A 115,343-nucleotide genomic window follows, 5' to 3' on the forward strand; every position below is an offset into this window, starting at 1 on the left:
TAAATCTAGAAATTCTATGACTGTTTCGCCCTGGTCAAATTGGGTATCAAACGTTTCTGCTTTCATAAATCTCTATCTCCTCATCTCGCGCCCGTCTCACAGATATAATACGAATCCTGTCTCCTCGTCGGGGGGAAACTTTTGTCACCCGCAAGGTGACCCGTGCCCTGGCTCGCATCGTCGCAGGACAACAGAAGAAGCTCTACATGGGCAACTTGGATGCCAAGCGGGATTGGGGCTATGCCAAGGACTATGTGCGGGCGATGTGGCTGATGCTGCAACAGGAGGAACCGGATGATTATGTGGTGGCAACGGGAGAGACCTACTCGGTGCGGGAGTTTTTGGACATTGCCTTTGGCTATGTGAACCTGAACTGGCAGGAGTATGTCGAGTTTGATGAGCGGTATCTGCGCCCAGCGGAGGTGGAGTTACTGATTGGTGACCCGGCGAAGGCGAAGGCAAAGCTGGGCTGGGAGCCGTCGGTGACGTTTGAGCAGCTAGTTCATTTGATGGTAGAGGCAGACTTGAAGGCGTTGGGTCTGATTCCGCTCAATGGCGGTGTGGTGCAAGCGGTGAAGGATTTCGCTACCGTCCGCCAGACCGTCAGTGGTTCAACTATTTGAATGCCAGTTGTCCAAATATGAACCAACTCCAACGACGCAGGTGAGGTATTCCCGTGGCAGCAATTGCTCAGACCGTGTGAACAAAAATATTAAAGATCCCAAAGACTATGGACTCTAAACCAACTTTTGTTGAAGACCAGACTCCTAATCTGGGTTTGGCACACATTAAGGCATTGCGTCCCCGACAGTGGACTAAAAATTTAATTGTCTTTGCGGCTCCTCTATTTGCGTTTGAACTGAATGTTCATACACTGCTCGGCAGTCTGTTAGCCTTTGCCCTATTCTGTTTCACTTCCAGTAGCTTTTACCTAATCAACGACATCATTGATGTAGAGTCTGACCGTCGCCATCCCGTCAAGTGTAAGCGCCCAATTGCCGCAGGCTTAGTGGCGGTTCCAACGGCGATCGCCATGTCACTAACTTTACTCACGACGGCACTCGTTTTGGGCTGGTGGCGATCGCCTGGACTGGGATTGGCAATTCTCACCTACGCCCTACTCCAAGTTGCTTACAATCTTCGATTGAAACACACCGTCATTTTAGACGTGGTTGCCATTTCAATTGGTTTTATTCTGAGGGCATTTGGGGGTGCGGCGGCTACCGACATTGTCTTGTCTCCCTGGTTTCTGCTTTGCACCGCGATGCTGGCTTTATTTTTGGGAATTGAAAAGCGCAAAGCCGAGCTAAGGCTTTCCGAAATCAAGGGCAAAAAGTCCAGGGCAGTCCTTCATCGTTATTCTCTTCCCCTGCTAAGTCGGATGGAAAGTGTGGTCACGAATGGCACTATTCTGACTTATGCCCTGTGGAGCTCTGGACCTGTTGTTCATGGAGCCTCTACTCCCTGGATGATGCTGACTCTGCCTTTTGTGCTATACGGAGTTTTTCGCTATCAATTGCTGAGTGATCCTGAGGAGATTGCTCGTCGCAGCACGGATGCCGAGGAGGGTGGACGAACAGAGCGTCCAGAAGAGATTTTGCTAGGGGATAAGCCGCTATTGTTGACCGTACTAGCTTGGGTCGCAACAACCTTTGTTGTTCTCTTTCTAAAAAGCCGGGGGTTGCTGGCTTGAATAGCTTCTTAATTGGGCACTGTAGGCAGCTTTATTTGCAGAAAAGTTAATGCTAAATTTTTTAACGGTTATTCTCAAAAGATTGCCATTTTCAACTGCTCCAAATATTTTGAAGCAGTCGGATAAAGGGAACAAAACGCTGACAGCGCGTTCTCTTCCTGCTCAAGTAGACACATTGGCATCGATTGACATCCATCGGTTAATGGTAGCCGGAATTCGAGGGGTCATTCTCGACTTAGACAACACAGTAATTTCTGAGGACGATCGCTATCTGTCACCCTACGCCGAAGTTTGGATCCAGCAGGCAAAAGATTCAGGAATCCAGTTTTTCTTTCTGTCAAATGGCAAGCGGCATTATCGAGTCGAATATTGGTCAAGCCATTTGGATATACCTGCCGTCAATCCAGCAAAGAAGCCTTTTCCTGCTGCATTTTACAAGGCAATGAAGCACATGGAACTGAAGCCAAAGCAAGTTGCCGTAATTGGGGATAGCCGTCATACAGACATCCTGGGGGCATGGCTGGTCGGTTGCCCAAGTATTCAGGTAGCATCGTTGCCTCACCCGCCCCGCTGGTGGGAAAAGCTGCTGGGAAAATATGTCCAAAATCCTTATCCTAAATGCCTCACGCTTTGGGAGTTCCAACCGTTAGCCCACTACAACAAATCATAATTTTTTATGCCAGGTTTACTCATTCTAATTACAGTTGGGCTGAATACTCTGGCGCAAGCCCTTCTTAAGTTGGGTTCAGGACAAAGTCCACTGAACTTCTATTTATTGGGAGGGATCTTAGTTTATGGATTAAGTACTGTTTTTTACATCCTGGTTCTAGGAAAGTTCAATTTATCGGTGGCTTACCCTATTGTGATTGGTTTAACCGTTATGTCAGCAACGATCACAGGGGCTTATTTCCTAGGAGAAAAGGTGGCTACTATTCAATGGTTAGGAATTGGGCTAATGCTAAGTGGAATATCTGCGATCGCTTCAGGAACGAAGCTGTGAACTTAATCAATGGCTTTTAAGCTTCCTTTAAGTTGAAGATGGAAAAACCAACTAGCTTCCACAAAAAAGATCGTTAATACTACTAAACCTCAGTTGCTTCAAACAAACACGAACAAGAGTAACAAAAGCACTATGAAGTTAAAATAAAATATTTTGTTTGTAAGAAGAGACAAACAAAAATTGAGCTAAATTTGATTGTAGAAAAAGTGAAGCTAGTCAAAGGGCAAATATTATGATGACCGAAAGGAATACAGATAATCAAAGAGGTTTCACTCAACAAGGTAGCTCCATCCACTTTAAACTTTTCCCTTTGCTCTATACTCTATTAATTGCCGTTGCTATCATACTTCCATTGTTTCTTTGGCAACTCAAAAAGATAGATGCAGCACCATTTGTCAATTTTACAAGACCGGAAGGCATACCCTTTGAATTATTTGGTGGCTTTGCTTCATTTGCTCTTCTATTAATTACCTGGCTTGAAATTAAAAGGAGGGAAATTAAGCATTTTACATCTGCTCTCCCGATTTTATTAGGCTTGCTTGTTAGTTTGACTTTTTTGTTCAATATCGCTGAATCAACCTTTAATGGGAGATTTAACTCGGATTATATTGCGTTTGAGAAGGGCGCAAAGGCTATTGTAAGTGGGATAAGCCCGTATATTGATCAGGGAAATCCATATGTTTACCCACCATTACCAGGGCAGGTAATGGCATTTTTATTTCAGTTATTTACTCACATCCCATTTTTGTCGATTGAGAATGCAGATGAGGGATGGAAGCTTGTTTTTTACTTTTTCCAATGTGCTCAGTTGTTGTTAATTATTTCGGCATACTTTTTGACCTATAGCTTTGCTCGAAAAATAGGTTTGAGAGCTGTTCCTGCTTCCCTAATTGTTGCAGCTTTATTTCTATTCAACACCTCAGTTATTAGGACGTTTAACTTTCACCAAACCAATTTATGGATATTAAACTGCTTTTTGATTGGCATCCTGTTCCAGCAAACCCGCCCTTTCATTAGTGGTTTTGCTGTAGCACTAGGGGTTCATGTGAAAATGTATCCTTTTATTTTAATTCTTCCCTGGCTTGCTATGAGGAAATGGCGCCTTCTTCTTGGAGCCGTTATCGGATTAGTTGCGATCGCTATAGCGCAGACTAACTTAGGACGTGATTGGACATTACTTCGACTCTTTTTTGATTACCTTAAAGTTGTTAGTAAACCAACCCCTTATAGAAACAATAGTATTAATAGCGTAGTTTACAATTTCTTGAAGATACCGGATAGGCTGTTTTCTACTTCTTTTGATTTCGTACCTATTATTGTAACTACAATTACTTTGCTTATTGCAGTTTGGTTTTTCATTCGGTTTATCCGCCGAGAGAAGATTTACAAAGAGTTAAGTCGTTCCGCTAAATCTGAGAATCAAACCTATTGGAGCGAGGTTTTCCGATTTGATGGACACTCAATGGATGCTATTTCATTAGGGTTGCTTATTTCTCCATCAGTTTATGAGCACCATTATATTGTTGCTATTCCTGTTGCTCTCTGGGCGATTACCACACGTAAGCTAGATAAGCCAATGCTAGTTGGCTTCAGTATTTTTCTGATTTTTTGTATCCCTGCTTTTGATCTTTTCCCTTTTAGTTTCCATCGTTTGGTAGGATTACTTATGCTTGTACACTTTACCGATCCTGAGTCGGTACAGAATTATTTTTTTCTGCAAGGTAGAAGAGGGCAGAAATCAATAGATTCCCAAAATTCACTTTAAGAGTATTTTAGAAAACCTCACTTAGCCACAAAAATAAAATGGATTTAACTAGAGTTGCTAAGTAGGTGAGACTAATTAAATATAAGACCTGTGTAGGTTGGGTTAAGGCACGTAACCCAACACCCGCATAGGTTACTCTATCGCCAACCCATCCTACATTTGATTCCACCTACCTACTTAACAGATGACCAAAGAAGTAGGTAATGTATGTATCGATTTCAAGGATTAATATCACAGAAGGATGAAATGAAGACTCAAGAATTAAGAATTAGTCCGGATCATAACAAAAGCGTTGTTATTGCGATTCCATCATTTAATGATTGGGAAGCTCTAGAACAACTCTTAGTATTAATTGATAATGCTACTTTTCCTAATGTGACAAACTTAGAAGTTGTTATTATTGATGACTATTCAACTAGACCAATTCCCAATTCACTAATTGACCAGAAGTATCACCAGATTCGAGAAGTTAGTATCCTCCGTCTTCGCCGCAATCTGGGGCATCAGAGAGCCATAGTTATTGGCTTATCTTATATATATTTTAACTTCAACTGTGACTGGGTTGTTGTGATGGATGGTGATGGAGAAGATAATCCTTTTGAAATCGAACGCTTACTAAATGCTTCTGAAAATGTAGGCAACAGTAAAATTATCTTTGCAAAGCGAAGTAAGCGCTCTGAAAGTAGAGGTTTTAAGCTCTCTTACTTTATTTACAAAAATCTTTATCGGCTGCTTGTAGGAAGAGAGATAAGCGTTGGCAACTTTAGCTTAGTACCATTTCCTTTATTGAGAAATGTAGTTGTTGTTTCAGAGATATGGAATCATTACTCTTCTGGGCTTCATCGTTCTCGCATTCCCTATGTTGAAGTCAATGTTCCCCGCTCAAAACGTTTAGCTGGTCAGCCTAAGATGAATATGGTATCACTTGTTACCCACGGTTTGAGTTCTATCGCAGTCTATGGTGATATTGTTGGGACAAGAGTTTTATTAAGTGCGGTAATTTTATCAGTTCTTTTAGTGTTGGTATTATGTATCATTTTACTAATTAAATTCCTTACCAATTGGGGAATACCAGGTTGGGCTACTTACGTATCCGGCTTATTAATTTTGTCTCTTTTTCAACTTGTCTTGATTGGAACTGCTTTCAGTATGATTATCCTGTCTGCACGCAACAGTTCTAATTTCATTCCGATGAGAGAGTATGAATCTTACGTTGATAGTTTTTTAAAGATAAAGTCGGCATCCCCAATTTTACATTTCTAGATATTTATGCACTCTGAATCAGAAGCACTACAGATGTTCAGATAAATCATAAAGGAGCTTACAGTCATGAGCAAATTTGAATACGTTGGTACGGAACTGGAGTTGTTCGCTGCAGCACAGAATTGGAAAAACTATATTAACCTTTTGATAAAAGACTATATCAAAGGTGATGTTTTAGAAGTGGGGGCAGGAATAGGAACAAATACTTTGGTGCTCCACTCTATCCACCATGAAAAGTGGTTATGCTTAGAACCCGATGGGCAGCTTTTTCAGGCTTTAAAAAGCTCAATCAACTTTCATGGCATGCATAATTGTTATCCTCAAAACGGAACTATCAAGATTTTGGCTAAAGAACAATTATTTGATTCGATTCTATATCTGGATGTGCTAGAACATATCCGTGAAGACAAAGAGGAAATTATTCAAGTCACCCAACATCTTAAGACTAAGGGACATTTAATTATCCTGGCTCCAGCCCATCAATTTTTATTTACCTCATTTGATACAGCCATTGGGCATTACCGTCGCTACAACAAGCAGAAAATTCTAAGAACTTTACCAGATTCCATAGAAATAACCAAGCTTATCTATCTAGATTGTGTTGGTTTATTAGCTAGCCTGGGTAATAAGGTAATTCTCCAGCAAAGTCAGCCAACCCCACGACAAATAAAACTATGGGATAAGTTAATGATTCCTGTATCGAAAAGACTGGATGCAATTCTAGGGTATCGATTGGGCAAATCAATCCTTCTAATTGGAAAAAAAAGATGATAGAGAAGCTTTTGAAAGTCTTTTCGAGATATCCGACTTATCTGATGGTAGGGGGAGGTGTTACTCTAACAACTATCCTGGTCAGAAGCTTTATTGGGTTGGTGATCAAAGATGATTCAACAGCTAAATATATAGCTTCCATTGCTTTGACCTATATCATTGGAGTCTATTTGAGTTTTGCAGCTCACAAATCTATTACTTTTAAGGTCAAAGACAACTTGCCGATCTTCCAGATCTTCAAGTTTATCGGTATACACCTTATTGGAATGGCTATAACGTTAATCTGCTCGATTAGATTACGTGAACTCTTTTTAGATGCTTGGTTACCACTTGAGCTATCAAAAATGTTTGCATTTGCTTTTTCAGCTCTTTTCGTTTCAGTTATCACTTATTTTTTGAAGAAACGTATGATTTTTAGCCTGTAGAGTTTAGTAAGCAATTTTAATTCGTTAAAGATTTCGTGATCTGAGAAATAACTATAAATATAATGGACAATATTCTGAATTATTCACTTGAGGAAAAGAGTTCAATAGTCTAGATCTTAGTGATGCAGAAAAGTTTTTTGAGTCTCATAGTAGACAGCTTGGGCAGCGAAAATGATGTCTGAAACTCATTACCCTCGTTCGATTTCGTGAGAAATTCTAAGACAGCGGACTTTTTGAGAATCCTTAATTCATAAGGATTTCAACAGTTTTCTCCAATCCTAAGCAGTCTAAGTAAGCATCTTATACTCAAACTCAGCACGACCATGAATAAACAGAAAGAGCAAACAAATTTAGGTGAAATCTCACGGGATCATCGACTAGATCTTGTGAAAGCAATAAGTATTGTTTTTGTGTTAATCCTGCATTTGCGGCCAATTCAAATAGTTATGGGAGATACGCCAAGTAATTACACTAGAATCGCCAGCTTTATTCTCGATCAAGTGTATTTGAATTCAACATTGATTGCGGTTCCTCTCTTTATCTTGACTTCTTTATTTTTATTTTTAAAAAAAGTTCGAGTATTAGGTTCTGAATATTTAATTAAGAGATGCAAACGCTTATTGGAAATCTTTATTTTCTGGATGGCTATGCATTTCTTAATCTATTATTTGACATCGATTCTCTTATCAATAACCACCAAAGTACCATTCTCGTGGTATATTCCTAAACTAAGAATTTACAAAGTTATAGCGGGAGTTGATCCACCTTTACCCATAGTTGGAGACTCGGTTTTCTATTTCATATTTAGTCTTATCTTGCTAACACTAGCTTCCTATCTGTTTTTTAATCAAAGGATGGACAAACTTCAAAGATTTAAAGATTTTATGGGGATAGGAATAATTATCATCAGCCTGATTTATTTTCAAATTCTAAATTTTACAGGTAAATATATTGCATACTGGCGGCCAGATAATTTTATTGTTTATATCCCAATTGCCTATTTTCTGATTAGAGTGAGGGGAAGAATAGCTACTAAGCACACCGTCACTTTATACATATTCTTTTTAATCTTCGGGCTTCAAGATATTTTTTTGAGGTCAATGAACAAAGATGTTGGTCTTTATGCTCGTGCTTCAATCGTTTGCGGTTCTGTAGCTGTTTTTTGCAGCTGCCTTAATCTTCAAAATTACCGAGGTACAGGAAGCATTACTTTTCTATCGAGGTTTTCTCTTGGGCTTTTCGCCGTTCATAAGTACTGCTTGCTCCTTTCAACAGTCGTTATCTTACAGTTGTTTCAATTACTAAATTTACCAATAAGCATGTTAGTAGGAGGTTTAGAAGTTAGCATAGCTGCTATTTTTTCTGCTGTAACTGCTTTATTATGTACTCTTATAAGTATTTATTTCCTTGATCGTTCGCCTTTACAAAGGTTTATTAGATAGGACTTGTTGACAACCTCCAAACATTAGATTTTACATAGCAGATCACTCAAACAAGCAATTAATTAATACTTTCAAATCTGCCACTCCTGACTAGAAAGTTGTTCTTCCAACAATTAATTTTTCTAGATACTTATTTACTTTCGGAAATTTATGCCTCCATGCCATGAAAATTTCGTTGAGTTCAAGTAATTTTGGGGAAAGTACTCCTCATGTTTCTCTTTCAAAAAAAGAGCAGAAATTTGAAGGATTTGATGTCCTCCGAGCAATTTTTTCGATTGTGATCGTTGCTTATAAAACGAAAGTTTTTTACATTCCTGAAATACTGATGCCGAGCGCTTTTACGTATGTTTTAAGCGCCTATATATTGAGTGGAATGGTAGGCGCTCTTGCCGTCCCAGTGTTTTTACAAATCTCTCTTTTTCTGTTCTATGACAAAAGTAAGAATTTAGGGCTTGATTATTTTGTTCGCAAACGCCTCCCCAGGCTTTTGTCTCTCTACCTTTTTTGGGTTGTCTCTATTACTGTTTTTGATATCTTATTTGTGGGAAGATTTGAAGCAGTAAAAGGGGCAGTTTCATCGCTCAAAGCTTTTTTAGAGTTTATAGTTAGCGGCAATAGTACACCTTATTTTTTCTTCTTCTCACTAATATTTGTAACGATTCTAGCTGAGATTCTAACTTTATGGTTTAGCAAACTATGGAAAGCATCAACAAAGATATATGTCAGTTATTGCTTGCTTTTCGCTTCTTGCACTTTGTTGTTTACTTTTTCCGCTGTTGAACCATTTATCAACCAGACAAGCATTCAAGGCAGCTTCTTAAACACTCTTAATAATCTTGCTAACTGGGACTATAACCCTTTGAATTTCTTACCCTATGTTTTTACAGCAGCGATTACGTCACAAGAGTATAACGTGGGGAAGTTAACTGAAATAACCAGATGGCTGAAGCTGAAGCTGATTACTTTGCTTTCTCTAGCATTGATATTTTTTGCCCTGGAATCAATCTTAACCAGCAAAGGGCTTCTGATTCAGGTGGATCAGGCTCCCCTAGATCATTACATGAGACTTTCTCTCGTTTTTGGCTCTTGGCTACTCTTGTATCTTGCCTTATTATCAAAACACCAAGTGCCTACGCTGATTAACTTCATCTCAAAATGCTCCTTAGGCATTTATGGATTTCATGTTTTCTTTACTTTTAAAGGTCATCTCAATTTGGATGATATTCCCATTGTTGGGGGTATTTTCCAGGCAAATCCAATTTTGGGGATTACGATGACTTTTCTAGTAACCTTAATCGGCTCGATTGTCCTTACCCTGGCTTTTAGAAGGATTAAGTGGCTAAGAAAATTCGTTTAGTATTTAGCCTATTCCTATCCTGCATATACGTGTCATTCTTAAAGTGGTCTCATGAAGCCTGGATTGATTTTCAAATGGATTGTCTGGCATTGCCAAAAAGCCCGACTAGGTTTGATTGGTAAAGCCTCAAATATCAGCATATTCGCAGATATACGTGGAGACAAAAAGAGTGTTTTTTTAGGCAGAGATACCACAGTATGTAAATATGCAACATTAGAAGTTGATCCCTCTGGAACCGATAAATCAAAAATTATTATTGGTAATGATACTCTAATCAGTTCATTCGTGACTCTTCGCACTTATGGGGGCACGATTAAGATTGGTGATTCGTGTTTTATTAATTCCTTTTCAGCTCTTTACGGCCATGGTAATTTGGTGATCGGTGATGGAGTTTTAATCGGACCTCAGGTGACCATCATCCCAGCTAATTATGGCTTCAAAGATCGGGATATTCCTTTTCGACAACAGATTCCCAGCATGGAAGGAATTACCATTGGAGATAACGTCTGGATTGGAGCAGGCGTAACCATATTAGATGGTTGCGTAGTTGGCAACGGTGCAGTGGTTGGGGCAGGAGCCGTTGTCACTAAAAACGTAGAACCTTATGCCATTGTCGCAGGTGTACCTGCGAAGAAAATCGGCAGTCGAGAGTAGGACGCCTTGACCTAAAACTTGTTTGAAGTCACTGTTTGCCAGATGGGTAGAAATGAACAATCTAAAAGTAATGGATCTGAAGTTACTTAAGTGGACGCTTTCAAAGTGGATACGCCAGTACCGAGTCGATATTTTGATTGTTGTGGCGTTGGCGATCGCGATCGCAATTCCCACTTACCTTGGCACCTATCAAATTCCCGACCCAATCCTTACAGACTTCTATGCTCAGGATGTCTGGTTTGGCAGTGACATCCCAACGGTTTTTGGTAATATCACCAGCGTTAACAGTGACTTTGGTCGCAACAATAAGCATCCGTTGTTTCCCCTGATTGTTTTTCCCCTCGTCTTTGGACTCAGCAAACTTTTACAACTGGATGCTCTTTCTGCACTTCGAGTTCTGACGGTTATTGTCGCTATTGTTTGGATTGGCTCACTCTACGTTCTGTTTCGCTGCATGGGCTGTCATCGGCTCGATTCGACTCTATTTAGCCTTGTGGGTGGAGTGAGTGCTGCTTCAGTCTTTTGGCTGGTCGTTCCAGAGTCTTTCTCTTTTGGTTCACTCACGATTCTGCTGGGCTTTATTTTTGTGACGTTCGCGCAATACCGCCCATTTTCAACCATTTGGTATGTTGTGCTAAATGTCCTGACAGTGAGCATTACGATCACCAATGCAATGGTTGGAATTTTCGCCACAGTGGTCAATCATCGTTGGAAAAAAGTTATCCAAATTGGTGTCGCGGCTCTACTGATTTCGACGGGTCTATGGATTGTACAAAGAATTGTCTTTACTAATTCCGGGTTTCCTTTCCAACCTGGCACTTTCATTGGGGAGAAAAAATTTATCTCTACCCCTGGTGAGGGAGGCTTACTGGCAGTCCTCAGCTCCTTCTTTTACCAGACGATGGTCATGCCTGCCATCCACTTGCTCGACTCTCCGATTCGTCCAGATTGGGTCAAGCTTAATACCAATACCCTTACCCCTGCATCAGGGGGCTTATGGGGCATGGTCGCCGTTCTCGCTTGGAGTGGGCTACTGTGTCTCGGCTTGTGGGGTTTCTTGTCTACCAAACAGCATCCCAAACTACGCATTGTTTTGGGATTGACCCTGGCTGCCCAGCTTGTCATGCACAGCATTTATGGGGTTGAAGAGACGTTTATTTATTCCCTGCATTTTGTTCCTTTATTACTGATCCTGGCTGCCTTTAGTCTGTTCACTCGCTTCCGCCCCCTGGGCTTGGCTTTAGCAGCGCTTCTGATCATCAGTGCTGGTATCAATAACCGAACTCAATTTAATCACGTCACAGCCGCTCTGTGGAATTATGGCACCCCCCAGCAGCAAGTTGCAGCCCAAATGAAGCAACGCCCATCTGATCCCTGGCCCCGGAGTATGGGGCATGTAGTGTTGGCAGCACCCGGAAGTCCTGTAGAAAACAAAGCATTCCATGAGCCAGGGGGAAGCTTCAGTCCCGAACCAGGTAGCTTTGGTGTTTCTATCTGGGTGGTTGATCGGCAGGGAAACCTAAAAGCCACGAGTGACAGCATTCCTCTCAATGAAATACAGCAGCAATTCACAGATCTTTCTGCCCAAAAGATACCTGGGATTTTAACTAAAACAGCCTACTACCAGTCATCCTGGTCTGCGGCTAAGCCAGACAGTTGGCAACTGAATCTCAAGACAGTCGCCAACTCTGACGGTAAACCAATGGTCGTTATCCGCAGCGTAGGACCAGCAGCAGGAGCCATTCGCTCTCTTGATTGGGATGGACAGCGACTGCTGATTAGCGATCGCTGGGTGGTCAAAAATATTCCTAAAACAGCAGCCGTTTATTTAGGAAGCGAAAACACACCCGGGTGGGTTCAGGAAAAACCTAATCATTCTCACTGGGAAGACCCAAACGGGTGGGCGTATGCTCGAATTGAACTGAAGCAGGAAGACAACTGGAATTTGGTGATTGAAGATAGCCAGTCAAAATCAGAATCAAAGCCTGTTTTCTCTGAAATCTCATCCAACTTAGTTCTAGATTTACCAGACTCACAATTTTCGGATAGCCTAACAGCTCAGGTTTCCCATCTGCTGATGGGACTGGTCGGGACGCGAGCTCACCCCACCGATCCCATCAGCTATCCCTTGCCCCGCTTTCGAGATGGGGCATATCAGATGGTTGCGCTTGCCCGTGCGGGCCAACTAGATGTTGCCAAGCAATTATCAACCTACTTTGCCGAGAATGACTTCTCTGACAGCGTAGTGCCAGAAGCGGACATCCCAGCCCTGGGAATCTGGGCAGTGGAAGAAGTTGCTGTCAGTCTCAATCAGCCGGAATACGACCAGTGGCTATGGCCCCATGTGCGCCGAAAAGCTGACTTAATTGGGCATATGCTGTCGAGCAATCGACCCGGTTACCCCGTCTATTCAAAGGCGAGGTTTCCCTATTCTGAAAATCCCGACTTCTTGAGGGTTGACCTGACTGCCGGGAAGATGGATAACAAACCTGGTTCGATTAGCCTTGCTCCAAATGCTAATGCCATGAGCTACCGTGCTTTGCTGGATGCGGCAACTCTAGCCGATCGCGTCAAGCAACCTGATGCTAAGCGGTGGCGCGCTCAAGCAGAGCAGTTGAAAACCGCATGGCAAGAGGCAAATCAAACTGAATTTGAGTCGCTGACAGATGGTCTTTGGCCTACTTGGATTGCTGCCTCTGACCAACCGGCGATGACTCAAGCCCTCCAGCAGCATTGGGACAAATCAAGGGATGAAGTAGGAGCTTTCCGTCAAACTCCTCATTCATTACAGGTTGCGATCGCGGAAGCCCATCAGTGGCTACTGCTGAATCAACCAAATCGGGTATGGGCAACACTCAAATGGCTTTGGGAGAATCAAGCATCCCCTGGCTTATACACTTGGGTAGGAAATCAGAATGAGCCTGGTGAGATTCCAATGCCTAAGAGTTTTTCTCAGTGGCATCGTCTTCGCGGCTGGATAAATCCGTCTCAAGCTACTCCTCACTACTGGACTGCGGCTGAAATAGCATTGTTACAATTGAATATGTTGGCTTATATTGAACAGACAGAAAATACACCTACACTAATCATTGGAGCAGGTATTCAGGAAAAATGGCTTAATCAGCCAATGAGCGTAGTAGGGTTGCCAATCAATGGAAGGTTCGTCAATTGGACTTGGGACGGGAATCAGATGAATGTGCAAGTTCGGGGTAAGAAAATTAACGTTAAACTTGGGAAAGTGTTTCCTGCAAACACTCTAATTAATGTAGAGATGGTAGACAGGTAGGTGGAATCAAATCTATGGTGGTTTAGCCTTGCAATTGATTTTTCTAGGTTTAGATTACCAGGCAAAATTTATTTGGTGAACCCTAGCGTAACTATTTGCCTTTAATAACGAGCGAAATACCATGCACTTCAAAGTTTTCAAGTCTTCTTTGTTTACTCTTTTATTGTTTGGTACAACTTTCGCCACTGTTGCTCAAGCAAGTGGAGGTGAAGGGGGCGGGAATGTCCAGTCTCCCGTACAAGTGATTGTGCAAATAGTAGTGACTGCTCTTACTTTAGGGATTCTAAATTACTTTGATTTACCCTAAAATATATTAATGAGAGCGAAATGACTAAATCCCCTGAGTTAGCTTATTTTGAGCAGCAATCTTTTGATCTTGCCAACTCAATCCAATCATAGCCGCAACAAAGAGGGTATAGCCTGGCTCTTCTAACTGAGAAAATACTAATCCAAAAGCGAATACGGTCAGCATGAGGTATTTGGAAAGTTCCGTGACACAGATATAGTGCCAGACTAAAAACGCCATGTAAAAGTACGCTCCTAATCCTAGGGGACCCAGATCCCCCCAAATGCCTGCCCAACCAAACAGAGGAGAGAACATGCTCGACTGATCTCCTAGCCAACTAGCGGCTACAGCTCTCCATACCTCTTTGCTGACTGGATGCATAGTTGCACCCAGTGGGGACAGCAAATTCCAGTAAGACTCTAACATCCATCCCCCCAATCGACCGACCGTATGACCGGGACCCAAGCCTAGTAGCCAGTTTAGGGGAGAATGAAAGTGTTGAGGAACCAAGCGAAAGGTCGCGAATTTTAACCGAGTTGCTTCCCCATCCGGCCCGTAAATTTCTGGCCTAATCCAGGTAGTAAATGGTCTAAGAGCTTCAAAATTATAAATAGCCCAATAAAATATGCTTAAAAAAATAGCGCCTAAAATTAAATAGATTATGGTTTTCTTAATGTCTTTTATATTGATCAAGTAAAGCAAAATATAGCCTAAAATAAACGAAAGTAACACTTGCTTGGTGTCTGAAATTACAATATGGTTAAAACATGCAAGGATAATCAATATACGAAACCAAAGAGGCTTTGACTTGGCAGTAGCAAAATAATACACTGCAAAGGTCATGGCAACTGACCCACCCAGCACATGTCCAGCTCCTTGCCCAATAAAAATTCCTTTCACATTATCTTCCAGACCAAATAGCTTGTCCATTCGAAAAACATACTTTTGGACATAGGCAAAAACCATATTGATCAAAGCTGCTTGCAAAATCCACTTTCGGAAACTTTGATAACTCTCTGATGTCATAGGTATGCTAACAATTGTCAAAATTAAAATAAAAGGTTCTGCTAGCAATAAGTAGTCCAGGGCTGCATTAATGATTCCTGCTTCATTTAACAAGGCACTGGCAATAACAACCATTAGGAAAAAATATAAACTAAGTAAAAGATTTCTTGAAATGGTGATCTGTTTTGGGTCTTTACTACGAGAGCTAGCTAATACTGAGCCGCAGGCTAGAGGAATTACCGCGAAGTGCAAAAAGTTAATTGCAGAGGGTATCTTTAGGGCTGTGAGAATACGTGGAAACAAGGCTGTACCAAGCCCAAACAAAGTCAAGTTGGAATTGGTAACATATCCTTTTGGTTTAGTAACCGGCTGTAATGTTGTGCTCATACAACTTACTTAAACTCCTCGATAACAGCACCTTACTCTAATTTCCCGTATCCTACGTAGAGTGGTAGATGTTTTCCACCACCCATATAGTTTGAAAGTCTGGTAGCAGGGAGAGTACGAGTAACTCCCCCTCTTGTCTCTCTAACATAAATGGAGTAGTTTGGACCACCGCCATAGTTGATTTCCCCTAAACTAAGTGAAATTGAAGATTCATGACTGATAAACATAGGGGAATTTTGAGTACCGTCAGAACCAGCGGTGGTAGTGTAGGCGAAACCACCTAGTAGCTCCGTTTGCCCTCCGTTTCTCGTATGAATCAAGGTTCCGCCCCGTTCTGTCTTTAACCCCAAAATCCATAGTTTGCCGCCATTATTAGTAATGTGAGTACCTGTGTTCTCCACATTAAATTGACGTGCCCAAATATTTTGTCTATTGAACGTCCAACGTTGGAATGGATTGGAAACAACATTTTCAATAAACACATCGCCCGTGCCCAGCATATTGCCCGATACATTTGTAGCATCCCGAACGACCAGTGTTCGTGAGGAAACATTGGCGATCGTAGATGTTGAGTTGTACCCCGAATGAATGCGTTCGAACACAACAACTGGGTTTGTCCCCCCAACGACCTTAAACCCTGGATTGACCGTATTGGGTATCTCAACATATGCCTCAGTTCCGATAAGCCGACGGACATTTTTGCGAACAAACACGGTTCCATGAAGGTCATAATTTCCAACGGGTAAATACACGGTAGTTCTACCAGAATCAATAGCCGCTTGGATAGCGGTTGTATCATCTCTACCGTCATTTGGGATTGCGCCGTAAGATACTACGTTTGCCCAAAGAGTAGTCTTTGGATCATCCCACGGAACATCAGGAGTCTCTTCAGTCGGTAGATTTAAAGTTTTCGTTGGTGATGAAAACAAACTAATCACTGAATCTGAGACAAATTCTGATATGAACGGTTCAGTGACGATAGTTTTGCCACTTTCAATCGCCATCTTATAACCCGATGTAATAATACCGCGAGCAAGCAGCGTACCGCCATTCTTAATCGCAGGCTGATTCCCCGCAACGACACCTGAACCAATTAATGATGAATCGAGTAGCGTCATGTGACCTTTTTCCCCGACACCATTGTAAATGGCGGTTACCGTATTGTTACTAGTCAAATTACGGATGTTAACGACTTGACTGTAGTTCCAAAAACCATAGATACTCTGGTTTTGCAAATGAATGTCTTCAAAAGTCTGACTATTGACAGTGTATCCAGTCACAATTCCATATTGAAAACCTTTTACAGTAAGTCCTTTAACTAAAAGGGGACCGATTTCATCGGTAAATTTCATGTCTAGCCCATTGACCCCCTCTCCATCACCAGACCGAATAGTCACTTGGCGTATCGAACCCTGATTGCTGGCGTTAAATTGAATACCAATCGCTCCAGCATTACCGATTCCAGTATTAACAGTCAAATTACGAATTGAGTTTCCGAAACGTTGTGCGGGGGCAGGTCCAGTGAAAATAACAGTTCTCGGTGTGTTGGAATCAGTAAAACCCTTAGTGTAGTCCTTCAGCTTGATGATTACCCCGTGCTGACTTTGTCCTTGCAGGATTGTTCTCTTATAATCATCGCCTGTTCCAGCCATGCCAGCAGGCCAAGTCAGCGTGTTCGAAACTAGGTAGATCCCATTGGGGAGGTAAATTATCCGATTGCTATTAGGATAAGCGTTAAGTGCAGCTTGAATCGCTTTGGTATCATCGGTAATCCCATCTCCGTGAGCACCAAAATCTTTAATGTTGACGACGCCAGCATCCAACGGAAAGACAATATTTTCTGCAAGGCTAGCACCCGTACTCAAATTCACTAAAAAGGTGGCCGCACTAACTGCTGCAATCAAATCATGACTGGCATTGCTCAAATGATTAGGCTGCATAGCACAGGTATAGGTTTTGTTGTTATCAATCGCTCAGAACATGATCATAGATTTCTATTAGCCTACGATAATTCTCTGATGCCATGTATTTTTTTTCAAACTCAGTTCGTGCCTCTTTTCGCATTTTAACTAGGGCTTCAGGGTGAGTAATCATCCATTCTACCTGGGTCGCTAAATCTTGTGGATTACCGGGTTGAAACTGAAGTCCAGTTCGACCATGATCCACCAACTCAGCGATCGCTCCAATATTGGCTGCAATCACTGGCGTTCCCTTGGCAAATGCTTCTACCGCAACCCGACCGAAAGTTTCATACCACTTTGACGGAAAGATTAACGCTGTAGCTGATCCCATTAGATCATAAACTTCTGTTGCAGGAAGACGACCCATCCACTTAATCACAGGTTGCTGTTCCATCGCTTGTATCACCAGGTTGGATAAAGGACCATCACCCACAATTTTAAGGGGGATTTTTTCACCTAGCTGCTTCCAGGCATCCAGCAGCGTATCCAATCCCTTTTCCACTGACAACCGTCCAACATAGAGTGCGAACCCGCCATTTCCATCTCCTACGCCTGGATCAGGATGAACAAAGTTAGGTTTAACTACAATTTTGTCTGCTGGAAGTCCACCCTCAATCAGCTTTTCCCGCGCGAAGTTAGTTAGGGCGATATAAATATCGACCAGGTTATTCCAGGTGCCTATCGCCTGATGAATGGTAAGCATTCCTGCCGTCACTGCACTGGCCGCCCTATTTTCTCGATAACAACTGTGGATGATTCCTGGATAAGGAATCAGCTTACCCAAACAATCTTCACAAACTTGCCCATCACGAAAAAAGAGTGCATTGGGACAAAGCAGGCGATAGTTCCGTAAAGTTTGAACCACAGGAACACCCGCTTCCCTCGCTGCGTAATAAATCGAAGGAGAGATTAACGGGAAAAAGTTCTGGACATGCACAACATTGTGGGATTGGCTCTTTAAGCGTTGCCGCACTAGCTGAAATGACTCTTGGGACCAAATGGTACGGATCGCAAGTTGAATAGGATTAAAATCATCAATTTGCTTATTGCTTACCTCGTAAGTACTGACTTCGTGCCCGTATTCTTTCAGAAGCTGCTCCTCCGAAGCCCGGGACTCATCTTCCCCACCACGAATTTGGTAAGCGTTGTGAATACTTAAAATACGCATTTCGGTTAAACTTTCAGTGGAACTGCCTCGAATCTATCGTATCTCTCATTGCATAACTCCAGGTAGAAGCAGATAATTTCCAAATTTAGCCAATGCACAACAAAATATCTAAACCGATTCAGCTTTCGGAATCACTGCTCAACTATGATTTGTAACGAGACAGTGGAAAAGATGCCTATTCAGTTCTTAAGAATCGTGGATTAGATAAGTTCGAGGATTAGGTAGGGGTTGGTTTATCGATGTCGTAGCTCAGTTAATAATCGCACCGATAAAACCACCCGAACAGGTTGTGGACTTATTAATGAGTGCTGAGGATAAACAAGCGTTATCTCGCAGCAGAAACAATTTGACGTACTGCTGTAATCACATCCTGAACATCTTCTTCTGTCAAGCGTGCCGATAGTGGCAAACTGACCGTTTGCCGCCCAACCCTCATGGCGTTAGGATAATCTTCCGGTTGCCAACCAAAAGTTCTTTGATAGTAAGGATGCTCCGGGATACTGAGATAATGCACCCCAACGCCGATATTATGGGCTGTCATCGCATCGAGAAACATATCCCGACTGATACCTACCGTTTCGTCATCAATTAAGAGCGTATAAAGGTGATAACCGTGACGATCGCTTGGCTCTGGATCGGCTGGTAGGATCACTGGCAAATCATTAAAAGCTGCGTTGTAAAGGTTCCAGATTTCCTGTCGCCGCTGCCAATAGGATTCGACCCTCTGTAGTTGATGAATCCCAATTGCTGCCTGAAGATCCATCATATTATATTTAAAGCCACAATCTACAACTTGGTAATGCTTGTAACCTTCATCACCAAAACGTTTCCAGGCATCTTTACTCATTCCATGGAGTGCAAGAACCTTAATACGGGCAGCATCTTCCTCACAACGAGTTAGTATCATACCGCCCTCACCTGTGACAATGTTTTTTGTCACATAGAAACTGAAGCAACCAAAATCACCCAAGGTGCCCGCTTTTTGCCCTTTATACTCTGTCTCAATAGCGTGAGCGCAGTCCTCAATCACCCTCAGATTGTGGTCAGTTGCAATCTGAAGCATTGCATCCATATCACAAGGGTGCCCAGCCATATGAACTGGAACAATAGCACGGGTTCGAGCAGTGATGCGTTCTAGAATTTGTTGTGGATCAATATTTCTGGTAACCGGGTCAATATCTGCTAAAACTGGAGTGCCACCAGCATGGATAATTGCGTTGACAGTAGCACAAAAGGTCAAGGGGGTTGTGATTACTTCATCCCCTGGCTTAACACCAGCAGCTAAAATACTAAGATGAAGTGCAGCCGTACAGGAATTAACAGCAACAGAGTATTTTGCGTTCTTGTAAACAGCAAAATCTTGTTCAAACCGAGCGACCTTTGGACCTGTCCCCAACCATCCACTTTTCATCGTAGAGACAACTTCTAGAATTTCAGCATCCTCAACCACAGGAGCACCAAAAACCAAAAAGCGATCCTTAGGGCGTACTGGGAAAAGGTTCCGATTTTGATTGGGCTGTATATTCAACGAAACCATAACTACGAACCTCTAAAGTTTAAGCTTCTTTGAGCATGAACAGGTTAATCAAAAGATTGCAGGAACTATCGCTTGTGAAGCAATATAGCTTCTGCTCTCCATTGTTTTGGGGAAGATGCCAGGAAATGTCCAAGTAGAAATACTTTTCAACAGAAGTTACCTTGTAAATAGCTTCATAATTTTCCCTATCGCCTTCTGTTTGAATTGGGAGCGAGAGTAGGAGCGTTGAAGCGTTTGACCCAGTCTTTCTAAAGTAATGCGAACTTTCGGGTCAAGGTGATCTAACTCAACCGCTTTCACTGCATTTTGGTAGTCTGCTAAATCTTTTCCACCCAGGACGATTGAATGAGTTGTATCAAAATCAAGCAAATACCGCAGAGCTAAAGCGACCATTGAGGATCCTTCAGGAATGTATTTCTCAAAAACTGCATATTGTTCCGTCGCTAAGCTACCCATCCAAAATCGACGAATATCATCTTTTGAAAGAGTCGGTCTATGATGAAAGTACTTTCCGGACAATAGACCTCCTTGAAATGCTCCCCGAATCAGGGAGCCAAGATTGTTCTCTTTAACCAAACCAAGCATCTCAGATGGATGAGTCATCAGGGACTGTGAAAACATCACCACATCAACAGCTTTTCTTTGGATCAATTGTTTTAGGGTAGCTTCATTGTTTGTTGAAATCCCATAGAATCGCAACTTACCTTCTTGTTTCAACGTCTCCAAAACCTCTCTTCCCTGATCAATGCAATCTGGGGAAGGAGGGGTGTGATAGAGATAGATATCCACATAGTCAGTTTTGAGTCGGTTCAAACTGCCTTCAAGGCTAGCTCGAATAGTCTTGGGGGTTGAATCGACAATTCGCTCACCCTTCTCACCTTGTCTCAATCCGAACTTAGTACTCAATATCCATCGATCCCTTCTGCCATGAATCGCTTCTCCAATACGACGCTCTCCTTCACCTGCACCATAAATTTCCGCAGAATCTATCAGGTTGATCCCCAAATCTTCACAGGCACGCATTAAATTGATTGCCTGATCGCGTCCCACTTCCGGAAACCCATCGTCCTTTCCATCCAACACCAAAGGTCCACTCAACTGCCAAGAACCTATTGCGATCGCAGAAACTTTGAGGTTGGTTCGTCCTAACAAGCGATATTCCATATCAACGAACCTCTACTGTTGGTGCTGACTTATCTTTTCCTAATAACTTACGAGCTAACCGCTTGAGTTTCCCATCCATTCTCATGTTGTACTTCAGATGGTTGGCAAAATTTTGTGCCCCTCGATAAGTTTCTACAAACTCTGGACAAGACTTACCATCTCTAGCAATGACAAAATATGGCGGCTCTAGGAATGGATCAAAGTAGTCTAAAGACATGTACTCAAGCACATAAGCCCAACGTGCAGTTTGAGTGATGTTAGGTGTAGTGCTATGTAAGCAGAATGATGAAAATATAACGACATCTCCAGGTTCAGCTTCAATCAGTACTGGGTTCTCTGGGACACCATCATAAACCTGCTCGTTTCCAACTTTTTTGTGAGGCAGAATTTCCTTATGACTTCCCGGCTGGAGCCAAAGCCCACCATTATCAGCAGTCATCTCAGTGAGCGCAATCCAAAATTGGAAGTGCCCATCTTTCAACTTGTTGTAGCCATTGTCCTGATGCCAGGGGAAAGTATCTGCTCCGGGTCCTTTTGCAACAGCCTGGTCATGCCGCATCCAGATATCAGGACCCGTCAAATCGTTCAAAAGGTCAACGATTTTTTGCTGGGCAGCAAATTCCTGCAATTCTTCACTGTATAGAAAGACGTTACTGTAAAAAGTCATTGCTCCTTTCGTCAAACGATCTTTACTATGCGGACGAGGAGCCGACTTAATCTTTTCCATGAGTCCTTGAGCTTCTTCTTTGGAAAAGAAACCTCTAAGAATAACAAAGCCATTATTGTCAAATTCTTCTCGCAGAGTTTGCCCAGCCATAAAAACCTCGTGCTGTTAAAGAGTGAGTTGTGGTGTGTTAATAACCCCAACAAAAGGATAATAGATCTTTAGGTGTTTTTATGTAAAGGAATGATGTTTTCAAGCGTAAGCAAGGCATTTTTTTGTAAATCCCTGGTGAAAACTCGTAATACCAGTTCAATATGAGTTTGCACTTAACAAGGGGCTTAAGCCCCTTGTCTACCAGGCTTTCTTCTGTGCAGCTTCAGAGAAAATGGTTTAAGCTATCAGGTATCAGTTTTCCAAAGGTGTTTTTGGTCAATTACTCTAATCCTTTAAATTCCAATCTCGTAAACCATCTCATCAAAAGCTTGAAAACCTGCTACTTAAGAATTAATGGGATGAACATAAAACAGACTGATAGAGGCTTTCCAAGCCCCGAGTTTGTTTGTACAGGTCAAAATGAAGTCTGACTCGTTCTTGCCCACTTAAACTAAAGCGTTGCCAAAGATCACAATCCTGTAATAGCTTCGAAATATACTTGGCGAGTTGCTGCCAGTCTCGCTCGGCTGCAAGAAATCCTGTTTCTCCATGGATTACAGCTTCGGGAATTCCCGCATGAATAGATGCTACTACAGGTAACCCCATTGCCTGTGCCTCAAGCATCACGGTGGGCAATCCCTCGGAATCACCATTAGCGGCTGTTACACTTGGCACAACAAGAAGCTTTGCGCGCTCGATCCACTTTTTGCACATATCTGGTGGTTGGGTACCTAGAAATTGATATCTACACAATAGCTTGGCTGCTAAGTCTTCTAATTCCTGCCTTAACGGTCCATCTCCGATCATTACAAGTTCAACGTCAGGGTTTTCGGCTTGAATTGAAGCCATTGCCCGGATCAAATACTCACACCCCTTCTTCTCTGTCAGACGCCCCACAAACAGGACCGCTGGTTCGCGTGGTACTTCAGGGTCAGGTTGGAGGAACTTTGTATCTACCCCAATGTAGTGTGCTACCACCTTGTCAGGTGGAAATCCCTGCTCTAATAGCTTCTGCTTGATGAACCCGGAGACGCCAATGAAAAGCCGGGCTTCACGCTTTAAAGCAGCTTGACGCTGGAAATAAACTTGCTGAGTTAGGGAGCTTCGCTTTGAAGTTGCTTCCGTCAACATAGAATCTAGCCCATAAAAAGTAGTAATTAGTGGCAAGTTCAACCGTTTCGTTACGGGCAGTGCCAGAGCGCCATTTACTCCAAAGTGGGCATGAACCAATGCAGGCTCTAATTGTTGGATTTTTTTATCCAGTGATGGAGAATACCCTGTCAGCTTGAATGTTGCTTCTTTGGCTGCGCCTAAAACATTTCCTTGATTGATGACAAAGACGCGATCGCTGGGCAATGTCAGCCCCTTAACAAAACGAGAACCTACATAATAAGGAGTAAACTGTTGCAAAGTCTCTCCCTGGGCGCGAATAAAGGTTTCAGAGGGTGGCAAAAGCAGACCGCTAAAAAAGATAATGGGGGAAGACATAACTTAAATTCGGTAGTGGATTACATGTAAAAAGGGAGACTCACAGACAGCTAGCGACATGTTCCTGGTAGGTTTGGCTCAGTAGCAGGGCTTTTGCTTCCCAACTGTAAGTTCCCTTTACGTGTCGTTGTCCTGCTTCTCCCATTGCTACCCGTAATTCTGGGTCTTTCGCTAAGCGAACCATAGCTTTAGCTATATCTGCTATGGCTTGATCGGGCGTGAGAGTAGCTACCTTAAAGCCTGTCTCCGGAGTGACCTGAACTGCTGGTCCTCCCAAATCTAAGCAAATAACCGGGCATCCCGCTGACATAGCTTCCAGGCAAACAAAGCCACCTGACTCATGCAAACTAGGATGAACTAGCGCCAGACATACATTCAATTTATGTAGAAGGTCAAGCCGAGGCATTTCATTCAAAAATTTGACCTGAGAGGCAATACCTAAATCCATGGCAAGCGCTCGGAGTTTTTCCTCTTCTGCACCTTTTCCAACAATCCAGTACTCTGCATCCTGTGGTAGCGATGCTTGGGCAAATGCTTGTAGCCCCAAATGAAAACCTTTCCAGTGTAAGAAACGCCCAACGCTGATAAATCGCATAGAAGTTTGTTTTGATAGCGAATTCTGCGCCATTTGCTGGATCTCTTCAGCCGATAAGCCAATCTGAGAGAGGATCTGCACATTTCTGCTGCCTATTTTCAACAGGCGTTGAGCAGTATCTTCAGTTGTCGCATAGGCAAGACAACTACGGCGAGCCGTAATCCGTACAAAGGGATCTTGTTCCCCCAAAGCTCGTGCCCAATTTCTTAGAGTTTCATATAACTTATTCCGCAAGTTAAAGTCTTGCCAAAAGGCTGTGGGTGCAGACTCCCCACCACCGACCGGACCCCAAACGAAGGGAACAGGGAGGAGCGCCAAAAAGCTTGGGGAAGAGTATCTAACGTAGGTAACATGATGGACAATATCTAGCCTTACTTCATGGTGCAGTTGGCTAGCGACAAAATAAGCCTTGATTTGCCAAAGGTAGTAGTGGAGATGTACCCCCTGCAAACCACGCTTCCACCAATTAACTCCAGGTAAATCAAAGTAGATAAAGCTAATACCAGTAATAGGGTTCTTCGCAAGCTCTGCCTCAATCATGGGTTGATTGTCTGATCGCGTCAGAACCCATACGTCATGATACTTTGCCAATTCTTTAGCTGTGTTCCAACCGACTCCAGGTTCGGACCCCATGCCTGGACGACAAGAATAAGCAGAAATCAAAACCTTTAAGCGCGACATTCCAAGTTTCTCGATAATGCTAACAATCACCTTGACACAAAACACTTTGTAAGAGGTCTTCGTTCGATTCAGAGCTATATTGAGGAATTATCTAAAAGCTGCAATTGCCCTCATGGCGACAACATACGCTCAAGCAGAAGCAACATGAAAGTAATAAAGTAAAATAAATATTTATGGAATTTGACATTCTAAATCAATGGTATAGCAGTTATTCGAGAGATTGCATTTGGGTAATGAGAAATCCTGTGTAAGTTTAAACTCTCTTTAAAGAGAGGGTTTCTTCTTTGCAGAAATTCCATCTTTGGCTGAAGTAGCTCACCAAGTTCTGTATGTCATCCATAATTAGCACCTCTAAACTGTTCTGTTTCAGTATTAAATCAATTGCTTGTGTTAGAAGACATTGAGGTATTGAGGGAAGACTGATCAGCACTTTGACTACGAAATTTGAGATCCAGATTGTTCCAAGACATCTTCAGGTAATTGTCAAATTTATTAACTAATACCTCAAATGCTGGTGTTTTTTTAGTCGCTATCTGCAATGCAAATCCTATTGCTGCTTGGTTTAACTTGGAAAGGTGAAACGTTTTTGCTTTGCCTGACCATAACACTACATCAACATAAAGGCATGATCCCCCTTTATGAATTTTGCATTTGCTAGAAGTGTAGCCAAGCTGTGCATATGGAATTAAGATTTGAAAATATAAGCCACTATGACAAAAGCAAAGTGGTGATCCCAAATCTATAAATGACGGAAGCTCTGCTGTAAAATCATTTACATTCAAAAAGCCACCGAATTCAAAGCGCAACTTTAGATCTCTCGTTGAAATTTTCAGATCGTGAATTTGACCCCAATTGATATAAGGGTTTACAGGATGAATATTTGTAGCGAAAGAGACACCAGCCAAAACATTCCCTTCACTTTGAACACTAAAAAACTGTGCCGCAGCAAAATCAACCCCATTATGCAAACAGCGTACCCGCAAATATTTTGGTTGGCTTGGAGTCCCCCAATAGGCAATCAGTGGTCGTCGTTGATGCCAGAAGTCGCTGTAATTGATCGTCCCCAGGGAAAAAGTGGGAGTTAAATAGGTTGTTAGAATTTGGGCGGGTATCTTTTGAGAAAGCGTTTGGGAGACTGTCCGCGGCTTATTTAGGGATAAAAAAAATGGTTCTAAGTCAGGAGGGCAGGGTAACAATAATCGATGCTCATCCAAAGTAGGGTGAGCATCCGCAACTCCAAAATTTACGTGTTCTGAGGTAGACCGCTCAATTAAGGCGATAACATCTGCTTCAAGCAGTGTGCTGTAGCTTCTAGAGTGAGGACCTGCCCATTGCAAAGTGGATAGATGGAAATGGTGAGAAATTTCCTTCCATACCAGTCCATAGAGATTTTCAACCAGTCTCTTTGCCTCAAAATCGATGACATCCCGTCGTAGATGTCCTAAAGTTTGCAGCGTAACGATTGTATAAGTTGGGCTGTTGTACTCATTAAAATTACCTTGTTCAAAGGTATAGTCATAAAAATCACGAAGACGAGTGGCAGCGTACTTATATAAGTTGGTTATTTTGTAGATCTGAGCAGCAATCAGAGTTACATAAATACCCATTACAGCAATGTTCGTATATTCATGAGGAACATTGCGCCGTTGAATGGCCTTTGCTGCATGCAAAATAGCAGCATCAACTTGGGCGATCAAATTAGGGGGCAGGCTGTAACGATGATGGAGAGAAACCTGTAGCAGATCCTTACTCAAGAAATTGCACCAGTTTGGATCAGGCTGCACTATCTTGAAAAGTTTTTCTTCTAAGTATTTGGGCCAAACTCCATACGTTTTACTGTTTGGGTTTTGATCTTGAAGGGACAGGATTTGTTGCAATATTTTTATTGCACGCTGGTGCATCTCCTGATCATTTGTATCTAGCAGAGCCACAGCGTAACCAAGCGACTCGCGCGTTGGATGAACAGGAAAACCCTGAAGAACTTTGAATGCCCCAGATGATTGAAAGGGAACTCTTAGCATTCTTGCTAAAGAGTCATACTTTCGATGAAATGGTTTTAGTGCTTTGTGAAGACAAGTAAGCTTTTCCTGTGGTAGAAGATCCATAAAATTGGTAGAAAACCCATAATAAAAACAGGGAACTGATCTCTTCGGACGCTCTGGGATAAAATTACGGTTTTCAATGTAGACAAAGTTTAGGATATAATTAGGTTTGTCTGTTGAAGATATTAGATCTACTGGGAATAGTGGTTAAATTCTAAAAAATAGCTGAAACCAGACTTCAGAAATTACGTTCGAAAATCGGTGGGAGTTTATTGGATTAGATTTTAGAGGATTTAAATTCATTATGCAGTACTTCCATCAAGGGTAAGAAAAAACTATAAAACTGATATAGATGTGAGAAAAATCGCACCTTCTAATGCGATTAACTATAGTGCAATTAATATATATTCAATTGAATTAGAAAATTGATTCACAAGAACTTTACCCCCTTTTCATAACAAATTCATCGTTTTCTAAAGCGGTATGGTAAGAATCCATTAAACGTTCGTAATTGCTAGCCGTAGTATACTTTTTCTCAAATTTGGCCCTTGCTTTATGATGTACCCCGTGAACTGGACAGAGTAAGTAAGAGAGAACCGCTGCACAATAGTCCAGAGAAAATACTGAGTAGAAAAGAATATGCAGCGAAAACAATACAACCAGATTAGGTGATTGCTTCACTTTCCATAACTAGCTTTGTCACTTCAGCTAGACACTTAGCCGCTATATCTGGGGTATATTGCGCCATGATCTGTTTCGATCGTTCTCCCATCGTAGAGATCGCCTCTGGGTGATCTAAAAACTTCTGCATCAAGTCGGCTAACTCCTGCGAATTCTGGGGAGCAAAAACATATCCATTCTCCCCATGTGCAATGAGTTCTGAAGTTCCTGCTCCTTTAGAACACAATATCGGCTTGCCGAGTAGCATCGCTTCCAGGGTGACTACACCCCAAGTATCTTCTAAAGTCGGAAAGACAAAAACATCGGCTTTCTCGAAGTAGTTGCCAATTTGGTCGTAAGAAACTCGCCCAACCCAACGAACGCGATCGCTCAGATTGTGCTCCTGACAAAACGCCTCCAGTTCAGGCTGCTGAGAACCATCCCCCACAACCAACAAAGTGTAACACTCATACCCACGAGCTTTCAGAAGAGAGCATGCCTCCAGTAACACTGGCAAACCCTTACGAGGGATCACATGTCCAACAAAAAGAAAAATTGGCGACTCTAAAGAGGAAAACACCTCCGCTTCAAATTGATTGTTACCACCGGGCAACGTTCTTTCATCCGGAATTTCGTAGGGTTGAACAAACACACGATCAGTTTTAGCTTTCAGAAAATCAATCAAATATGCCTTCCCTCCATCACTGTTGGTAATGCAGGCATCCGCCAGCCAAACCATCAAACGTCGTATAAACAACCGTACCGCCGAGTTACGATAGTCAACTCCTGGAGAACTGCCCTCATAGGCAATAATCACCCGATACCACAGCAATGGCTTAAGCGCTAATGCCAGAATCGTCCACATCCCAAATGAACTGGAAAAGACGACTTGGGGACGTAGCCGTAATAAAGCTCCAACGATTCCAGGTGACAGGGAAGTAAAATTATCGCCGTACCCAGTCTCATCCCGATTCAATTCAATGACTTTGAACTTCCCAACTATTTCAATCTCAACCGTATCTTCAAGTCCTTTAGCAAAACCAGGAAAACGCGCTGTATACACAATGGTTTTCGGAAATAGGCGCGTAAACTCGCTCACAACAGGCTGCCAGTAAAACCACGCTACAGGCAAAAGCCAAGCGACGCGAAGACTATCAGCACTTTGCATATCAAATTTTCCCAAAAATTCAGAGGTTTCAAAGTCATCATGCCGTATTCTTTCTGGTTTCCGTTAGTGCGATTCTCAAACTTTACAGGCTATATGTTTTCGGAGGAAATTTCCAGATTATCTCAAGAATCAGTAAAGACAAGTGAACCAGTCCGAATAATTAACAGAGTATTGAAGCGACCGATCTTCTTCAGAAATATAAAATCAAAAAAATCGATGGCTGAGCGATCATAAAATTTATAAGCTACAAAGATTTAGCATTCTGCTCTCCTAAAACAATTTCCTGGTAACTGCCGCACTTTACTATTTCACCTTTATCCATCGCATAAATCCGATCACAATGCTTAACCGTTGTTAGACGATGAGCAATAATAATCATGGTTTTAATCCCACTAAGGGCTTGAATGGCTTCACTAATCAAATTTTCTGTTTCATTGTCCAAGGCTGAGGTTGCTTCATCAAGTACTAAAATTTCGCGTTCGTGATACATAGCTCGAGCAATACCAATTCTTTGGCGCTGTCCTCCTGACAAGCGCACACCATGTTCTCCAACAATGGTTTGGGTTCCTTCTGGTAATTGGTTGATTAGCTCTAAAAGCTGTGCAGATTGGATGGCTTTATCTAGCCGCTTCCAATCGATGAGATGATCGGGAGTACCATAAGCAATATTTCGCGCAATCGTGTCGTCAATCAGAAAAATAGTTTGAGGAATATATCCAATTAAGTTTTGCCATGAGCGCAAAGCACTATAGACCGAGAGTCCATCAACCTGAATGTCTCCTGATTGAGGAATTAATAATCCTAATAAAACATCAACTAAGGTCGTCTTGCCCGCTCCTGAACGCCCAATCAGGGCAATCGATTCACCCTTACGAAGAGTTAAGGAAATATCGGCAAGAGAATTTGAACTACCTTCGGGATAGCGATAATTAATTTTATCAATAACTATTCGATCTTTGAATGGAATAATTGATTCACGGAGAGAAGAAGAAGGATTAGAAACAGTATACGAAACATTACTTGGAACTACGCCCTGCGAAAGCTTGATATAACTGATAGCCTCTGGCGATTCCGCCTCCTTCAAATCCAGATAAATCTTATCGAGAGTAGGTTGAAAGTTTCGGAGCACTCCAAGATTTGACATGAGTTGGCTAGTGGAGGGCAATAGGCGAACTGAGGCGATCGCGAAAATACCCAGGACTGAAACCAGGTTGTCAGAACGCTGATCAAAAACTAAAGATATAGAAACAAGCCCTACAACGAAAGTAATTAGAAGAGACTCAATAGTGATTCGAGGAAGAATTTGAAAGACATGAAAGTTAGTGGCTACTCTAGCGAATCTATTAACTTGAGTGCTGAGTTGAGCTTCGAAGTAATCTTCACAGCCAATGACTTTTGTTTCCTTCAGCCCTCCAATGGCATGGTTAACAATACGTAACATCTCTGTATTCGCGTCAACCCCGTCCTTGCCCCAACGTACAAGTTTATGTCTGAAATAATGAAAGGGCAGAAAGGCAACTAAGAGAAGTCCTAATATGCTTACTGTTGCCACGAAATCTGTCTTTGCCAACAGCAGAACAAGGACAACCAGCACAAACACACTAGCAACCGAATTCAAGAGTGGAATCGCCACAGAATAAGTGAATTGCTCACTTTCCTTAATAATATTTTGAATTAGGTGGGCAGAATTGGTTCTCAGATGAAACGTATATGGCAGGGATAAATAAGTATGTAAAAGCCTTCGACGGAGTTTTACCTGCTGGGTAAAGCAAAATTTATAGACATATCTTTGAATTAAATAATAGAAAAATGATTTGAAATAAAATATTGCGATGATTATTAATCCCAATAAAGCAATGAACTGGTTGACACTATTTATCTTGGAATAGCCATAAAGATTGGACAACCAGATATTTTTATAGATTAATTCCGGATTCGTTGCCAGTCCAATAAAAGGTCCAACTAGACCAATACCCAAAGCATCAAATATAGATACTGCAAGGAATGCAAATAAAAGAATTAAAAGCTCAATTTTTTTTGCGGAAATCACATACAAGAATCTTGACAGATATTTCATTTACTTCTATCTCCTACTGCACCTTTCAAAGGGCTATTCCTTGTAAGCAAACTATTTTCAAGACTTAAAAAAATATCTTCATGTATCATGAAAGTCTTATTTGCCAAAACTCCTAGAAAAACTTATCTTGATCTAGGTTTACTTACTTCCTAAAATATTTTCGTATAGTGACAAATAACGATTTGCTTGAATTTCAGCGGCAAATTCTCGCAAACTCTTTTCCCGCGCATAGAACTGGAGTTTTTGATGACGCTCCCTGTCTTCTAAGACCCAAGCAATCCCCTTAGCCAAATCTTCAATTTCAAAAGGGGTAGCTAGATAGCCAGTTTGCTGGTGATCCACAACGTCTTTTAAGCCAGTTGCATTAAAGGCAACTACAGGTGTGCCGCAAGAAAGAGCCTCAGAAGCAGTTTGACCGAATGCTTCCTGAGTGGATGGCACGATCATCACATCTGCTGATGAATAGACTAATGCCAGCGTAGTATCATCGTTTAAGCGTCCAACATAATGAGCTTTAAATTCTAAATCAGTTAGCTGTTCAGGTTGTGAGGGCCCAAAAATAACCAGTTCAATCTGATCTTTCCATCCAGCTTGGCTCAGTCTTTGGAGTGCAGGAAGTAACAGATGGAAGCCTTTCCGTCGATCTTTTGTACCCCCAATTGCACCAAAGAGTACCAGTTGCTTATCTTGTGGCAGATTCAGCGCCTCGCGAGCAACTTGCTGATTGATTGGCTTATATTTTTTAGTATCCAGACCCAAGGGAATTACTTCTACGCGCCGACCCTTAAACAGAGAACTAGCACGAGCGCAATCAGCCATCCACGAGGTAGTCGCGACAAGGGTCAAATTAGCATTTTTCCAGGACTGAGCTTTGCGCTTCCAGACCCAACGTGAGAGATCCCATGAGCGGCTACTATGCAATTGTGGACAGTCACCGCAGGACTCTTTGTAATTTTCACACGTTTGGATATAGTCACATCCTCCCGTGAAGGGCCACATATCGTGAAGAGTCCAAACTAGGGGTTGACTGAACTTAGCGATCGTTTCAATTTGGAGGTAGCCGTTACAAACCCAATGTAAGTTAATGATATCCGGGCTAAGCTGCTTAGCTCTTGAGGCAAATACATCTGGAAACCACTGCGGTGAGAACATAGCGGCGCTACAACTAGGGTAAAGCCGCAAAGGTAGACTAGATAGTGAAGGTCCTAGCTTAGTTAGTATAGACTTCTCACTGAGAACTTCTTTATCTGCGCTAAATTTAGCACGTACCAGCATCTGAGAGGTACATCCGAGAGCCTGTAATCCCTGATTGAGGCGATATGCCGCCCGTGCTCCTCCATTATCGATATCGGAAGTACTCAGATGTAAAATTTTCATTCCTTCCACACCTTTATACTTAGCGATGTTGAGTTAGTAATAAACCTTTCTGCTCCATTTCTTGCAAAGATGCCTGCAAAGTGTTTTGGTGCAAAGGTTCCTGGTCTAGGTACCACTCCAGGTATTGTGCGAGTCCTGCTTTGAGAGAGGTTGGCTGCCAGGTTCCGAATAAGGATTCGTATTGTGCCATATCAGCAACAGCATGGCGAATATCACCCACTCGGAAGCGACCCGAAATTCTGAAGTCTGCTTTCTTACTCACAAGTTGGGCAATGGTTTCCACAACTTCTAGCAGAGTTACACCTTGTCCACTCCCGACATTGATCACCGAAGTCAGTGGTTGTACAGCAGTTGCACATTTAATCACAGCTTCAACCACATCTCCAACAAACACAAAATCTCGCGTCACTAGACCGTCTTCAAAGATTTCAAGTGGGTTTCCTTGAACGATCGCGTTAGTAAAAATACCGATGATACCTGTGTAAGGATTTCCCAGCTCTTGCTTCGGGCCATAAACATTCTGAAATCTTAGGGTAACCAAATCAATATTTTGGCTTTCACAATAGTTTTGCAGTAACTGCTCCTGCCAAAGTTTTGTCAATCCATACACAGATGTCGGTTTGGTCAGGTAATTCTCCTGCATCGGCAGAGCAAGAAGCTTCTTACCTAGATCGTCATAAATGTCCCAAACTCCTTTCTGCAAGTCTTCTAAACGACGTCCTTTAGGATAGTAAACTTCTTTGCCATCCGTATAAGCACCATCACCATAGACTGCTCGACTAGATGACAGAACGATACGACGAGGTTTATGATGCAGTGTGGAGATAAGTTGCAAGAGCTTTGCTGTTCCATTCGCATTGTGCTGAACATACCGACTGATCTCATACATCGATTGGCCCGTACCAGTTTGGGCTGCAAGATGGATTACGACATCAGTCCCTTCAATTACCTCTTTATAAGCCTCAATTTCCTGAACATCTGTCTGAATGCACTTTGCTCGTGCTTTCATTTCAGGAGCAAAATCTAATGAACTACGATGAACTTGTTCATCAAGGGAGTCAATTACAACGATCTCAGCCTCGGAAGGTAGCTTCTCAATTAGCCACTTCCCAATGAAACCGGCTCCACCAGTGACTAGAATTTTCATGAGTATTTCTATTCCTACTAATCAATGATCCCTGGTTAACTAACAAAAGCCTGAAAAGCCCATTTGGTTGTAGGGGCAAGTTTTGACTGAAATCTTTTTACTAACAGATTAAGGTAGGAGCTAAAACCGCCTATACAAAGATTGATCAGCTAAGCAGATTCTGACGCTCATACATAACTGTCTCTTCGCATATCATAATCAGGATCTCTGCCTCTCACCAAATTTGCCATAGCCTGCAAGTAGTACCGTGCATTAGACACATAGGCTTCTAACTCGCTTCCTAGAATCTTGACATTTGGATTCACGGTCTTTCTAGCTGTTGGAACTTTGTCTGTATATAGTGGCTTTAGATCGCTCGGATAGTAATGGGCTGTCAGCGACTTACGGCTAAAACGCGGGTCTTTATTATTGTATGCACCATGAATAGTATAGGGATGCCAGAAGAGCACATCGCCTTTATTCAGAGGAAAGCTCCGATATTCATATTTGCCATCCTTAATTAAGGTATTGATGTTTTTTACAAAGGTTTCGTGATCTGAAAAATTTGCTCCATTTTCACGTTCAATAACCTTACCTTTGTGGCTACCAGGAAGCACAAAAAAACAGCCAGCATCTTCATGGATATCTTCCAATGCATACCACACAGCCAGCATGTTGCCTGCTGGATCTGAGTCTAAATAGTAGTGATCCTGGTGCTCGACAGTTCCCGTAGACTTATCGAAAAACATATTTTGTAACATGATGTGGCTCGGCGACCCTGAAAGCAGGCTAAGAATAGCTGCTATACTTTCATCCACCAAACATTCTTCAACAGATCGGGAAAAATTCTGCCACAGCTTAAGATTCGCAGGATTTAATATGGAATTTTCAATAAAGCCCTCAGGCGTTAGTTTCGGCTGTATAGGAAGGTGAGTATCTTGGCTGAAAAAAACAAAAAGCTTGGAGTGCTTAACCATTTCATAGTAGTTAAGAAGCTTCTGGATTTTAAAATGAGTTAACAGATCTTCGACTATGACATATCCGTAGGAATTATAATACTCCTTAATAGATTGCCCATCGACCATAGAAAACTTTTTGAGTGTCATCTTTAAACTCCAATAACTAGTGGATAAGCAAACTAACAGTTTCTGTTAGGCAACTCACTGCCAAAGCTTGTAAAAGAGTTGCTATCCTCAGTATCCATACTATGAACATACTAAGTAGGAAGCCCTAATCAAACGTAGAATGTGTTAGGCGTAGCCGCATTTTGACAACGTGAGTTAGCAACCATATAACTCATGCTACGAGAAAGTATGCTTATTTACGACCATTTACTTATCTGAACTCCAGCTAAGTTAATAATTTCTAACTTCAAAACGACTGATGTGAAACTCATCGAGCTGATTATGCTTAATTCTAAGAAAGACTTTTCGCAAGAAGTAGTAAGGAAAGAAAAGGGAAATCTTGGCTTGCTCAATCAGAAATGGAATCACTTGCTCTTTTTGGTCTCGGGTATCAGATTTAATGCCAAAATCATCCAATATGGTTCCTGTGGGTACCCGGAAACCTCGTCGGTAGACGTTCATATAGTTAGAACCGTGTACGACTTCAACCCAAACTGGCTTACAGAGAATTTTTTTAGCAGACTGACAGACTTCGTAAATTTCTTTGTGGGGACGACAAAGGCAAGTTTTAAACGAGCTAGGGTCATATTTTTCAATCAAGCTGATGAAATGGTTAGCCATTTCGAAATCGAAATAAAGTTTGCCTTCCGATAGCTGATAGCCAAAGATAAAGTTTATTGTTTCACTGTCCTGGTGATTGAAGTTGTCCTGAATCATCTGGACATAATCTTTATGGATGGCATCATCGTTATCAAGCCAGGTTGTAATCAGGTACTCACAATCTGTTGGAATGTAATTCTGGACAACTTCCCTTACCTCATCAGGAAACTGACCGTAGGGCAAAGGACAATCCAAGTAAACGGGAACAAAGTTTTTCCATTGTTCGGAATACTGGGAAATTTTCTGCTTGAATGCCTCAGGAGTATCCACATCAAAAAAAACCAACCACTTAAAGTTCTGGTTGGACTGCTTACAAACCGATGGAAAACAGTACTGGTCAAAAAGTTTAAATCGGTTTTCAAGCCAGGAAGGTTCACATCCCGGTCTGAGGTCGTGAAAACTTCTGACGTTGAACTTAGTTAAGAATAAGTGATTAAACGGTTCCATACTTTGCCTCTGCCTCTATGATTAATTGAATTTCATAATCAGTAGTTACTAACCTAGAAATTCTTTAAGTGTGAATGAATTTAAATTAGTCAGTAATCACTAAGTAGACACGATTATGTGTGAAATGTAATGCGCTGACCATACCGCATTAACCCTTTGGGAATCATCGAACCCATCAGTACGCTTGGCGCACTCTTATTAGCGAAACTCCCTTCAACACTAATCCTTTACTCAATCTGTTCTACTTACTTAAAAGGTGATTACAACAGGGCAATTAAAATTTATTAAGTTAAAAATATCATATCTGTTTAGAGCTGTCGATCCCACAGTCCGTATTTACCGCCATCTTGATACTGTCTTCATGATTAAAAAGCTATGCCAATGTTTTTACCTAATTTTTGGGTTTTAGTGCTGTTGAATCAGGGTAATGTATTTCGTTACTGGCTGTTAGCCACTCGATTGAACGGCAACAACCTTCACTGAAGGAGATGATTGGTTCATAACCCAGTAACCTCTTTGCTTTATCAAACGGTAGCTGGTACTGGGACTGTTGCAGAATTGCCATCATTTCAGACACAGTGGGTTGAGGAGTCGATGAAATCTCCTGCTGCTGCGGTTCAGAAGAAGGTAAGTTCCGCTTTGGAACCATAGCCTTAATTTTCCCCTTCAAATCATCCGGTATGAGGGCTATCGCTTTTTGAATCATTTCTGAGTTTCGTACTGAATCTAGGGTCTGTTGTTTCCAGCTATGGGTGAATTCAGGAACCGCCACTTCAGGAATCTGAGCGGGATCGATACCCAACGCTTCAGCAAAGGGACGATAAAAATCAAACCAAGTCACTCGTTCGCGATCGCCGACAAAAAATGCTTCCCCATCGGCACCTTCTGCGGTCATGGCTAACTGGATAGCATGGATCAGATTATCTACATAGACCGTGTTGCAAATACCCCTACCTCCATTAATCAGGCAAGCCGTTCCCTGAGAAAGCTGCCTGGATAGATCCGAAACCCAGCGAGATCGCGGTCCAAACACAATCCCGGGTCTGAAGATGACCACTTCCACTGATCCCTTTTGGCGTAAGCGCAGCAGCTTGCGCTCGGCATCAATCTTGGCAATGTGGGTGGGAAAACCAGGTTGATTCTCCACAGGTGGACTGGACTCCGTGGTACCAGGAGCAGGGGCTGACGTATGAACAATCATTGAACTGAGATAAATGAAGCGACGGACACCTGCTATCTGAGCAGCCTGATAAGCGGGTGTAACACTCCCTCGAATCAATCCAGGACTGCCCAAAACCGAGTGAATCACGATATCGCATCCCCGAAATGCTCTTTCCAGCGCCGTCTGGTCAAAGGCATTGGCAACATAGCCGTCTAAATTCATGGGAGCAAAGCGTGCCAGGCTATCGGTACTGCGCCCGATGGGACGAACAATCATTCCCTGGTCGTGCAGCATTTCAACTGCTCGACTACCAACAAAGCCGCTAGCTCCGACAACACCAATGGTTAGCATTTGCTTTTGCCTTAAAAGTTTTCAACCTACTAATCAACGCTAGATTAAGGTGGTTTTTGAAAGACAAGATACCAGAGTAGGATGGGCACACCAAGCTTTTTCGATCTGCGACTGATCCTTGTGATGGCAGCAAGACCCTTTGCCCACCCTAAGCTTAAGGTAAGGTTCTTCCAAGAAATCACCTAGCTATTTCCACTAACTGATCAATGTCTTAATGTGGTCTGCCAGGCGTAGGGACAACGCAACAATCGTCAGTGTGGGATTGGCATAACCAGAAGTTGGGAAGACGGAACTCCCGGCTACAAAAAGGTTAGAGATGCCATGCACCTTGCAATTAGCATCCACAACTCCGTGCTGGGGATCATGGTGCATCCGGGTGGTACCCAGGTGATGGTGCATTGCCGGTTTCTCAAATTTTTGCTTGGACCAATCCCTGGTAAATTGCAAATCGCCAATCCCAGCTTTGGCAAACTCTTCTGCCCAGATTTCTTGCACCCGGATGGCATTTTGAATATCGATTTCATTCAAACGCCAGTGGATTTCTAGCTTGGGTTGACCGAGGCGATCGCGTTCCTGGCTCAGAATGACTCGATTGTTGGGATCGGGTACCTGCTCAATCTGATAGAAAATTTCAAATTGAGAGAACCGTTGTTTTTCAAAGCGTAAATAGGACCAGTCTCCCCGACGCAGAGGCGGGATCTGTCTCACAGCCGACCAGAAAGAGGCTGCCAGGAGGTAATCACCTCCGCGCAGAGCCATCTTTAGATGCTTGAGGCTCTCGTGGGAAAGTTTGCCCTGCCGCAATTCTGAAACCAGCGATCGCAGCGAAAGGGTGGCTGCCCGTTGATGCTCCAGCGGACGGGGAAAGAGTTGCGCTCCATTATTAAGCAGATGCTCCTGCCGCATAACGGATTCAGCGACCTTTACCCGCGCCATCACAGGTACCCCTTTTGCGAGGTAGATATCGTATAAATCAGTTTGCTCGAAGATTTGATGATTGTAAGGAACAAGGGAACAGCTCAAAATAGGTCGATCCATGAAATAACGACCGACGACATCATGCTGATTCCCCAGTCCTGCGTGTTGTTGTTGTTTGGATGCTAGTAACAAACGGGCATTTTCTAGTCCTCCGGTCGCCAGGATAAAGATCTTTGCCTTAAGCCAGAATTGCCGATCTTGCCAACCGATGACTCGTAGGCGAGTCACCCTCTGCGTAGTTTCGTCGGTTTCAATCTCGACCACATTGGCGTATAAAAGCGTGGTGATATTGCTAGACTGATTGATTTCTCTGGGGTACTGTTCTGTAAACGGGTAACGCAGCCCATACTGGCTGATGCTGGTCGTCAAGCGATCGCCTTTAAATTCCAGCGGTTTAGCCCGTTGATCCTGCCAGTCCTCGACCTTGTAAGCGTAGGGACCAATCTGGCAAACCTCCTGTGCCCGTTCATAGAAGGGGTCGAGTTCGGTTCTGGTAATGGTCCATCCGCTGTAGGGCACCCAGTCTCGCTGCTCAAAATCGATCTCGTCTAGAGGTAAACAACGCCATCCGTACTGCTTGTAACCGCTCTGTCCTTCCCAGCAATGGGAGGTCCCCCCTAGTTGACGGCGACGAGTTGAAGGTAACTCTGGGTAGGGATCGCCTATAACCGTGCCATCACAAAGGGATTGAATCTCTTCGTCGTACTCAGCACCACCACTCTCCACCAGGCAAACCTGAATGTTCTGGTTAGCAAACTCACGGGCGATCGCTAAACCCGCAGGACCTGCCCCAATGATGCAGATCTGGGTTTCTAAAACTTCGTCGGCAGGGAGTGATCTCGCGTCAATCATCATTGGAATGTGTTCTCTCACAATAGCTAGCAGAAAAAGTATGCGTATATGTTGAAACAGTATTAACTCAAATATTGAAATTTTGCCTGGTGTAACAGTTTCCGGTTCTCGTAGCATTTGTCAGAGATGAGGTTGACCACCACACGTACCCTGCCCACCTGATGGATCACCTCAATCCCATGGCATTGGTGTCGTTGTTAGAAACAGGGTTATATAAAATTTGCACAACTGACTAAGCCGCCAGATGCAACACAATTTCAGGGTGAAAGTCAGCAATAGTTTGGTGCAAGAGGGGGCGATCGCAAACATCCCCAATAACAGAAGTCATACCATTTGCTACATGCGCAACCTCAAACAAACTTGGTTTCGTTGGTGGTTGGAGCGCGTAGCCCAGTAATTCACACCCAAGGGACTGGAGCCATAGCGATAGCCAGCCTCCTTTAAAACCTGTGTGCCCTGTTAGCAATACTCGTTTGTCTTTCCAGAAATCGGAGTTCACTGTTGTATCTCTCGATGTCGATAGCTGTTCAATAAATCTGTGATCTAATAGGAACACCCAGTTAGGAATCCCCCAGTCAGTCAATAGATTGGGAAACTCGTGAGAAACTAAGAGGAGCAGCCATACAACTTAGCTTCAATCAAAAAACAGGGGTGTATTTAGAGCGGTAGGGTAAAGTCTGTATTTCTACTTACTTAACTAATAAAGTTTTTATCGCAGAACAAGAAATTCCGCCATCGTTTGGATCAGCATCTTTACTGAGTCTTTAATAACTTATGAATTAGCCTGAAGAAAAAACAAATTCCCCTTCAGATAGTTGCCGTAGTAGTTGAGGTATGCAGTGTACTCACAAAAATTGTAAGTATTTGTGAATAGAATGTAAGCTCCCATCAAAGGGCTTACCCGTCCTAACCGCTAATCTTTGAGCAAGTTGATTAAATTAGATTTACAGCGGTTTTTAGATGAGTGCCACACAGGCGAGTCCTTTAGATTCACACGAAGCAATGGATCGGTATGGCATACACAAATGAAAATGGATGTAAGTTGAACTAGCATTGTAGATACAGCGGATTTCAGTTGAGTGAGGTATAAAATAATACCTGAAGCCTTTTCATGGCAAGCCTGGATGTACCTCATCTATCTCAAAACTGCTGTAGAAATACGTTGTATAAACAGGAAAGGATGAATATAGCGTTTTTGAATCCAGTGAGGTACATGGATAGCCGTAAAGCCCTTGAGTCAAACAGATGAGATGTACCTCACCAAGAAAGGAAACGCTATATTGCTGATTTAAGCATTCACCCTTTACCAAGATTCCCGGAATCTCTAAAATTCCGAGAATCTAAAACCCTTTATTTAAGTGCTGTTTGACTATTCCCCTGTAATTGACAGCCCTTCGACCCAGATATAGGGACACAGCCCAGCGGGCGTTAAATGTGCTTCCGGTTCCACATAAATAATGGACTTTAGCACCTCTAAAAAGTCGCCAGCAACAGTGGCAGACTCAATGCTGGTGCGATCGCCCTGGTTAACTAGCCATCCATCGAAGGGCAAGGAAAATGAACCCTGGAGGGCTTTGACTCCAGCATGAAGTGCTTGTAGATCGTCAATTAAGATTACATTTTCAGCGGTATCGAGGCTGTACTGTTGGTCAGCGGATTTGCCGGAAAAGACATGGTAAAAGTGGGGACTGACACTGACCTTTGCACCGATGTTGGCATGTCCGGTAGGTTGAGTGTTGAACCGCTTCGCCGTTCCAGCACTATGAAGGAAGTTGGTTAATACCCCGTCGGAAATTAACACGCTCCGGCGAGTGGGGGTGCCTTCACCATCAAAGGTTGTAATCGCAACGTTGTCAGGATGCAGCGCATCGTCACAGACTGACAATAAAGGAGACGCAATCTGAGTTCCCAACGATTCAGAGGTAGAAAGGCTTTGCTTATCTAGAATGCTCTGGGCATTGAACAGATTAGAAAATGCTCCCAACAAACTGATAAAGGCTTCGGGTGAAAAGACCACCCGATACTTGCCCGTTTGAATCTTGTCGTAGTTCAGGTGACTGATGGTTTTGTCGATCGCTTCCCGCAAACACCCGTCAACATCCAGGGTTGCCAACCCTCGACTCATCCGAAAAGCGCCAGCGCTGCGAGGCTTCTTGCCGTCCTCTTCAGTCTTGCTGTAGAGATAGATGGAGGCAGTTGAATAGCCTTCGGTTCGCACCGCACCCTCACTGTTAAGGTAAAAGTGGTCAATGTCACGTTGTGCCAAACCGTTGTAGGGGACACTGGCGATCGCAGGGTGCGCTTGTTTGACTTCCTTCTCTGCTCCAATTAGCCTCTCCAGTAGATCTGAAACAGCCACTTGCGGAGTTTTCTCGCTAATTTGTTGAGCAAGAGGAGCGGTTGCCTCTGGGCTAAAATCGGGTACATTTTCCTTGACCCCAAAGAAGCTGGCTTCGTATGCGGTTTTTAGCGCCAGTTCCAACCCGTTGGGGTCTACATCCGTTGTAGAAGTTACCCCCACCGAGTTTTCTTCGTTCCACACGCGCACTGTCACACTAGACCGTTGGGATGCTTTCACCTGATCCGGTTCGCCCTGATCTACCTTGACACTGGTTTCATCTACGGCTGAGCCAAAAATGTCGTATTTGTGGATATTCAAACGGTCAGCAATTTCTTTTGCCTGGGTTGCCAGTTCTTGAATACTCGGCACAGCGATTCCCTCAAACTTCTCTAGAAACTTCTATCTGGAGCATAATTCCTCTTCTAGTATGAACTACCCAGTTGGTAATCGGTAATCGGTACTTTTTGTCATTCATCCTTTGTCATTCATCCTTTGTCATCTGTAAATACCACTGACCAATAACTACTGACCACCGACCAATGACCAATGACCACCCTCTGACAACCCTTCACTCCCCTCGCCCTATCCCCCCAAATGGAACTTCTATACTGGAGTTGAAGGCACAAAACTTTTTGAGGGACTAGGCATGACCCTGAACCCTGACATTATGCGGGCAGTTGAGCGGCTAGACTATCGAGTCACCGTAGGCGATGTCGCTGCTCAGGCTGGGCTGGATATCAATCTGGCGCAGCAAGGCTTATTGGCGCTTGCCTCAGATGCGGGAGGTAACTTGCAGGTTGCAGGTTCAGGGGAGATTGTCTATTTGTTTCCCCACAACTTTCGAGCGGTTCTACGCAATAAATACTTGCGGCTGCGGCTCAAAGAGTGGTGGGATAAGGTTTGGAAAGTACTGTTCTACATCATCCGAATTTCTTTTGGGGTAATCCTGCTGGTTTCCATCCTGCTGATTGTGGCGGCAATCATTATGATTGTTCTGGCAATGAATTCCTCTAATCAGAGCAATGACCGCCGCAGTTCTGGGGGTGGCATGGTCATGCCCCGTTTCTGGTTCAGCCCTAACTTTTTCTACATTTTCTACCCCGACTATCACAGCCGCCGGTATCAGCAGCGGCAGCAGCGATCGCGGGTCGCGAGTGAACCCTCGTCAATGAACTTTCTGGAGTCCGTCTTTTCCTTCTTGTTCGGCGATGGCAACCCAAATGCAGATCTGGAAGAGCGCCGCTGGAAGGCGATTGGTACCGTTATTCGCAATAATCGGGGAGCCGTGGCTGCGGAACAGATTGCTCCCTACCTGGATGATGTGGGCAAAGGATACGATCACGAGTACGAAAATTACATCCTGCCAGTGTTAAGCCGGTTTAACGGTAAACCAGAGGTTAGCCCTGAAGGAGAAATCGTTTACCACTTTCCAGAACTTCAGACAACGGCTACAGGTCAGAGTTATCAGCCTGTTTCTGCCTATTTGAAAGAGCTTCCCTGGCGGTTTAGCCAAGCCAGCAGTGGACAAAATATGATGGCGATCGGTTTAGGGGCGGTTAACTTTGTGGGAGCGTTAGTTCTGGGAAACCTTTTAGCGGATGGGACGATCGCTGCTCAAATGGGAGGATTGGTTGCCTTTGTTCAGTCCATTTATTGGCTGCTGCTGGGCTATGGTACTGCATTTCTCGCCATCCCACTGATTCGCTATTTTTGGGTGCAGTGGCGTAACCGGAAAGTTAATGCCCGCAATGAGAAACGCCAGGATCGGGCATTGGTACTCAACCAGGCAGACGAACGATTACAAGCCAAACTTTCCTATGCCCAGCAATTTGCCGCAGAAACCGTCATTCAGTCCGAGGATTTGATCTACACCACTGAGCGCGATTTGACTGAACAGGAACTAGAGCAGTCCGATCAGATTGATGCGGAATGGCAACGCCGACTAAACCAGGAGCAGCAGCCAGGAGCTTGAATCCGGGCAGGAACCAAATTTCCCACATTTGATACCGAGTTAAACGGTTATCGCTACAGATGACCCTACCACTTGCGGCACCTCCCATTGGCAAGGAAAGGTTGGGAGGGGTTCAATGGGTTGCGATCTCAACTTAAATTGATATGACTTTTGGCTTCGTCAAATCAGGCAAAATCATTAAACTCTGTTCATAGTTCTAGAACAACTCTTTACAAAAATGAGCACTAAGTTAATCAGTATCAAGTGATACTAAGACTAGCTTTGTAAATCTCAGTATTGATTCATCTGCTTGAGAAGCTTTCACAATGAAAATCCGGCTTGGAGATATTCTGATCGCCAAAAGCGGTGATTATTACCGCGTAGTTGAGTTCAAAGAAGGCATTGTTACTCTCATGCGGGTCAATGGCTATACATTATTTTCTTGCAGCATCGGTTTCGCAGAATCATCGTTTCAAATCCTGAGATCATCCGCTGTTGTTTGAGGAACTGAGGCTGACAAGGGATAGAGGCGGAGTTGAAAGTCTGAATATTGCTGAATAGCAGTATGTATCAGCAGGACAAACTTATTGCCCAGCCATCTGTTTCACTTCCTGAGCGACCTGTTCGATTACTCCCTGCCAGTCTCCCGGTTGGCTCTGGCGAAAGAGTCGCATCGTGGGATACCAGGGGGTATCTTCCCGGTGCAACATCCAGCGCCAGTCGGGAATGTAGGAAAGGAGAGTCCATACGGGTTTGCCAAGGGAACCCGCCAGATGAGCAACAGAGGTGTCTACCGTGATAACCAGATCCAGTTGAGCGATCGCGGCGGCGGTTTCAGCCATATCGGTTAGCTGACTACTTAAATCCCGGATTTGGGGTTCCTGCCAGCCCAGTTCCAGCAAATCCATTTGGGGAATGCCCTTTTGCAGACTGTAGTAGGCGATGCCTGGGATTTCTAGAAGCGGTTGAAAATGAATTAGGGGACAGGAGCGCACCTGGTTGCGCTTGTAGAGGTTGCCACCTGACCAGACAATTCCAACTTTAAATTGGGTGTCTGGTGGTGGGTTGAGTTCCAGTGTGGTTTCTGCTGGGGGATGCAGATAAGGAACCTGAGATGGCACTGTTTCCAGCCTAGTGCCCAGAATATGGGGCAGGCTGAGTAAGGGCGCGTAGGTGTGAAATTCGGGCAGGGGGTAGCCCAATGGGAGCATCTGGTTAATGCCGGAGACAGTTGAAAGAAGTCGCATCAGGGGTTTGTGACAGGTGAGCAAAACGGTACCCCCTTTTTGGGCAGCGATCGCCGCGTAGCGAATGAACTGAAGGGTATCTCCCAACCCCTGTTCAGCATGGAGCAACAGCGTGCGCCCTTTCAAATCGGAGCCATCCCAAACGGGCTGCTTAAAAGGGCAGGGAGGAAACTCCCCAGTCTGAAACCGCCACTCATATTCAGCAAAGCCCTGACGATATTCACCCTGGGTTAGCAGTAGAAGACCCCGGTTATAGTGAGCATTGGGAAAGTTGGGAGCCAGCTTTAGCGCCCGGTCAAAACACTCGGCGGCTTCCTGGAAACTACCCTGGTCTTGCAGGGCAGTCCCCAAACTGATGTGTGCCTCAACGTATTTAGGTTGAGCAGTCAATGCCCGCTGATGATAAGAGATAGCCATTTTTGACTTTCCCTGGCGTTGCAGGATAACACCAATATTGTTCAAAGCACTCGGATCATCAGACTGCACAGAAAGCGCCTGCTGGTAATAGGCAAGCGCTTCATCCAGCTTGTTTTGATCTTGCAGGATGGCTCCTAATCCTTCGTATGCCTTCAAGTTTTTGGGTTCAAAGGTAACGATTTGGCTATAGGTGGCGATCGCCTCTTCGATTCTCTGTTTTCCCAGTTTCCAGAGGGCAAGGCAGAGATTTTCCCGTGCTCCCGTAAAACCTGGGTTTAATGCCAGTGCCTGCCGATAGAGAGTCATTCCTTCCTCCAATCTGCCGTTTTGGCAGGCAATTACCCCCAGTAAATTCAGTGCTTCTACCTGCTGGGGCTGTTGCTGCAAGATCTGGCGCGTGATTTGTTCTGCTTGGGGTAACTGTCCCGCCTGATGGTGTGCCTTAGCCGTTGCAAGAGCTTGGCTGAGATTGAATGGGGGAAAAGATTGAGAGTTCACGCGCAGGAGAGAGGTGAGGGGTGAAAACGATTTGAATACCGCCATTGTAAAGGCAAGTTGGGCATGAAGGTAATTCCATACCCGATGGCGATAAATCCACAAACTTAAGTGGTGAAGTGCTCCAGTTGGAGCACTTCACCACTTAGGATTCCCTACTGAGATTTATTGAGTTAAAAACTATGGATTTGGAGTTGTGCCAGGATCGGTCGTAGTCCCATCCGGAGTGGTGGTGGGGTCGGGTGTGGTAGTGGTTCCTGGTGTAGTAGTGGTTCCTGGCGTAGTGGTAGTTCCTGGAGTCGTGCCATCATCAACACCATCGTCGTCAGCAGTACCAGTGTCTACTGAATCCGCTGGAATTTGTCTTAATCCAACCAGACCAGGGAACACCCGACTAGGTAACCCGACCTCTTGATAGGCGGCAACCACCCTTCTGCGGCGACCTAGCGCCCGACCACGCCCTTGCTCACGCTCGACAAAGATAATGCGCCCATCTCTATCACGCTCAACCACCACCACAACTGGTGTGCTACCCCGATAAATGGTGTAGGTCAGGTTGCCATAGACAGTGTCATCATCGCGATCATCATCGTCCCGATCATCATCATCATCATCGCCGCGACCAATTCTGCCGCGACCCCGATCATCATCATCATCGTCCCGATCATCGTCATCATCGTCGCCACGACCAATTCTGCCGCGACCCCGATTATCATCGTCATCATCGCCACGACCAACTCTGCGACGACCCCGATCATCATCGTCATCATCATCTCGGTCAACGACTAAGCGTGAAGGGTTAAACAGCCGAATGTAGGTAACCGAGGGGTTGAACACCAGGTTAGTAAATGCAATCCGGTTGACATTTACCGTGGTAGTACTGGTGGATGTAACCGCTACATTATTAACCGTTACGGTGTTAACCGCTGCGTTGTTGAGTAACGTTTGGGTTTGAACAACATTGAATTCTGTGCCACTATTGTTTACTCCAACAAAGGGAGCAAAGTTTGTCCTGTCGTTTACACCCGTTGTCAGGTTAAAAGCAACGTCCCCACTGCTTTTGCCCTCAAACTTACGATCGCCCTGTTCAAATTTAAAGCTGGTGTCTTTTCTGGAAGTACCCGTAAAGCTGACTGAACTGTTGCCAAAAGCCACAAAACCGGGACCTTCACCCTTGATGTCGTAGTTGAGGCGACCTGTTGCAGTGTTGAGGTTGAGTGAGTCACGTTTAATGTCAAAGGGTGCGGTTAACTCAAGATCAAGATTGGCAACCGTGCCGTCAATTTTGAATTCGCGGGTTCCCGGAGTCCCCACGCTTTGTACCTTAAAGCTGGTTGTGGAACCTGCAAATTCCAGCGTGTCATTATCAAAGCTGACAGAGTCAGCCAACACATTGCGACCTTCAAACTCAAATTTGATCCGTCGCCCTAAGTCTACTGGGATCTGAGTTACATCACCAGAAGCACGGAATTGCAGATCGGAGGGCAGTCCAATTCTGTCACCCGTCAGATCGGCGGAGAAGGGTCCAACGGATAGCAAACCTCGATCAGCGGTAAAGTTTGTACTTGATTGAGAGGACAGCGTAATTGGAGCCACCGGCAGGAAAACTAAAGGTGCCGCTCCTTGCTCCTTAGGGCTGATTAGTGTTCCACCCTGGAATAGAACCGGGTCAAAGGAATTGAGGGTAAAGCTGAAGTTGGTGGGGACTCCCTGGAAGAAAACCGGGTTGCCGCCGCTGGAGAAGGCAACGCCTGATAGTGTACCGACCAAACGTCCAGTATCTCCCCGATCTGGGAGGTTATTACCATTGGTGTCGGTAAAACTGGCTGCGTTTGGAATGAAGCGGGACGTGGTTGAAGTCCCGTTAGGAGTCACAATCCGCAGGGTTTTAATCGCCGTATCAAATAGGACTGGAGAACCCGTAGGTGAAGTCACTCCAGGCACAAAGAAGGCGGCATCACCAGTGACTCGACCGCCTGTGACCGGGATTTGAGCCTGGGCAGCGGTGGCGATCGCCAGACTCCCTGCCAGTACTCCCAAACAAACCACAGATCGAGTGGCGCAATTCTTCACAGCAGAATCCTCCAACGTTGGGTGAATAAACAAAATAGCTACCGCCATCACTGCCAGGACATTTTGTGATTGCTCGTTCAAACACTCACAAGTCGTCCCCTCAGACAGCAACCAACTTCAGCAGGAAACTCAACAGGGTCAGTCGTAGATAAATAAAATGATTCCCAATTTGAAACCAAAAGTTAGTAACTTGGTAGCAGAAAGCACCCGTTGCTATAATTTGAAGCTTGGTTTCCAAACCAGGTTACGGGTTATTAACTCTACCCGTGTCTTTTAAGAACCGTTGTTCCTGAAAAGGTTCCTGGCTTCAGTTTGGTTCATCAAAGCTTTATTAACTCAGGGGCGATCGCCCTCTGATCGGCAACCTCTGGGCAATCGGAGTGTGATAGTGAAAATACTGAGACATCCTCCACCCTCCACGAAAAGATACGGAAAGCCAACTCTTAGAAAGTGAAGGTTGTACGGAGAACACCAATCTTAATGGTGTCGTTATTATCATTATGTCTGGGGTTAAAGATGACAATAAACCCAGGGGTGAGGCTAATGTTATCCGTTAATCGGAATCGATAGAACGCTTCGACATGAGTGGTTCTACCGGGCTGATCGCCAGGTCCGGCAGCAAGGTCACCCTCCGTCACAAAACTGGGGACATTCCTACCCCCAGGCAGGTCACTACCTATAATGCGTGGAGGTTGCCCGACATAGATGGCACCCAGGTTACCAGCACCGCCCAGGTCAGGGAAGTTGAGGAAGCCCATCCAGTTGAGGGTTTCTACACTGCCTCCAAACCCTTTTAAGTCAGACGTGGTGTAACCAACCCATCCCCCTACTGTCAGCCAGGAAGCAACCCTCCAGGCAACCGTTCCACCAAAGGCATTGCTTTTGATCGGAGCGCGCAGGCTAAAGGGGTTGGGCAGCGCCAGTTGATCGTCACCGACACTGGTTCCCAAAAATCCTGAGGGAGAGTAGGCGTTGACATAATTGAGGGCAATATCAACTGTGTTGAACGCATTGATCGCTAACTGAGCGCCAACGGTCGTTGCCCCATTTTGCCCACCGAACAGTCCACCATTAACAGGATCGGCTGCCCGGTTAGAGGTATAAACCCCCTGCAAGGAAATAGCTGGTGTAATTTGCCAGTCAAAGCCAGCCCCAGCACCATCTCCGCCAATGTTGAGAATCGGGTTGCGTTGGGCAAAGCGAGAGATGGGACCAAACCCAGCGCTCTCAACCCGGTTTGCCCCCCGAAAGACGTTGACCATGTTGACACCCGCGGCTCCGGCAATCACCGCAAAGTTATTTCCAATCAGGTGGCGGTAGGTGAGGTCACTGATCTGGACTCGTCCACCCGTGTCCCCTTCGTATCCCAGCAGAACATCATTGGTTAAAAGCTGATCACCAAAGCTTCTGCCCTGTCCTGCCTGTAACCCTGTTAGCAGCAGGCTGCGCTCACTAAACTGGGTATACAGGCTCAACTGAACATTGCTAATGACGTTGATCTGATCTGAGTCGTCACTAAACCGGAAGCCTGCCAGGTCAACTTCTGCCTCGTTTCGACCCTGGACTCCAAAGACCACCTGTCCAAACAGTTTAGTCGTGGTTGAAAACTGCTGTTTTTCAAGGGTGGCTGTGCGGACTTCCAATGCATCCACTCGACCGCGTAACACTGCCAGTTCGGCGGCAAATTCTTCTTGCAGTCTTTGTAAGGAAACCAGGTCTTCTTTCCTTGCCAGGTCAGCCGTTCCAGCCGCAATCAGTTCATTAATCCGATCCATACAGGCGTTGAGACCGGCAGCAAATTCATACCGACTGAGGGCGCGATTACCCCGGAAGGTTCTGTCGGGATAGCCGACGATGCAACCGTAGCGTTCAACCAGGGATTGTAGTGCCTGAAATGCCCAGTCGGTTGGTCTAACGTCAGTCAGTTGGGAAACCGAAGTCACCTGATCCATGCCATCTAAATTGGTGGCAGTGTCGGCAGCTATCAGGTCTGCTGTGTTGTTGATGGGTTCTGCAAAGCTGGCATCGGAGATCGCCTGCCCATTAGATACCTGAGCAACCGTTACTGAAGAGGGCTGTATCTCAGGCTCTGTCGCGGAAAGTGTCTGAGCAACGACTGGACTACCTGCCATTAAAAACCCCAGTACTGCTGATGCCAGCACTGGGGAGCTTTTAGTTGCAATCACAGGTGAATTTTTCTGAATCATACGAACTCCTTCTCCTCAGCATAAAAAAGCGACTCAACAGGAGATGCACACACCACACCTTTGAGTTTCCCGTTCAGTATTGACCACTCGTACCAAAATCTAACGCTCCAAATGGATTTTTCAGCTATTTGGATACTAAGGTTCATCAAACATTAACTTTAGGAATGCTCGTGCCCCTACGACGCTCAAGATTTGAAAAGGTTCCTTCAAAAAATTTGGGATATTCAGATGGGTAGAGGTCAGGACTGTTTAGATTGGGTCCAGAGAAGTGCGATCGCTAACCTCACTGCCTGTCCCACCGTGGATAGCCGAGCAGATTCTGTTGCGGTTTTTTCCCACCGCAACAAATGATCTCGAAAACTCTGGTCGCGCTTTGCCCGCTGTACGATGATCTGTCCGATAATCTTTTTCTGGATCTCTTCGGTTGAAATGCCCTGACGGTGAAGGAAGTTGAGTAAGTGCTGCACACTTTCAACAAAATGGTCGGGAGCTTGGGAGATCATGATGTGCTGAATTTGGCGCACCACTTCTTGATAGAGGCGTTCCCGGCGATCAGGGGATGGTAAGGGTTTGGGCGTGGCTGGGCTGGGCTGGGGAGAAGGTTCCAGCGCCAGATCCGAATTCTCAGTTTGAGTACCAATCTCCAGTAGACGAAGAACCTCAGCCTGTCGTGATAAGAACCGCTGTAATATCTCTGGGTAAATTTGAAAAATTCGCCGGATCACTACTTTGGCATTCACCAGACGATTGACCACCAACCGGAGCAGGTAGTTATCATCTACTCGTTCATAGGATTTAATCGTCAGGGTCAGTCCCTGGCTTTCCATCTCTAACTGGGTCAGAGTAAGTGCCAGAGCTTGCCAGTTAGGAGCGTTGGTAAAATACACCTCAACGGTGGGTCCATCTTGCTGATATTGTCGCCCCAACTCTCCCGGTTCTAATTCACGCCCAACCGGGTAACGGTCTGTAGGACTCTTCGTGTGATAATCGAACTGCGTAAAGATGTAGCGGCAGTTTACCTTGGTCAGTTCAAGATCCTCAATATGCCAGTTGTAGATGCAGCAGCCGGTCATTTCTGCCCCATCCAGATTGGTGCGAATCAGATGGCTTTCTAGTAAGTAAGAATTGCTCAGGTCAGCTTCACTTAAGGTTGTATCACTTAAGTAAGCTCCGCTCAGGTCTGCCCGCCGCAGGTCTGCCCCCCGTAAATTAGCTTCTTTTAAGTCCGCTCGCAGCAAAAAAACATCCTGGAGATTTGCTCTTAACAGATATGCCTTTTGCAGGCTAGTTTTAAGCAGATAAGCGCCTGCCAGGTTTGCCCGACTTAAATCTGCACTCTCTAAAGTTGCCTCGCTCAAATCTGCTCCGGTCAGAATAGCCCGGTGAAGATCTGCCTCTCGCAGGTCTGCTTGACGCAAATACACTCCACTTAGATTGGCTTCAATCAGATTCGCTCCAACTAGAGAAGCTTCTCGCAAGTTGGCTTCCTCCAGATGGGCTTCGCGCATATTTGCCTGATCTAATTTGGCACTGCCAAGATTGCTTCGCCGCAGGTTTGCCTCCATCAATTCAGCCGCTATTAGACAGGCATTGCTGAGTTTTGCTCGTTCCAAATTTACCTGGTCTAGTTTGGCGGCTTGGAGATCGGCACTGGTAAGGTCAGCTTCTTGTAAGATTGCCCAATTTAAGTCAGCATTCTGAAGTTGTGCTAACCGAAGATCTGCTTTGCTGAGATTCGCTCCGCTCAGGAGAGCCTGGTTGAAAATGGCATGGTTGAGGGACGCACTGCGCAAATCTACTCGTCTGAGCGATGCTTCAGTAAAATTGGCACGGCTTAGAAATGCCCAACTCAGGTTTGCCCCGGTCAGGTCTGCTCCTGTGAAATTGGCATCGCGCAGGTTCACTCCGCTCAGACTGGCTCCACTCAGGTCAACATGGGAAAAGTCCCGCTCTCCTCGCTGATAACGCTCTAGCAGATCCTTAACTTGCATGGTGATCCTTGAGGCGGGATGAAGGTCGCTGATAGATACAATTGCCTCTTAAAAAGCGGTATCTGGTTTTGTTGTAGAGCTTAACTGGTTTGGTATCACGGGACTAGTAGACTACGGCGTAAGTTCGGCAAGCCTTTTTTAGACAATAGGAAGAGGGGAGTAGGTCAGGATATTCCGAAATTCCGCCTGTGAGTCCTAGTTGAGGTGAAGCATAGGGGATTAAGGATAAAGGTAAAAGGATTTAAGGATTGAGTCATTGAGTGTTGATGAACCGTTTCGATGTTTTGGAATTGAAGGAGGTGAGGCGATTATACAGGGGACTAGGGAATGAGGGGATGGGGGGAGGTAGGTTTTTGAGGTGTGGTTTTCTTAGTCTATGGCAAGGGGGGAGGGGAAGAGGGGCAAGGGGGTTAGGGGAGCCAACGGGGGCGGAGTCCGGGCAGGGGGAGGGGTTCGGGTTGAGGGTTGGCAGCGGGGTCTTTGGGGTTGATGGGAAGGAGCCAGAGGCGGCTGTTGGCGATCGCCTTGCCAGAGCTATCTCGTAATGGTTCTTTTGTTGTCATATCTGCCTGGAGGGCACGGGTGGTCTGGTCGAATAGGATTGCCAACCCGTCGGGGGCAAGGCTTAATTGAACGTCGCGCTGGTCAGGTAGCAGTACCATGCGAGATAGATTGCCGGTCTTGAGGTCGATTGCTGCCAGGTAAGGTTCTTCGCGGTAAAGTTCGTTATCGGTTTTGAGGTCGGTTAGCAGGCAGTAGAGGGTTTCTTTGGTTGGGTCAAACTGGGTGCTGAGGATAGAGCCAGTGGTTCGGAGCAGTTCTTTTTGAGTCCCTTGATTGGTGACGAGAAAGAGCGATCGCGTCCGGTCAGTGTTGAACTTAAGCATGGTGGCAAAAGCGCCATCCCTGGAAAAACCCAACACAGTGCCAAATTTGGGTAGAAAGTCGAGGGGCTTGGCATCGGGTTCTAAAGGCAGAATGGCGAGTCCCTGTCCCTGGGCGATCGCCAGAGAATTACTATCCGGGGTGATGAGAAAGTCGCCACCGGGTTCTCCTTTCAGTGGCTTGGGCGGTTCTCCTGCCTGCAATAGCCACGGTCCAAAGTCTGCTGGGTCATTGCGGCTAACCCGCTGCACCACGATATTGTTGCCATCAGCCGACAGGTCAAATTTAAGGTTCTGATAGTTGGTACTATCCAGAACCAGTTCGACTTTTCCGGCAGGTTCGGGTTTAGTGGCAACGTTTACCACTGCTTCGGATGCCTGGGGAACAATTTGAGCAGGTGGGTCGATTTCGACTCCAGTGGTTACGGTAAATAGCTTCTGCTCTAATAAGCCTTGAGGTTCAGCCGTGCGTTGGGTGGCTGCAAATAAAATGCGATCACCCAGGGGATAAAACTTAAATTCCATCACCACCAGATCTTTGGGAGTCAGCAGGGTTTTCTCCTGACGGGTAAGATTGTAGAGAATCAGTCTGCCTTCTTCTTCCCCTTCCACACCAATGTAGGCAAAGGCGCGATCGCGGGTACGAAACTGCGCCTGAAACGGCTGAATAGTTGATTTTTTGCCCTGGCTAAACCGATCTTTCGCCCCTTCAAGTTTGACCTCAAACTTTGTTCCGTAGGGAGCAGGCATTGTCAGGGTATACGCCATCCGCCGTCCTGCCCAACTTACCTTGCCAGGAAGCCGGGGTTCAATCTTTAAATTAGGCTCAACACTGGCATAGTCCATGGGACGGCTAAAGTTCAGAATAAATGCCGTATCCTCTGCCCCAATTTGCTTGTCCTGCCAGGTAAAGGTTCTGACCTGAGCCGAGACCCGCTCACCGCTCCACAGCAATACTGCGATCACCAGGCTCAACGCTAGGATGAGAGCAATGGCGACGCGATCAATCGCCAGAGGAAATGGAGTACGGGAAGGTTTGGAGGTTTGGCGCGTGGGAGTGGGCATTCTGAGTGGGATGGTAACAACTTAGAAAATCTAATCTAAGAAAATCTAATCTAAAAATCTTAAGTCCTCAATCTCAAATCTGTCAGGTACTGCTGTGGGACACAAACTCAAAGATCTCGGATCGGAAATTCTTTTGGTGGAGGGTTTACTGGAGCCTTCACTGTGTGAACACGTTATCCAGATTGCCGAGTGTTGTCAGTTTAAACCATCCAAAATCCTGGTGAACGTGGTCGATACGGATGTCCGCAGCAGCGGTATTCTGCCGCTAGGGGATAAGGAAGGTGCCCTTCAGGGTTCGACCAACCAGCTATTGCTGAAGCAGGTTGAGGTGATTCAGGATTTATTGTTCAAGCACTATGGCGTTAAGTTTCCCCATGCTGAAATGTGTTCTATCCTACGCTATATGCCTGGACAAAACTATAAACGCCATGTAGACAATTTGTTGCTGGCAAGCCGTTTTGTCGAAGTTGCCAACGGGATTCCCACACGAGATATCAGTATTGTGGGTTATCTCAATGATGACTTTGAGGGGGGCGAAACTTTTTTCGATCGCCAAAATATTAAAGTCAAACCCAAACGAGGGAGTGTCTTAGTATTTCCTTCCTACTATACCCATCCCCACCAATCCCTCCCTGTGATTCGGGGCAAAAAGTATGCTTTTACAAGCTGGTTGTTTCATTAGAGTTTTTAGCATTGAATTTAATGGGAGAAATTATTCCCAGGCAAGCATTCAGAAGCCAGAATTCAGTCCTATCTTTTCTTCCAACACCTATCACCTAACACCTAGCACCTAGCACCTAACACCTATTACCTGCTATCACCGAAATCCAGATGAGATCGCCTGTAGCTGTTCTTCCACAAAATTTGGAGGCGATCGCATGGTGGCTAACGTCAGGCAAGAGCGACGAATTGTAATTATTGGTAGTAGCGGATCGGGTAAAACCACTCTCGCACGGGAAATCGCTTGTAAACTGACCCTTCCCCACGTAGAGTTAGATGCACTTCACTGGGAAGCCAACTGGACAGAAGCGACTCTTGATCAATTCAAAGCGCGGGTGGAAAATTCATTACAGGCAGATGGCTGGGTTGTGGATGGTAACTACAGCAAAGTCAGAGATCTCATCTGGCGTAAAGCTGATACTCTAATCTGGTTAGACTATTCTTTCCCAGTGGTTTTTGGGCGAGTTGTGCGGCGAACTTTTTGGCGGGCGATTAGCCAACAGGAGTTGTGGAACGGCAATCGTGAAACCTGGCAGATTGTCTTCAGTCGGGACTCGATGATTCTCTGGGTACTCCGTACCTACTGGCAACGCAGGCGCGAATGTCCCCAGATCTTCCAGCAACCCGAATATGCCCATCTTCAAATCATGCGTTTCTCCTCTCCAAAAGCTACCAGGCAGTGGTTAGAAGCTCTATGATAGAAACCTATGGAAACTGAAGTCATTACACTGCTGTCAAAACGAGAAATCGAAAAGATGCGTCGGGCAGGACAACTAGCAGCAGAGTTGTTGTATTACCTGTCAGATCTGGTTAAGCCAGGAGTGACCACCCTGCAACTGAACGATGAGGCAGAACGGTGGACAAAATCCAAGGGTGCGGTTAGCGCCCCCCTGGGTTATGCACCTCCGGGGTATCCTCCCTTTCCTCGCTCCATTTGCACCAGTGTAAATGAAGTGGTTTGTCATGGGATTCCAAATGCCAAGCAAGTGTTGCGAGATGGCGACATCATTAATATAGATGTCACGCTGATTGTAGATGGCTATCACGGGGACACCTCTAAAACCTTTTTTGTGGGAGAGCCTTCACCAGTTGCCCGCGAACTCGTTGAAGTGACTGAAGAGTGCCGCCGTCGGGGGATTGAAGCCATTAAACCCGGTGCCAAAATTGGTGATATTGGGGCAGCGATTCAAGAGTATGCCGAATCTCAGGGATTTGCAGTCGTGCGGAATTTTGTTGGGCATGGGATCAGCCATGTTTTTCACACGTCTCCTCAAATTCCTCACTACGGCGATCGCGGCAAAGGCAGGCGCTTGCGCCCCGGTATGGTGTTTACGATTGAACCCATGATCAACGAAGGCACCTGGGAAATCGAAATGTTAGAGGACCAGTGGACTGCCGTAACAAAAGATCGCAAGCTCTCTGCCCAGTGCGAACATACACTCGCAGTGACGGAAGATGGCGTTGAAATTCTCACCCCTTATCCGGCTGGGGATGGGGTCTAGTAGGCTACGGGGTAGGTTCGGCAAACCTTCTCAGGTGCCAGGAATGGTAGCCAGATTTACACCCTGATTACTCCCATTTCACAGCATAAGGTTGATCTCGGCATGGTGTAGGTGAGGGGATGGGGGAGTTGTGCAGATCAAGCGATTAGAGCAGCAAATCCAGTTTGTGCTGGAAATTGACAAGTTAAAGCGGGTGCTGCGGCAAACCCTGCTGACGGATGGTTCGCGGCGAGAAAACAGTGCAGAGCATTCCTGGCACATTGCGCTGATGGCAGTCATTCTGGCAGAGTATGCTTCAGAGCCAGTGGATATTCTGCGGGTGATCAAAATGCTGCTGATCCACGACTTAGTCGAAATTGATGCTGGCGATACCTTCTGCTACGACATTCAGGGCAATCAAAACAAGGCTGAAAGAGAGGCTGAGGCAGCCGATCGCCTGTTCAGTCTTTTACCACCCGACCAGGCAATTGAGCTTCACGCTCTTTGGGAAGAGTTTGAAACCCAGGCAACCCCAGCCGCCCGCTTTGCCGCCTCCCTGGATCGGTTACAGCCCATCCTGCATAATCAGCAAACTGAAGGGCACACCTGGCAACAACACGGAGTCACCAGCGATCTCGTCCTGCACCGCATGGCTCCCGTCAAAACCGGAGCACCCGATCTCTGGACATTCGTTCAGCAGGTTATTAATAACTGTGTCGCCGCCGGGTATTTGAAAAGATGAAGGGAAGAGAGCAGTGAAGAGTTTGAGCACGAAGAGTGAAGCAGTAGTCACTAACTCTCAACTCTCAACTCCTACCACCTACCACCGCCGAAACGGACCCCTAAAAAAGAACCGATCGTAGCTTTCATAGATATGGATCCGCCCATATCCCAGGAATTGACCTCTTGGTTTTTCCCCAGCCGGAAAGGCAGTGACTCCATACATGTAAACCCCACCAACGTCGGGATTGCGACTGGCGTAAAGCTCAATCGTAATTGTTTTACCGGGAGGTACAGGTGGTTCAAACTCCACCATAATTAGCCGAGTTTCTGGATCCCTGGTGACATTTCTGATGGGTAACCTGGCTCCAGAGCGACGGCGACTACCCTCATACGCCTCAGTTCTGCTGAGGTCAAAATAGGCGTAGGAGACATTATTTTCCTGGGAAATAGCCACCTTTTGCAGGGGTTCTCCGGCGTTTTCGGGTACGGTGATTGTAAAGGCGTACCATGAACCCCAGAAGTAAGCGGCGTTTTGGGAGGCTGAAGCACCTTCTAAAATGGGCACACCCGTAAAAGCAACTGTTCCATCGGATAGTTGCACTGCCTGTGCAGGTAAGTGCGCGACTCCAAATGTACCCAAGGAGACTGCCAAGGCTGCCGCTAGACGCGACCACTTCAACATTTCTAAGTTTCCAAAATAGTGATGCTACTAGCTTAACTCACTAATTTTCGACCGCTGCCGACCGTTGTATTGCAGCTTCCTCGGCTACTTTACCGTCTCACTGCGATTGCCCTCTACACCAGAGCAGCTCCGGATAACAGCATCTCCGGTGCTATGCTACACCAGCGATCGCCCCTTAGCCACTTAGGGACTCGCAAATTCATAAAGTCCCAACGTCATTCCCGCGCAGGCGGGAATCCATCGTGGAGCAGCTTGTCTAGCAGGTACTTTATTTGGGGGCACATCCCTTAGAACCTATCCGAAAAATGCTAGGAGTTTACAGGCGACAATCCCACAAGCGCAATCTGAACAAAACTCAAAATCTTTGACTCAAAATTCAAAACTTTTCTCTCCGCCGTACCCTTCTGGTGTTAGAGTCTTACCCATGATGTACGCAGAGATTTAACATGATGGGCTACGCTGACGCTAACCCATTCTACGAACACTAAAGTGAATGACTAGGGGAAGACGTTTACAATCCGCAGAGCTGGAAGTTCGGTTACTGCGAGAAGGAATTATCGAATCAAAACATTACGTCCAGGCGGTCGTTTGTGACAGTCGGGGCAGGACGCTGTTGGTGGCTGGCAATGCAGAAACAGCAACCTTTGTGCGATCGGGTTTAAAGCCGTTTCAAGCACTGGCAGTGACTACAACGGGCACCCTGGAACGCTACGGATTGACCGATCGCGACTTAGCGATTATCTGTAGCTCTCATCAGGGCAGGCTAGAACAGGTGCGGCAGGCATTTAATGTCCTCTGGCGCAGTGATGTAGACCCCTCCCATTTGCAGTGCCCGATTCCGCCAGGTAAGCGCAGTCCGCTAGAGTACAACTGTTCGGGTAAACATGCGGGAATGCTTTCCGTTTGCCAGCAGCGCAACTGGTCCCTGAACAATTATTTGCAGCGCAGCCACCCGGTGCAACAGTTGATTATTCAAAAGGTTGCGGAACTCCTGCGGATGCCTGCCGAAGAATTCATCAGTGCCCGGGATGACTGCGGTGCCCCCACCTACTTTTTACAGCTTGGGCAAATTGCATCCCTTTACGCAATACTTTCAGCCAGTGAAAATTTAGATATGGAGCGGATTGTGCGGGCAATGACCCACCATCCAGCCATGGTCTCAGGGGATGGCGAGTTTGACACCGAACTGATGCGTCTGACTGAAGGAGAACTGGTTAGCAAGGCTGGGGCAGAAGGAATCCAGTGTGTTGGACGATTGGGGGAAGGATTGGGGCTGGCAATTAAGGTAATGGATGGCGCAAAGCGGGCAAAATATGCCGTTGCCATTCATCTGCTCAAACAGATGGGTTGGATCACGCCCTCCGTCTCAGAAACACTGTCAGAGAACTTTATGACTCTCAGCAAAGTTACCCGGTTGGAGGTTTCAGGGGAACTTTCGATGCTGTAGGAAAGATGGGGGAAAGTTGAGAATTGAGAGTTTTGAGTTGAGAGTTTTGAAACCTCAAAACTCAAAGCTTCTAACTTTCAACTCCTCATCCACTCCTTCACTCATCCACTAGCGGGTTGTATTTCTGACTGGGTCCCCCGACTAACTCTCTAGGGGGTGGGGCGATGGCGGGTTCCTCCTGGTTTACCTTGCGCCGTTTCTTTCTACCTGGCAACCATCTGCCGCCAAACAGGTCATGCAGCAGCAGGTAGAAGCAGGGAATGATAAACAGCGTCAGTACGGTTGCTAGAGATAAACCGGAAAACACGACAATACCGAGAGGTTGGAGAAACTCACCCCCCTGCCCCATTCCCAAAGCAAGGGGAAACATCCCCAACACGGTTGTAATCGTGGTCATTAGAATTGGACGCAGGCGCTGGGGAGCGGCTTTCAGGATAGCAAAGCGGCGAATCTCCTGAGGAGACACATCCCTAATTGTCTCTTCGCGTTCACGAATCTGGTTTGCCAGTTCTACCATGATGATGGCATTATTGACCACAATCCCAACCAGCAGCACGGCACCCACAATTACCGTGGCACCGATCGCCGTTTGGGTAATAAACAGTCCAAAAATACCGCCCACCAACGCCAATGGAATCGTGAACATGATCACCAGAGGGTCAACCAGGGAGTTGTACTGCACCGCCATCACCACAAATACCAGGAAGGCGGCGAGTCCCCCAAGGATGGGCAGGGAAGACTGCAACTGACGATTACTTTCCGCTGCCGTACTGGGCAGAAAACTCACACCCTGGGGCAATTCCAGTTCCCGAATAATGGCATCGACCTGTTGCAGGGCTTCTCCGAGGCTTGCTCCTTCAGCCAGGTTCCCTGCAATTAGAAAGACCTGCCGCTGGTTAATCCGCTGAATCTCTCCAGGTGCCTCTCCTTCCGTCAGTTGAGCTACATCCCCCAAACGAATGGGACGGTTACCTACAGCAAACAGGGGCAGATCGGCAAGCTGGGACGGGCGGCGAATGGATTCCTTGTCCAGTTCCACCCGCACATCCACCAGTCGGTTACCCCGCTGGAGCTGGGTCGGCACACTGCCCTGAACTGCTGTGGCTAAAGTATCACCAATATCTTGAATGTTGAGATTGAGAGCAGCTAACCGCTCGCGATCGCGCCGGATTTGAATCTCAGGCTGACGGGGATCCGCATCGGGACGGAAGTTGACTAAGTTTGCCCGCTCTTCCAGTGCCTGTAGCACCTGCCGTCCTGCCTGGGTCAGCACTTGCTCGTTTTCCCCTTGCAGGATCACATCCACTTCTGCCCCCCGCACAGGAGAGTTGGTCAGAACCAGTCCCCGTACCTGACCAGGATTGACCCGCAGACGCACATCGACCAAATTGAGTTGGTTAAACTCTTTTGTTACTTTAGAAATATATTGTTCAACATCCGTTCCCAGTTTCAACGTAATGTTGCTAGAGCTTCGTAGCGGATTTTCACTGGTATTGCTGCCAAACAGAAAGCCACCAGCGGTGGAAAACACATACTCAGTTTCAGGTTGTGCCCGCAAAATTTTGTCTACTTCTGCCATCACTTGCCGATTATCGTCGAGGGGAGTTCCGGGTGGAAACTGGGCAACCAGATTGACCTGTCCTGTATTAATGCGGGGCAAAATTTCCTGAGGAATGCGGCTGACCATGAACAGTCCACTGCCGAGAAAGATGACAAGCGTACAACCAATCACCAACAGACGATGATCCAGCACCCAGCTCAACAAATTACGGTAACTACGGCTGCTAGCTTCAAATCGCTCGTTAAATTTGCGTATTACCCAGAAGCGATTGATTCCGGTAGACCAGCGAATTGCCAACAGGCGGGAGGTTGCGGCTGGGACAACGGTGACCGCAATCAAAATTGAGGCAGCGACTGAAAAGCTAATCGTCAAAATCAGTTCATTAAACAGCAGGGCGATGAACCCACCAATTAGCAGAAAAGGCAGCACGGCAACCAGGTTTGTACTGGTGGAGGCGACTAGCGCCGATTCTACTTCCTGACTACTTTGAATAGACTGCCGAATCAGTTGCCTGGAGTTGAGCCGAGTTCGACTATCCTCACCGGGAGTCATCCCCGCTCCCTCGGCGATCGCCTCCAACATAACGATGGAGTTGTCCACCACAATCCCTACCCCCAGTGCCAGCCCACCCAGACTGAACACATTCAGAGACAGATTAAACATACCCATAAAAATCAGGGCTGCCAGGGTTGCCAGGGGAATAGATAACACAATGATCAGGGTTTGACGCACCGATCCCAGAAACAGGAGTACGGAGATCGCTGCCAGTCCCGCCCCTATCAAACCAGAACTGGCAACATTAGAAATAGCATTTTGAATGAAGACAGACTCATCCAGGGTTGCGATGAGCTGCATGTCAGCCGGAATCACCCCCTGTTGCCGCAGTTCTTCCAACCGCCGCTTAATCCCTTCGACCACCCTAATGCTGTTGGCATCTGGCTGTTTCTGAATGCTGACCTTAACCGCGGGCTGTCCATTCAATGCCACAAAGATCCGCTGTTCCTCTGTGCCATCAATCACCTCAGCAAAGTCGCGCAGATAAACCCTACGCGACACAGAATTTTGAGTGCTGAGGGTGGAGTTCTGAGTCCCTTGATTGCCAACTCTTGGCTCCTGGCTCTCAGTTCTTGACGACTCCCTTCCGACTTCAAAGGACAGATCCCGAATTTCCTCCGCAGTTTCAAATCGACCGAGCGCCCGTGTCAAAGGTTCCGAATTTCTGCCCAGAATTCGACCACCAGAGATATCCTGGTTCGTGTCACGTAATTCATCCAGCACGTTTTGCAGTCCAACTCCGACTGCTTGCAAGCGGTTCAGATCCACAACCACACGAACTTCTTCCTCAACCCCACCTGCCACATCGACCGCAGCCACGCCTTCTACTACACCCAATTCTCGAACCAGTTCCTCCTCCGCAAACACCCGCAAATCCACCGGGCTGAGGGAAGACGACGAGAGCGCCATTTCATAGACGGGCAACTGGGAAGGGTCTGCCTTAAACAAACGAGGTTCCTGAATCGTGTCAGGCAGGTTGCCCCGTGCCCGGTTAAAGGCAGCCGTGGCATCGTTCAATGCCTGGTCAATATTGCCACCCGGTCTGAAGTACAAATCCAGGCTGACCTGTCCTTCCCGGGTCTGGGAATAAACTTGAACCACCCCTTCTGTTGCAGACAACGCCGCTTCCAGGGGACGGGTCACTTCATCCACTCCCACTTCGGGTGACACTCCCGGCGCATCCAGCCGCACCCCAATCCGGGGATAGGTAATAGAGGGCAATAGATCAACGGGCAGGGTTGTCGTGAAGAAGATCCCCACTACAATCACTGCCACGGTTAGCATCAAAGTTCCAATGTGTCTGCGAATCGAAAGAGCACTGATGCTAAAACCAGTTGGTTTAGAGTCTTGGGTCATGGGTTAGGGAAAATTTCGGTGAACTGGAACTAATTCGGTTGTTCTGCCTGTTCAGAAAGAACGCTCAACCGCACGATATCGCCATTTTTCAGTGCCCTGTTGCTGCGGGCGACAAAACGTTCTCCTCGCTGCAACCCTGAAAGCACCTCGACCTGTCCATCCCCTCGTCTACCCAAGGTGACCTGTCTTGCTGCTACTTTTGCCTCGTTGCCCGATCCTTCCACAATAAACAGGGTGCCAAGACCACGGGCTTGGTTATTACGACCTTCAGATGCCTGACTGTTCGCGTTCCCTTGCTGTCCGCTCTGTCCGTTGCTGCCGTTATTGCGTCCTGCCTGTGTCTGGCTATTGGGATTCCCTGGTTGCCCACCGCGTCGGTTTTCGCCTGCCTGTAACGCCACATCAGGGACAACAATCCGCGATCGGTTGGTTTCTTGAGCAAAGGTCACTCTCGCCAGTAATCCACTCCCAATTCGCCCACTGGCGTTAGGAATCGTCACTTCGAGCGGCACCAGTCGGGCGACCGGATCCGCTGCTGGAGAAATGCGGCTGACCCGTCCAGTAAATTGCTGGTTGGGAAAAGCATCTAACCTGACCTGCACGGACTGTCCAGGGCGGATGTTTCCCAGTTCCAGTTCTGAAATCTGTACTGCCACCTTGATTTGGCTAAAGTCTCCCAGCTTCAACACTTCCGCTCCTGGCTGGACTAAGTTGCCGAGTTCTGTGGGTTGCTCGACCACTGAGCCTGTCACAGGGGAGGTTAAAGCTGTGTAGGACTGGCGTTCCTGTTCCCTGGCAACCACTGCTTGCTGAGCTGAAACTCTTCCCTGCACTGCTTCTATTGCCTGTTGCCGGGTGCGTACCTGCTCCTGTGCCGATCGCAGGGTGGTTTGAGTAATGTTGACCAGGGTGCGTGCCTGTTCTACCTGCTGCTCTGAAATTGCCCCCTGATTGTAGAGGTATTGCTGTCGGTTCAGGTCTGACTGTGCCTGTTGCAGCTCAGCCCGCGCTCGATTCACCTGTGTCTGGGCATCGCTGACCGCAATTCGTGCCTGGGCAACTTCTGACTGGCGGGCAGCCACTTCTGCCTGTGCCTCTACCACGTTGGTAGAAAGAACCGCGCCATCAATCCGTGCTAAAACCTGCCCCTGGCGTACCGGATCGCCCACATCCGCATTCAGATCGAGCAATTGCCCTTCCACCTGCGATCGCAGGGACACCAGGCGAAACGGTTGGGTTGTTCCAGTATATGCGCGTTCCTCGCGGACAGTTCCCTCGCGGGCGATCGCCACATTCACCGCTGCTGGAGCCTGAGATGCGGCTCCCTGCTGCCCTGCCTTTGGTCTGGCTTCAGCGTCTGCCTTGGATTCGCCATTGCATCCCGTTAACAGAACCAGCGACCCCGCCAGAAGTAGCCATCCAAATGTGCTAGAAGTTCTTCGATGCCTCAATACAGGCGGGAACATGAATGATTCCTCCCTAACCAATGCTTGCTGAATGTTTACGTTTCTTAATTAGTCTAACTAACAGTTAGTTTGACATATATTTCGTATTCGTTCTATTTCCTGCGGAGGATCTATGGAATTAGTGAAGGAAATCTTTAGCTGTTAGACTCTGCCAAACCGGAAACGGTTCACATCTCAACATCTCAATATTTGACATCTGCCCCCAGACCTCGGAGGTTTTGCAAAACCTCCGAGGTCTTTTAAGTACCCGCTCCTGTTGTACTAATACCTAAACCCCCGGAATTGAGCGGTTGTAGCTTTTTCGGATAGGCTTTATATAGACGCAGTCGGATTTCAGCCGAACAGAAACCCCTCGGAATGGGTGAAGTCTGTTCTGATGCTGGTAAATTGCTGCATCATTGTTCAGGCAAATGAAAAACTTTACCTTTTGTCAAGGTAGCGATCGCAGCAGCATGGAGCATCCTTCCCAGGCGATAACCCCAGATCAATGCGCGGCGGAATTGATGGAAGCCATTCCCGCCATTATGCAGTTCATCCGTACAGAGATGCGGAGCCAAAGCTCCATGCTGCTATCGGTGCCGCAGTTTCGGGTACTGGCATATCTGCATCGATCTCCGGGGGCATCGCTGTCGGAGGTTGCCAATTACCTGGGTGTGACCCGTGCAACGGCTTCTGCCATGACCGATCGCTTGGTGCAACGCCATTTTGTTAGTCGGAGTGAACACCCTAATACTCGTCGTCAGGTTATGCTGACCTTGACAGAATCTGGATCTGTATATTTAAAGGAAATTCGTCTGGTCACCCAGGGCAAAATTGCCACGCTGCTAGACCCATTGACGCAGGAGCAACTACGCGATGTTTCCACAGGATTGACCACATTGGAGAAAGTCTTCACAGCCGCCACGCCTCCAACCAGGGGAAATTCCAGGTAGGCATGGGAATTTAATCAGTTCCAAGATTGGTATGAACGGGTTTACTGATATGTCGCCCAGTTGATGATTACACCGTTAAACCCAGCCGTAGAGTTTGTGAGGGTATTCAATTCATAAATCCTTAAGCATCAGACCTTTGGCAATTAAAGTCGATCATAAGTATTGAAAGTCACAGATTAAAAGTCACAGATTGAAAATCCTAAAAGTGAGGCGGGTGGGTGTATGCAGAGCATTGATGTGTCTCCTGCTGAAGCAGAAGAAGAATTTCGACATTTGCAGGCACAGTTGCGTGAGCGCTGGCAATCGGTTGAGCTATTTGACGCGAGTGCCGCTGATATTGTCGTGGTTCCTTCCCTCAGTCTGGATCAGCGGGAACTGCTGAAGATTGAAGGGTTTCACCATTATGAGGAGCGATTATTATTTTCCCTGATTCGCCTGCGTAATCCCCGTACCCGTCTGGTTTATGTCACGTCTCAGCCGCTGCATCCCAGCGTGATTGATTACTATTTGCAACTGTTACCAGGAATTCCGTTTTCCCATGCCCGCGATCGCTTGCTGTTGCTCTCTACCTATGACTCCTCCCATCGGTCCCTGACTCAGAAGGTGTTGGAGCGCCCTCGCTTAATCGAGCGGATCCGGCAGGCAGTGAAGCCCGATCGCGCTTACATGATTTGCTACAACTCGACCCATGCCGAGCAGGACCTATCCGTGGAGTTAGGCATTCCGCTCTATGCCCTCGATCCAGCCCTTTTGCAGTGGGGCACTAAGAGCGGTAGCCGTCAGATTTTTGCAGAGGAAGACATTCCCCATCCCGATGGGAGTGATGTGACCTGGTCAGCAGACAACCTGGCGATCTCGGCGGCGGAACTCTGGGAACGGCAACCATACCTGAAGCGCATGGTAGTCAAACTGAATGAAGGGTTTTCGGGCGAGGGCAATGCCCTGCTGGATCTGCGCCCAATTCAAGAATTTGAACCGGGGGCAACTACCCATAATGAACGGGTCAAAATGTTGAAAAAGCAGTTTGAACTACTCAAGTTTGAATCGAAGGGAGAAACCTGGGAACGGTTTGGGAGCCGAATTCCGGAGTTAGGGGCAATTGCCGAAGCCTTTATTGAGGGAGAAGTGAAGCGATCGCCCAGTGTCCAGGGACGAATTACTCCCCTAGGGGAAGTGGAAATTCTCTCGACCCATGACCAAATTTTGGGTGGACCGAGTGGGCAGATCTATCTAGGCTGTCGGTTTCCAGCCGATGAGCGTTACCGTTTGCATCTTCAGGAATTGGGGCACCGGGTTGGCAATAATTTGGCAAAGAAAGGTGCAATGGAGCGGTTTGGGGTGGATTTTGTGACGGTTCACCAACCAAACCAACCAGGAAAACCAGAGTGGGATGTCCAGGCAATTGAGATCAACCTCCGCAAAGGGGGAACAACTCACCCGTTCATGACCTTAAAGTTCCTGACCAACGGGCGCTATGATTTCTCCAGCGGCTTGTTCTACAGCCAGCAAGGGCGGGCAAAGTACTACATCGCCACCGATAACCTGCAAAAAGACCGCTACAAGGGGTTACTGCCCAATGACCTGATGGATATTATTGCCCAGCACCAGCTTCACTTTGATACCAGTACGGAAACAGGGACCGTGTTTCACCTCATGGGCTGCCTGTCAGAGTTTGGTAAGTTAGGGCTAACCAGCATTGGTAATTCCCCCCAACAGGCAGAGGCAACCTATAACCGGCTGGTGAAAGCACTGGACGAAGAAACCCGTGCCGTTTCAGAGGAAAATCGACCCAGCCTGGTCAGTCCTTTTTCAATGGGATGGTAGCAATTCCGGCTTACTTTCTGTGTCGGATGATCCGGGATAGCAATCTGTGAGTCAGAATCAAGGGTAAGTGAGAATACTGAGCATCAGCCCAACAATTGACCCAGGCTTCATGATTCCGGGAGTCGCTACATGTCCAGGTTGCTAGTGACGCAGTACCAGGCAGAGGTCGAAAAAATCATTCGCTATAACGCTCATCAGGAAAACTTTAACCAGCGCAACGCCAATCGTCTCTACAAAGGAATTGATAAGGCAATTAAGGAAACCTACATCAAAGAGGGAACGGCTCAAAATCAGATTGTTGTCTACGATATGTACACTCGCTTTTTCCGCTGGGCAAGCGATCGCCTGGGTCAACATGGCATTATTGCGTTCATCACCAATCGATCGTTTATCGATTCCAAAACCTTTGATGGTTTTCGCAAGTGCGTCGATCGCGAGTTTGATTATGTTTATATCGTCGATACCCAATCCGATGTGAGGAATAATCCTAAAATCTCCGGCACGAAAAACAATGTGTTTGGGATTCAAACCGGAATTGCGGTGATGTTTTTAGTGAGAACTAAAAAGGAGAAAAATGATGGTGCAACCAAAAATTTTGGAAAAACTGGAAAAACTACCTGAGCCTTTACAAACAGAAGTTTTACACTATATTGAGTTTTTGCTAGATAAATATGTAGAGGAATCTTCCACAGAAGTTTCACCCAAGAAACGCAAAGCAGGCTTATTAAAAGGGAAAATTTGGATGGCAGATGATTTTGATGCGCCGCTCGAAGACTTGAAGGACTATATGTGATGTTATTAGACACTCACACTCTGCTTTGGTTTCTGAATGATGATCCTAAATTGCCCTCGACCGTTAAAGAAATGATTGAGGACAGTGATGGAATTGTAGTTAGCATTATTACACTTTGGGAAATCGCGATAAAACTTTCTATTAAGAAGTTAGATCTGCAATTTCAATTTCAGGAATTACCCGGCTTTTTAGATGAACTCGAAATACGAGTGTTAATGCTTTCTTTTGAGGATACAAACAGCTACATTAGCTTACCGCTTCACCACCGCGACCCGTTCGATCGCATTCTGATTGCCCAAGCAATCAATCATTCTGTAGCAATTGCCAGTGCTGATCAAGTTTTTGATGCATACCCAATTCAGCGGGTGTGGGCATGAGCAAGGCAAAAATTTTTTACTTCACATTGCAGGATGAGCAGACCAAGGAAGAAAAGCTCGCCTGGTTTGAACGTACCCGGTTTGAGCAGATTCCGTTTGACCACATTACGCCGGATCAGAAGGCGAATTGGATTAATTTAACGGATAACGATTTTGATAGCTTTTTGCCGTTGATTGATAAGGGAGTGAAATCGGGAAAATCTCAGGAGGCAGTTTTTCAGCTTTTTTCCCGTGGCGTTGCTACTCAACGAGATGAGTGGGTTTATGACTTCTCAAAAGAAGCTTTAATTGAGCGGATGATTTATTTTACAAACGTTTATAAAGAGCGACTAGAAAACAAGATAATTCGAGAATTAGATATTAAATGGGATCGAGAGCTTGACAACCATTTGAATCGTGGTGTGGTTAAGAAGTTTGATAAAACAAATGTTGTTGCGGCTTTGTATAGACCATTTATCGAAATGAGCTTTTATTTCGATAGACATTTTAATGGAGTGACTTATCAACTTCCTAGTCTCTTTCCCAACAGCCAAGATGAAAACCTCGTTATTTGTTGTACTGATGTTGGCTCACAAAAGCCATTTATGACTGTTGCTAGCAGTAAGATTCCTGATATTCACGTTGTCGGTGCTGCATGTTCTGCTCAATGTCTTCCCCTCTACCGCTACGACGAAAACGGAAACCGCATCGACAACATCACTGACTGGGCGTTGGAGCAATTCTGTGATCACTACCGATCCCCCTCAATCCCCCTTAAAAAGGGGGAGAAAGAGCCAGAACCCACCTTTCTCAAGGGGGGCAGGGGGGATCACATCACCAAACTCGACATCTTCCATTACACCTACGCCGTTCTCCACCATCCCGCCTACCGCACCAAATACGAAATCAACCTCAAACGCGAATTTCCCCGCCTGCCCTTTTACCCCAACTTCCACCAATGGGCAAGCTGGGGCAAAGCCTTGATGGAACTGCACCTGAACTATGAAACCGTTGAACCCTACGGATTACGACGGGTTGACATTGCTACCACACGACGTAGGGGCGGGTCTAGCCTAGATATAAGTGAACAGCAGACCATCTTTGAACAAGACCCGCCCCTACCCAACCCATCCAGCACCGCCAAACCCACCAAACGCACCACACCCAAAGCCAAACTTAAAGCCGACAAAACCGAAGGCAAAATCATTCTCGATACCGAGACAACCTTAGAAGGTATCCCCGCCATTGCCTGGGACTACAAACTCGGCAACCGCTCCGCCCTGGAATGGATTCTCGACCAATACAAAGAAAAGACACCCAAAGACCCAACGATCGCCAAACTATTCAACACTTACAAATTTGCTGACTACAAAGAACAGGTGATTGACCTGCTCGATCGAGTCTGCACCGTCAGCATCCAAACAATGGAGATTATTCAATCAATGCCAGATACCGTTGAGCAGAAAGGAGGTTGAATTAGCCACCTGACCTTGGAAAATGCAAAGTCCCTCTCCTGGTGGAAAGGGACTTAGAGCAAGGGTTCAAAACCATAGGTTCCAATAGGAAAGAGGTTGATTCCTGGCTGCGGACGCAACTCTTCCTAAACAAGCCCTTAACTCATGGCTGCTTCATGGCTATCATAGGCTGCGATCGCATTGACTGGAGCACCGATCGCTTCCTCAAACCGTTCCAGGACAGACATCTCACGTTGCGCTGCCTTTTGTCGATCTTGAAGCACTAAAAGCCGGACATGTTCAGCAATTGATTCTGGGTGAACGTTTGCTGTCAGTTGCGTTGTAGTCCGGTCAGCGGGCAAACCACGATAGGTTGGTTGAGCCGCTATTGAGGTGGCACGAACTTCAGCAACGGCCGGGTGGGTGGGTTGAGTATCACCAAGGCGGTAATGGGTGCCTCGATAGATCAGGTCAAGCGCAGATTTCAGAACAGGTACCTTTGCCAGGTTAGTGCGGAATTTAAGCCCAGCACCCCGGTATTTGCCTGCGATCGCGCTTTCGTGGCTTTCCACCACAGCCGGTCTGTAATCGTAACCAGCACCACGGTATGTAAGTTTCATTAGGATTCGCCTCCTGTGTAGCGATGATTGAGAGGCGCGTTCCTTCGGGGATTTCCCTACTTCCGTCTCCTAACCCAGCCATTGAGTAATTTGGAGATGAACGATTTCTATAGTTCTAATTTATCCGGCTGGGCTGGCTGCGACATCCTTCAAATGGTTCACCTGATTGGAGGAATAGCAGGTAATATCGGGTCAGGGGTCAGAAATAGGCTTGGAGGAAAAAGCATTGCGCGATCGCTACCTGGCAGTGATTGATCAAATTATTGAGGCTACCCTGAAAGGGCAAATCCGCTCAAAAGAGCAGGTCTATCAAATGCTGGCGGAGGGGATTGAGGCTGGCACAGGAGAAATCTTTGAACGCTGCTTTTTGGAACGGTTTGCAGCGGCTCAGGCGGAAGTCAGCAATGCTGCCAGTGAAATGAAGCAAGCGAAAGCTGAGCGGATCCTTCGCGCTTTAAAGATGATCCAGTCAGAGTGGGAGCGCTATCAGAAAGAGAATCAGGCAACCAGTGCGATCGCTTCCACCACGCAGGCAATTTTGCTGGCGGAATCGAGTCAGCGGTTTTTAATTCTGGTGCGGGCACTCGATTTCAATCAGGCAAACAGCTTGCCCCCAGAGCAATTGAAGCAGTTAGCCAAAGAACTGGAGCAACCCCCAACTCTGGCATTCAACCCTGGTCTGGGGCAGGAAATTTACCAGTTTGCGATCGGCATCAAAAACGGGCTGGCTTCCTGGCAACAGTTGGAGGAACACCTGATTAGCTGGATGTATGACCAGAACCGATCAATTGGGTTTGATGGCGCATCTGCCCATCTAGGACCCTGGGAGCGGTGGTCAAACCAGGTAAAGAGTCCATTCCTGAAGCAACTGTTCCAGACCCTCAGCCTGAATCAATCGATCGCCGGACTGGTTTGCCAGCAGCAACGCATGGACCTGAGCGACTGGGTAGAACTGGTGATTACCCTGCAATATGTCCAGCGAGGGCTGGTGGCGTGGTTTGAAAAACAACCCTACGATTCTAAGTGGGGCACCAAGCAGGCAATCTCGACCTTTCTCACCTTTGCCGTCATTTGGAGTCAACTTTCCAGCGGCATTGAAGAAGCCCACACCCTGACTGAAGAGACGGGTCAACAACTGCGCCAGGGTTGTTTTCAGATCGTGTTACAAATTCTGCGGGCTTTTTCCCAACGTCCCTACTTTCCCCTGTATGGGGGAGTGTTTGCCTTGTTTTCCGGCAACTATCTACGCGAAACATTGAGTTACCTGGACGAACCGTTGCAGCAAGTGGAAGGTACCCAGGAAAAAGCCCGAATTTTGACCCTGATTGGCTACTCCTGGCGAACGGCAGGACAGATTGAGCGGGCGATCGCCTTCCACCAAGAGGCACTGGCAATTGCCCAACAGGCGGGCGATCGCCCCTGCGAAATTGCCAACCTTAACCATCTCAGTCGCACCTACATTGCCCGAAAAGACTTTTCCGAGGCAATTAGCTACAGTCAGCGGTCGCTGGTGTTTGCCCGTCAGTCAGGCGATCGCCTGGGAGAAGCCAACGCCCTTACCAATCTGGGCTACAGCGAAGTCCTCAATGCCCGCCAACGAGAAAGCATGGACCCGGACGAATACCAGACGGCGGTTAGCCATCTAAAGCAGGGACTAAAGCTTTTAGACCAGTCCATTACCTCGGACCTGGATAATTTTGCTGCCCGTCAGAGTCAGGCACTGTGTTACAACAGCCTGGGCATTGCCCATGTCATTCTAGGACAGCTTCCAATGGCGATGGCTTACCTGGAAAAGGGAGTAGAGGCTGCCCAATTTTCAGGCGATTTATTCCTCCAAGGAAGCAACTATGCCTTTCTGGCAGAGGTGAATTACTCCGAGAACCATCAAGACCGCGCCCTCTATGCTGCCTGTCTGGCAATGTACTTGCTGGAAAGCATCCAGTCTGACGAGTGGCGACAACCCGCCGGATTGTTAGCCATCTTACAAGGTCAGTTTGGAGAACCCCAGTTTCAGAACGCGATCGCCCAGCTCAGACCCCAAATCATCTCAGTCATTGGAGTCGATGGGTATGACCATTTACCGAAGCTCCTGGAGGACTATCGGCGATCGATGAGTTGAGTGAGCGGAGGGTTTGTTAGAAGGTGGTCAGTAGTCAGCGGTGGGGATTGGGGATTAGGTTTTAGGTGTAGGGAGCAGCCAAGCTCCTTCATCCTTCCCTTCGAAGCCGTATATCCTTCCCTCTGACCCTTTGCCTTCGTTCGACTGAGACCTCCGAGGTTTTTGAAAACCTCGGAGGTCTGGGTTTTACTAATCAACAACTCTTCACTCCTCACCCCTCACCCCTCACCCTCCTCCACTCCCACCTGCTGGCACATCTCCAGCAGCGGACAAGTGGAACAATGGGGTGTTTCTCCTGTACAGATGTGTTTTCCAAAAGGAACCAGGAGGGCGTTAATTTCTACCCAGTACTCCCTGGGCAGAGTGGCTTCCAGGGCTACCATCGTTTTCTCTGGGGTGCGGGTCTGCACATAACCCCATCGGTTCGTGACCCGGTGAACATGCACATCGACACTGATGCAGGGTTGGTGACAGGCAATTCCCAGGGCGAGATTGGCACACTTGGGACCAACTCCATTAAAGGAAATTAACGTCTCATAATCGCAGGGTAATTCTCCACCGAATTCCTGGAGGATGCGATCGCTAATCTGCCAGATTTGCCTGGCTTTGGTATCGGCAAAGGTAGAGGGTTGAATCCATCGCTCAATCTGCTCCACAGAAAGTTGCCGGATTGCCGCTGGCGTATTGGCACGCTGAAACAACTGGCGGGCAACGGGCAAAGAAGTTTCATCCCGTGTCCGAATCGAAAGAATACAGGCAATCAACTGCTCAAATAGAGACTGATAGCCTTCCTCAGCCAGGGCAAACATTGCCGCTTTGGGAAAAGGGCGAACTGCCTCACGCAGTTGGATGATTGCCCGCCCAATATTAAATGGTTGCTTTGGCATCAAAAATCTGGGGCGTGATGGCTACGCCTAAAACATCTTACCGAGTCACTTCCGGGGTATGATCAATAGCCGCATTGCCTGCGGGCACTACCCTACTGCCACCTGCTCACCATGACCCAACATTATCAGATTACGCTTCTTCCCGGCGATGGAATTGGTCCCGAAATTATGGCAGTTGCCGTGGATGTTCTGAAAGTCATCGGGCAACAAAGCGGACTCTCCTTTGACTTCGAGGAAGCGCTCATTGGTGGGGCAGCGATCGATGCCAAGGGGGAACCCCTGCCTGCGGAAACGCTGGAAACCTGTAAACAGAGTGATGCGGTCTTACTGGCGGCGATCGGCGGCTACAAGTGGGATACCCTCCCCCGCCACCTGCGTCCCGAAACCGGGCTTTTGGGGCTGCGGGCAGGGTTGGGACTGTTCGCTAACCTGCGCCCCGCTACAATTTTGCCCCAGTTGATCGATGCCTCCAGCCTGAAGCGAGAAGTGGTGGAAGGTGTCGATATTATGGTAGTACGAGAACTAACCGGAGGAATTTACTTCGGTCAACCCAGGGGAATTTTTGCCACTGAAACCGGGGAAAAGCGGGGTGTCAACACGATGGCATATACAGAATCCGAAATTGACCGGATTGGACGAGTTGCCTTTGAGGCTGCCCGCAAGCGACGGAAAAAACTTTGCTCCGTGGACAAGGCAAATGTGCTGGAAGTTTCCCAACTGTGGCGCGATCGCATGACAGCCCTTGCCTCCGAGTACCCTGATGTAGAACTGTCCCACCTGTATGTAGACAACGCTGCGATGCAGTTGGTCCGCAATCCCCGCCAGTTTGACACCATCGTCACCGGCAACCTGTTTGGCGACATTCTCTCCGATGCCGCCGCCATGCTCACTGGCAGCATTGGCATGTTACCCTCCGCCAGCCTGGGCGCATCCGGTCCAGGAGTCTATGAACCTGTCCACGGTTCTGCCCCCGACATAGCCGGCGAGGACAAAGCAAATCCTCTGGCTACGGTTCTCAGTGCAGCGATGATGTTGCGCTACGGATTAAATCAATCTGACTCGGCTGATCGAATTGAAGAAGCTGTGCTAAAAGTGTTAGACCAAGGTTACAGAACAGGAGACATCATGTCCGAGGGCATGACTCTACTGGGCTGCCGTGCGATGGGAGATGCATTGATCCAGGCAATAGGGGGAAATTAGGAGTTAAGAGTTGAGAGTTGAGAGTTAAGAGTTAAGAGTTTATGGGTGAAGGCAAAAGGCAACAGGTAAGGGTAAAAGGCAGAGGCAGAAGGTTGTCTCACACCTGGCACCTGGCACCTGGCACCTGACTCTTCCCTCCCTTCCTTGCCAAAGTCGGACAAATGTACTAAAGTCAAACGAAGCAAACAGGGGTTACACAGTGGTGTACGTATCACAAAAACAAACGCATAGTCGGGTAGATGATTCAGTGGACTTTACAGCTCTGCTCGATCCTGCCCTGATCCGTTCGGCAAGACAGATTTACACAACTTACTATGAAGTCCATCCAGGGCTGACCCAGCGTCCTCTTGGGGTGGCGATTAATCGCTTCACTCACCGGGGCAAACTTATCTTCGGTGGCAAGCCTGTTCTGCTACCGCAGGAGTGCTTTGTGCCCTTTAGCCAAATTGAGTCCGAACTGTATTAAAACGGGGTGCCGGGTATCGGGGATTGGGAATTGGGGAAAACTGAAAGAAGCTGCACCCTGGACCTTACACCCTATACCCTGTAACCAAATTCCCCATGAATCTTCTGTTTGATCTGCCGGTCGCTGTTGCCATACTTTTTTTGGGGACATCCGTTGGCAGCTTTTTAAATGTGGTTGTATACCGTATCCCGGCAGGGCTATCCCTTCTTTATCCGCCTTCTCGCTGTCCTAAATGCTTGACCCGCTTGAGAAAGCGTGAAAATGTTCCTGTTTTGGGATGGTTGTGGTTAAAGGGACGTTGTGCCCACTGTGGCACTTCGATTTCGGCACGCTACCCCTTGGTAGAAGGGGCAACCGGACTTCTGTATCTGCTAACATTTTGGCTATTTGGCTGGTCCTGGTTAACGGTCGGCTATTGGCTATTTCTAAGCTGGTTACTGGCGTTGGCACTGATCGATCTGGACACAATGACACTGCCTAATCCGTTAACTCAGTCAGGATTGGTGGTGGGCTTAGTCGTTCAAGCAGGGCTGGGCTTACTGGCGACAGGGGCACTAACGGGTGCTATCAGCCAACTGATGCAGGGGGTATTGGGGGCGGTGGTAGGGCTATGGCTGGTTGAAATTATTAGCCTGGTGGGGACTATGACCCTGGGGCAAACCGCGATGGGGGCAGGCGATGCCAAACTGGCTGCCATGATGGGTGCATGGCTAGGCTGGAAGTATCTACTGTTAGCGGGATTTCTTGCCTGTCTGGTGGGTTCATTGGTGGGCGGTGGGGCGATCGCCCTCGGCTTACTCAATCGTCGTCAACCCATGCCCTTTGGTCCTTTTCTAGCATTAGGAGCCTTGCTAGCTGCCTTTTGGGGAGAGGCAATGGTAACAACTTATATGAGAGTCTTCTTTCCCCTAATGTAGCTACAGCGTATACAAAGACTTCGTTTGAGTCCTTTTTGCCCCCTTTGTGCTCCGGGACTCACCTACCTTCATGCGGCGGGTGAGTCGTGCTACAGCATTGCCCAAATTAAGCTGCCGCCCAGCAGCGAAAGGGCAAGGATAGCCAGGGTTGTTTTCAGGCGCTTAAGTAGCGGCTGCACCTCATAAGTTACCACCAACCTATCCTGGGTTTGTACTTCCAGCGGCTTTGACCAGGTTTGCCCATCATACCAACCAGACTCTTCGTAGAAGACCGTGTCATCGGATAGGCGGGAACTGATGTAAGCCCAACCCAAATACAGCCGTAGCAGAACTAGGCACAGAAACAAACTGGCTCCCCCAGCACCTATGAGGAAGAACTGAACTGGATACCTGGCTGGAGGGAAACTGCTAGCAGCAATTGGACCTGCGATCGCCCAACTCCAACTCCACACCCACACCATTTTGCGAAGATAGGCTGGCAAATCAAGCATTGCCCACCGAAAGAACCAGGACTCACTCAATTCCCGGTACTCATTCAGCGGTTGCTGCTCAGACGGTACCGGGCAGCCAGCAACAGAAGCTTTCTTAGTCAGGTCATCCGGTAACAAGCTGACATCCTCAGTGAACGAATTCTCTGGAGAAGATACTTGTCAGTATAACGAGATCTAGCGGGACTGAGGTTTCTCGCCAAGAAACCACCATAACTCCAGAGCAATCAGGGCAATTCCACCCAGGGTGACCCCCAGTTTTAATGGAAGTGGCTGTTCAACCCGTTGAAATGCTTGGGTCCGGGACGCATGCTCAGAATGCATAGAAGATGCTTCTACGCTGGATGACAGTCCTATCAATAAGCCCAGAATGAGCAGGGGAGTGCATCGTAGGTGGGGTTTGGGGAGCATAGGAGGGGAGAGGAGTTAAGAGTTGAAAGTTTTGAGTTTTGAGTTGAGGATTAGGAATGAGAATTTAATAAGATGCAATTTTTCGCGGAGGGGCTTAGCACTGCTAAGCCCGTACCACCAAGAAATAGTTCAGGTTATTTAATCCATGTTCCTTAGGAGTTGAATATAAGGCGGTGTGCGACGGCTCTTAGCTCCCCGGTTTCTTCGCAGGATGATTGGGGAATAGAATCAAACTCAAACCTCCCTCTCATACCGGTTTAAACTTGCGGAGTCTAAGGGCGTTGGTGACGACTGAGACGGAGCTGAATGCCATAGCGGTTCCAGCAATGATGGGGTTCAGGAGCCAGCCAGTCAGGGGAAACAGGATTCCAGCCGCGATGGGAATTCCGGCGGCGTTGTAGATGAAGGCGAAGAACAGGTTTTGGCGAATGTTGCGGATGGTGGCGCGGCTAAGTTGAATGCTGGTGACAATCCCTTGCAAATCGCCGGAAATTAAGGTGATGTCGCTGGCGGCAATCGCCACATCAGTTCCCGTGCCAATGGCGATCCCCACATCGGCTTGAGCCAGGGCAGGCGCATCGTTAATGCCATCTCCAACCATCGCTACGATTTTGGATTTTGGATTTTGGATTTTGGATTTTGGCGTTGAGTCTTCTCCGCCCCCCTGCCCCTCTGCTCTTCTGCCTCTCTGCTGCCCTACTCCCCTGCCCTCTTGCTGTAGTGCCTGCACCACTGCCGCTTTCTGCTCAGGGCGTACCTGGGCATACACACGGGTAATTCCCACTTCGTGGGCGATCGCTTCGGCAGTTTGCGGGTTGTCTCCGGTCAGCATCACCACTTCGATTCCCATCCGTTGCAGAGTCGCAACAACTTCCCTGGATGTGGACTTTAGGGTATCGGCAATGCCGATGATGCCCTGGATCTCATCATCAACGGCGATCCAGATGGCGGTTTTGCCCTCTGATTCCAGTGCGGTTGTCCGTGCCTCTAGCGCAGTTCCATCCAACGTTTCGACAGCGGTATAAATCCCCAGTTCTCCCATCCAGGATTGAGTTCCAATTTGGATCACCCGGTCAGACACCTTACCTTCAACGCCACTGCCTGCCACTGCCTCAAAATCCCTGACCTCTGTCAGGTCTATTTCCTGGGACTGGGCATAGCGCACGATCGCCTCTGCCAGGGGATGCTCGGAATGGCGCTCCACGGAAGCCGCCAGTCTCAGTAATTTGAGTTCATTTTGGTGGGTAGTGCCAAGGATGGTGACAAAATCGGTGACGGTGGGTTTGCCTTCGGTTAACGTGCCTGTCTTGTCCAGCACAATGGTCTGAATGGTGTGAGCCAGTTCCAGACTGGCGGCATCTTTAATCAAAATTCCATGTTCAGCGCCCTTACCTGTGCCCACCATGATTGAGGTTGGGGTTGCCAGTCCCAGGGCACAGGGACAGGCGATGATCAGCACCCCTACCGCTGTAATGGTTGCCAGGGTGAGATTGCCCGTCACGTTAAACCAGATCAAAAAGGTCGCCACAGCGATCGCAATCACGACGGGCACAAACCAGCCTGTTACCTGGTCAGCTAATCGTTGAATGGGAGCTTTGGATCCCTGGGCTTCTCTGACCAACTGCACAATCTGAGCCAACACCGTATCTCTACCGACCCGCGTTGCTCGGAACTGGAAGCTGCCCGTCCGGTTCAGGGTGGCACCAATAACCTCATCTCCCGGTTTCTTAGTCACTGGCAGGCTTTCTCCAGTGACCATCGCTTCATCAATCGTTGAAGTGCCTTCGAGTACCTCACCATCTACCGGCACCTTTTCTCCGGGACGCACCAATACCACATCGTCAACGACCACCTGGGCGATCGGGATATCCGTTTCCTGTCCAAACCGAATCACACGGGCAGTCTTTGCCTGTAATCCGATTAGCTTGCGGATTGCCTCAGTTGTTTTTCCTCTGGCTCGATGTTCAAACAGCCGTCCCAGAAGAATCATCGTAATCACGACAACTGCGACTTCATAATAAACATTTAGCATCAAGTCCTGAGCTGCAAAAAAGCCAGGAAACACAGTAATCACCAGGGAATAAAGATAAGCCGCGCTGGTACCCAACGCAATTAAAGTGTCCATGGTAGCGGTGCGGTGTTTCAGCGCTTTCCAGCTATTGCGGTAGAAACTGGCACCGCACCAGAACTGAACGGGTGTGGCGAGGACTAACTGAAGCCAAAAGTTATGCAGCCACATCGGAAAGTAAGGGATAGTTAGCCCGGTCATTGCCGGGATCGATCCAATCACCATCACGATGCTAATCACCCCTCCAACCGCCACTTTACGAATCAGATAGCGTTCTTCGGTAAGACGGGCTGCTTTTTCAACATCGCCTTCCCCCGTCAATAGTTCCTCCTCTTGCAGTGGAACAGCAGCATAGCCTGCGGCTGAAACGGCGGTTTGAATGGCTTCCAGATCCGTCGCCTGTGGATCGTACTGAACGGTGGCTTGCTCTGCCCCAAAGTTCACACTGCATTGGCTGACTCCTGTCACTGCCCGCATTGCAACTTCAATATTTCTGGCACAGGCAGCACAACTCATCCCTTGCAGCTTGAGGGTTGTCGTTTTCATATGAACCTGCTTTAAGCGATCGCGTAACCTGCCGCTGTAATTGCCTGCCGAACTGCGGACTCTGATGCCTGGGTTGCGACAGTCACCTGTTTTGTTTTGGGATCCGCTTCAACCTGAGCCGTAGGATCAATCGCCTTGATGGCTTGGGTAATGGTGTCACTACAGGCAGAACATGCCATGTCAGGAACAGTAAGCTCTAAGGTCATAATTATCATCCAACTCCACTTCTTCATCTTGAGGTCTCCAGTCTGATGGAGAGTCAAGAGGGAGTTGAGAAGAGTTGAGAGTTGAGAGTTGATACCGATGTCATTTGAGGATGAGCAGAATTGACCTTGTCAGACAAAGGGCTTAAGCCCCTTGTTCAGCAAAGCCTCATAAAGAATTGGTATGAGAATTAGGGAATGGTTAGTGGAAGGTTAGTGTTTAGTTTTTATCTACAGATGTATCCCCACTAGAAGAGAACATCCCTCCACCCTCTCATTAAGAGGGAGTAGAGGGATGAATACGTTACATCAAGCGGAAAACTGGAAAAAGAGAATAACAATAAAAACCTTATTCTGAGAGGTTAGCTAAGGTTTCATCTTCGAGGCGAGCAGCGGTTACTGCACAGAAAGCAAAGGCGGCAACAAGCGGCATGGGGGAGGAAAGCAAATAAGCAGAAATCCCTGCGGTAACAGCACTAAAAACGGCTGCGAAACACCAAATTTTTTCTTCAAAGCACAACCCTTTCTCTGCCTTAATAGTTCTCAAAACTTGGTTGGGAATTGGCACCGGCATGACCGCATTCGGAGGAAATGCCCAGTAGTGGGAGCACTCCAAAAACAGGTCAGTCCAGCCGTTTTCCTGACACCATTCCTCAATCCATTGGGCAGTAAAGTGTTTCATAACGCTAGGGTATTAAATGAAGCTTGGAAAACTAAATGAAAGATCAGAAAACCAACTAATCAGCCAGGAAAAATTTAAGCCAAAAAACCCATCAAATGATCGGAATCATCCAATGAGCTTTTTTCATAGTTGAAGCCTAACAAAGAACTTTCTGCTGCAACAGGAGAAGACACTAAAGTTTACGAGTTCAGATATTCCTGAAATGTTCTGTAATATAAGGCGCTTCCAAAAGCGGGTCAAACACTTGCTTCAAATGCAGGCACTCCTTGTGCTGAGCGCCCACAGAATATGATGAAATGAGAACTACTATCCCCCTACCTACAGGCTGAAATTGGGTTATGAATGCTGCTTCTCGTTTATCTGTTTTGCTGACTTCCCTGGCGATCGCCCTGGGTGCCTGTAACTCCAGTAATCCGGGTACCACAACCTCGACGGATTCTTCCCAAACGACTGGGGGGGGAGAGATTGCGATCGGCATTGGGGTTGCCCAGACGAGCAATGTTGCTTTGTTGGGACAGGAAGAAGTGAATGGGGCAAAAATTGCGGAACAGTATTTCAATGAGAAAGGCGGCGTTAATGGAACCCCAATCAAGCTGGTGTTTCAGGACACGGGGGGCGACGAGGCTGGGGCTATTAATGCCTTTCAAACGTTGATTAATCGGGATAAGGTTGTCGGCATTGTCGGCCCCACTTTGTCACAGCAAGCCTTTAGTGCCAGTCCGATTGCCAATAATGCCAAAGTTCCTGTGATTGGTCCATCGAATACGGCTAAGGGCATTCCCCAGATTGGTGAATTTGTCTCTCGCGTTTCTGCTCCCGTTTCGATAGTTGCCCCCAATTCGGTCAAAGCGGCACTCAAAATGAATCCCAATATTAAAAGAGTCGCTGTTTTCTTTGCTCAAAACGATGCCTTCAGCAAATCTGAAACTGATATTTTTCAGCAAACGGTCAAAGAGCAGAAGCTTGAAATTGTAACCGTTCAAAAATTTCAGACCACCGATACTGACTTTCAATCTCAAGCAACGGCTGCCCTCAATGCCAAGCCCGATCTTGTGATTATCTCTGGGTTGTCTGCGGATGGTGGCAATTTGGTACGGCAACTGCGCGAGCTGGGCTACCAGGGATTGATTATCGGCGGCAATGGGCTGAACACCTCTAACATTTTCAAGGTTTGTAAAGCCCTCTGCGATGGAGTACTGATCGCTCAGGCGTATAGTCCCCAGCATCCTGGTGCGGTTAACAAAGCATTTCGGGAAGCATTCATGAAGCAGTACAAGAAAGACCCGCCCCAGTTCAGTGCTCAAACCTTCGCTGGAGTGCAGGTATTTGTAGAGGCATTAAAGGCATTAGACAGCCAACGCAAAGTTACTCAAACGGCGCTACCACAACTGCGGGTTGACCTGAATCGACAACTGTTGACGGGTAAGTATGACACTCCCCTGGGCGAAATTTCTTTCACACCCGAAGGTGAAATTATTCAGAAGGAGTTCTATGTGGCTCAGATCAAGATGGAACCCAATGGTGAAAATGGTCAATTTATATTTTTGAAGTAACGAAAGAGGATAAAAAAATTACAGCGATTTTTTGATGATCAACTACAACAACTGGTGGATGGGTGGATGGGTAGATGGGTGGGGCTGTGCATGGGGCTGACGCAATGGAAACGGCTTCAAACGCTGATTTAGTCACAGCATCCTGATCTCTGCTTTTCTGGTTGGTGCATCTGTGCTGCCAGCCTGCCAGAACCCGACTGAAAACTCACCCCTGACAGCGCCAAACTCGACGGGGAGGGCAATTCCGATTGGCGTTGTGCTGGCAGAAACGAGTAATTTGGCACTGTTGGGGCAGGAGTCGGTGAATAGAGCAATAAAAAACCGACAGCTTCTAAAAGAAACCTGCCGGCAGTCGTGTGTTCCCTGTTGATGACTCGGCTAAAGTTGAGTCTTCTTCAGTATGTTGTTTATCCCATGACTCAGCCAAGATCTAGATCATTCTTGAGTGTGATCTTGGTCAATGTTAGAAGCACCAAAAGATGAAAAGAAGATCTGAGCTATAGCAATTCTCAGCTTTGTGAGGTACGTTTTTGGTCGTTATTGGTCATTGGTCATTAGTCATTGGTCATTGGTCATTGGTCACCCACAAAGGACTCATGACTCATAACAAAGCATCAGCATGAGAACCGCTATATCTCAGGAGAGAGAGCATTCTATCCCAGCAGGGAGAGCATTTTTGGAGTTGAAACCCCGATAATTTGCTTGCTCTTTATCAGGTACTCTCTTATGCAACAAAAGGCTGTATCGGAAAACGCTCACTCTCAAGTGATCGGAACGCTTACCCCTGATGAAATTGATGGAGTTGAAGAACCGATTGTACTGAGGTACTTTGCAACCCTGAATGTGGGCGATTTTGAGGCAACGAGCGCATTGTTTGCCCCTGATGGAGTGCTTCAACCCCCGTTTGAGCCAGAGGTTCGAGGTCCAGTGGCGATCGCTGCCTATCTGCGCAAGGAAGCGGTTGGAGTTATTTTGTATCCTCATCAGGGATTGGCTGAAACCCTGGAAGATGGTTATATAGATTACGCAGTGATGGGGCGGGTACAGACATCCCTGTTCTCGGTCAATGTTGCCTGGAAGTTTATCCTCAATCCTCAGAAAGAAATTCTGCTGGCAAAGGTTAAATTGTTGGCATCGCTCCAGGAGTTGGCAAAACTACGCCCGTAAGGGCATGGATTGGATGCTTTTACGGCGCTTTTTAGAGAAATAAACCACACCAGTGGATGGATGGGTGTGCGTCTGGCTGATGCCAGGGGAAACGGCTATCAGTCGGTGAGTCGAATCAAATAGCTAACTGTTTGATTGATGCCAGAATGGCATCTAGCCCCATGTCTTTAGGCAAAATGGCATCTGCCAGTGATGCAGGGTTTAGATAAATCCCCAAATCGTTTTTACTGATATAGGCTGAAGTCAAAACAAATTTTGGAGGGGTTTTCAGCTCTGACCTTAATTGATTGATTATTTCGATCCCGTTCTTTTCCTTTTCATACCGATAGGGCGGAATTTCAAAATCAATGATGACAACCGCAAAGGATTCTACAGGAGAGTCCAAAAATGTTTGTGCATCTGAAAAAGTAACCACCTCAAAATCATTTCTTAAAAAACGCTTGATGGTTTGGCACCAGAGTTCATCATCGTCTAGTACAGCAACCTTTTTCATAGGACTCACCCCCAGGGAGAAAAAGTTCTAAGCTTCAGTTTTTATTAATTCAATTATTCCATTCTGTCCTGCTATGATTTTGGCGAAACTACTACACCGGGCTTTTCACCATGTCAACTGCAACAGTTTTGCAATTTATGCAAAAAACGGCTGAAGATGAGGGTCTACGCCAGCAGCTAGAGTCACTACTTGGCGTCGGTGACGGCAATATCAGTAGTGAATCGGAATTGGATACGGAAGAATCGGAGGCTCTTAAAGGAGAGCGTGCTCCGGTTGTGGCTGAGTTTGCAAACAATCATGGGTTTGATTTTTCTGTAGATGAACTCATTGCAGTCGTCGATGCTTTTCAAAAGCACCAGGCGGGAAAATTATCTGATCAAGAGTTTGTAACATTACTAGGGGTAGCGACGGCGGTTCAAAGTTCTGGGATCGGCAGCCCCCTCAGTCGATTTGCTAATTATATGAGCAGGACCTATTTGGGAATTGACCTCATTGCCCAGCAGAAATAGCAGGCGATCGCAATGACTGCGATCTGAGCGGTCTTTTCTTGGTCAGAAGCTACCTGAGACCCATCAAAGCCCCCCACGTATCTACTACGTTTGGGGGGTTATGCGTTTGGTGCATTCATCTCATGCTCTAGTCTCATCTTGCCCAAGCATTGATAGGGCTAGTTAATTAAGATGATGAGTAATAGCGATCGCTTCTCCTCCGGTTTCTCTTTAAAGGCACTTATAGTCCTCACCTTTTCCTACTTAATATGAAAACCCAAACTCATACCCAATCTAAACCTCAGGCTGACAAGGTATCGGCAGACACTAAAAACGATAGTTTTGATTTTGATTTGTGGGCTATCCACGTCAGGCAGCAAATGCTCGATTCTCTCAATCGTAGAGGAGTCAGGTAATTAAGGGGTGCAAATCAGTGGTTTGAGACTGGGTTTCGCCCGAACCGGCGGGATAGACGGTTTCATCGTCTATCGGTTGGGGTGGGATTTTAACGTCTTTCAACCCAAGATCCCATCCCATCCCTTAGTTTGGGAATGTCTGTCCCAGTGAGGATAGCTTCAGAAAGGTCAGTATGGCTCAAGTCCGCATCGGTGAGATCGGCATTGGTCAGGTTCGCGCCTGATAATTTGGCATAGCTCAGGTTTGCACTGCGAAGATTGGCATTGGTGAGATTGGCGTTTCTAAAGTCAACCCCAATCAGGTTTGCTCCCTGTAAATCAGCGTCGGTCAGATTGGCATGACTGAGGTTTGCGCCGATCAGGGTAGCTCCTCGTAGTTCAGCATCTATCAAGTTATCGCCTGCTAACTGCGCGCCAGTTAAATTGGCACCACTGAGATGTGCCTGGTAAAGATTGGCTCCAGTAAAGTCGTCTCCACTGAGGTCTGTTCCATCCATTTCGGCATTATGGAGGTCAGCGCAGCCAAGATTGAACCCTCTTAAATCTGCTCCTGTGAAGTCGGGGACGATACTGGCATTTTGCTGTCTCCACTGATTCCAGTTGTCAATTCCTTGCTCCAGTAAGGTCAGGTGATTGGGAGTTGCCACAAAGGTTTCCTCTTTGTTGAATGACTTTATGCAATATAGCGGTTTGCAGTGCAATGGAGTACATGGGGTGCAGGGGCACCTGCGTGGGGATTCCATCCCCACGCAGGTGCCCCAAAATAAAGTACCCGCTAGACAATCTGCTCCACGATGGATTCCCGCCTGCGCGGGAATGACGTTGGGACTTTATTAATTTGCGAGTCCCTTAGCTCACTCAAGTGAGAACCGCCATATCACTATAGTGTTCGTCCGATGAGATACCTGTCAGTTGGGATACTGCACGATCCAGTTGACCGCAGCCGCAAGATTGGGAGCGATGTGGTCGGGTATAGTTTGATGCTGATAGTTGCCTTGAAGAACGCGATCGCCAAACCCAGTTTGTACCAGGATGCCAATACAGCCTGCATTATGGGCAATATCCACATCCGTTGCCTTATCGCCCACCATAAAGCTACGGCTTAAATCCAGGTTATGTTCCCAGGCGGCGGCAACTAGCATTCCGGTGTTCGGTTTGCGCCAGGTACTCCAGAGAGTATATTCCGGGTCGGTTCCCCCCTCAGGGGCGCTTAAGTAAGGGCAGTAGTAGAGGGCATCCAACGTTGCTCCGGCTTCCTCTGCCAGAAGGTGACAAAGCCGCTCATGGAGAGCATCCACATGGCTGGTCGGATAGTAGCCCCTGGCAGGACCGGACTGATTAGAAACCAGGCAACAAAATAGCCCGTACTCGTTGAGTTGTCGGACTGCCTGGGCAACCCCTGGGATCAAATTTAAGTCTGCAACAGTATGGATGTAGCCTACTTCCTGGTTCAAGACACCGTCGCGATCGAGGAATACAGCCGGTCTGGACATTGAGGGGAGGAGGGAGGGATGAGGGGGAAGAAGTTGAGAGTTTTGAGTTGAAAGTTTTGAGTTGAAAGGCTTAGGAATGAGAATTTAATAAGATGCAATTTTTCGCGGAGGGGCTTAGCACTGCCAAGCCCGTACCACCAAGAAATAGTTCAGGTTATTTAATCCATCTTCCTTAGGCTGTTGACGACTGACGACTCACGGTTACTACTGACCACTGAAGTTACAGCGATTTTTAGAGGAGTAAACTACAACTGCGGGTGGATAAGTGATGGGTAGATGGGTGTGCATGCGTTCCCCTCTAACCCTCGATTACCAGTCTTTTGGCAAAGAGGCGGCAGGACTTGCTGACTGACGAGTTGCCTTAGGGTTAAGGAGGTAATCATGATTGACCATGATTTCGTAGAGGTTGATGTCAGCTTCTAACAGGCAGGCATGGCCACTACCGGGCAAAATGGCGACCCGGCTATTGGGAAAGATGCTTGCCAGACGATGTACTTCATCAACGGAGGGTAATAGGCGATCGCTGGTACTGCCGAGGAGCAGGATGGGTAAAGCTAACTGACGCAGTTCTGCTTCTGAAACTTCAAATTGGGTCAACAGAAGCATTCGCCAGATGGTGGTTTCCTGGGGAACCGACTGAACCGCCTCGTAAAAGGCTTTGCGATCGCTCGCTGGAATGCGTTCCATGTTTCCTAAGAGGTGCATCAATGAGACGGATGAAAGGTGAAACAAGGGAGCGGGGAGCCAGCGACCAATCTGCGCTCCCAAAGCCAACCAGGGTCTAGCCGCGAAGGATGAGGCGGGGTTTACCAGAATCAGGCGGTCAAACAACTGGGGCGAGTGCAACGCAACCTTGATTGCCAGACAGCCCCCAAACGACTCGCCACAGAGATAAACGGGGCGATCGGGTACTTTCTCAATCTCAGACTGGATCAGCGACACCACACTGTTGGTCAAAATGTCCCAACTGGTCAAATCATCCAGTGGAATGGCCAAACTACGGATATCAAATGCTTTTTCCAAGCCAGCGGTCTGGTTTCGTAGCAGTTGACCGGTGCCATCCATCCCTGGCAAAAAGATAAATAGAGGATAGTCTGGCTGTAGTCGCTGAGGGGTCAAAAAGACCGGGCGACTTTGAATATGAGGCATGTTACTCGCATCCCATACGCAACAAATCATCAATCTCGGTGCAGCACTGGTGGGTCAGCTCGGCAACCAGAGATCTGGCTTGCTTCCCCTGATACTGCTCTCGCTGAGATTGGGAAATCCATAAAGGACGACCAATCAGAACATTTACCCTTTTGTAGATTACCAGTGGATGCCAGTCATCACGAGCAAACAGCGGCTCTGAAGGGTCAAACAGGCTGAGTAGACGTAACGGAATGCCTGAACTAGAAACTTCTTCAGTTGGGGCGATCGCAACGGGAAGCACCACCAGGTCATTGACGGGAGCACGCAACGCCAGGTGAGCAAATCCCCGGTGAAAGGAATTAAGCTGGCAGGGTGAGGTTGACTTTACCATTGGTTCAGCCCCTTCTGGGAAAACACCGACAAACTGTTGGGTTTGCAGTAGTTCCGTTGCCTGCCTGAAGAAGTTGTGCTGGCGCTCATTGGGGCTATCCAGAGGAAAACAACCCATGCGGCTGACAAATTCTCGTAGAACCGGTACCTGCCCCATGTAATGGTGGCAGGCAAAGTGAATCGGATGGTTCAACGCTGCCATTAGCAAAGGTGCATCCATAAAGCTGCGATGGTTGCTGACAAGCAGCACTGCACTATCCTGCGGAATGCGATTCTGGTAATAGGTGAACATGCGTGTTCCCATGGCAGCAAGGAGCAATTGGGAAATCTGAAGGGGACTGTCTGAGAGCATAAACACGCCTTTACGTCGAAACCAGTCTGAAAATCACCTCTTTTGATTGTTACATTACTTCACGTAGTCTGACCTTTATCTTAAGATAGACCGTCTCCTATTCCTCTCAGCACCGCTTGCTGTCGGCATCCTCAGGATTGCTTCTAAACATGAACTCACTGGTACCCAGGCGATCAACCGTATTTTTGCTGCTTTCAAAAATGGGAGAGGCGACTTCCATTGATGCATCCGGGGTTGACAGGTTTGGTTGGCGACTTTGCCAGTTAATTGTAGGGAGCCGCATCGCTGCTTCCCTGACAACCGTTTCCCAGAAGCGATCCATCTGGAGCAGGTAGGGGTCTCCCCGGTCTAGTTGGAGTTGATGATCAATGATGAAGCGATCGCTCTCATACATCACCAAATTGACTGGTGGACCCACCGATAAATTGGAGCGCATGGTCGAGTCAATTGAGATCAGCGCCAGTTTGGCTGCCATTTCCAGAGAAGTACCATAGGTCAGCCCATAGTCCAGAATTGGCTTGCCGTACTTAATTTCGCCAATTTGAAAAAAGGGGGTTTCGGGAGTCGCTTGAATGAAATTGCCCTGGTTGTAAATCATGTATAGCTTGGGGTCATCTCCCCGAATTTGACCACCCAGGAGAAACCGGCAACTGAAATCGATGCCGTCCTTTTTCAACCAGGCTCGATGCTGCTCGTGCAGTTCTCTAATTTTGCTGCCAATGTAACGAGCCATGTCGTACAGCGATTGGCAGGAATGGAGATTGGTGGTGGTTTGACTCTCAATATCTTTTTCCAGGCAGGTCAACACCGCCTGGGTCAGGGAAAGGCTACCGGAGGTACACAAAATAATGACGCGATCGCCCGGTACCACCAGATGAAACAGCTTGCGATAGGTCGAAATGTTGTCAACCCCCGCATGGGTGCGCGAGTCAGCCGCCATCACCAGTCCAGTTTGAGTAATAATGCCCAGGCAATAAGTCATAGTTACAATTTAGCCCTTCGTTGAGGGTAGCATCGATCGCTGACTCCACTGCGGATAAACCTGACTCCCTTATCTTGCTGGCAGCCCCCTCATCGTTAAAAACCCATGAATTTGGGTAGGCTGAATAGAGAAAAGCCTCTCGATCAGGGTTGCTATCTTGTTCGATCATCTTGTGTTAAACGAATCAACGCCACCGTTCACACAGCCCACGCTCTATGAGGGCAGCAACCAGGCGTTGCATCTGGAGTCTACCCTTCAAGATTTGCCGCTTTACCATTTCCAGGTTGATCTGCGGTGTTTGGGTTGGGAACTGGCGCAGGTATTTGAGCAACATCCCCTGTTGCCGGGATCGGTTTTGGTGAATCGGGAAAAGTTTGTTGGCATGGTTTCCCGGAGACGGTTGCTGGAATCGCTAATTCGTCCCCACGGAATTGAGCTGTTCTTAAAAGAACCCTTGCAAGTGCTGTATAGCTACGTTCGCAGTGAGATCTTACAGCTACCGGGAACAACTCCGATTGTGGTTGCGGCTCATCAGGCATTGCGGAGATCGCCCGAACTCCTGAGCGAACCCATTCTGGTGAAACTAAAGCCCCAAGCATATTACCTGCTCGATGTTCATTCCCTCAATATTGCTTACTGGCAAATTCGGGGAATTGAAACCCAGGTCAGGTATGAGCGCACCCAGGCACAGATGATCCAGAGTGACAAAATGGCAAACCTGGGGCGGTTGGTGGATGGCGTGGCGCACGAAATTTTAGACCCGGTGAGTTTCATCTGGGGCAACCTGAGCCATGTGATGGAGTATGGCAAAAGTTTGCTGCAATTACTGGATGCTTACGAAAAACATTTGCCCAATCCCCCGGCTGAAATCCTTGACCTGCGAGAAGCGGAGGAAGTTGACTATCTGCGCCAGGATTTGCCCCGCACGATTGACAGTATTCGCACAGGAGCCGATCGCCTGTCGAAATTAGCCACCAGCCTGCAAAACTTTTGCCACATTGATGAGGTTTATCCTAAACCAGCGGATTTGCATGAACTGATTGAAAGCATTGTGCTACTGCTCAAGAGCCGCCTGACCAGTGAGATTCGGATCATCAGAAACTATGGGAATCTGCCGCCAGTTCTTTGTTATGCCGGACAACTGAACCAGGTATTGATGAATATTTTGAGCCATGCGATCGATGCCCTGCTCAACGAAGCCATCAGCCAGCAGCTTGATCTGGATTTCAAAACCATGCAAATGGGTGGCAGACCTGCGCCCACCTTCAAACCAACGATTGAGATTACGACCCAGGTGCGTTCTCTGCAAGCAGATAATGGAGCCGCCTCTCGCTGGATCTCGATTTGCATTACCGATAACGGTCCAGGTCTATCCCCCGAAGTGCAAAAGCAAATTTTGGATTCTTTCTCAGTCAAGAAACGGGCAGAAAAAGAAACCAGCCTGGCTGTGAGCTATCAAATCATCACCGCGAAGCATGGAGGCAAGCTGGAAGTGCGATCGCCCGTTCAGTTTAAGCAAGAAGACCCTTTGAACAGCCGCGAAGGCACAGGTACAGAATTTGAAATTCTGTTACCACTTCATTAGATAAGGGATGGGGGACGGGGTGAGAGTTGAAAGTTGAAAGTTGTTTATCACTCGTCATTCGTCATTTGTTAGCTGTAAATACCAATGACCAGTGACCAATCACCCCTAACTCCTCTCCCTTGATCCTCTGCCCCCTCTCCCCTGCCTTCATTCATCCTTCATCTTTTCCAAGCGAGAACTCCAGCCATGTCGCAGGGTGCGCAGGTATAGCAGCAGTACGGGAACCAGAATGATCCCAGAGGCTGCGATCGCCGCTCGAATGGACAAATCGTTGCCAATTACACCGATGACTGGCCCGCCTAAAATTTTGCCAATGGCGTTGATCTGGCTACCGATTGAAAGCACCGTTGCCCGCGTGGCTGAATTCAGTTTTTGGTTGATCCAGGCGACATAGACTGGCTCGTTGGCGGCTCTCAGCAGATCGGTTGCCCAGCAAGATGCCAATGCCAGTTCAAAACTACGCGCCATGCTAAAGGTTAACAGGCTGGCAATCAATAAACTATCAATCACTAACAGGGCTTTGGCAGCGTTGACGTATCCCTTCTCTTGCCCCCGTATCCGGATCAGTTCAACCCCCAGGATGCTGAGAATGCTGGCGATCGCGTTGATAATCCCAAACCAAACGATTGGCTCCAGCAGTCCCAGCCCCGGAAAGGAGAAGTTTTGCAGAAAGTGCATTTCCCAGAGGCGATCGAGTCCTTCGCTGGCTAACCCATGCAAAGCTCCAACCCCCAGAAGAATCATCAAAACAGGCTGTCGCCGGACCAGGTAAGCCCCTCCTCGCAGGGTATGGGTCATGCTCCTCCAAACGGTTCGGCGGTTTTGACGCTCTGGCGTAAAGCCTTGTTCGGGCATAAACAGGATCAAAAATAGCCCCAGTCCCAGGTAGAGGACTCCCCCTGCCACAATGGGAAGCCCAATCCGGTAGCTGGCAAGCCCAACGCCCAAAAACGTACCAAATAACCCACCTACCTGGCTTACCTGGGCACCGCGAAGAAACACTTGATGTGCTCCTTCTTCCCCCACTTCATCGGCAATCCAGGCTTGCTGGGCACCACTAATAAAGGTATAGCCAATCCCCCAGAGGATCTGTGCCAACAGAATTGCCAGAAAAGTAGGGTCTGCTCCTTCCAGGATGAAGCCTGCCCCAATCAGAAAAGTACCAATAATGATGGACAGCCGTCGGCTATGGACATCTGCCAGCACCCCCGTAGGAACTTCACACAGAAAAATAGTGGCTTCCAGGGCAGTCCCCACCAGAACCAACTGGAGCGGGTTCAAACCGGCAACCGTTACCCGATACACCGCACTAACGGTAAAAACTGAATAGCTAAACAGCGTTGAAGCGGTGGTTAGAATCAGGTAAACCGTGGTTGCGGACAGCTTGTTCACTGGGCGGAAAGTGGAAAAGATAATCGATTTTTGGGGACGCACTTTAGGCTTCCCAAATTTCCTCTCTTCCACTTCTTTTCTTAAAACTTTGAGATCGCCGTTTCAGCCTTTTTGCTGGTTAAGAAGCTTCTGCCTGGTAAGGAATGAGAATTCAATAAGTTCGGAATTGGGTAGGGGCGGGTTTTGCCGCCCAATCCATCGCATCAGGCAAACTGGACTGCTGAACCCGCCCGTACAGTTTGCGGAGTGCTTAAATCCACAATCCTAATCCTGCCAAAGAATCTCGTGCTTCTCCAAAGCAGCACGGGGAACTCTACTTTCCCATCAACATTGTCAAACAAGAGCTTAGCAACGAGACAAATGCTTATAGCAGAAAGTCGATGACCAATAACCAATGACCAATGACCAATGCCTCTCCTCAGCTTGCGATCGCCTGCTCTACCTTTTCAGTTTCAACCAGTTTTGGTTTCCGAGGCGATGCATTTGCCAGATACTCAGCTAATTGGGCTTCAATCTGGTCCCGTACAATCTGGCGGTATTCCAGGAAATGCTCGTTCAGGGCACAGACATTCAGGTAATGCTCCCAAACGGCAGGATTGTGCCGCAAAATGCCGATAAAGTTCAGCCAGAACTTCAAACGGGTCTTGCGTACCACGCCCTGTCGCCAGAGAACGGTCAGTACAGCGCGAATATTGACCCAGTTCACTTCATGCATTACAGCAGGGCATTTGGGGGCACCCAGTTTCAAGAAGTGGCGGTAGGTGCGCTCCAGATAGCACATGGGGTCATAGAGTTGCCAGAATGCCTCCACGTATTCCCGGGCAATGTCTTCCAGGGGGCGGGTGGGAATGAAATTCATTAAGGTCGTCTGGTTCATGCCAGAGGACTCCACGACATCATCTCGTAGCCGCCCTTCCTTTTTCAGTCGATGCCAGAGAGCAGTGTCCGGTAGGGCTTGTAGCATACTGAACATTGCCATTGGAATGGTGGTTTGCTCCACGAATCGGACAATGCGATCGCCCGCTCCCGTCTTCTCGCCATCAAACCCAATGATGAAGCCTGCCATCACCCGCAAACCCGATCGCACAATCGCATCGACTGAATCTGCTAGAGACTCCCGCGTGTTCTGGTACTTCTGGGTCAGAGTGAGGCTCTCCTCATCGGGAGTTTCAATGCCCAGGAAAACGGCGTTGAAGTTACATTCCACCATCAAGTCCATCAATTCCTGGTCGTTTGCCAGATCGACGGATGCTTCCGTATTAAACCGGAACGGATAGTTATGCGCTGCCATCCAGGGTTTCAGTTCTTTGAGCAGTAGCTTGACATTGCGTTTGTTGCCAATAAAGTTGTCATCTACCATGAAAATGGCGCGCCGCCAGCCCAAGTCATAAAGGGATTGCAATTCGGCTAAAAGCTGCTGTGGTGCTTTGGTGCGTGGCTTGCGCCCATACAGCACAATGATGTCGCAAAACTCGCACTGGAAGGGACATCCCCGTGAGAACTGGACTGACATACTGTCATAGGCATTCAGTTCAAGCAAATCAAACCGGGGGACAGGGGTATTAGTCACGTCCGGTTTCTCGCCATCGGCACGAAACACCCCAGCGGTGTCTCCCCGTTTAACTGCCTCGACAAATAGAGGCAGGGTAATTTCTCCCTCGTCCAAAATTAAGTAATCAACGCCAGAAGCTTCGGCTTCCTGAGGGAGTGCTGTAGCGTAAGGACCGCCAGCGGCTACCCGTTTACCCCGCCGTTTTGCTTCCTGAATCTGGTTTAGGAAATCATCCTTCTGCACAATCATGGCAGACAAAATCACAATGTCTGCCCACTCCCACTCTGCTTCAGTGACTACCCGAATGTTGCGATCGACCAGCTTATACTCCCACTCCTGGGGCAAAATGGCGGCAACAGTCACCAGTCCCAGGGGGGGAAGCATCACCTTCCGGTCTACTAGTTCCAATGCTTTCTCAAATGACCAATAGCTTTTAGGAAACTGGGGATACAAAAGCAAAATGCGCATACAAGACTATCCTCATACCAAAATTGCTGACCTAAACCGCGTCATTTAAGCTTACTCTGTCCACCTCAGGATTTGAGTCAACTTTAGACGCTAATGATTCCATCTGACAAGGTTGGATGGTGTCGTTAATGCAAGGTGGGTTGGAACCAAGTTTTAATTCATTCAACTTTAATTCATGCCTGGAATCAGCCGCGCTGATTGGAGTTAGCTGGCAGTTGTCTTTTGGGAGATAGCAAACTGGACTTCCCTGGCTGACTCGTGTTGAGTGGTATTTTCAGTTTGTCGCCTATCCGCCTGGGTGAGATACTCTGCCAACTGCCTTTCAATTTGATCTTGCACAATTTGCCGATAGTGGAGAAAGTGTTCGTTGTGGGCACATACGGTTAAGTAATCGCTCCAAACATCAGGATTGTGCCGCAGGATATCTAGCAGGTTCAGCCAGAACTTGACGCGAGTCTTGCGTACCACACCCTGCCGCCAGCAAACTTTGAGCAAAGCCCGAATACTCACCCAGTCAATTGGGCTGGCGGTACTGTTGGGGTACTGGACTGGCAGGATTTTGCGGAAATGGCGGTGGGTTCGCTCCAGATACACCAGTGGGTCGTAGAGCGTCCAGAAAGCGTTAATATATTCTCTGCCAATGTCCTCAATTGGGCGGGTGGGAACAAAATTCATCAGAGTTGCCTGGTCAATGGTGCTGTCCTGCTCCAGCAACCGCCCTTCTCGCTTTAACCGATGCCAAAGGGCGGTATCGGGTAGGGCTTGTAAAATCCCAAACATGGCAGCGGGAATACTGGTTTGCTCCACAAACTGGACAATGCGATCGCCCGCCCCTGCTTTTTCACCGTCAAACCCAATAATGAATCCTGCCATCACACGCAGACCAGAGCGGATGATCAGGTCCACCGAATCTGCCAGGGAATCCCGTGTGTTCTGGTACTTCTGGGTCAGAGTGAGGCTGGCTTCGTCGGGAGTCTCAATCCCCAGAAACACCGCATTGAAGGCACATTCCACCATCAAATCCATCAGTTCTTGATCCTGTGCCAGATCCACCGATGCCTCCGTTTGAAACCGGAACGGATAGCCATGAGCTTCCATCCACGGCTTCAACTCTTTGAGGAACAACTTGACATTGCGCTTGTTGCCAATAAAGTTGTCATCGACCATGAAGACCGCTCGCCGCCAACCCAGTTCGTAAAGCCGCTCCAACTCTGCCAGAAGTTGCTGGGGGGTTTTGGTTCGGGGTTTGCGCCCATACAACACAATGATGTCGCAGAATTCGCACTGAAAGGGGCATCCCCGCGAAAACTGAACCGACATGCTGTCGTAAGCCTCGAAATCGAGCAAGTCAAATCGGGCAACCGGGGTATGGGTCACATCTGGCTTTTCACCATTCGAGCGAAAAACTCCATCTGGATCTCCCCGATGGATCGCCTCCACAAACAGGGGCAGGGTAATCTCGCCCTCATCCAGAATCAGGTAATCGGCTCCGGCAGCCAGGGCTTCCTGGGGCAGCGAAGTGGGGTAGGGACCGCCTACAGCAACTTTTTTGCCGCGTTCCTTGGCGACCCGAATTTGATTAAGAAAATCTTCTTTCTGCACAATCATGGCGGAAAGAATTACCACCTCTGCCCAGTCCCATTCGGCTTCGCTGACCGGGCGAATGTTGTGATCAACCAGCTTGAATTCCCATTCCTGTGGCAAAATCGCAGCAACAGTCACCAGTCCTAAAGGGGGCAACAGTGCTTTGCGATCGACCAGTTCCAGAATTTTCTCAAAGGACCAAAAACTTTTGGGGAACAGGGGGTACAGCAGTAAAACGCGCATTCGGGGATAAGCCTCAATAGAGGGACGGCTAACTCAACCGGGGAATTCAGGTAAAGCAATTTAAGCTTATCGCGTTCGCCTCAGTTCTTGAGGGATCGGTTCTGCAATGATGCTCTGTTTGAGATGATCTATGGTGAACGTCGGGGCTGTCAATCTTTCATGAAGCAAGTCATTTCGCGGTTTAAGCCGTTTCTCCGTTGGGTCATTTTAGGCGGGACACTGTTTTTCCTGGGTAAGGTGCTCAAGGATAACTGGCAACAGGTAGCAGCGGTGCGGGTAGACGCAAAGGGATGGGCGTGTCTGGCGATCGCCCTGGGCATGACATTGTTTGCCCATGTTTGTGCAGGCTGGGTTTGGAGCCTGATCCTGCACTATTTCAAGCAACCAGCGAATCCCATCTGGGCAACCCAGACCTACCTGAAGACAAACATCGCCAAATACCTACCGGGCAACGTTTGGCATTTCTATGGACGAATTGTGGCAGCGACCAAAGCTGGAATTGCTGTGGAAACTGCTACCGTCAGTGTTTTACTCGAACCGTTACTGATGGCAGCTTCTGCCCTTCTAATCACGCTCCTCTGTAGCCGTCAAATCGCAACTCAATATGGGTTGCCTGGGATTCTGGCTCAGTGGGTTGGGTTACTGGTTGTGCTGGCGGGACTCCACCCCAGAGTGCTCAATCCCGTGATCCAACTCCTGAGTAAGCTGAAGCAGAAAGCAAATTCGGGGAAACCAGCTTCCGCGACTATCCAACTGAGTGGCTACCCCTTGGTTCCATTCGCAGGCGAAGTCGGATTTCTGCTGCTGCGTGGTATGGGCTTTCTGGTCACATTCCTGGCAATTAGTTCGATTGAACCAGGGCAAATTCCGCTGCTGATTACGGTCTTTAGCCTGTCCTGGCTATTGGGATTGGTGATTCCCGGTGCACCGGGCGGTATCGGAGTTTTTGAGGCAACCGCGATCGCCCTCCTCGGTCAAACCTACTCCCCCGCTATACTCCTCAGCATTGTTGCCCTTTATCGTCTGATCAGCATTCTGGCAGAAGCTGCCGGAGCCGGACTGGCATGGCTAGACGAACAGCGAACACCTAAACTCAAAGCCCTAAATACCTAACACTAAATGTTTATGAGGCTGCACTGAACAAGGGGCTTAAGCCCCTTGCCTGACAAAGGTTAATTCTGCTCATCCTCAAATGAAATTGGTATAACACCTATTCCAAATACGAACACCAATCGCTCCAACTCCCAGCATAGAGCTTTCCGCCCTCAATCCCTGCCAGATACAGGGATAGCAGATTGACACAGGCAGTCACTCCAGAGCCGCAGTAAACTAAAATTTCGTCCTTCTGTTCCAGATCCGCCCAGCGTTGGCGTTGCTCATTCTTTGAGCGTAAGTAACCTTCAGCATTCGTTGCCTCTTGCCAGGGGTAATTGACTGCACCGGGAATGTGCCCAGCGATGGGGTCAATGGGTTCCCGCTCCCCCCGGTAGCGTTCGCCTTCCCGCGAATCGACCAGAGCCACAGTCGGTAAATCCTTTTGGGTTCTCACCTGATCAATGTCTACAACCAGATGGGGACGAAGCTGAGGCAGGAACTTACCAGACTTAGGGGCGGGAATTACATCGGTTACCGGATAGCCTGCCCCCCTCCACCCTGCCAGTCCCCCATCCAACACCGCAACCTGATCGTGCCCCAGGTAACGGAGTAACCACCACAGACGAGAAGCGAAAGCCTGACGGGAGTCATCATAGGCTACCACCAGGGTCGGTCCCTGGGGTTGCTCGGAGTACACTCCCATCTCTTCTAGCTTTTGTACCAAGTGGGTGGGGTCAGGGAGGGGATGCCGTCCTCCGTGCTGACCAACCGGGCTGGCAAAATCCCGGTTTAAGTCCAGGTAGTATGCCCCTGGGATGTGACCTGCCTGATATTCTTGCTGCCCCTGATGGGGTTGCATCAAGGAGAACCGACAGTCGGCGATCGCAACCTGGGGATCCTCTAAATGCTCATGTAACCATGCAGCAGAAACAACCGAAGCAGCCATACCTGAAAATACCCTAACAATACTTAGATAAACGAACGTAATTTACTCTTCCAAACTATATCCAATTTGGAGTCCTTATAAACTTATCTTAAGTTGTGCCAGGAGATACAAGCCCATCTGTCAGGTACAGCGAGAATGAAAAGAATCAGATCCCTTTATTAACGTCTTCCGTTTCAGTTTTTCATAAAAACTCTGTTTAGAGATTACTGATTCGGACTCAACTGTTACGTCAAGCTTGCATTCCGAGTTAAACCTCATCCAACTTAGAAACGAGGAATTTTTCCCAGGAAAAACTACCGATTTCTAATACCAATTCTTTATGAGGCTGCACTGAACAAGGGGTTTAAGCCCCTTGCCTTACAAGGGTTAATTCTGCTCGTCCTCAAATGAAATTGGTATAACTTGGTGAGGTTTAGGTGACTGCCACATGGAAGGGGTGAGTTTATTCATAGTTTTCCTTCATTTAACAGTCCTAAATCGTTTGTGAAAATGTAAGGCTTTGTGAGAAAGGATGCTTATGAAATTCTTTCTGACAATCCAAATAGGATCGCTATATTATTCATCGTTTTTACCATTGCAGATGCTGTTGGTGAACCCACCAAAAGTGCTTGACCAGAACGTTTAAATAAATTCTTTCAAATGGTTAATAATATGACGAACTGCCCAGTATGTTCTGATATTTTGTTACGCCATGTTCGTTCGGGTGAAACCTATTGGTTTTGTCGTCGTTGTCGCACAGAGCTTTTAGAAAAGGCTGGACAAATTTATTGTGAGCACCCGGTCAGACTGCCAAGCCCTTCAGTGGAGGAGATTCGGGTCGGTCGTACTCTCGACAAAAAGATCTCGCTTTTAGATAAGTCGCTTGAACTCAACCCGACTAATCAATAGTCCAGGCTCAGTATCTTACAACCAGATCGATTGGGTTCTGCAAACCGTTTTGCTTTATTCGGGTGGATGGGTGTGAGTGATTGGCGATCGCCCCTTTGTATGTCTATAGCTGGTTCAAATCTCTTAATTAGGTGGGACTAATTAAATATAAGACCTGTGTAGGTTGGGTTGAGGTACGAAACCCAGCACCCGCATGGGTTACGCTATCGCTAACCCATCCTACATTTGATTCTATCTACCTACTTAACTTCGTCAAATCTATTGTCTAGAGCTAAGGCAGAAAAATTTGGAGGGCAGCAATGGAATCTCAAGATTTTGCCCAGTTTTTGCAGTTTTTACAGGAAGATCTGATGATTTCTGGTGCAAATCTTCAGTTTGCTTTACGTCATTCTGTGCAAACTCCCAGCCTGTTGCCCATGATTCTCTGGCAATACGGGTTGGTCACTTTAAACCATCTGAACGAAATTTTCGATTGGTTAGAGCATCAGATTTCAGATTGAACTGCCATGCCAATGCAAAAACGATTAGGTATTTATGTGGGTGAATAGAATTCTTTGTGCTACGAACACTTAACATATATTTTTGTTTCTTTACTAAATCGATGGAATCTTCACAGGTTCCTCAAGTTTGTATCCTATGCTTTAAAGGGATAGAGGAATAAAGCTTTATCCCTTGATTACTAAACCAACCATTACAAACGAGTGTGAAAACTTTTATGTCAAACTGCCCTTGCTGTGGTTATCCGATGGTGCAATGTTTTCGCCATCACGAGACTGTTTCGTTCTGCCGTCATTGCTGGCAAGAAATGCCTAATTTAGCGACCATGAATAGCTATTCATTGTTTAAGCGGCAATTGCTGGAGCGAGCAATTCAGCAACCCGTTGCCCAACATCTTGCATTAGCGTCTTGATGCAGCACATGGGTGCATGAATAAAGAGTGTGAGAAAGGTCGCCAATGGCGACCTTTCTCATAATTCAAATTACAGCGGTTTTCAGACGAGTGCAACACAGGCGATGCCTTTAGATTAATGAGAAACAAGGGATTGGTGTGGCATACACAAATGAAAATGGCTGTAAGACTGCCCTGATTATTGAAAATCACCAATCAGAACGAAGGCTGCCCAATCGCTTGGACTGGGGTATTTTTCCATCGTTTTCAGCATTGCCTGTCGCAGTGCATCTGCTTTGCTGGAGTGTTTTTGTTTGGAATATTGCAGCAGATGATGATAAAACTCAGTCATTAATGCGGCAGTGGGAGTATCGGGGACTGCCCAGAGGGACACAATCACACTGGAGGCTCCTGCTGAAATCAGCGATCGCGATAGTCCAATCACCCCATCACCTGTAATTTTGCCCCGTCCCGTGTCGCAGGCACTCAGGACTACCATCTCCGCTTTTAGGGTTAACTTCAGCAATTCCGCCGCTGTCAGTAGCCCACTGTCACTGATAGTGGGAGCAAGGGCAATTGCGCCTGGGATTCCTGTATTTTGAAAATCCTCTAACAATCCATGCGTCGCTAAATGAATCATGTGGGCTTGCTGCATTCGTTCCACGACGGTGGACTTAGTCGCGCTATCCCCCGTGATTGCCTGGGTTCTAAACAGTTCAGCGATCGCTTGGGCTTCGACTTCTGCACCGGGTAAATTATCCAATCGCGCTGGTGGCTCCCCTTCACCCAGCGACACTGTTGGCATTGTCGGGTTACCCACCACCAAGACATTCTGCTGTTGTTGTTGGGGATGTCGATGGCTCTGTTGGTTGCGATGGGTGAGATCCAGGACTTGAATCGAAGGAGAAACTGCCAGGGTATGCTGCTGAATCAGGTACTTTCCCTCGGGGTTTTGCAGGGCAGCAAAGGGCACCAGAAACAGGGAGCCTTGAGGCACAAAAACAACCGTTGCCTGGGCATCACCGGGAAGCAGGTCGGCAATAGGTTGGATGAGGATCTGATACAACTCCTTCAAGGGTTCCTGATTGGGTGGGGCGGTTTGCTCCCGTTGGGCAACCACACCAATTGATCGGCTCCGCAAGGCTGTGCGCCCGTTCAGCACCAAATCAGTCAAATTCTTTTTAGCCTGCATTTTGGAATCGAGGGAAACCTGGCGGAAGGTAATTTTTCCCGATGGTTGCACTACCCAAATAGCGATTTCGGGGCTGCGATCGCCGCTCCCTTCATCGGCTTCCAGTTCATTACCCAGAATGGAATATTGCACTAGCGTAGTATTCTGCTGTTGGGCAACCTGCCGGATCTGCGCCAGCGATGGGGGTGCTAGGGAAGCTGCGCTGTCTACTTCTCGGTTTCCAGCAATTAATTCGGCAAAGGCACGGGCACGCCCCTGTTCTGCAATTTCCAGAGCGGTTTCGGACTGGTTTCGGGCAATCAGAACCCGTTGTAGATTCAGGTAGGTGAGGGTGGTGATTTCCATATCCGCCAGGGCAATTTTGAAGGCATCTTTTTGCCCCAGGCGCGTGCGTAAGGACTCTCGAACCGCGATCGCTTCCCTTAAAAACTGCTCTGCCTGTGCCAGGTCATTCGACCAGTAAAACAATAGACCTAAATTTGCCAGGATATAACTGATTGTGGTGTCATCCCCTACCTGACGAGCCAGCGTTAATCCGTTCTGGTAAGCTGCAACCGCTTGGTCATACTGTTTTTGATTGCGGTAGACACTGCCCAGGTTTGCCCAAATGCGACTTTCACCGGCAAGGTTGTTAAGCGATCGCATCAAAGCAAGACTCTGCTCATAGGATTTGACTGCCTCAGGGTAACGACCCAAGTTACGGTAAGCCCCACCTGAATTTGCCAGTACCGCTGCCTCACCCCAGCGATCGCCCACCTGCCGCATCAACTCGGCTGCCTGGTCCAGGTAGCCCAACCCTGTTTCAAATTCACGTTTGGCGGAATGGGTCAAGCCCAGTAAGCTCAATGCCCAGGACTGCCCTTCCAAGTCTTTGGCTTGGTTTGCCAGGGTAAGCTGCTGCGTTTGCAATGAAAGTGCCTGGGTAAAGTCCCCCAGGTTGTAATAAGCCAGTCCTAACCCGTTCAGGGCAGTTATTTGATTTTTGGGATGATTGTGAGACGTTGCCAGTTCATACGCCTGCTGGTGCGCCTCAATTGCTTTGGCATAGTCTCCCTTTGCTTCATGCACCCGCCCCAGTTCATTCAGGGCAACGGTTTCCAACCCAGGATCTTTGAGGCTGCGGGCGGTTTCTAAACTTTGCTGATACAGTGCGATCGCCTGGGGGTAGTCTCCCCGAACCCGATACGCTCCCCCCAATTTGCCTGTAATCCACGCCAGTTCAGTCTGCCAACCTTGACTCTGGGACAGGGCAACTCCAGGTTCTAATACGGCGATCGCTTGATTCACCTTGCCCAGTTCAGTATAGGCACTGCCCAGGTTAATCCGGCTGCGTACCTCACTACGTACATCCTGAAGCTGATTCGCCAGTTGTAAGCTTTGTTCGTGGTAGGCGATCGCTTGAGGCAAATTGCGTTGAATTGAGTAGGTATATGCCAAAAAATTGAGCGCTGTTAACTCGCCCTGGGAAAAGTTAATTTTACGTGCCAGCGCTAGCCCCTCTTCGTAGGCGGCAGTTTCCTTGGTGTACTGAGATTGGGCGGCATAGGCTTGTCCTAAATTCAGCAGGGCTTTGACCACTAGTGGTTGATCGCCACTATTTCTAGCAACTTCTAACCCTTGAATTTGGTACTCAATGGCTTTGTTGTAGTCATGAAGCGAACCGTGGAGCACTCCTAAACCACTCAAGACCAGCGCCGTAGCTTTTAGATCCCCCTTCTCCTGATAGAGCATCAGTGCTTTCTGGCAGGAATGTTTGGCAACGTCATACTGTCCAGCATTCCACTCTTGCTGACAACGCTGCCACCATTCTTTGGCATTCTGCGGCGGGGAAACGGTTTGTGCTAGTACGGTTGGGGTAAAAGTCCCAGACAATATTGGCAAAGCAAGCAAACCGGGCACAAGGTGCAACCGGGCAAATGATGTCAGTAAATCTCTCAAGCAGGAGACGGTTACTTTCATAGCAATCTGAAGCCTTCAATGGTTGGGGTCGCGTAGTTTCTGGTGCTTCACAGCAAAAGTCTCACGCCAGTTTTTACTAGGTTTCCCAACCGATCGCTCCGGCTAAAGGCACACTAATTTCAATTGAAACGGTGATTCAGCCACGGCTTGATCGGTGCCTTAGCGGAGAAACCATTCAATATGAGGCATGGTTTAAGTGCAGTACCGGCTACTCTTTGAAAACAACCCCAACCCAATGTGGATTTTTGATTCAGAGACGCTTGCATTTCTGGTAGCCAATCAGGCGGCAGTCCTCAAATATGGCTAGTGGTCTGCGGTGTAAATCTAGCTACCATTCCGTAGTGCCGGTATCTCGACTGTAGGGCAGGCATCTTGTCTGCCCTACAGTCACTGAACTTCCACCTTGCTGCACTAGTCAGAAGCTGACACCCAATTAGCGTTAAACTACCGCTTTATCCCTCATGAAACCGTGGCTCAAATAGAAAATGCTAACCTTAAACCGCCTGCTCCTATACTGTTCTAAGGAATTTCTAGCAATGAAAATACCAGATCATGGTGCGTTACGCTTCGCTAACGGCACCCTACGACAAGTGTATTGTTTTGTAGAAATCTTCTAATTTAATTATTAGAAAACTGTTGCTTTAAGGCTTCTAGAGATGCCCAGCGGCGATCGACCAGGGGTTGCTCATTGATTCCAGGGATCTGAATTCCCTCACAGTTCTGGTCACATAACTGATGCTGGGGTATTTCCAGAGATAGCTGCTCGTACAACCAGGTTTCCGGATCAAAAAAACCTCTGGGGGGCAGCGTTTCAACCAAATCGTCCGGCGAGATTTCCCGATCCAGAAAATCCATCGCATCTGGTTTGGCAGACTCATCTAACCAGATTAGCTCCGTTGGAGCGATCGCCAGCCGATAATTATACTGCTGCAAACAGCGGTGACAAGTCAGAGTAATAATTGTTTCCGCCTTTGCCGAAACCTCCAAATAGTTTCCTTTATGGGCTACCTGCAACCGCCCCTGAACAGAGGTCAGAGTTTCCAGCCCCTCAATTGCCTGGTCGAATTCGATCACCTCAGTCTCTTGAGGGGCTTTGGTCAACTGTGGAATATGAATCGGTTCCATACGTTCGCGTACCCCCAAACAACCAGGAGCAAATGATTCTACTAACCTAACTCAGGACTCATCTTGCAGCAGACGCACTACCAGGCGGCGATCGGGTTCCTGCCCCCGACTGTAGGTTTCCAGATCATCATGTTCCTTCAGCATGGTATGCATCTGTCGCCGTTCTGCTGAAGACAATGCCTTGATCTCAAACTCTTCGCCCCTTTCTCGTACCTGGGAAGCCGCATGATCAGCGATCTGCTTCAGTTCCGAGTACCGACGCAAACGGTAACCAGCCAGCTCTACCGTGAAAGCACCTTGCTTATCCGCATCCTGTCCCAGGTTCAAGATGGAATTCATCAAGTATTGGATAGAGTCTAGAACATGACCATCTACCCCAGTCAGATACTCCACCTGCTCAGGCGTTAAATTCGACTCGTCGATCGTAATCCAACAGCTATCTTCAGAAAAGGGAGGCTGCGGTTCGATGTTGATCGACGATGGCATCCCTGCCAGATGCAGCAGATCCTTTAGCCACTTCTGTCCACGCTCTACCAAAGTTCCATCCATAGCTGACCTCAGGCTTTTTTCTTAGAACGTCCAGATTCAGATGGTGGAGTACTCTTGCCTCCTTTGATCCCCTTTGCCTTGGGATCAACCCTGGGGGTGTTGGTAGTTGGCTTTGGAACGGCTTTGTCAGTTTTGGGAGCGCCGCCAGTCTTAGGAGCGTTGCTTGCTTTGGGATCAGCTTTCGCCTCAGCATCCTTCTTGGGACGACCTGGTTCAAATGGAATAGTTTCTTGAGCTTTGTTTGCTGCTTTTTCCTCTACTTCCACTAACTTTTGAATCTCTTCTGGTAAGGGTTCCCTTGACAGGATAAACGTCTGAAGAGTCTGGAAAATGTTAGCAATCACCATGTACATCAGAACCCCGGCAGGCAGTGGGAAAAACAGAAACATGCCGGAAAAAAGAACGGGTGTGATTTTGTTAACCGTATCTTGATTGGGGTTAGAACTGGGGCCCTGTCCCTGACCAGAAAGCAACTGGTTAATGTAAATACTGACCCCAAAGAAAATAATCATGCCCAGAATATCCCAATGGATTGCTCCATCAGGATCAATCGCACCAACCCGTCCCAAGGCATCAATAAACAAAAAGCCTTTATCGGCTGCCAGCCCAGGCACGACTCCCTTAATGGACACATCTCCAGGCTGAAGGGCTTCGATCGTGCCATCTTCGTTAATCTTGACGCGCTCAGCCCCATTGGTTACTTCAAAGTGGGGAACCAACTTCGCACCTGTTTCAGGATACTCCTGCAACAGTTCACCCAGCGACCTTCCTTCAGTCGTTTGGAACTCAACCTGAGCCTGGTCACCCACGGCTAACTTGGTTCCCCCCGGAAGAATCGCTGAAACAGGAGCATGAACGCCATCCGCAAAGTAAATGTTCTGGGGAGAGGTCGAAAATGCCTGCGGCTGAATTTGCTCGATCTGCTCACCAGGGAGGATTTGAAGGTTGAACGTGTAGGGAACATCCGAGAATGGCGAACCTCTTAAAGTCGCAAATAAAGCAAACAAAATAGGCATTTGCAGTAAGAGAGGCAGACAACCTGCAAGGGGATTGCCAAACTCCTGCATAACCTTTGCCATTTCTTCTTGCTGTTTTGCAGGATCACTTTTGTAACGCTCTTTAATTTCCTGCTGCCGCTTCTGCATGATGGGCTGAACAACCTTCATGCGGCGCATATTGCGGATAGACCCTGCACTTAACGGATAAAGCGCGAACCGGATAACCAGGGTCAGAGCCACAATAGCAAGTCCATAGCTAGGCACAATCCCGTAGAAGAAATCCAGGATTGGCAGCATTACGTTGTTGGAGAGAAACCCAATTCCAAAGTCCATGCGATGAACGTCGCCCCTTGTAGTCTGAACTGATTTAGTAGTCTGAACCGATTCTGTCTGAAACGTGTCCGTTTCTAAGTCTATCCAAATATAACCCGCATACACGCAAGAAATGGGTGCTACGCCAGTAGGGTTATCACACCACCGCCGTTAGCTGATCCCAATTTAATCGGAGATTAAGGCATTCCCTTTACTAAACAAGGGGCTGAAGCCCCTTGGATACAATTTGCTCTGTAAAAAAGCTAGATTAACTGTTCTGGCTACCTATAGAACCACTCGCTGAACGGGCTTTGGGAGAAATTTTATCGTTGATGTAGTCGTAAATTTCCCGAAACTTGGGCACCGCTCGCAGTTCTAGACGGCTACCGTCTTTTAAGGTAACGACCATATCACCCCAACTGCCAATACCACGAGGAACAGTCACCACTTTGGCAATCTCAGAATAGATAATATCGGAGCGATCGCGACCCCGCCAGCCTCCGGTCACGGAAATACGACGATTGGTAATGCGATAACGCAGCCATAAGGCTCGAACGATCGCCCCTACGGTTAGCGGCAGGCAAATCACCGTAAAACCCAATAACACATTAATGACAAGGTCACCAATGTGGGGACCCCCTTCATAGTAAACGTCTTCACGAATGCCCATTGAGTACCTCCGCGGCCATCAACAACTGCTCTAATTCTCGCAGAAATTGAAAGTAATCGCACTCAACAGCCTGCGGGTGTACCACAATAACTAAATTCCATCCAGGCGGTAGAAAGGGAAGCCAATTGCCCATCGCCGCCCGAATTTGCCGCTTAATTCGATTGCGAATAACCGCCCGCTTGCTGACCTTCTGACTAATTGAAATACCAATCCTAGTTGGAAGCCAACCATCGTCAGGCGGGACATTCTCGGTCGCTGCACGGCTACTATGAAGTGAGATCCTTGCCTTCGGCTTTAGGACCACTAACGTGAGGTAGCGAGATCGTTTGCGAAAGCCTTTCTGATAAACGCGATTAAAATCTTCTCGTCGTCTCAGGCGGTTTGCCTTGGGCAACGCCACAATCAACCTCTAGGCAACTGCCAAACGGGCACGCCCTTTGCTTCTCCGTGCTTTTAGCACCCGTTGACCATTTTTAGTTCTCATACGGGCACGAAAACCGGAAGTCCTTTTACGCTTGCGGCTAGTTCCGCCCAAAGTTCGCTTTGTCATGTTTGATTTTCCCCGCTTCCGCTTCCGCTAAAGTCACAGTTGATGATCTTAACACTAGTGTTAGGTTGATTTCAAATCAGATCTTGCAAAAAAGACGGTGGGGATACTCTATATAATCTTTCAAAAAGGGGGAAAGAAGTTTGTAAGTTGAGAGTTTTGAGTTAAGAGTTTTGAGTTTTGAATGAATAGTCTGGAATCTAACCGGATCCTACAGGGGAGGGGATAGGAAGTTTTAAGTTAAGAGTTTTGAGCTAAGAGTTTTGAAGGTAATAGGTCATGGGGAAAGAATAATAACGGGATGTGCAACTATTTTGCCCTCATCCCCATCCTTCTCCACAAGGAGAAGGGCTTTCAGATATTTCCTGTCGCCTCCCCCAATGGGAGCGGCTAGGGTGTAAGCTTGCTTCCCGAAGGGTGAGCAGTTCTTGCAGGCATTTCAGCAAAGTCGCCCATCGCATTAATAGCTCCTTTTGCCTACTACCAACTCGCTTCCATCTTCCCTCTCAACTCTCAACTCAAAACTCTCAACTCAAAACTCAAAACTCCCGACTCCTGACACCTAATCCCCAATCGGGTTCAAGTCTTTCACGTACCGCAACAGATCTGCCATTGTGAAGGTTCCGGGCACTTTTGCAGGCAGGGTTGGTTTCCAGTCAGGTTTTTTGACCAGATAGGAGGTTTTGTCGCCTTCTAAAAGTCCAATGAACACTTCTGCAACAATGCGGCTACCGACTTCGCCCAGATGCTTACCCTGAGCCTGGATCTCTGCTTCCTTGAGAATGTAGTACCAGAGAGGAGATTCCACATCAAAGCCAACCTGGGCTGCGACTCTGCCGTCTGCACTGCAATTGGCGATCGCCTGTGGGCGCAGGGGCTTGAATCCCATATACTTAGCCACGCTCTGACCAGAGGGAAGCCCCAGGCTGCGTCCCCGTAGGAGGTTTCTAACTGCTAGAGAGTTGGGGGCTGGAACATTGGGTAAATTAGTCAATGGTTCAGCCAGGTAGGGATCGAGCTTGCGGCTCAAATCTGCTTTGATCGCGTCTTCAACATCGAAGAACAGCCGCCAGTCGATGATCCAGTTGCTGGGAACGGTAGGATTCAGCCCTGGCGGGGTGTCGGAGTTACCAGATTTGCCCGTGAACTCAAACAACAGTTCCAGGGTTGCGTCTGTAAATCGGCTATCCGTCGGTTTTGTGGTGAAGACTCGGTTATAGTCATACACCATCCTGACCATGCTGTGCCCCAAGCGGTAAGCGGCGGCTGAAAACTCCACTGGAATGAATGGGTCGGCATGGAAATGGTAGTACCGTCTGCCTTTGTAAAGAACCTGATTAAGCTGGTTTTTGTCGAGGATGCGGCTGAGAAAATCGTTGACGACGATCCACTGGTAATGCCAGGTCACAAGTTCCCGCGCTTCCTCAAATACACTCCGGTTGCCGGAGGGATCCCTGGGAATGGAACCATCCTCAAGCCCTTCAACTACCTTGTTATGGAACTTGAGGAAGGCGACGTGCATCTGTGCCACGATCAGGTTTTCGTCGTTGCGGGGGTCACCAATCAGGGCAAGGCTGATCTGGGGCTGACTTTGCGGTGCACGGGGCAAGTCGTTTGCCATTGCCAGAAGTTGTTCAGTCTGCCCATTAGTTCGCCGCCCGGTTGGGGAGGGTGTCGTTTGCCCAATCAAAAACTTTTTCTGAGATCCTCGCTCGGCTGCATAAAGGTAGGGCTGTATTTCTGGTCCAGCCCCATAGAGGCTATCCAGGTCAAGTCCAGGGGTGCGGAAGTTTCTCACTGCCCGTGGATCCACCTGGGCATCGTGGAGAGGGGTCAAATCAAAAGTAATGTCGTGGTCAATGAATTGTCCCAGGTAGGTATACCCGGCGGCGATCGCAGGATTATCGCCCTCTGGATTATCCCGACGTAAAGTAGTGCCGGTTTCATCAACAACATCGACTCCTTTATCCACCATTGTCTCGCCCAAAAGCTTCAGTTTTTCTGGATCAGGCGTGAAAGCAGGAAGGTTGGGAAACATTCTGCCAAATTTGCCGGTTGGGGCTGTGCCACCCGCCGGAACGTCTTCGCATCTACGGGCAAAAAAGCCATGCCGTCCCATACGTTAACCTCTCTGAATAGATTGTTACGGTCTATAGCGAGTCTATTCAGCGCAGGGCAGTATTGACGGTACCCGTTACGGGTAATTTTGCTCTCAAGTTTTAATATGCCGGGGCAGGCAGGTGGGCGGAGAGGCAGAGAGACTAAATTCTGAAGCTTGATTTGATTCCCGATCCTGATTTATCACGACCTTTACTCAAGTCAATTCCTCAAATAGGTCAATCAGCATGACGTTAGAGAAGAGAAACCCTTGGGGATCGGTGAATCGAAGGCATCCGGTATGGGGTAAGTCTGTTGATGTGAAACTAAGCGATTCTGAACCCGTTTGAATCTCAACCCAACCTTTCCGATGGTAGGGCTGCAAACAAGTCCAAATTCTTTCCAGCATTTCCCTACCAAACTTCTGCTCCAACTCACACAGGTTTAGCCCCTCTGCGAGTCTTAAGCCCAGCATGAGGGTGTCGAGGAGAAGATCTGGGGGTTGGGGGTTGGGGGTTGGGAAGGAGTTGGGTGCCTCTCCTGCCCCTTCGCCCCTCGGCTCCCCTACTCTTCTGCGCTCCTGCGTGCTCACCCACTCGTAATATTCCCGTGTCTTCCGGGGTCTGGAAAAGCGATCGCCCTCCAGATAACTGGTTGCCCCCATGCCAAACCCGTAGAAGGGGCGATTCTCCCAGTAAACGCGGTTGTGACGACACTGGTAGCCCGGTTTGGCATAGTTGGAGATTTCGTAATGGTCATATCCGGCTGCGGTCAGGGTTTGCTGGGCAAGCCGGTACATTTCCGCTGTGATGTCATCCGATGGAAGCGGACTGACTCCTGGTTTGTATTGGCGACTGAATGGGGTACCTGCTTCAACGGTCAGGTCATAGCAGGAAAGATGGGTGGGCTTGAGGGCGATCGCCCGATCCAGCGAGTCTCGCCAGTGTTCCAGGGTTTGATGGGGCAGACCAGAGATTAAGTCCAGACTGATGTTTTGGAAGCCTGCCTGGTGGACAAGGTCGATCGCCTGGTAAATGTCGTCCACGGTGTGCGATCGCCCACAGGCTGCCAGCAGTTCTGGTTGAAATGCCTGCACCCCCAGGCTAATCCGGTTTACCCCGGCTGAACAATAGCCCTGAAGCTGCTCTAAATCAAAAGTTGCGGGATCGATTTCCATAGAAATTTCGGCACTAGCAGCGATGCCAAACTGCCGTTCCAGGCTTGTCAGAATCCGATCCAGTTGCTCAACAGAAATAAGTGAGGGAGTGCCGCCTCCAAAGAAGACGGTTTCCAGTAAGCTGCCCCCGGATGAAGAAAGGCAAATTTCCTGGCACAGGACTTCAATGTATTGGGCGATCGTCCCCGAATTGCTGCCGTTGATGCGTTTAGTCTGTTGTTGGTTGCTGTTCGCCTGCCGCCTGATCAACGGTTTATCCCCAACCACAGAGATGGGGAAATCGCAGTAGTAGCAACGTCTCCGGCAAAAAGGAATATGAATATAAGCTGAAGCTGGTGCCCCTGAAGGAGCAATAGCTTTCCCAGAGGAGGCTCTAGCCAAAAGCATTACCAAGACGAAGAGTATAATATGGTCATGTCAGCCTGACGGCGAAGCCAGTTACTTTCATTGCTAACCGCTGGCTGTCCAAAACGGTCTAACTGGCTCCTCTAACAGATTGGCAGATTCTCAACTTCAACGGTTGAGATGAGTCCCCCCATCTAACCTGAACTTATGCTTGATGCAATCATTATTATCTCATTCATCCTAGCAGGGGCGGGGATCGGTTTTCATGGCATCGAAGAACTGCCAACGAGTGCTCTACAGCAAGTCACCAACGAAGAGGGTCTTCGCTGGGTGACCGCTGGCTTTGGAGCAGTGATTGGGCTTGCCGTTGGTCTGGTGGTTCAAACCAGTTACCGCCGATTAGAGCGGCAGTTCCGCACGATGCCAGCCGATATTTTGCTGAGTCGTGCCGTGGGTATGGTGCTGGGTCTGCTAGTGGCAAACCTGCTCCTGGCTCCGATTTTTCTGTTGCCGATTCCCATTGAATTCACTTTCATCAAACCCCTGGCAGCCGTTGTGGGCAGCGTCATGTTTGCCTTTTCGGGAGTTACTCTGGCAGATGTGCACGGGCGCACCCTGTTGCGGCTGATCAATCCCCATACGGTAGAAACGCTACTGCTGGCAGAGGGTACTCTTAAGCCTGCCTCTACCAAAGTGCTAGACACAAGCTGTATTATTGACGGTCGGATTGAAAATTTGCTGAATACTGGCTTTTTGGAAGGACATATTTTGGTGCCGCAATTTGTTCTGGGAGAGTTGCAACAGGTTGCTGATTCTTCCAACGACCAGAAACGAGTACGGGGGCGGCGCGGTTTGGATATTCTCAACCGGATGAAAGAGTCTTACCCAGACCGGATTCTGATTCACCCGGCAGACTACGAGGATGTGGCAACCGTTGATGCCAAACTGATTCGACTGGCACAGGAGATTAACGCGACTCTTCTAACTAACGATTACAACCTGAACAAGGTTGCCAACTTACAGAAAGTCACTGTTTTGAATGTGAATGACCTGACTCAGGCAGTTCGCCCAACTTATATTCCCGGTGACAGCATTGACCTGAAAATTCTTAAGGAAGGGAAGGAACCTGCCCAGGGGATTGGATATCTGGACGATGGCACGATGGTTGTTGTAGAAGATGGACGTGGTTATGTTGGCGGTGAGCTACAGGTCATTGTGACCAGTGCCTTACAAACTTCGGCGGGACGGATGATTTTTGCCCGTCCAAAGGCATCGGTGATCGCTTGAGTTAGGTGCTAAGTGCCAGGTGTCGGAACACAGGAATTAATTACTCCATAAGGGCAATCAATTCCTGTGTTCTTGTTGCATCATCTAGGAGATGGATTGTTCAGTTTTAACGAGTGCAGATCATGGCTGATTTGCGGATGGAGAAGTCCTGATTTCAGTGTTCAGGGGTAGAACCATTAGCCGTAATCTCTCCATTTTGAAGAGCGGTAAACAGCCCAAAGTAACCATAAGCTGCCGTATTGCTCGGATCAAACCAAAGGGCAAGTAGAAAATCTTGAAATGATGCAGCATTGTCATTATCTAGATCTAAGCTCAATTGCTTCTCGGCTTGTTGGGCGGCGTAGATGGCTTTAATTTGAGACAGAATTACTTGAGCAGCCATTGCACCTATCCCCCATTTCGGCAGAAAGAGATAAAAAAGCAAGAGCAGTTCAGGTACTTTCGGACGCATACACAGTTCTGACCTCTAAGTTGCATTACCCTATTGACCCAATCAATGGTGGTGCTGAGTAGCAGTATGAATTGAAACTTCGTTTCAATTCATACAACTCTCAATTCATACCCAAAATCAGCAACACCCTCAATCAGTAGAAGGTTTTAATGGTCGCTTATCCACCCTGCAAGGTGGTTTTTGAAACAATCCGCGTCTGTTTGCGATCGGCTTCTGACAGATTTTCCCCAGACTGGAGCCGGGTAGCGTTGTTTTGTAGGACGGTGGCTGCACCCTGGTCGCCCATCTGAAGCGCGGTTTTGGCAGCGGTTTGCAGCATGGTGGCAGCTCCTACGCGATCGCCCATCTGTAGCTTTGTTTCGGCAATCTGGGTTTGTCGGTATTTTGCTAACGCCAAGACATGCTGTTGTACCTTAGGGTCAGGTGACGGCTGATAGGGACTAATGAAGTTGGCAGTGACCGGAATCTTTTCGGAAAGTAACCCTTCCCTGGCATAGGCTGGGTCATCATAGCGGATCTGAAGGTAGGCGATGGTCTGCAACCCTTCAGGTAACTGATTTAAGTAAAGATTTGTCAGCACAATTCGAGGCACATCCACCATCAAGTCGCCCAATCGCACCACGTAGTGCCCTGCTTCCTGAATCGCCTGTAGCTCAATCGTATCTGGGTAGACCTGGGCAATGGGTTTCATCTCCGCCAGCCGCACGTTGGGCATCAACGATAGTTGGAGATGGGCATTGGTCAACCCAACAGACTGAATCCGCGTAAATAGCCGGGCAAACTCACCGACTGCCTCTTCAGGCTGCTGAATATAAGAGAGACTGCCACCGCCCGCATCTGCAATTCGTTCTAACACATCCTGGTTCCAGGCATCGCCAAAGCCGAGGGTGTTGACCGTCAGATTGTAGTCAGCCGCGAGTTTTGCCAGTTTCAGGCAGCGATCATTATCACCGTGCTCATTTTCCCCATCCGTCAGCAAAAATGCCTGGGAGATGGTATCTCGCTTTGCCTTTGCCAGTTCCTCAACCCCCAATCTCAACCCTTCATCAATCGCAGTGCCGCCCCCTGCCTTGATCTGATTGATTTGCAGCTTCACACTGGCAGGATTATCAATCGTCTGGTTGTGGACCAATACCTTTGCTTTGTGGTCAAATGCGACGATGGAGAGGCGATCGCCCGACGAAAGCCGATCCACAATCCGATGGGCTGCCTGTTTCACCATCTCTAGGGGGCGACCCCCCATTGAACCACTGTGATCTAGAATCAGACACAGGTTGAGCGGCACATCGCGCCCCATTTCCTCTGGAATTGCTGATATTGAGACTGCAAGCTGACGCTGGCTCATCGGCTGAGCAGCATCCACATTCGCATCACTCAAAGCAGGCTGCAAACCAACTTTCATGAACCAAAACTCCTGATGAATTGAGAGGCACTGTCCAGGGCTTTAAAAGCCTATCCGAAAAGCCTTCACTGCCAAAGCCCAGCACTAAATTTAGGAACGTTTTCAGTCGGACAGGCTTTTAAGAGACATTCTGCCTCTCCTAACTAAATAGATTCAAACCGCAAATGGGACAATTCGGAATCAGAACCTACTCTATTATCAATTCTCGCGTAAATCGTTGTCAGTAGCCATAGAGAAGGGTAACGGGCAATACCCTGGCTCCGCCTGCCAAACGTCCTGATTTCCCGACGGCAGATGTGTTGAAAGAAATTGATAGCTGAAGTGAACCCACAGGGGTGTACAAATAGGATGGGAAACAATAGCCGTATGAAGTCTGGTAAGGCATCCCATCCTATAAATCGAATGGTTAGCTCTGTTCAAAAAATTAAAAAAGCGTTGACGAGTATCCCTACGATGGCTGTAGACCAAGAGCGGACTCTAGCTGCAATTGATGTGGGGACAAACTCGATCCACATGGTTGTCGTTAAAGTTCAGCCAACCCTCCCTGCTTTCACCATCATTGCTAAAGATAAGACGACAGTGCGCTTGGGCGATCGCGATCGACAAACCGGCAACCTGACCCCAGAGGCAATGGAACGGGCGATCGCTGCTCTCCAGCGTTGCCAGGAAATTTCTAAAAGTCTGAATGTGGAGCAGGTGATCGCGGTTGCCACCAGTGCTGTGCGGGAAGCCCCAAACGGACGGGATTTTCTGAAACGGGTTGAAGCAGAACTGGGACTCTGGATTAACCTGATCTCTGGTCCTGAAGAAGCCCGCCGCATCTACCTTGGCGTTCTGTCGGGAATGGAGTTTAACCAGCAACCTCACATCATCATTGATATTGGGGGTGGCTCAACCGAGCTGGTTTTGGGAGACGGACAGGAACCGCGCACCCTCAGCAGTACCAAGGTTGGAGCCGTCCGCCTGACGGCTGAATACATTACGACGGATCCGATCAGTAACAGCGAATTTCAGACTCTCCAGGCATACATCCGGGGAACGCTGGAGCGCTCAGTCGATGAAATCCAAATGCATCTGGGTCCCGATGAACAGCCTCGCCTAGTCGGTACTTCTGGCACGATTGAAACCTTAGCAACCATTCACGCCCGCGAAACTCAGGGCATTGTACCCAACCCGCTAAATGGATACAGTTTTACGCTGAAAGACTTGAAGGATACCGTCAACCGCCTACGGAAGTTAACCTGTGACGAACGCTCTGAAGTTCCCGGTATGAGCGATCGCCGCTCCGAAATTATTCTGGCGGGGGCACTGATTCTGCAAGAGGCAATGACGCTGCTGGGAACAGAATCGATTGTGATTTGTGAGCGATCGCTGCGGGAAGGGGTGATTGTTGACTGGATGCTGACCCACGGATTGATTGAAGACCGTCTCCGCTATCAAAGTTCAGTGCGCCAGCGCAGCGTCATCAAAACTGCCCAAAAGTATCGGGTTAACGTGACTTACAGCGAGCGGGTTGCAGAATTTGCCCTCAGCCTGTTTGACCAGAGCCACGGAATTCTGCATGACTGGGGTGAAGAGGAGCGCGAACTACTCTGGGCAGCGGCGATTTTGCATAATTGCGGGCACCATGTCAGTCACTCTTCTCACCACAAGCACTCTTACTACCTGATTCGCAACGGCGAACTGCTCGGTTTCACCGAAACTGAAGTGGAAACCATTGCCAACCTTGCCCGCTATCACCGCAAGAGTTCTCCTAGAAAGAAGCACGAAAGCTACCGCAATCTAACCAGCAAAAAACATCGACGGATGGTCGATCAACTCAGTGCCTTACTTCGTCTTGCCGTGGCACTCGATCGCCGCCAAATTGGTGCGATTCAGCAAATTACCAGCCAACATCAACCCGACCAGGGCGAATTTCACCTGCTACTTGAAACACACTACCCAGACGATGATTGCGCCCTGGAACTATGGAGTCTCAATCTGAAAAAGGGAGCCTTTGAATCAGAGTTTGGGCTAAAGTTAGTGCCAATTCTGGAATCTGGAACCACAAATCATTAAAGAGGTGTGAGAACAATGAATATTGCTCCTCTCTACGAAACCGATTTTTATGCCTGGACTCAAGAACAGATTGATCTCCTCAAATCTCATCAGTGGGAGCAATTAGACACTGTTCACTTGATTGAGGAAATTGAAACGTTGGGCAGAAAGGAACGGCAAGAATTGAGGAATCGTTTGGGAGTTTTGCTAGGCCATTTGCTGAAGTGGCAGTTCCAGTCCGAGAACCGGAGTAATAGCTGGCTGGGCACTATTCGAGAACAACGGATTCAAATTAAACTTCTTTTGAAGGATAGCCCTAGTTTAAAGCCCTATCTGGAGGAAATTTTTCTGGTTGCCTACGAATTGGGTCTGGCACTGGCAATTCGAGAAACTCAGTTAGGTGAACCAATCTTTCCAGAGCTTTGCCCCTATACCCTTAATCAGGTTTTGCATCCTGAGTTTTTACCGGAATCGGAACCATAACAGGCATTACTTTCTTCTCCTGAAGTTCACTTTCAACCCATCTTTCGGTTGTCTGGTAGGAATCACCTTTGGGTCTAAATTTTGATTGGGCAGCAGTTCCCACTCATAATCCCGCAGCAGGTACGTCATCACAATTTTCATCTCTAACTTAGCAAAGGCGATTCCCAAACAGATGCGGGGACCACCGCCAAAGCCAATCAAGCTAAAG

97 protein-coding genes and 1 riboswitch (1 of these 98 running past the window's edge) are annotated in these 115,343 nt (G+C 47.5%); of the genes, 41 read left to right on the plus strand and 56 right to left on the minus strand.

Annotation, left to right across the window (positions count from 1 at the left end):
- Window positions 1-116: 116 nt before the first annotated feature.
- The 12 genes from AC1S52_RS27745 (at window position 117) to AC1S52_RS27800 (ending at window position 13,656) form a co-directional block, all read left to right on the plus strand.
- Window positions 117-623: a GDP-mannose 4,6-dehydratase gene (locus AC1S52_RS27745; RefSeq protein ID WP_482032454.1), complete on the plus strand. Its 507-nt coding sequence runs from the start codon at window positions 117-119 to the stop codon at window positions 621-623.
- Window positions 624-730: 107 nt separating this feature from the next.
- Entirely contained in the window at window positions 731-1,693 is a 963-nt protein-coding gene (locus AC1S52_RS27750; protein WP_482032284.1) for a decaprenyl-phosphate phosphoribosyltransferase, read from the plus strand.
- A gap of 49 nt (window positions 1,694-1,742) precedes the next feature.
- Window positions 1,743-2,363 (plus strand): YqeG family HAD IIIA-type phosphatase, encoded by a 621-nt coding sequence (locus tag AC1S52_RS27755; RefSeq protein ID WP_482032285.1) that lies wholly within the window; start codon window positions 1,743-1,745, stop codon window positions 2,361-2,363.
- A 6-nt stretch (window positions 2,364-2,369) separates the two neighbouring features.
- Window positions 2,370-2,693, plus strand: a complete 324-nt coding sequence (locus AC1S52_RS27760) for an SMR family transporter (protein WP_482032286.1) — start codon at window positions 2,370-2,372, stop codon at window positions 2,691-2,693.
- A 232-nt stretch (window positions 2,694-2,925) separates the two neighbouring features.
- Entirely contained in the window at window positions 2,926-4,458 is a 1,533-nt protein-coding gene (locus AC1S52_RS27765) for a glycosyltransferase family 87 protein (RefSeq protein ID WP_482032287.1), read from the plus strand.
- Window positions 4,459-4,704: 246 nt separating this feature from the next.
- A complete protein-coding gene (locus AC1S52_RS27770) occupies window positions 4,705-5,721 on the plus strand; it encodes a glycosyltransferase (RefSeq protein ID WP_482032288.1) in 1,017 nt (338 codons plus the stop codon).
- 66 nt (window positions 5,722-5,787) lie between these two features.
- Window positions 5,788-6,492 (plus strand): class I SAM-dependent methyltransferase, encoded by a 705-nt coding sequence (locus AC1S52_RS27775; protein WP_482032289.1) that lies wholly within the window; start codon window positions 5,788-5,790, stop codon window positions 6,490-6,492.
- Window positions 6,489-6,917 (plus strand): GtrA family protein, encoded by a 429-nt coding sequence (locus AC1S52_RS27780; RefSeq protein ID WP_482032290.1) that lies wholly within the window; start codon window positions 6,489-6,491, stop codon window positions 6,915-6,917. The genes AC1S52_RS27775 and AC1S52_RS27780 overlap by 4 nt, the downstream gene beginning before the upstream one ends.
- Window positions 6,918-7,240: 323 nt before the next feature.
- Window positions 7,241-8,359: an acyltransferase family protein gene (locus tag AC1S52_RS27785; protein WP_482032291.1), complete on the plus strand. Its 1,119-nt coding sequence runs from the start codon at window positions 7,241-7,243 to the stop codon at window positions 8,357-8,359.
- A gap of 163 nt (window positions 8,360-8,522) precedes the next feature.
- Complete coding sequence (locus AC1S52_RS27790; RefSeq protein WP_482032292.1) at window positions 8,523-9,716, plus strand: acyltransferase family protein; 1,194 nt, start codon at window positions 8,523-8,525, stop codon at window positions 9,714-9,716.
- 51 nt (window positions 9,717-9,767) lie between these two features.
- On the plus strand, window positions 9,768-10,370 hold the full coding sequence (locus AC1S52_RS27795; protein WP_482032293.1) for an acyltransferase: 603 nt from the start codon (window positions 9,768-9,770) through the stop codon (window positions 10,368-10,370).
- A gap of 52 nt (window positions 10,371-10,422) precedes the next feature.
- Window positions 10,423-13,656, plus strand: coding sequence for a hypothetical protein (locus AC1S52_RS27800; protein ID WP_482032294.1), 3,234 nt, complete (start codon window positions 10,423-10,425; stop codon window positions 13,654-13,656).
- A 331-nt stretch (window positions 13,657-13,987) separates the two neighbouring features.
- Here the strand turns inward: AC1S52_RS27800 and AC1S52_RS27805 are convergent, their stop codons facing one another.
- From AC1S52_RS27805 to AC1S52_RS27895, 19 genes are all read right to left on the minus strand, one after another.
- On the minus strand, window positions 13,988-15,334 hold the full coding sequence (locus AC1S52_RS27805; protein ID WP_482032295.1) for a hypothetical protein: 1,347 nt from the start codon (window positions 15,332-15,334) through the stop codon (window positions 13,988-13,990).
- A 32-nt stretch (window positions 15,335-15,366) separates the two neighbouring features.
- A complete protein-coding gene (locus tag AC1S52_RS27810; RefSeq protein WP_482032296.1) occupies window positions 15,367-17,274 on the minus strand; it encodes a glycosyl hydrolase family 28-related protein in 1,908 nt (635 codons plus the stop codon).
- Between the two features lie 25 nt (window positions 17,275-17,299).
- The gene (locus tag AC1S52_RS27815; RefSeq protein ID WP_482032297.1) at window positions 17,300-18,463 is read right to left on the minus strand and encodes a glycosyltransferase; all 1,164 of its coding nucleotides are present in this window, start codon (window positions 18,461-18,463) and stop codon (window positions 17,300-17,302) included.
- Window positions 18,464-18,788: 325 nt separating this feature from the next.
- Window positions 18,789-20,000 (minus strand): DegT/DnrJ/EryC1/StrS family aminotransferase, encoded by a 1,212-nt coding sequence (locus AC1S52_RS27820; protein ID WP_482032298.1) that lies wholly within the window; start codon window positions 19,998-20,000, stop codon window positions 18,789-18,791.
- A gap of 156 nt (window positions 20,001-20,156) precedes the next feature.
- Window positions 20,157-21,164, minus strand: a complete 1,008-nt coding sequence (locus AC1S52_RS27825; protein ID WP_482032299.1) for an aldo/keto reductase — start codon at window positions 21,162-21,164, stop codon at window positions 20,157-20,159.
- Window position 21,165: 1 nt separating this feature from the next.
- Window positions 21,166-21,981 (minus strand): phytanoyl-CoA dioxygenase family protein, encoded by an 816-nt coding sequence (locus AC1S52_RS27830; RefSeq protein WP_482032300.1) that lies wholly within the window; start codon window positions 21,979-21,981, stop codon window positions 21,166-21,168.
- 351 nt (window positions 21,982-22,332) lie between these two features.
- On the minus strand, window positions 22,333-23,391 hold the full coding sequence (locus AC1S52_RS27835) for a glycosyltransferase (RefSeq protein WP_482032301.1): 1,059 nt from the start codon (window positions 23,389-23,391) through the stop codon (window positions 22,333-22,335).
- A 118-nt stretch (window positions 23,392-23,509) separates the two neighbouring features.
- Window positions 23,510-24,745 (minus strand): glycosyltransferase family 4 protein, encoded by a 1,236-nt coding sequence (locus AC1S52_RS27840; protein ID WP_482032302.1) that lies wholly within the window; start codon window positions 24,743-24,745, stop codon window positions 23,510-23,512.
- Window positions 24,746-25,122: 377 nt separating this feature from the next.
- The gene (locus AC1S52_RS27845; protein ID WP_482032303.1) at window positions 25,123-26,850 is read right to left on the minus strand and encodes a hypothetical protein; all 1,728 of its coding nucleotides are present in this window, start codon (window positions 26,848-26,850) and stop codon (window positions 25,123-25,125) included.
- Window positions 26,851-27,451: 601 nt separating this feature from the next.
- Window positions 27,452-28,615 carry a glycosyltransferase family 4 protein gene (locus AC1S52_RS27850; RefSeq protein ID WP_482032304.1) on the minus strand — a complete coding sequence of 388 codons (1,164 nt, stop codon included), beginning with the start codon at window positions 28,613-28,615 and terminating at the stop codon, window positions 27,452-27,454.
- Between the two features lie 244 nt (window positions 28,616-28,859).
- Window positions 28,860-30,692 (minus strand): ABC transporter ATP-binding protein, encoded by a 1,833-nt coding sequence (locus tag AC1S52_RS27855; protein ID WP_482032305.1) that lies wholly within the window; start codon window positions 30,690-30,692, stop codon window positions 28,860-28,862.
- Window positions 30,693-30,830: 138 nt separating this feature from the next.
- Window positions 30,831-32,069 (minus strand): glycosyltransferase family 4 protein, encoded by a 1,239-nt coding sequence (locus AC1S52_RS27860; RefSeq protein ID WP_482032306.1) that lies wholly within the window; start codon window positions 32,067-32,069, stop codon window positions 30,831-30,833.
- Window positions 32,070-32,088: 19 nt separating this feature from the next.
- The gene (locus tag AC1S52_RS27865) at window positions 32,089-33,216 is read right to left on the minus strand and encodes an NAD-dependent epimerase/dehydratase family protein (protein WP_482032307.1); all 1,128 of its coding nucleotides are present in this window, start codon (window positions 33,214-33,216) and stop codon (window positions 32,089-32,091) included.
- A gap of 167 nt (window positions 33,217-33,383) precedes the next feature.
- The gene (locus AC1S52_RS27870; RefSeq protein WP_482032308.1) at window positions 33,384-34,301 is read right to left on the minus strand and encodes a phytanoyl-CoA dioxygenase family protein; all 918 of its coding nucleotides are present in this window, start codon (window positions 34,299-34,301) and stop codon (window positions 33,384-33,386) included.
- A gap of 249 nt (window positions 34,302-34,550) precedes the next feature.
- Complete coding sequence (locus tag AC1S52_RS27875; protein WP_482032309.1) at window positions 34,551-35,426, minus strand: glycosyltransferase; 876 nt, start codon at window positions 35,424-35,426, stop codon at window positions 34,551-34,553.
- 391 nt (window positions 35,427-35,817) lie between these two features.
- On the minus strand, window positions 35,818-36,939 hold the full coding sequence (locus tag AC1S52_RS27880; RefSeq protein ID WP_482032310.1) for an NAD-dependent epimerase/dehydratase family protein: 1,122 nt from the start codon (window positions 36,937-36,939) through the stop codon (window positions 35,818-35,820).
- Window positions 36,940-37,134: 195 nt separating this feature from the next.
- On the minus strand, window positions 37,135-38,772 hold the full coding sequence (locus tag AC1S52_RS27885; RefSeq protein WP_482032311.1) for a GMC oxidoreductase: 1,638 nt from the start codon (window positions 38,770-38,772) through the stop codon (window positions 37,135-37,137).
- 229 nt (window positions 38,773-39,001) lie between these two features.
- Window positions 39,002-39,268, minus strand: a complete 267-nt coding sequence (locus AC1S52_RS27890) for an NAD-dependent epimerase/dehydratase family protein (RefSeq protein ID WP_482032312.1) — start codon at window positions 39,266-39,268, stop codon at window positions 39,002-39,004.
- An 870-nt stretch (window positions 39,269-40,138) separates the two neighbouring features.
- Window positions 40,139-41,479, minus strand: coding sequence for a TldD/PmbA family protein (locus AC1S52_RS27895; RefSeq protein ID WP_482032313.1), 1,341 nt, complete (start codon window positions 41,477-41,479; stop codon window positions 40,139-40,141).
- Window positions 41,480-41,756: 277 nt separating this feature from the next.
- Between AC1S52_RS27895 and AC1S52_RS27900 the strand changes: the two genes are divergently transcribed.
- Together AC1S52_RS27900 and AC1S52_RS27905 are read left to right on the plus strand one after the other, a co-directional pair.
- The gene (locus AC1S52_RS27900; protein ID WP_482032314.1) at window positions 41,757-43,082 is read left to right on the plus strand and encodes a hypothetical protein; all 1,326 of its coding nucleotides are present in this window, start codon (window positions 41,757-41,759) and stop codon (window positions 43,080-43,082) included.
- 305 nt (window positions 43,083-43,387) lie between these two features.
- Window positions 43,388-43,564, plus strand: a complete 177-nt coding sequence (locus AC1S52_RS27905) for a hypothetical protein (protein WP_482032315.1) — start codon at window positions 43,388-43,390, stop codon at window positions 43,562-43,564.
- 81 nt (window positions 43,565-43,645) lie between these two features.
- Here the strand turns inward: AC1S52_RS27905 and AC1S52_RS27910 are convergent, their stop codons facing one another.
- The 5 genes from AC1S52_RS27910 to AC1S52_RS27930 all read right to left on the minus strand — a co-directional run bounded on the left by AC1S52_RS27910 (window position 43,646) and on the right by AC1S52_RS27930 (window position 53,440).
- On the minus strand, window positions 43,646-45,223 hold the full coding sequence (locus AC1S52_RS27910; RefSeq protein WP_482032316.1) for a tetratricopeptide repeat protein: 1,578 nt from the start codon (window positions 45,221-45,223) through the stop codon (window positions 43,646-43,648).
- A gap of 177 nt (window positions 45,224-45,400) precedes the next feature.
- Entirely contained in the window at window positions 45,401-47,374 is a 1,974-nt protein-coding gene (locus tag AC1S52_RS27915; RefSeq protein WP_482032317.1) for a hypothetical protein, read from the minus strand.
- Window positions 47,375-47,736: 362 nt separating this feature from the next.
- Complete coding sequence (locus tag AC1S52_RS27920) at window positions 47,737-49,500, minus strand: iron uptake porin (RefSeq protein WP_482032318.1); 1,764 nt, start codon at window positions 49,498-49,500, stop codon at window positions 47,737-47,739.
- Window positions 49,501-49,739: 239 nt separating this feature from the next.
- Window positions 49,740-51,491 (minus strand): pentapeptide repeat-containing protein, encoded by a 1,752-nt coding sequence (locus tag AC1S52_RS27925; protein WP_482032319.1) that lies wholly within the window; start codon window positions 51,489-51,491, stop codon window positions 49,740-49,742.
- A gap of 410 nt (window positions 51,492-51,901) precedes the next feature.
- Window positions 51,902-53,440: a hypothetical protein gene (locus tag AC1S52_RS27930; protein ID WP_482032320.1), complete on the minus strand. Its 1,539-nt coding sequence runs from the start codon at window positions 53,438-53,440 to the stop codon at window positions 51,902-51,904.
- A gap of 94 nt (window positions 53,441-53,534) precedes the next feature.
- Here AC1S52_RS27930 and AC1S52_RS27935 point away from each other — a divergent pair, with 94 nt between their 5' ends.
- The 4 genes from AC1S52_RS27935 (at window position 53,535) to AC1S52_RS27950 (ending at window position 56,383) form a co-directional block, all read left to right on the plus strand.
- Window positions 53,535-54,122, plus strand: a complete 588-nt coding sequence (locus AC1S52_RS27935; protein WP_482032321.1) for a prolyl hydroxylase family protein — start codon at window positions 53,535-53,537, stop codon at window positions 54,120-54,122.
- Window positions 54,123-54,318: 196 nt separating this feature from the next.
- Window positions 54,319-54,858 (plus strand): AAA family ATPase, encoded by a 540-nt coding sequence (locus tag AC1S52_RS27940; RefSeq protein ID WP_482032322.1) that lies wholly within the window; start codon window positions 54,319-54,321, stop codon window positions 54,856-54,858.
- A gap of 9 nt (window positions 54,859-54,867) precedes the next feature.
- Window positions 54,868-55,662: a type I methionyl aminopeptidase gene (gene map / locus AC1S52_RS27945; protein WP_482032323.1), complete on the plus strand. Its 795-nt coding sequence runs from the start codon at window positions 54,868-54,870 to the stop codon at window positions 55,660-55,662.
- Between the two features lie 130 nt (window positions 55,663-55,792).
- On the plus strand, window positions 55,793-56,383 hold the full coding sequence (locus tag AC1S52_RS27950; RefSeq protein ID WP_482032324.1) for an HD domain-containing protein: 591 nt from the start codon (window positions 55,793-55,795) through the stop codon (window positions 56,381-56,383).
- Between the two features lie 78 nt (window positions 56,384-56,461).
- Here the strand turns inward: AC1S52_RS27950 and AC1S52_RS27955 are convergent, their stop codons facing one another.
- On the minus strand, window positions 56,462-57,046 hold the full coding sequence (locus AC1S52_RS27955; protein ID WP_482032325.1) for a DUF2808 domain-containing protein: 585 nt from the start codon (window positions 57,044-57,046) through the stop codon (window positions 56,462-56,464).
- Window positions 57,047-57,539: 493 nt separating this feature from the next.
- Here AC1S52_RS27955 and AC1S52_RS27960 point away from each other — a divergent pair, with 493 nt between their 5' ends.
- Window positions 57,540-58,493, plus strand: a complete 954-nt coding sequence (locus AC1S52_RS27960; protein WP_482032326.1) for an asparaginase — start codon at window positions 57,540-57,542, stop codon at window positions 58,491-58,493.
- Between the two features lie 97 nt (window positions 58,494-58,590).
- Here AC1S52_RS27960 and AC1S52_RS27965 read toward each other — a convergent pair whose 3' ends face one another.
- Together AC1S52_RS27965 and AC1S52_RS27970 are read right to left on the minus strand one after the other, a co-directional pair.
- On the minus strand, window positions 58,591-61,965 hold the full coding sequence (locus tag AC1S52_RS27965) for an efflux RND transporter permease subunit (RefSeq protein ID WP_482032327.1): 3,375 nt from the start codon (window positions 61,963-61,965) through the stop codon (window positions 58,591-58,593).
- A gap of 29 nt (window positions 61,966-61,994) precedes the next feature.
- Window positions 61,995-63,431 carry an efflux RND transporter periplasmic adaptor subunit gene (locus AC1S52_RS27970; RefSeq protein WP_482032328.1) on the minus strand — a complete coding sequence of 479 codons (1,437 nt, stop codon included), beginning with the start codon at window positions 63,429-63,431 and terminating at the stop codon, window positions 61,995-61,997.
- Between the two features lie 410 nt (window positions 63,432-63,841).
- Here AC1S52_RS27970 and AC1S52_RS27975 point away from each other — a divergent pair, with 410 nt between their 5' ends.
- The 6 genes from AC1S52_RS27975 to AC1S52_RS28000 all read left to right on the plus strand — a co-directional run bounded on the left by AC1S52_RS27975 (window position 63,842) and on the right by AC1S52_RS28000 (window position 68,811).
- On the plus strand, window positions 63,842-64,363 hold the full coding sequence (locus AC1S52_RS27975; RefSeq protein WP_482032329.1) for a MarR family winged helix-turn-helix transcriptional regulator: 522 nt from the start codon (window positions 63,842-63,844) through the stop codon (window positions 64,361-64,363).
- Between the two features lie 222 nt (window positions 64,364-64,585).
- The gene (locus tag AC1S52_RS27980) at window positions 64,586-66,187 is read left to right on the plus strand and encodes a peptide ligase PGM1-related protein (RefSeq protein WP_482032330.1); all 1,602 of its coding nucleotides are present in this window, start codon (window positions 64,586-64,588) and stop codon (window positions 66,185-66,187) included.
- Between the two features lie 129 nt (window positions 66,188-66,316).
- Window positions 66,317-66,808, plus strand: coding sequence for a hypothetical protein (locus tag AC1S52_RS27985; RefSeq protein ID WP_482032331.1), 492 nt, complete (start codon window positions 66,317-66,319; stop codon window positions 66,806-66,808).
- Complete coding sequence (gene vapB, locus AC1S52_RS27990; RefSeq protein WP_482032332.1) at window positions 66,765-66,980, plus strand: type II toxin-antitoxin system VapB family antitoxin; 216 nt, start codon at window positions 66,765-66,767, stop codon at window positions 66,978-66,980. Before AC1S52_RS27985 ends, vapB begins: the two co-directional genes overlap by 44 nt.
- Entirely contained in the window at window positions 66,980-67,357 is a 378-nt protein-coding gene (locus AC1S52_RS27995) for a type II toxin-antitoxin system VapC family toxin (RefSeq protein WP_482032333.1), read from the plus strand. Before vapB ends, AC1S52_RS27995 begins: the two co-directional genes overlap by 1 nt.
- Window positions 67,354-68,811 carry a type ISP restriction/modification enzyme gene (locus AC1S52_RS28000; RefSeq protein WP_482032334.1) on the plus strand — a complete coding sequence of 486 codons (1,458 nt, stop codon included), beginning with the start codon at window positions 67,354-67,356 and terminating at the stop codon, window positions 68,809-68,811. Before AC1S52_RS27995 ends, AC1S52_RS28000 begins: the two co-directional genes overlap by 4 nt.
- A gap of 137 nt (window positions 68,812-68,948) precedes the next feature.
- On the opposite strand, the gene AC1S52_RS28005 is transcribed toward AC1S52_RS28000, so the two are convergent.
- Window positions 68,949-69,410 (minus strand): DUF4278 domain-containing protein, encoded by a 462-nt coding sequence (locus AC1S52_RS28005; RefSeq protein WP_482032335.1) that lies wholly within the window; start codon window positions 69,408-69,410, stop codon window positions 68,949-68,951.
- Window positions 69,411-69,443: 33 nt separating this feature from the next.
- Window positions 69,444-69,515, minus strand: a riboswitch (Glutamine riboswitch).
- 106 nt (window positions 69,516-69,621) lie between these two features.
- Here AC1S52_RS28005 and AC1S52_RS28010 point away from each other — a divergent pair.
- Window positions 69,622-71,529, plus strand: coding sequence for a tetratricopeptide repeat protein (locus AC1S52_RS28010; RefSeq protein WP_482032336.1), 1,908 nt, complete (start codon window positions 69,622-69,624; stop codon window positions 71,527-71,529).
- Between the two features lie 218 nt (window positions 71,530-71,747).
- Here the strand turns inward: AC1S52_RS28010 and AC1S52_RS28015 are convergent, their stop codons facing one another.
- Window positions 71,748-72,416, minus strand: a complete 669-nt coding sequence (locus AC1S52_RS28015; protein ID WP_482032337.1) for an endonuclease III domain-containing protein — start codon at window positions 72,414-72,416, stop codon at window positions 71,748-71,750.
- A gap of 111 nt (window positions 72,417-72,527) precedes the next feature.
- Between AC1S52_RS28015 and leuB the strand changes: the two genes are divergently transcribed.
- From leuB to AC1S52_RS28030, 3 genes are all read left to right on the plus strand, one after another.
- A complete protein-coding gene (gene leuB / locus AC1S52_RS28020) occupies window positions 72,528-73,616 on the plus strand; it encodes a 3-isopropylmalate dehydrogenase (protein WP_482032338.1) in 1,089 nt (362 codons plus the stop codon).
- Between the two features lie 199 nt (window positions 73,617-73,815).
- Window positions 73,816-74,082: a hypothetical protein gene (locus AC1S52_RS28025; RefSeq protein ID WP_482032339.1), complete on the plus strand. Its 267-nt coding sequence runs from the start codon at window positions 73,816-73,818 to the stop codon at window positions 74,080-74,082.
- Window positions 74,083-74,177: 95 nt separating this feature from the next.
- Window positions 74,178-74,999, plus strand: coding sequence for a prepilin peptidase (locus AC1S52_RS28030; protein ID WP_482032340.1), 822 nt, complete (start codon window positions 74,178-74,180; stop codon window positions 74,997-74,999).
- 89 nt (window positions 75,000-75,088) lie between these two features.
- Here AC1S52_RS28030 and AC1S52_RS28035 read toward each other — a convergent pair whose 3' ends face one another.
- From AC1S52_RS28035 to AC1S52_RS28055, 5 genes are all read right to left on the minus strand, one after another.
- Window positions 75,089-75,607, minus strand: coding sequence for a CGLD27 family protein (locus tag AC1S52_RS28035; protein ID WP_482032341.1), 519 nt, complete (start codon window positions 75,605-75,607; stop codon window positions 75,089-75,091).
- Between the two features lie 57 nt (window positions 75,608-75,664).
- Window positions 75,665-75,811, minus strand: coding sequence for a hypothetical protein (locus AC1S52_RS28040; RefSeq protein WP_482032342.1), 147 nt, complete (start codon window positions 75,809-75,811; stop codon window positions 75,665-75,667).
- Between the two features lie 334 nt (window positions 75,812-76,145).
- Complete coding sequence (locus AC1S52_RS28045; RefSeq protein WP_482032343.1) at window positions 76,146-78,512, minus strand: heavy metal translocating P-type ATPase; 2,367 nt, start codon at window positions 78,510-78,512, stop codon at window positions 76,146-76,148.
- 11 nt (window positions 78,513-78,523) lie between these two features.
- Window positions 78,524-78,718 carry a heavy-metal-associated domain-containing protein gene (locus AC1S52_RS28050; protein WP_482032344.1) on the minus strand — a complete coding sequence of 65 codons (195 nt, stop codon included), beginning with the start codon at window positions 78,716-78,718 and terminating at the stop codon, window positions 78,524-78,526.
- Window positions 78,719-79,064: 346 nt separating this feature from the next.
- Entirely contained in the window at window positions 79,065-79,397 is a 333-nt protein-coding gene (locus tag AC1S52_RS28055) for a slr1957 family protein (RefSeq protein ID WP_482032345.1), read from the minus strand.
- Between the two features lie 338 nt (window positions 79,398-79,735).
- On the opposite strand from AC1S52_RS28055, the gene AC1S52_RS28060 reads away from it, so the two are divergent.
- From AC1S52_RS28060 to AC1S52_RS28070, 3 genes are all read left to right on the plus strand, one after another.
- On the plus strand, window positions 79,736-80,950 hold the full coding sequence (locus tag AC1S52_RS28060) for an ABC transporter substrate-binding protein (protein WP_482032346.1): 1,215 nt from the start codon (window positions 79,736-79,738) through the stop codon (window positions 80,948-80,950).
- Between the two features lie 172 nt (window positions 80,951-81,122).
- On the plus strand, window positions 81,123-81,320 hold the full coding sequence (locus tag AC1S52_RS28065) for a hypothetical protein (RefSeq protein WP_482032347.1): 198 nt from the start codon (window positions 81,123-81,125) through the stop codon (window positions 81,318-81,320).
- Window positions 81,321-81,676: 356 nt separating this feature from the next.
- The gene (locus tag AC1S52_RS28070) at window positions 81,677-82,117 is read left to right on the plus strand and encodes a nuclear transport factor 2 family protein (RefSeq protein WP_482032348.1); all 441 of its coding nucleotides are present in this window, start codon (window positions 81,677-81,679) and stop codon (window positions 82,115-82,117) included.
- 115 nt (window positions 82,118-82,232) lie between these two features.
- Here the strand turns inward: AC1S52_RS28070 and AC1S52_RS28075 are convergent, their stop codons facing one another.
- Complete coding sequence (locus AC1S52_RS28075; protein ID WP_482032349.1) at window positions 82,233-82,610, minus strand: response regulator; 378 nt, start codon at window positions 82,608-82,610, stop codon at window positions 82,233-82,235.
- A 110-nt stretch (window positions 82,611-82,720) separates the two neighbouring features.
- Between AC1S52_RS28075 and AC1S52_RS28080 the strand changes: the two genes are divergently transcribed.
- Window positions 82,721-83,119, plus strand: a complete 399-nt coding sequence (locus AC1S52_RS28080) for a Nif11-like leader peptide family natural product precursor (protein ID WP_482032350.1) — start codon at window positions 82,721-82,723, stop codon at window positions 83,117-83,119.
- 484 nt (window positions 83,120-83,603) lie between these two features.
- Here AC1S52_RS28080 and AC1S52_RS28085 read toward each other — a convergent pair whose 3' ends face one another.
- The 5 genes from AC1S52_RS28085 to AC1S52_RS28105 form a co-directional block, all read right to left on the minus strand.
- On the minus strand, window positions 83,604-84,161 hold the full coding sequence (locus AC1S52_RS28085; RefSeq protein WP_482032351.1) for a pentapeptide repeat-containing protein: 558 nt from the start codon (window positions 84,159-84,161) through the stop codon (window positions 83,604-83,606).
- 261 nt (window positions 84,162-84,422) lie between these two features.
- Window positions 84,423-85,007, minus strand: a complete 585-nt coding sequence (locus AC1S52_RS28090; protein WP_482032352.1) for a D-glycero-alpha-D-manno-heptose-1,7-bisphosphate 7-phosphatase — start codon at window positions 85,005-85,007, stop codon at window positions 84,423-84,425.
- Between the two features lie 309 nt (window positions 85,008-85,316).
- Complete coding sequence (locus tag AC1S52_RS28095; protein WP_482032353.1) at window positions 85,317-86,156, minus strand: alpha/beta fold hydrolase; 840 nt, start codon at window positions 86,154-86,156, stop codon at window positions 85,317-85,319.
- Window position 86,157: 1 nt separating this feature from the next.
- Window positions 86,158-86,880: a lysophospholipid acyltransferase family protein gene (locus AC1S52_RS28100; protein WP_482032354.1), complete on the minus strand. Its 723-nt coding sequence runs from the start codon at window positions 86,878-86,880 to the stop codon at window positions 86,158-86,160.
- A gap of 106 nt (window positions 86,881-86,986) precedes the next feature.
- Window positions 86,987-87,862: a proteasome-type protease gene (locus AC1S52_RS28105; protein WP_482032355.1), complete on the minus strand. Its 876-nt coding sequence runs from the start codon at window positions 87,860-87,862 to the stop codon at window positions 86,987-86,989.
- 172 nt (window positions 87,863-88,034) lie between these two features.
- On the opposite strand from AC1S52_RS28105, the gene AC1S52_RS28110 reads away from it, so the two are divergent.
- A complete protein-coding gene (locus AC1S52_RS28110) occupies window positions 88,035-89,447 on the plus strand; it encodes a sensor histidine kinase (protein ID WP_482032356.1) in 1,413 nt (470 codons plus the stop codon).
- Window positions 89,448-89,594: 147 nt separating this feature from the next.
- Here the strand turns inward: AC1S52_RS28110 and AC1S52_RS28115 are convergent, their stop codons facing one another.
- From AC1S52_RS28115 to AC1S52_RS28125, 3 genes are all read right to left on the minus strand, one after another.
- A complete protein-coding gene (locus AC1S52_RS28115; protein WP_482032357.1) occupies window positions 89,595-90,839 on the minus strand; it encodes an MFS transporter in 1,245 nt (414 codons plus the stop codon).
- Window positions 90,840-91,257: 418 nt separating this feature from the next.
- A complete protein-coding gene (locus AC1S52_RS28120) occupies window positions 91,258-92,859 on the minus strand; it encodes a B12-binding domain-containing radical SAM protein (RefSeq protein ID WP_482032358.1) in 1,602 nt (533 codons plus the stop codon).
- Between the two features lie 204 nt (window positions 92,860-93,063).
- The gene (locus AC1S52_RS28125) at window positions 93,064-94,686 is read right to left on the minus strand and encodes a B12-binding domain-containing radical SAM protein (RefSeq protein WP_482032359.1); all 1,623 of its coding nucleotides are present in this window, start codon (window positions 94,684-94,686) and stop codon (window positions 93,064-93,066) included.
- Between the two features lie 159 nt (window positions 94,687-94,845).
- Here AC1S52_RS28125 and AC1S52_RS28130 point away from each other — a divergent pair, with 159 nt between their 5' ends.
- The gene (locus AC1S52_RS28130; RefSeq protein WP_482032360.1) at window positions 94,846-95,799 is read left to right on the plus strand and encodes a lysylphosphatidylglycerol synthase transmembrane domain-containing protein; all 954 of its coding nucleotides are present in this window, start codon (window positions 94,846-94,848) and stop codon (window positions 95,797-95,799) included.
- A gap of 97 nt (window positions 95,800-95,896) precedes the next feature.
- Here AC1S52_RS28130 and AC1S52_RS28135 read toward each other — a convergent pair whose 3' ends face one another.
- Window positions 95,897-96,727 carry a sulfurtransferase gene (locus AC1S52_RS28135; RefSeq protein ID WP_482032361.1) on the minus strand — a complete coding sequence of 277 codons (831 nt, stop codon included), beginning with the start codon at window positions 96,725-96,727 and terminating at the stop codon, window positions 95,897-95,899.
- A 1,187-nt stretch (window positions 96,728-97,914) separates the two neighbouring features.
- Here AC1S52_RS28135 and AC1S52_RS28140 point away from each other — a divergent pair.
- Together AC1S52_RS28140 and AC1S52_RS28145 are read left to right on the plus strand one after the other, a co-directional pair.
- Window positions 97,915-98,115: a DUF2949 domain-containing protein gene (locus tag AC1S52_RS28140; protein WP_482032362.1), complete on the plus strand. Its 201-nt coding sequence runs from the start codon at window positions 97,915-97,917 to the stop codon at window positions 98,113-98,115.
- 215 nt (window positions 98,116-98,330) lie between these two features.
- A complete protein-coding gene (locus tag AC1S52_RS28145; protein ID WP_482032363.1) occupies window positions 98,331-98,525 on the plus strand; it encodes a hypothetical protein in 195 nt (64 codons plus the stop codon).
- A gap of 178 nt (window positions 98,526-98,703) precedes the next feature.
- Here AC1S52_RS28145 and AC1S52_RS28150 read toward each other — a convergent pair whose 3' ends face one another.
- Entirely contained in the window at window positions 98,704-101,655 is a 2,952-nt protein-coding gene (locus tag AC1S52_RS28150) for a CHAT domain-containing protein (protein WP_482032364.1), read from the minus strand.
- A 196-nt stretch (window positions 101,656-101,851) separates the two neighbouring features.
- Between AC1S52_RS28150 and AC1S52_RS28155 the strand changes: the two genes are divergently transcribed.
- Window positions 101,852-101,962, plus strand: a complete 111-nt coding sequence (locus tag AC1S52_RS28155; protein ID WP_482032365.1) for a PAS domain-containing protein — start codon at window positions 101,852-101,854, stop codon at window positions 101,960-101,962.
- 311 nt (window positions 101,963-102,273) lie between these two features.
- On the opposite strand, the gene AC1S52_RS28160 is transcribed toward AC1S52_RS28155, so the two are convergent.
- From AC1S52_RS28160 to hemW, 8 genes are all read right to left on the minus strand, one after another.
- On the minus strand, window positions 102,274-102,780 hold the full coding sequence (locus tag AC1S52_RS28160; protein WP_482032366.1) for a YceD family protein: 507 nt from the start codon (window positions 102,778-102,780) through the stop codon (window positions 102,274-102,276).
- Window positions 102,781-102,831: 51 nt separating this feature from the next.
- Entirely contained in the window at window positions 102,832-103,329 is a 498-nt protein-coding gene (locus tag AC1S52_RS28165) for a Jag family protein (RefSeq protein WP_482032367.1), read from the minus strand.
- An 8-nt stretch (window positions 103,330-103,337) separates the two neighbouring features.
- Complete coding sequence (yidC, locus tag AC1S52_RS28170) at window positions 103,338-104,660, minus strand: membrane protein insertase YidC (protein ID WP_482032368.1); 1,323 nt, start codon at window positions 104,658-104,660, stop codon at window positions 103,338-103,340.
- A 247-nt stretch (window positions 104,661-104,907) separates the two neighbouring features.
- Complete coding sequence (locus AC1S52_RS28175; RefSeq protein WP_482032369.1) at window positions 104,908-105,309, minus strand: PH domain-containing protein; 402 nt, start codon at window positions 105,307-105,309, stop codon at window positions 104,908-104,910.
- Window positions 105,296-105,709: a ribonuclease P protein component gene (gene rnpA, locus AC1S52_RS28180; protein WP_482032370.1), complete on the minus strand. Its 414-nt coding sequence runs from the start codon at window positions 105,707-105,709 to the stop codon at window positions 105,296-105,298. The genes AC1S52_RS28175 and rnpA overlap by 14 nt, the downstream gene beginning before the upstream one ends.
- A 9-nt stretch (window positions 105,710-105,718) precedes the next feature.
- Window positions 105,719-105,859, minus strand: a complete 141-nt coding sequence (gene rpmH / locus AC1S52_RS28185) for a 50S ribosomal protein L34 (RefSeq protein WP_482032371.1) — start codon at window positions 105,857-105,859, stop codon at window positions 105,719-105,721.
- 559 nt (window positions 105,860-106,418) lie between these two features.
- Window positions 106,419-107,975, minus strand: a complete 1,557-nt coding sequence (locus AC1S52_RS28190; RefSeq protein ID WP_482032372.1) for a peroxidase family protein — start codon at window positions 107,973-107,975, stop codon at window positions 106,419-106,421.
- 195 nt (window positions 107,976-108,170) lie between these two features.
- On the minus strand, window positions 108,171-109,517 hold the full coding sequence (hemW, locus tag AC1S52_RS28195; protein ID WP_482032373.1) for a radical SAM family heme chaperone HemW: 1,347 nt from the start codon (window positions 109,515-109,517) through the stop codon (window positions 108,171-108,173).
- Between the two features lie 165 nt (window positions 109,518-109,682).
- Between hemW and AC1S52_RS28200 the strand changes: the two genes are divergently transcribed.
- On the plus strand, window positions 109,683-110,762 hold the full coding sequence (locus AC1S52_RS28200) for a PIN/TRAM domain-containing protein (protein ID WP_482032374.1): 1,080 nt from the start codon (window positions 109,683-109,685) through the stop codon (window positions 110,760-110,762).
- 154 nt (window positions 110,763-110,916) lie between these two features.
- On the opposite strand, the gene AC1S52_RS28205 is transcribed toward AC1S52_RS28200, so the two are convergent.
- Together AC1S52_RS28205 and AC1S52_RS28210 are read right to left on the minus strand one after the other, a co-directional pair.
- Window positions 110,917-111,144 (minus strand): hypothetical protein, encoded by a 228-nt coding sequence (locus AC1S52_RS28205; protein WP_482032375.1) that lies wholly within the window; start codon window positions 111,142-111,144, stop codon window positions 110,917-110,919.
- 226 nt (window positions 111,145-111,370) lie between these two features.
- Window positions 111,371-112,615: a vWA domain-containing protein gene (locus tag AC1S52_RS28210; RefSeq protein ID WP_482032376.1), complete on the minus strand. Its 1,245-nt coding sequence runs from the start codon at window positions 112,613-112,615 to the stop codon at window positions 111,371-111,373.
- A gap of 453 nt (window positions 112,616-113,068) precedes the next feature.
- Between AC1S52_RS28210 and AC1S52_RS28215 the strand changes: the two genes are divergently transcribed.
- A complete protein-coding gene (locus AC1S52_RS28215; protein ID WP_482032377.1) occupies window positions 113,069-114,673 on the plus strand; it encodes a Ppx/GppA phosphatase family protein in 1,605 nt (534 codons plus the stop codon).
- Window positions 114,674-114,688: 15 nt separating this feature from the next.
- Window positions 114,689-115,135, plus strand: coding sequence for a DUF29 domain-containing protein (locus AC1S52_RS28220; protein WP_482032378.1), 447 nt, complete (start codon window positions 114,689-114,691; stop codon window positions 115,133-115,135).
- Between the two features lie 6 nt (window positions 115,136-115,141).
- Here the strand turns inward: AC1S52_RS28220 and AC1S52_RS28225 are convergent, their stop codons facing one another.
- On the minus strand, window positions 115,142-115,343 hold the 3' portion of the coding sequence (locus AC1S52_RS28225; RefSeq protein ID WP_482032379.1) for a cytochrome P450. Its footprint extends 1,133 nt past the window's final position; 202 of the gene's 1,335 nt are visible here — the last part of the coding sequence; its start codon lies beyond the right edge, outside the window; the stop codon is at window positions 115,142-115,144.

Source organism: Kovacikia sp. CALU 1929, from assembly GCF_056784235.1.

Coding starts and splice junctions, on each gene's coding strand:
- AC1S52_RS27750 (WP_482032284.1), top strand. CDS start 731: ATGGACTCTAAACCAACTTTTGTTGAAGACCAGACTCCTAATCTGGGT.
- AC1S52_RS27755 (WP_482032285.1), top strand. CDS start 1,743: ATGCTAAATTTTTTAACGGTTATTCTCAAAAGATTGCCATTTTCAACT.
- AC1S52_RS27760 (WP_482032286.1), top strand. CDS start 2,370: ATGCCAGGTTTACTCATTCTAATTACAGTTGGGCTGAATACTCTGGCG.
- AC1S52_RS27765 (WP_482032287.1), top strand. CDS start 2,926: ATGATGACCGAAAGGAATACAGATAATCAAAGAGGTTTCACTCAACAA.
- AC1S52_RS27770 (WP_482032288.1), top strand. CDS start 4,705: ATGAAGACTCAAGAATTAAGAATTAGTCCGGATCATAACAAAAGCGTT.
- AC1S52_RS27775 (WP_482032289.1), top strand. CDS start 5,788: ATGAGCAAATTTGAATACGTTGGTACGGAACTGGAGTTGTTCGCTGCA.
- AC1S52_RS27780 (WP_482032290.1), top strand. CDS start 6,489: ATGATAGAGAAGCTTTTGAAAGTCTTTTCGAGATATCCGACTTATCTG.
- AC1S52_RS27785 (WP_482032291.1), top strand. CDS start 7,241: ATGAATAAACAGAAAGAGCAAACAAATTTAGGTGAAATCTCACGGGAT.
- AC1S52_RS27790 (WP_482032292.1), top strand. CDS start 8,523: ATGAAAATTTCGTTGAGTTCAAGTAATTTTGGGGAAAGTACTCCTCAT.
- AC1S52_RS27795 (WP_482032293.1), top strand. CDS start 9,768: ATGAAGCCTGGATTGATTTTCAAATGGATTGTCTGGCATTGCCAAAAA.
- AC1S52_RS27800 (WP_482032294.1), top strand. CDS start 10,423: ATGAACAATCTAAAAGTAATGGATCTGAAGTTACTTAAGTGGACGCTT.
- AC1S52_RS27805 (WP_482032295.1), bottom strand. CDS start 15,334: ATGAGCACAACATTACAGCCGGTTACTAAACCAAAAGGATATGTTACC.
- AC1S52_RS27810 (WP_482032296.1), bottom strand. CDS start 17,274: ATGCAGCCTAATCATTTGAGCAATGCCAGTCATGATTTGATTGCAGCA.
- AC1S52_RS27815 (WP_482032297.1), bottom strand. CDS start 18,463: ATGCGTATTTTAAGTATTCACAACGCTTACCAAATTCGTGGTGGGGAA.
- AC1S52_RS27820 (WP_482032298.1), bottom strand. CDS start 20,000: ATGGTTTCGTTGAATATACAGCCCAATCAAAATCGGAACCTTTTCCCA.
- AC1S52_RS27825 (WP_482032299.1), bottom strand. CDS start 21,164: ATGGAATATCGCTTGTTAGGACGAACCAACCTCAAAGTTTCTGCGATC.
- AC1S52_RS27830 (WP_482032300.1), bottom strand. CDS start 21,981: ATGGCTGGGCAAACTCTGCGAGAAGAATTTGACAATAATGGCTTTGTT.
- AC1S52_RS27840 (WP_482032302.1), bottom strand. CDS start 24,745: ATGTCGCGCTTAAAGGTTTTGATTTCTGCTTATTCTTGTCGTCCAGGC.
- AC1S52_RS27845 (WP_482032303.1), bottom strand. CDS start 26,850: ATGGATCTTCTACCACAGGAAAAGCTTACTTGTCTTCACAAAGCACTA.
- AC1S52_RS27850 (WP_482032304.1), bottom strand. CDS start 28,615: ATGCAAAGTGCTGATAGTCTTCGCGTCGCTTGGCTTTTGCCTGTAGCG.
- AC1S52_RS27855 (WP_482032305.1), bottom strand. CDS start 30,692: ATGAAATATCTGTCAAGATTCTTGTATGTGATTTCCGCAAAAAAAATT.
- AC1S52_RS27860 (WP_482032306.1), bottom strand. CDS start 32,069: ATGAAAATTTTACATCTGAGTACTTCCGATATCGATAATGGAGGAGCA.
- AC1S52_RS27865 (WP_482032307.1), bottom strand. CDS start 33,216: ATGAAAATTCTAGTCACTGGTGGAGCCGGTTTCATTGGGAAGTGGCTA.
- AC1S52_RS27870 (WP_482032308.1), bottom strand. CDS start 34,301: ATGACACTCAAAAAGTTTTCTATGGTCGATGGGCAATCTATTAAGGAG.
- AC1S52_RS27875 (WP_482032309.1), bottom strand. CDS start 35,426: ATGGAACCGTTTAATCACTTATTCTTAACTAAGTTCAACGTCAGAAGT.
- AC1S52_RS27880 (WP_482032310.1), bottom strand. CDS start 36,939: ATGCTAACCATTGGTGTTGTCGGAGCTAGCGGCTTTGTTGGTAGTCGA.
- AC1S52_RS27885 (WP_482032311.1), bottom strand. CDS start 38,772: ATGATGATTGACGCGAGATCACTCCCTGCCGACGAAGTTTTAGAAACC.
- AC1S52_RS27900 (WP_482032314.1), top strand. CDS start 41,757: ATGACCCTGAACCCTGACATTATGCGGGCAGTTGAGCGGCTAGACTAT.
- AC1S52_RS27905 (WP_482032315.1), top strand. CDS start 43,388: ATGAAAATCCGGCTTGGAGATATTCTGATCGCCAAAAGCGGTGATTAT.
- AC1S52_RS27920 (WP_482032318.1), bottom strand. CDS start 49,500: ATGATTCAGAAAAATTCACCTGTGATTGCAACTAAAAGCTCCCCAGTG.
- AC1S52_RS27925 (WP_482032319.1), bottom strand. CDS start 51,491: ATGCAAGTTAAGGATCTGCTAGAGCGTTATCAGCGAGGAGAGCGGGAC.
- AC1S52_RS27930 (WP_482032320.1), bottom strand. CDS start 53,440: ATGCCCACTCCCACGCGCCAAACCTCCAAACCTTCCCGTACTCCATTT.
- AC1S52_RS27940 (WP_482032322.1), top strand. CDS start 54,319: ATGGTGGCTAACGTCAGGCAAGAGCGACGAATTGTAATTATTGGTAGT.
- map (WP_482032323.1), top strand. CDS start 54,868: ATGGAAACTGAAGTCATTACACTGCTGTCAAAACGAGAAATCGAAAAG.
- AC1S52_RS27955 (WP_482032325.1), bottom strand. CDS start 57,046: ATGTTGAAGTGGTCGCGTCTAGCGGCAGCCTTGGCAGTCTCCTTGGGT.
- AC1S52_RS27960 (WP_482032326.1), top strand. CDS start 57,540: ATGACTAGGGGAAGACGTTTACAATCCGCAGAGCTGGAAGTTCGGTTA.
- AC1S52_RS27965 (WP_482032327.1), bottom strand. CDS start 61,965: ATGACCCAAGACTCTAAACCAACTGGTTTTAGCATCAGTGCTCTTTCG.
- AC1S52_RS27970 (WP_482032328.1), bottom strand. CDS start 63,431: ATGTTCCCGCCTGTATTGAGGCATCGAAGAACTTCTAGCACATTTGGA.
- AC1S52_RS27975 (WP_482032329.1), top strand. CDS start 63,842: ATGAAAAACTTTACCTTTTGTCAAGGTAGCGATCGCAGCAGCATGGAG.
- AC1S52_RS27980 (WP_482032330.1), top strand. CDS start 64,586: ATGCAGAGCATTGATGTGTCTCCTGCTGAAGCAGAAGAAGAATTTCGA.
- AC1S52_RS27985 (WP_482032331.1), top strand. CDS start 66,317: ATGTCCAGGTTGCTAGTGACGCAGTACCAGGCAGAGGTCGAAAAAATC.
- vapB (WP_482032332.1), top strand. CDS start 66,765: ATGGTGCAACCAAAAATTTTGGAAAAACTGGAAAAACTACCTGAGCCT.
- AC1S52_RS27995 (WP_482032333.1), top strand. CDS start 66,980: ATGTTATTAGACACTCACACTCTGCTTTGGTTTCTGAATGATGATCCT.
- AC1S52_RS28000 (WP_482032334.1), top strand. CDS start 67,354: ATGAGCAAGGCAAAAATTTTTTACTTCACATTGCAGGATGAGCAGACC.
- AC1S52_RS28005 (WP_482032335.1), bottom strand. CDS start 69,410: ATGAAACTTACATACCGTGGTGCTGGTTACGATTACAGACCGGCTGTG.
- AC1S52_RS28015 (WP_482032337.1), bottom strand. CDS start 72,416: ATGCCAAAGCAACCATTTAATATTGGGCGGGCAATCATCCAACTGCGT.
- leuB (WP_482032338.1), top strand. CDS start 72,528: ATGACCCAACATTATCAGATTACGCTTCTTCCCGGCGATGGAATTGGT.
- AC1S52_RS28030 (WP_482032340.1), top strand. CDS start 74,178: ATGAATCTTCTGTTTGATCTGCCGGTCGCTGTTGCCATACTTTTTTTG.
- AC1S52_RS28040 (WP_482032342.1), bottom strand. CDS start 75,811: ATGCATTCTGAGCATGCGTCCCGGACCCAAGCATTTCAACGGGTTGAA.
- AC1S52_RS28045 (WP_482032343.1), bottom strand. CDS start 78,512: ATGAAAACGACAACCCTCAAGCTGCAAGGGATGAGTTGTGCTGCCTGT.
- AC1S52_RS28050 (WP_482032344.1), bottom strand. CDS start 78,718: ATGACCTTAGAGCTTACTGTTCCTGACATGGCATGTTCTGCCTGTAGT.
- AC1S52_RS28055 (WP_482032345.1), bottom strand. CDS start 79,397: ATGAAACACTTTACTGCCCAATGGATTGAGGAATGGTGTCAGGAAAAC.
- AC1S52_RS28060 (WP_482032346.1), top strand. CDS start 79,736: ATGAATGCTGCTTCTCGTTTATCTGTTTTGCTGACTTCCCTGGCGATC.
- AC1S52_RS28070 (WP_482032348.1), top strand. CDS start 81,677: ATGCAACAAAAGGCTGTATCGGAAAACGCTCACTCTCAAGTGATCGGA.
- AC1S52_RS28075 (WP_482032349.1), bottom strand. CDS start 82,610: ATGAAAAAGGTTGCTGTACTAGACGATGATGAACTCTGGTGCCAAACC.
- AC1S52_RS28080 (WP_482032350.1), top strand. CDS start 82,721: ATGTCAACTGCAACAGTTTTGCAATTTATGCAAAAAACGGCTGAAGAT.
- AC1S52_RS28090 (WP_482032352.1), bottom strand. CDS start 85,007: ATGTCCAGACCGGCTGTATTCCTCGATCGCGACGGTGTCTTGAACCAG.
- AC1S52_RS28095 (WP_482032353.1), bottom strand. CDS start 86,156: ATGCCTCATATTCAAAGTCGCCCGGTCTTTTTGACCCCTCAGCGACTA.
- AC1S52_RS28100 (WP_482032354.1), bottom strand. CDS start 86,880: ATGCTCTCAGACAGTCCCCTTCAGATTTCCCAATTGCTCCTTGCTGCC.
- AC1S52_RS28105 (WP_482032355.1), bottom strand. CDS start 87,862: ATGACTTATTGCCTGGGCATTATTACTCAAACTGGACTGGTGATGGCG.
- AC1S52_RS28120 (WP_482032358.1), bottom strand. CDS start 92,859: ATGCGCATTTTGCTTTTGTATCCCCAGTTTCCTAAAAGCTATTGGTCA.
- AC1S52_RS28125 (WP_482032359.1), bottom strand. CDS start 94,686: ATGCGCGTTTTACTGCTGTACCCCCTGTTCCCCAAAAGTTTTTGGTCC.
- AC1S52_RS28130 (WP_482032360.1), top strand. CDS start 94,846: ATGAAGCAAGTCATTTCGCGGTTTAAGCCGTTTCTCCGTTGGGTCATT.
- AC1S52_RS28135 (WP_482032361.1), bottom strand. CDS start 96,727: ATGGCTGCTTCGGTTGTTTCTGCTGCATGGTTACATGAGCATTTAGAG.
- AC1S52_RS28140 (WP_482032362.1), top strand. CDS start 97,915: ATGGAATCTCAAGATTTTGCCCAGTTTTTGCAGTTTTTACAGGAAGAT.
- AC1S52_RS28145 (WP_482032363.1), top strand. CDS start 98,331: ATGTCAAACTGCCCTTGCTGTGGTTATCCGATGGTGCAATGTTTTCGC.
- AC1S52_RS28150 (WP_482032364.1), bottom strand. CDS start 101,655: ATGAAAGTAACCGTCTCCTGCTTGAGAGATTTACTGACATCATTTGCC.
- AC1S52_RS28160 (WP_482032366.1), bottom strand. CDS start 102,780: ATGGAACCGATTCATATTCCACAGTTGACCAAAGCCCCTCAAGAGACT.
- AC1S52_RS28165 (WP_482032367.1), bottom strand. CDS start 103,329: ATGGATGGAACTTTGGTAGAGCGTGGACAGAAGTGGCTAAAGGATCTG.
- yidC (WP_482032368.1), bottom strand. CDS start 104,660: ATGGACTTTGGAATTGGGTTTCTCTCCAACAACGTAATGCTGCCAATC.
- AC1S52_RS28175 (WP_482032369.1), bottom strand. CDS start 105,309: ATGGGCATTCGTGAAGACGTTTACTATGAAGGGGGTCCCCACATTGGT.
- rpmH (WP_482032371.1), bottom strand. CDS start 105,859: ATGACAAAGCGAACTTTGGGCGGAACTAGCCGCAAGCGTAAAAGGACT.
- AC1S52_RS28190 (WP_482032372.1), bottom strand. CDS start 107,975: ATGGGACGGCATGGCTTTTTTGCCCGTAGATGCGAAGACGTTCCGGCG.
- hemW (WP_482032373.1), bottom strand. CDS start 109,517: ATGCTTTTGGCTAGAGCCTCCTCTGGGAAAGCTATTGCTCCTTCAGGG.
- AC1S52_RS28200 (WP_482032374.1), top strand. CDS start 109,683: ATGCTTGATGCAATCATTATTATCTCATTCATCCTAGCAGGGGCGGGG.
- AC1S52_RS28205 (WP_482032375.1), bottom strand. CDS start 111,144: ATGGCTGCTCAAGTAATTCTGTCTCAAATTAAAGCCATCTACGCCGCC.
- AC1S52_RS28210 (WP_482032376.1), bottom strand. CDS start 112,615: ATGAAAGTTGGTTTGCAGCCTGCTTTGAGTGATGCGAATGTGGATGCT.
- AC1S52_RS28215 (WP_482032377.1), top strand. CDS start 113,069: ATGGCTGTAGACCAAGAGCGGACTCTAGCTGCAATTGATGTGGGGACA.
- AC1S52_RS28220 (WP_482032378.1), top strand. CDS start 114,689: ATGAATATTGCTCCTCTCTACGAAACCGATTTTTATGCCTGGACTCAA.